Annotated in this window: 140 protein-coding genes and 3 tRNA genes (1 of these 143 cut by a window edge); 94 read left to right on the top strand and 49 right to left on the bottom strand. The window is 35.4% G+C overall.

What is annotated here, in order from left to right; genetic code table 11:
• The 3 genes from recQ to ytxJ form a co-directional block, all read left to right on the top strand.
• Nucleotides 1–852, top strand: the end of a protein-coding gene (gene recQ, locus ACQKKO_RS04270) for a DNA helicase RecQ (RefSeq protein ID WP_498644663.1). Its footprint begins 1263 nt before the window's first position; 852 of the gene's 2115 nt are visible here — the last part of the coding sequence; its start codon lies beyond the left edge, outside the window; it ends in the stop codon at nt 850–852.
• A 135-nt stretch (nt 853–987) separates the two neighbouring features.
• Nucleotides 988–1830 (top strand): DegV family protein, encoded by an 843-nt coding sequence (locus tag ACQKKO_RS04265; protein WP_498644638.1) that lies wholly within the window; start codon nt 988–990, stop codon nt 1828–1830.
• A 73-nt stretch (nt 1831–1903) separates the two neighbouring features.
• Complete coding sequence (ytxJ, locus tag ACQKKO_RS04260) at nt 1904–2251, top strand: bacillithiol system redox-active protein YtxJ (protein WP_498644636.1); 348 nt, start codon at nt 1904–1906, stop codon at nt 2249–2251.
• 381 nt (nt 2252–2632) lie between these two features.
• Here ytxJ and ACQKKO_RS04255 read toward each other — a convergent pair whose 3' ends face one another.
• The gene (locus tag ACQKKO_RS04255; RefSeq protein WP_498644634.1) at nt 2633–2926 is read right to left on the bottom strand and encodes a hypothetical protein; all 294 of its coding nucleotides are present in this window, start codon (nt 2924–2926) and stop codon (nt 2633–2635) included.
• A 130-nt stretch (nt 2927–3056) separates the two neighbouring features.
• Between ACQKKO_RS04255 and ACQKKO_RS04250 the strand changes: the two genes are divergently transcribed.
• Nucleotides 3057–3302 carry a hypothetical protein gene (locus tag ACQKKO_RS04250; protein ID WP_498644632.1) on the top strand — a complete coding sequence of 82 codons (246 nt, stop codon included), beginning with the start codon at nt 3057–3059 and terminating at the stop codon, nt 3300–3302.
• 559 nt (nt 3303–3861) lie between these two features.
• On the opposite strand, the gene ACQKKO_RS04245 is transcribed toward ACQKKO_RS04250, so the two are convergent.
• The 17 genes from ACQKKO_RS04245 to ACQKKO_RS04165 all read right to left on the bottom strand — a co-directional run bounded on the left by ACQKKO_RS04245 (nt 3862) and on the right by ACQKKO_RS04165 (nt 26876).
• Nucleotides 3862–5088, bottom strand: a complete 1227-nt coding sequence (locus tag ACQKKO_RS04245; protein WP_498644630.1) for an N-acetylmuramoyl-L-alanine amidase — start codon at nt 5086–5088, stop codon at nt 3862–3864.
• Nucleotides 5089–5200: 112 nt separating this feature from the next.
• Nucleotides 5201–5464 carry a phage holin gene (locus ACQKKO_RS04240; RefSeq protein ID WP_498644628.1) on the bottom strand — a complete coding sequence of 88 codons (264 nt, stop codon included), beginning with the start codon at nt 5462–5464 and terminating at the stop codon, nt 5201–5203.
• A 70-nt stretch (nt 5465–5534) separates the two neighbouring features.
• The gene (locus ACQKKO_RS04235) at nt 5535–5909 is read right to left on the bottom strand and encodes a hypothetical protein (protein WP_498644627.1); all 375 of its coding nucleotides are present in this window, start codon (nt 5907–5909) and stop codon (nt 5535–5537) included.
• Complete coding sequence (locus ACQKKO_RS04230; protein WP_498644625.1) at nt 5885–6325, bottom strand: hypothetical protein; 441 nt, start codon at nt 6323–6325, stop codon at nt 5885–5887. Before ACQKKO_RS04230 ends, ACQKKO_RS04235 begins: the two co-directional genes overlap by 25 nt.
• A 414-nt stretch (nt 6326–6739) precedes the next feature.
• Nucleotides 6740–8128 (bottom strand): hypothetical protein, encoded by a 1389-nt coding sequence (locus ACQKKO_RS04225; protein ID WP_498644623.1) that lies wholly within the window; start codon nt 8126–8128, stop codon nt 6740–6742.
• Between the two features lie 26 nt (nt 8129–8154).
• A complete protein-coding gene (locus ACQKKO_RS04220; RefSeq protein ID WP_498644621.1) occupies nt 8155–8418 on the bottom strand; it encodes a hypothetical protein in 264 nt (87 codons plus the stop codon).
• Nucleotides 8419–8453: 35 nt separating this feature from the next.
• Entirely contained in the window at nt 8454–10472 is a 2019-nt protein-coding gene (locus tag ACQKKO_RS04215; RefSeq protein WP_498644619.1) for a hypothetical protein, read from the bottom strand.
• Between the two features lie 72 nt (nt 10473–10544).
• The gene (locus ACQKKO_RS04210; protein ID WP_498644618.1) at nt 10545–12893 is read right to left on the bottom strand and encodes a right-handed parallel beta-helix repeat-containing protein; all 2349 of its coding nucleotides are present in this window, start codon (nt 12891–12893) and stop codon (nt 10545–10547) included.
• Nucleotides 12890–15721, bottom strand: coding sequence for a DUF7359 domain-containing protein (locus ACQKKO_RS04205; RefSeq protein ID WP_498644616.1), 2832 nt, complete (start codon nt 15719–15721; stop codon nt 12890–12892). The genes ACQKKO_RS04210 and ACQKKO_RS04205 overlap by 4 nt, the downstream gene beginning before the upstream one ends.
• 22 nt (nt 15722–15743) lie before the next feature.
• Nucleotides 15744–16541: a phage tail domain-containing protein gene (locus tag ACQKKO_RS04200; protein WP_498644614.1), complete on the bottom strand. Its 798-nt coding sequence runs from the start codon at nt 16539–16541 to the stop codon at nt 15744–15746.
• Nucleotides 16542–16596: 55 nt separating this feature from the next.
• On the bottom strand, nt 16597–22038 hold the full coding sequence (locus ACQKKO_RS04195; protein WP_498644662.1) for a phage tail tape measure protein: 5442 nt from the start codon (nt 22036–22038) through the stop codon (nt 16597–16599).
• Between the two features lie 220 nt (nt 22039–22258).
• Nucleotides 22259–22762 (bottom strand): phage tail tape measure protein, encoded by a 504-nt coding sequence (locus ACQKKO_RS04190; RefSeq protein WP_498644612.1) that lies wholly within the window; start codon nt 22760–22762, stop codon nt 22259–22261.
• 180 nt (nt 22763–22942) lie between these two features.
• Nucleotides 22943–23914: a hypothetical protein gene (locus tag ACQKKO_RS04185; RefSeq protein WP_498644610.1), complete on the bottom strand. Its 972-nt coding sequence runs from the start codon at nt 23912–23914 to the stop codon at nt 22943–22945.
• Between the two features lie 79 nt (nt 23915–23993).
• Complete coding sequence (locus ACQKKO_RS04180) at nt 23994–24398, bottom strand: hypothetical protein (protein ID WP_498644608.1); 405 nt, start codon at nt 24396–24398, stop codon at nt 23994–23996.
• 78 nt (nt 24399–24476) lie between these two features.
• Nucleotides 24477–26273 (bottom strand): hypothetical protein, encoded by a 1797-nt coding sequence (locus ACQKKO_RS04175; RefSeq protein WP_498644607.1) that lies wholly within the window; start codon nt 26271–26273, stop codon nt 24477–24479.
• Entirely contained in the window at nt 26273–26575 is a 303-nt protein-coding gene (locus tag ACQKKO_RS04170) for a hypothetical protein (RefSeq protein ID WP_498644605.1), read from the bottom strand. The genes ACQKKO_RS04175 and ACQKKO_RS04170 overlap by 1 nt, the downstream gene beginning before the upstream one ends.
• Nucleotides 26568–26876 (bottom strand): hypothetical protein, encoded by a 309-nt coding sequence (locus tag ACQKKO_RS04165; protein WP_498644603.1) that lies wholly within the window; start codon nt 26874–26876, stop codon nt 26568–26570. Before ACQKKO_RS04165 ends, ACQKKO_RS04170 begins: the two co-directional genes overlap by 8 nt.
• Nucleotides 26877–27444: 568 nt before the next feature.
• Between ACQKKO_RS04165 and ACQKKO_RS04160 the strand changes: the two genes are divergently transcribed.
• Entirely contained in the window at nt 27445–28317 is an 873-nt protein-coding gene (locus ACQKKO_RS04160) for a hypothetical protein (protein ID WP_498644601.1), read from the top strand.
• A 97-nt stretch (nt 28318–28414) separates the two neighbouring features.
• On the opposite strand, the gene ACQKKO_RS04155 is transcribed toward ACQKKO_RS04160, so the two are convergent.
• The 28 genes from ACQKKO_RS04155 to ACQKKO_RS04020 all read right to left on the bottom strand — a co-directional run bounded on the left by ACQKKO_RS04155 (nt 28415) and on the right by ACQKKO_RS04020 (nt 49819).
• A complete protein-coding gene (locus ACQKKO_RS04155; protein WP_498644599.1) occupies nt 28415–29413 on the bottom strand; it encodes a tyrosine-type recombinase/integrase in 999 nt (332 codons plus the stop codon).
• 29 nt (nt 29414–29442) lie between these two features.
• On the bottom strand, nt 29443–29883 hold the full coding sequence (locus ACQKKO_RS04150) for a YomN family phage-derived protein (protein ID WP_498644597.1): 441 nt from the start codon (nt 29881–29883) through the stop codon (nt 29443–29445).
• The gene (locus ACQKKO_RS04145; protein WP_498644596.1) at nt 29870–30478 is read right to left on the bottom strand and encodes a YomO family phage-derived protein; all 609 of its coding nucleotides are present in this window, start codon (nt 30476–30478) and stop codon (nt 29870–29872) included. Before ACQKKO_RS04145 ends, ACQKKO_RS04150 begins: the two co-directional genes overlap by 14 nt.
• Nucleotides 30479–30686: 208 nt before the next feature.
• Nucleotides 30687–31040: a fibronectin type III domain-containing protein gene (locus ACQKKO_RS04140; protein WP_498644594.1), complete on the bottom strand. Its 354-nt coding sequence runs from the start codon at nt 31038–31040 to the stop codon at nt 30687–30689.
• Nucleotides 31041–31115: 75 nt separating this feature from the next.
• A complete protein-coding gene (locus tag ACQKKO_RS04135) occupies nt 31116–31865 on the bottom strand; it encodes a YomU family phage tail tube protein (RefSeq protein ID WP_498644592.1) in 750 nt (249 codons plus the stop codon).
• A 42-nt stretch (nt 31866–31907) separates the two neighbouring features.
• Nucleotides 31908–32651, bottom strand: a complete 744-nt coding sequence (locus ACQKKO_RS04130; protein WP_498644590.1) for a hypothetical protein — start codon at nt 32649–32651, stop codon at nt 31908–31910.
• Entirely contained in the window at nt 32632–33156 is a 525-nt protein-coding gene (locus ACQKKO_RS04125) for a YomW family phage-derived protein (RefSeq protein WP_498644589.1), read from the bottom strand. Before ACQKKO_RS04125 ends, ACQKKO_RS04130 begins: the two co-directional genes overlap by 20 nt.
• 5 nt (nt 33157–33161) lie before the next feature.
• Complete coding sequence (locus ACQKKO_RS04120; RefSeq protein WP_498644587.1) at nt 33162–33524, bottom strand: hypothetical protein; 363 nt, start codon at nt 33522–33524, stop codon at nt 33162–33164.
• A 25-nt stretch (nt 33525–33549) separates the two neighbouring features.
• Complete coding sequence (locus ACQKKO_RS04115) at nt 33550–34254, bottom strand: hypothetical protein (protein ID WP_498644585.1); 705 nt, start codon at nt 34252–34254, stop codon at nt 33550–33552.
• Nucleotides 34254–34697: a hypothetical protein gene (locus tag ACQKKO_RS04110; RefSeq protein ID WP_498644583.1), complete on the bottom strand. Its 444-nt coding sequence runs from the start codon at nt 34695–34697 to the stop codon at nt 34254–34256. The genes ACQKKO_RS04115 and ACQKKO_RS04110 overlap by 1 nt, the downstream gene beginning before the upstream one ends.
• 15 nt (nt 34698–34712) lie before the next feature.
• Nucleotides 34713–35276, bottom strand: a complete 564-nt coding sequence (locus tag ACQKKO_RS04105) for a hypothetical protein (RefSeq protein WP_498644582.1) — start codon at nt 35274–35276, stop codon at nt 34713–34715.
• 71 nt (nt 35277–35347) lie between these two features.
• Entirely contained in the window at nt 35348–36343 is a 996-nt protein-coding gene (locus tag ACQKKO_RS04100; protein WP_498644580.1) for a YonB family capsid-like protein, read from the bottom strand.
• A 46-nt stretch (nt 36344–36389) separates the two neighbouring features.
• On the bottom strand, nt 36390–36920 hold the full coding sequence (locus ACQKKO_RS04095) for a hypothetical protein (RefSeq protein WP_498644579.1): 531 nt from the start codon (nt 36918–36920) through the stop codon (nt 36390–36392).
• A gap of 70 nt (nt 36921–36990) precedes the next feature.
• Nucleotides 36991–38547: a hypothetical protein gene (locus ACQKKO_RS04090; protein ID WP_498644577.1), complete on the bottom strand. Its 1557-nt coding sequence runs from the start codon at nt 38545–38547 to the stop codon at nt 36991–36993.
• 37 nt (nt 38548–38584) lie between these two features.
• Entirely contained in the window at nt 38585–40033 is a 1449-nt protein-coding gene (locus ACQKKO_RS04085; protein WP_498644575.1) for a hypothetical protein, read from the bottom strand.
• Between the two features lie 16 nt (nt 40034–40049).
• Entirely contained in the window at nt 40050–41789 is a 1740-nt protein-coding gene (locus ACQKKO_RS04080) for a hypothetical protein (RefSeq protein WP_498644573.1), read from the bottom strand.
• Nucleotides 41789–42646 (bottom strand): YonG family phage-derived protein, encoded by an 858-nt coding sequence (locus ACQKKO_RS04075; RefSeq protein WP_498644571.1) that lies wholly within the window; start codon nt 42644–42646, stop codon nt 41789–41791. Before ACQKKO_RS04075 ends, ACQKKO_RS04080 begins: the two co-directional genes overlap by 1 nt.
• Before the next feature lie 96 nt (nt 42647–42742).
• The gene (locus ACQKKO_RS04070; protein WP_498644569.1) at nt 42743–43144 is read right to left on the bottom strand and encodes a hypothetical protein; all 402 of its coding nucleotides are present in this window, start codon (nt 43142–43144) and stop codon (nt 42743–42745) included.
• Entirely contained in the window at nt 43144–43419 is a 276-nt protein-coding gene (locus ACQKKO_RS04065) for a hypothetical protein (RefSeq protein ID WP_498644567.1), read from the bottom strand. Before ACQKKO_RS04065 ends, ACQKKO_RS04070 begins: the two co-directional genes overlap by 1 nt.
• Nucleotides 43420–43446: 27 nt before the next feature.
• Complete coding sequence (locus tag ACQKKO_RS04060) at nt 43447–43737, bottom strand: hypothetical protein (protein ID WP_498644566.1); 291 nt, start codon at nt 43735–43737, stop codon at nt 43447–43449.
• Nucleotides 43738–43779: 42 nt separating this feature from the next.
• A complete protein-coding gene (locus tag ACQKKO_RS04055) occupies nt 43780–44961 on the bottom strand; it encodes a hypothetical protein (RefSeq protein ID WP_498644564.1) in 1182 nt (393 codons plus the stop codon).
• Between the two features lie 18 nt (nt 44962–44979).
• Complete coding sequence (locus ACQKKO_RS04050; RefSeq protein WP_498644561.1) at nt 44980–45183, bottom strand: YonK family protein; 204 nt, start codon at nt 45181–45183, stop codon at nt 44980–44982.
• Nucleotides 45184–45235: 52 nt separating this feature from the next.
• Nucleotides 45236–46534 (bottom strand): PhoH family protein, encoded by a 1299-nt coding sequence (locus ACQKKO_RS04045; protein ID WP_498644560.1) that lies wholly within the window; start codon nt 46532–46534, stop codon nt 45236–45238.
• Nucleotides 46535–46581: 47 nt separating this feature from the next.
• Nucleotides 46582–46655, bottom strand: a tRNA-Cys gene (locus ACQKKO_RS04040).
• A 1-nt stretch (nt 46656) separates the two neighbouring features.
• Nucleotides 46657–46730, bottom strand: a tRNA-Trp gene (locus ACQKKO_RS04035).
• Nucleotides 46731–47477: 747 nt separating this feature from the next.
• A complete protein-coding gene (locus ACQKKO_RS04030; RefSeq protein WP_498644559.1) occupies nt 47478–47780 on the bottom strand; it encodes an HU family DNA-binding protein in 303 nt (100 codons plus the stop codon).
• A gap of 111 nt (nt 47781–47891) precedes the next feature.
• Complete coding sequence (locus ACQKKO_RS04025) at nt 47892–49619, bottom strand: hypothetical protein (protein WP_498644558.1); 1728 nt, start codon at nt 49617–49619, stop codon at nt 47892–47894.
• A complete protein-coding gene (locus ACQKKO_RS04020; RefSeq protein ID WP_498644556.1) occupies nt 49616–49819 on the bottom strand; it encodes a hypothetical protein in 204 nt (67 codons plus the stop codon). Before ACQKKO_RS04020 ends, ACQKKO_RS04025 begins: the two co-directional genes overlap by 4 nt.
• A gap of 414 nt (nt 49820–50233) precedes the next feature.
• Here ACQKKO_RS04020 and ACQKKO_RS04015 point away from each other — a divergent pair, with 414 nt between their 5' ends.
• The 14 genes from ACQKKO_RS04015 (at nt 50234) to ACQKKO_RS03950 (ending at nt 66277) form a co-directional block, all read left to right on the top strand.
• A complete protein-coding gene (locus ACQKKO_RS04015; RefSeq protein ID WP_498644555.1) occupies nt 50234–50515 on the top strand; it encodes a hypothetical protein in 282 nt (93 codons plus the stop codon).
• Nucleotides 50516–51607, top strand: a complete 1092-nt coding sequence (locus ACQKKO_RS04010; protein ID WP_498644553.1) for an FtsZ/tubulin family protein — start codon at nt 50516–50518, stop codon at nt 51605–51607. It begins immediately after the preceding gene.
• A gap of 56 nt (nt 51608–51663) precedes the next feature.
• On the top strand, nt 51664–51843 hold the full coding sequence (locus ACQKKO_RS04005; RefSeq protein ID WP_498644551.1) for a hypothetical protein: 180 nt from the start codon (nt 51664–51666) through the stop codon (nt 51841–51843).
• Between the two features lie 177 nt (nt 51844–52020).
• On the top strand, nt 52021–52557 hold the full coding sequence (locus ACQKKO_RS04000) for a M23 family metallopeptidase (RefSeq protein ID WP_498644549.1): 537 nt from the start codon (nt 52021–52023) through the stop codon (nt 52555–52557).
• 265 nt (nt 52558–52822) lie between these two features.
• The gene (locus ACQKKO_RS03995; protein ID WP_498644547.1) at nt 52823–53233 is read left to right on the top strand and encodes a helix-turn-helix domain-containing protein; all 411 of its coding nucleotides are present in this window, start codon (nt 52823–52825) and stop codon (nt 53231–53233) included.
• Nucleotides 53233–53463 (top strand): hypothetical protein, encoded by a 231-nt coding sequence (locus ACQKKO_RS03990; RefSeq protein WP_498644545.1) that lies wholly within the window; start codon nt 53233–53235, stop codon nt 53461–53463. The genes ACQKKO_RS03995 and ACQKKO_RS03990 overlap by 1 nt, the downstream gene beginning before the upstream one ends.
• Complete coding sequence (locus ACQKKO_RS03985; protein WP_498644543.1) at nt 53396–53899, top strand: hypothetical protein; 504 nt, start codon at nt 53396–53398, stop codon at nt 53897–53899. Before ACQKKO_RS03990 ends, ACQKKO_RS03985 begins: the two co-directional genes overlap by 68 nt.
• The gene (locus ACQKKO_RS03980; RefSeq protein ID WP_498644541.1) at nt 53833–54984 is read left to right on the top strand and encodes a hypothetical protein; all 1152 of its coding nucleotides are present in this window, start codon (nt 53833–53835) and stop codon (nt 54982–54984) included. Before ACQKKO_RS03985 ends, ACQKKO_RS03980 begins: the two co-directional genes overlap by 67 nt.
• Before the next feature lie 2 nt (nt 54985–54986).
• Nucleotides 54987–57110 (top strand): FtsK/SpoIIIE domain-containing protein, encoded by a 2124-nt coding sequence (locus ACQKKO_RS03975; protein WP_498644539.1) that lies wholly within the window; start codon nt 54987–54989, stop codon nt 57108–57110.
• Between the two features lie 185 nt (nt 57111–57295).
• The gene (locus ACQKKO_RS03970) at nt 57296–59497 is read left to right on the top strand and encodes an AAA family ATPase (protein WP_498644537.1); all 2202 of its coding nucleotides are present in this window, start codon (nt 57296–57298) and stop codon (nt 59495–59497) included.
• A 60-nt stretch (nt 59498–59557) separates the two neighbouring features.
• Nucleotides 59558–61393 carry a hypothetical protein gene (locus ACQKKO_RS03965; protein WP_498644661.1) on the top strand — a complete coding sequence of 612 codons (1836 nt, stop codon included), beginning with the start codon at nt 59558–59560 and terminating at the stop codon, nt 61391–61393.
• A gap of 82 nt (nt 61394–61475) precedes the next feature.
• Complete coding sequence (locus ACQKKO_RS03960) at nt 61476–62180, top strand: hypothetical protein (protein ID WP_498644536.1); 705 nt, start codon at nt 61476–61478, stop codon at nt 62178–62180.
• A gap of 744 nt (nt 62181–62924) precedes the next feature.
• Nucleotides 62925–63245 carry a hypothetical protein gene (locus ACQKKO_RS03955; RefSeq protein ID WP_498644535.1) on the top strand — a complete coding sequence of 107 codons (321 nt, stop codon included), beginning with the start codon at nt 62925–62927 and terminating at the stop codon, nt 63243–63245.
• A 1907-nt stretch (nt 63246–65152) separates the two neighbouring features.
• Nucleotides 65153–66277 (top strand): hypothetical protein, encoded by a 1125-nt coding sequence (locus ACQKKO_RS03950; protein WP_498644533.1) that lies wholly within the window; start codon nt 65153–65155, stop codon nt 66275–66277.
• A gap of 82 nt (nt 66278–66359) precedes the next feature.
• On the opposite strand, the gene ACQKKO_RS03945 is transcribed toward ACQKKO_RS03950, so the two are convergent.
• Nucleotides 66360–66740 (bottom strand): hypothetical protein, encoded by a 381-nt coding sequence (locus ACQKKO_RS03945; protein ID WP_498644531.1) that lies wholly within the window; start codon nt 66738–66740, stop codon nt 66360–66362.
• A 358-nt stretch (nt 66741–67098) separates the two neighbouring features.
• Between ACQKKO_RS03945 and ACQKKO_RS03940 the strand changes: the two genes are divergently transcribed.
• From ACQKKO_RS03940 to ACQKKO_RS03805, 28 genes are all read left to right on the top strand, one after another.
• The gene (locus ACQKKO_RS03940; RefSeq protein WP_498644530.1) at nt 67099–67497 is read left to right on the top strand and encodes a hypothetical protein; all 399 of its coding nucleotides are present in this window, start codon (nt 67099–67101) and stop codon (nt 67495–67497) included.
• Between the two features lie 26 nt (nt 67498–67523).
• The gene (locus ACQKKO_RS03935; protein WP_498644528.1) at nt 67524–67760 is read left to right on the top strand and encodes a hypothetical protein; all 237 of its coding nucleotides are present in this window, start codon (nt 67524–67526) and stop codon (nt 67758–67760) included.
• Between the two features lie 705 nt (nt 67761–68465).
• Nucleotides 68466–68744, top strand: coding sequence for a hypothetical protein (locus tag ACQKKO_RS03930; RefSeq protein WP_498644526.1), 279 nt, complete (start codon nt 68466–68468; stop codon nt 68742–68744).
• A gap of 140 nt (nt 68745–68884) precedes the next feature.
• Entirely contained in the window at nt 68885–69133 is a 249-nt protein-coding gene (locus ACQKKO_RS03925) for a hypothetical protein (protein WP_498644524.1), read from the top strand.
• Nucleotides 69134–69245: 112 nt separating this feature from the next.
• Nucleotides 69246–69560, top strand: coding sequence for a hypothetical protein (locus tag ACQKKO_RS03920; RefSeq protein ID WP_498644522.1), 315 nt, complete (start codon nt 69246–69248; stop codon nt 69558–69560).
• Between the two features lie 62 nt (nt 69561–69622).
• Nucleotides 69623–69913, top strand: a complete 291-nt coding sequence (locus ACQKKO_RS03915; RefSeq protein WP_498644520.1) for a hypothetical protein — start codon at nt 69623–69625, stop codon at nt 69911–69913.
• Between the two features lie 113 nt (nt 69914–70026).
• Nucleotides 70027–70341: a hypothetical protein gene (locus ACQKKO_RS03910; RefSeq protein ID WP_498644518.1), complete on the top strand. Its 315-nt coding sequence runs from the start codon at nt 70027–70029 to the stop codon at nt 70339–70341.
• Nucleotides 70342–70357: 16 nt separating this feature from the next.
• A complete protein-coding gene (locus tag ACQKKO_RS03905; protein WP_498644514.1) occupies nt 70358–70711 on the top strand; it encodes a hypothetical protein in 354 nt (117 codons plus the stop codon).
• Nucleotides 70712–70744: 33 nt separating this feature from the next.
• Nucleotides 70745–70921: a hypothetical protein gene (locus ACQKKO_RS03900; RefSeq protein ID WP_498644512.1), complete on the top strand. Its 177-nt coding sequence runs from the start codon at nt 70745–70747 to the stop codon at nt 70919–70921.
• A 234-nt stretch (nt 70922–71155) separates the two neighbouring features.
• Nucleotides 71156–72814: an LPD25 domain-containing protein gene (locus ACQKKO_RS03895; RefSeq protein WP_498644510.1), complete on the top strand. Its 1659-nt coding sequence runs from the start codon at nt 71156–71158 to the stop codon at nt 72812–72814.
• 106 nt (nt 72815–72920) lie between these two features.
• The gene (locus ACQKKO_RS03890; protein ID WP_498644509.1) at nt 72921–73721 is read left to right on the top strand and encodes a hypothetical protein; all 801 of its coding nucleotides are present in this window, start codon (nt 72921–72923) and stop codon (nt 73719–73721) included.
• A gap of 115 nt (nt 73722–73836) precedes the next feature.
• Entirely contained in the window at nt 73837–76863 is a 3027-nt protein-coding gene (locus tag ACQKKO_RS03885; RefSeq protein ID WP_498644507.1) for a DEAD/DEAH box helicase, read from the top strand.
• Between the two features lie 125 nt (nt 76864–76988).
• Nucleotides 76989–77186 carry a helix-turn-helix domain-containing protein gene (locus ACQKKO_RS03880; protein ID WP_498644505.1) on the top strand — a complete coding sequence of 66 codons (198 nt, stop codon included), beginning with the start codon at nt 76989–76991 and terminating at the stop codon, nt 77184–77186.
• Between the two features lie 32 nt (nt 77187–77218).
• A complete protein-coding gene (locus ACQKKO_RS03875) occupies nt 77219–77791 on the top strand; it encodes a hypothetical protein (protein ID WP_498644503.1) in 573 nt (190 codons plus the stop codon).
• Nucleotides 77792–77850: 59 nt separating this feature from the next.
• Nucleotides 77851–78249, top strand: a complete 399-nt coding sequence (locus ACQKKO_RS03870) for a hypothetical protein (RefSeq protein WP_498644501.1) — start codon at nt 77851–77853, stop codon at nt 78247–78249.
• 254 nt (nt 78250–78503) lie between these two features.
• Complete coding sequence (locus tag ACQKKO_RS03865) at nt 78504–78863, top strand: hypothetical protein (RefSeq protein WP_498644499.1); 360 nt, start codon at nt 78504–78506, stop codon at nt 78861–78863.
• 73 nt (nt 78864–78936) lie between these two features.
• Nucleotides 78937–79131 carry a hypothetical protein gene (locus ACQKKO_RS03860; RefSeq protein WP_498644497.1) on the top strand — a complete coding sequence of 65 codons (195 nt, stop codon included), beginning with the start codon at nt 78937–78939 and terminating at the stop codon, nt 79129–79131.
• Between the two features lie 11 nt (nt 79132–79142).
• Nucleotides 79143–79376 (top strand): hypothetical protein, encoded by a 234-nt coding sequence (locus tag ACQKKO_RS03855; protein ID WP_498644495.1) that lies wholly within the window; start codon nt 79143–79145, stop codon nt 79374–79376.
• 155 nt (nt 79377–79531) lie between these two features.
• The gene (locus tag ACQKKO_RS03850; protein WP_498644493.1) at nt 79532–79711 is read left to right on the top strand and encodes a hypothetical protein; all 180 of its coding nucleotides are present in this window, start codon (nt 79532–79534) and stop codon (nt 79709–79711) included.
• A 14-nt stretch (nt 79712–79725) separates the two neighbouring features.
• On the top strand, nt 79726–80040 hold the full coding sequence (locus ACQKKO_RS03845) for a hypothetical protein (RefSeq protein ID WP_498644491.1): 315 nt from the start codon (nt 79726–79728) through the stop codon (nt 80038–80040).
• Between the two features lie 18 nt (nt 80041–80058).
• A complete protein-coding gene (locus tag ACQKKO_RS03840) occupies nt 80059–80376 on the top strand; it encodes a hypothetical protein (RefSeq protein WP_498644489.1) in 318 nt (105 codons plus the stop codon).
• Nucleotides 80377–80427: 51 nt separating this feature from the next.
• Complete coding sequence (locus tag ACQKKO_RS03835) at nt 80428–80766, top strand: hypothetical protein (protein WP_498644487.1); 339 nt, start codon at nt 80428–80430, stop codon at nt 80764–80766.
• Between the two features lie 434 nt (nt 80767–81200).
• Nucleotides 81201–81470, top strand: coding sequence for a hypothetical protein (locus tag ACQKKO_RS03830; RefSeq protein ID WP_498644485.1), 270 nt, complete (start codon nt 81201–81203; stop codon nt 81468–81470).
• 58 nt (nt 81471–81528) lie between these two features.
• Nucleotides 81529–81684: a hypothetical protein gene (locus tag ACQKKO_RS03825; RefSeq protein ID WP_498644483.1), complete on the top strand. Its 156-nt coding sequence runs from the start codon at nt 81529–81531 to the stop codon at nt 81682–81684.
• Nucleotides 81685–81923: 239 nt separating this feature from the next.
• Nucleotides 81924–82130 carry a hypothetical protein gene (locus tag ACQKKO_RS03820; protein WP_498644481.1) on the top strand — a complete coding sequence of 69 codons (207 nt, stop codon included), beginning with the start codon at nt 81924–81926 and terminating at the stop codon, nt 82128–82130.
• Nucleotides 82131–82182: 52 nt separating this feature from the next.
• A complete protein-coding gene (locus ACQKKO_RS03815; RefSeq protein ID WP_498644480.1) occupies nt 82183–83214 on the top strand; it encodes a tyrosine-type recombinase/integrase in 1032 nt (343 codons plus the stop codon).
• 168 nt (nt 83215–83382) lie between these two features.
• Nucleotides 83383–84696, top strand: coding sequence for a DNA sulfur modification protein DndB (locus ACQKKO_RS03810; protein WP_498644478.1), 1314 nt, complete (start codon nt 83383–83385; stop codon nt 84694–84696).
• Nucleotides 84697–84724: 28 nt separating this feature from the next.
• Nucleotides 84725–85684 carry a phage lytic cycle repressor MrpR family protein gene (locus tag ACQKKO_RS03805; RefSeq protein WP_498644476.1) on the top strand — a complete coding sequence of 320 codons (960 nt, stop codon included), beginning with the start codon at nt 84725–84727 and terminating at the stop codon, nt 85682–85684.
• Nucleotides 85685–86012: 328 nt separating this feature from the next.
• Here the strand turns inward: ACQKKO_RS03805 and ACQKKO_RS03800 are convergent, their stop codons facing one another.
• Nucleotides 86013–86237: a helix-turn-helix domain-containing protein gene (locus tag ACQKKO_RS03800; protein WP_498644474.1), complete on the bottom strand. Its 225-nt coding sequence runs from the start codon at nt 86235–86237 to the stop codon at nt 86013–86015.
• Between the two features lie 103 nt (nt 86238–86340).
• Between ACQKKO_RS03800 and ACQKKO_RS03795 the strand changes: the two genes are divergently transcribed.
• The 22 genes from ACQKKO_RS03795 to ACQKKO_RS03690 all read left to right on the top strand — a co-directional run bounded on the left by ACQKKO_RS03795 (nt 86341) and on the right by ACQKKO_RS03690 (nt 96014).
• Nucleotides 86341–87480, top strand: coding sequence for an AimR family lysis-lysogeny pheromone receptor (locus tag ACQKKO_RS03795; protein ID WP_498644472.1), 1140 nt, complete (start codon nt 86341–86343; stop codon nt 87478–87480).
• Nucleotides 87481–87512: 32 nt separating this feature from the next.
• The gene (locus ACQKKO_RS03790) at nt 87513–87653 is read left to right on the top strand and encodes a hypothetical protein (RefSeq protein ID WP_498644470.1); all 141 of its coding nucleotides are present in this window, start codon (nt 87513–87515) and stop codon (nt 87651–87653) included.
• A 231-nt stretch (nt 87654–87884) separates the two neighbouring features.
• The gene (locus ACQKKO_RS03785; RefSeq protein WP_498644468.1) at nt 87885–88124 is read left to right on the top strand and encodes a hypothetical protein; all 240 of its coding nucleotides are present in this window, start codon (nt 87885–87887) and stop codon (nt 88122–88124) included.
• Between the two features lie 281 nt (nt 88125–88405).
• Entirely contained in the window at nt 88406–88864 is a 459-nt protein-coding gene (locus tag ACQKKO_RS03780) for a hypothetical protein (RefSeq protein ID WP_498644466.1), read from the top strand.
• A 153-nt stretch (nt 88865–89017) separates the two neighbouring features.
• Complete coding sequence (locus ACQKKO_RS03775) at nt 89018–89263, top strand: hypothetical protein (protein ID WP_498644464.1); 246 nt, start codon at nt 89018–89020, stop codon at nt 89261–89263.
• Between the two features lie 493 nt (nt 89264–89756).
• A complete protein-coding gene (locus ACQKKO_RS03770) occupies nt 89757–90020 on the top strand; it encodes a hypothetical protein (protein ID WP_498644462.1) in 264 nt (87 codons plus the stop codon).
• Between the two features lies 1 nt (nt 90021).
• Nucleotides 90022–90393 carry a hypothetical protein gene (locus tag ACQKKO_RS03765; RefSeq protein WP_498644460.1) on the top strand — a complete coding sequence of 124 codons (372 nt, stop codon included), beginning with the start codon at nt 90022–90024 and terminating at the stop codon, nt 90391–90393.
• Nucleotides 90394–90433: 40 nt separating this feature from the next.
• Nucleotides 90434–91060, top strand: coding sequence for a hypothetical protein (locus ACQKKO_RS03760; RefSeq protein WP_498644459.1), 627 nt, complete (start codon nt 90434–90436; stop codon nt 91058–91060).
• Nucleotides 91061–91188: 128 nt separating this feature from the next.
• Nucleotides 91189–91488: a hypothetical protein gene (locus ACQKKO_RS03755; RefSeq protein ID WP_498644457.1), complete on the top strand. Its 300-nt coding sequence runs from the start codon at nt 91189–91191 to the stop codon at nt 91486–91488.
• Nucleotides 91489–91521: 33 nt separating this feature from the next.
• Nucleotides 91522–91722 carry a hypothetical protein gene (locus ACQKKO_RS03750; protein WP_498644455.1) on the top strand — a complete coding sequence of 67 codons (201 nt, stop codon included), beginning with the start codon at nt 91522–91524 and terminating at the stop codon, nt 91720–91722.
• Between the two features lie 50 nt (nt 91723–91772).
• Nucleotides 91773–92147 carry a hypothetical protein gene (locus tag ACQKKO_RS03745; RefSeq protein ID WP_498644454.1) on the top strand — a complete coding sequence of 125 codons (375 nt, stop codon included), beginning with the start codon at nt 91773–91775 and terminating at the stop codon, nt 92145–92147.
• Nucleotides 92148–92168: 21 nt separating this feature from the next.
• Entirely contained in the window at nt 92169–92363 is a 195-nt protein-coding gene (locus ACQKKO_RS03740) for a hypothetical protein (RefSeq protein ID WP_498644452.1), read from the top strand.
• Nucleotides 92344–92631 (top strand): hypothetical protein, encoded by a 288-nt coding sequence (locus tag ACQKKO_RS03735; RefSeq protein WP_498644450.1) that lies wholly within the window; start codon nt 92344–92346, stop codon nt 92629–92631. The genes ACQKKO_RS03740 and ACQKKO_RS03735 overlap by 20 nt, the downstream gene beginning before the upstream one ends.
• 72 nt (nt 92632–92703) lie before the next feature.
• Nucleotides 92704–93030: a hypothetical protein gene (locus ACQKKO_RS03730; protein ID WP_498644448.1), complete on the top strand. Its 327-nt coding sequence runs from the start codon at nt 92704–92706 to the stop codon at nt 93028–93030.
• Between the two features lie 40 nt (nt 93031–93070).
• Nucleotides 93071–93790 (top strand): hypothetical protein, encoded by a 720-nt coding sequence (locus tag ACQKKO_RS03725; RefSeq protein ID WP_498644446.1) that lies wholly within the window; start codon nt 93071–93073, stop codon nt 93788–93790.
• A 53-nt stretch (nt 93791–93843) separates the two neighbouring features.
• Nucleotides 93844–94251 carry a hypothetical protein gene (locus tag ACQKKO_RS03720; RefSeq protein WP_498644444.1) on the top strand — a complete coding sequence of 136 codons (408 nt, stop codon included), beginning with the start codon at nt 93844–93846 and terminating at the stop codon, nt 94249–94251.
• A gap of 15 nt (nt 94252–94266) precedes the next feature.
• Nucleotides 94267–94563: a hypothetical protein gene (locus ACQKKO_RS03715; RefSeq protein ID WP_498644442.1), complete on the top strand. Its 297-nt coding sequence runs from the start codon at nt 94267–94269 to the stop codon at nt 94561–94563.
• Nucleotides 94564–94633: 70 nt separating this feature from the next.
• Complete coding sequence (locus ACQKKO_RS03710; RefSeq protein ID WP_498644440.1) at nt 94634–94810, top strand: hypothetical protein; 177 nt, start codon at nt 94634–94636, stop codon at nt 94808–94810.
• 46 nt (nt 94811–94856) lie between these two features.
• Entirely contained in the window at nt 94857–95111 is a 255-nt protein-coding gene (locus tag ACQKKO_RS03705; RefSeq protein WP_498644438.1) for a helix-turn-helix domain-containing protein, read from the top strand.
• A 216-nt stretch (nt 95112–95327) separates the two neighbouring features.
• The gene (locus ACQKKO_RS03700; protein WP_498644437.1) at nt 95328–95507 is read left to right on the top strand and encodes a hypothetical protein; all 180 of its coding nucleotides are present in this window, start codon (nt 95328–95330) and stop codon (nt 95505–95507) included.
• A 34-nt stretch (nt 95508–95541) separates the two neighbouring features.
• Complete coding sequence (locus tag ACQKKO_RS03695; protein WP_498644435.1) at nt 95542–95805, top strand: hypothetical protein; 264 nt, start codon at nt 95542–95544, stop codon at nt 95803–95805.
• A gap of 2 nt (nt 95806–95807) precedes the next feature.
• Nucleotides 95808–96014 carry a hypothetical protein gene (locus ACQKKO_RS03690; RefSeq protein WP_498644433.1) on the top strand — a complete coding sequence of 69 codons (207 nt, stop codon included), beginning with the start codon at nt 95808–95810 and terminating at the stop codon, nt 96012–96014.
• A 287-nt stretch (nt 96015–96301) separates the two neighbouring features.
• Here the strand turns inward: ACQKKO_RS03690 and ACQKKO_RS03685 are convergent, their stop codons facing one another.
• The gene (locus ACQKKO_RS03685) at nt 96302–97132 is read right to left on the bottom strand and encodes an ATP-dependent DNA ligase (protein WP_498644431.1); all 831 of its coding nucleotides are present in this window, start codon (nt 97130–97132) and stop codon (nt 96302–96304) included.
• 126 nt (nt 97133–97258) lie between these two features.
• On the opposite strand from ACQKKO_RS03685, the gene ACQKKO_RS03680 reads away from it, so the two are divergent.
• The 25 genes from ACQKKO_RS03680 to ACQKKO_RS03560 all read left to right on the top strand — a co-directional run bounded on the left by ACQKKO_RS03680 (nt 97259) and on the right by ACQKKO_RS03560 (nt 115126).
• The gene (locus ACQKKO_RS03680; RefSeq protein WP_498644429.1) at nt 97259–98527 is read left to right on the top strand and encodes an ATP-dependent DNA ligase; all 1269 of its coding nucleotides are present in this window, start codon (nt 97259–97261) and stop codon (nt 98525–98527) included.
• Between the two features lie 137 nt (nt 98528–98664).
• A complete protein-coding gene (locus ACQKKO_RS03675) occupies nt 98665–99240 on the top strand; it encodes a DUF4352 domain-containing protein (protein ID WP_498644427.1) in 576 nt (191 codons plus the stop codon).
• 179 nt (nt 99241–99419) lie between these two features.
• Entirely contained in the window at nt 99420–99737 is a 318-nt protein-coding gene (locus ACQKKO_RS03670; RefSeq protein ID WP_498644426.1) for a hypothetical protein, read from the top strand.
• Nucleotides 99738–99770: 33 nt separating this feature from the next.
• Nucleotides 99771–99844 (top strand) — tRNA-Ile (locus ACQKKO_RS03665).
• 48 nt (nt 99845–99892) lie between these two features.
• Nucleotides 99893–100129: a hypothetical protein gene (locus ACQKKO_RS03660; protein ID WP_498644424.1), complete on the top strand. Its 237-nt coding sequence runs from the start codon at nt 99893–99895 to the stop codon at nt 100127–100129.
• A gap of 31 nt (nt 100130–100160) precedes the next feature.
• The gene (locus tag ACQKKO_RS03655) at nt 100161–100343 is read left to right on the top strand and encodes a hypothetical protein (protein WP_498644422.1); all 183 of its coding nucleotides are present in this window, start codon (nt 100161–100163) and stop codon (nt 100341–100343) included.
• A 28-nt stretch (nt 100344–100371) separates the two neighbouring features.
• Nucleotides 100372–101028, top strand: a complete 657-nt coding sequence (locus ACQKKO_RS03650; RefSeq protein ID WP_498644420.1) for a hypothetical protein — start codon at nt 100372–100374, stop codon at nt 101026–101028.
• A 113-nt stretch (nt 101029–101141) separates the two neighbouring features.
• Nucleotides 101142–101357, top strand: coding sequence for a hypothetical protein (locus tag ACQKKO_RS03645; RefSeq protein WP_498644418.1), 216 nt, complete (start codon nt 101142–101144; stop codon nt 101355–101357).
• Between the two features lie 17 nt (nt 101358–101374).
• Nucleotides 101375–101746: a hypothetical protein gene (locus tag ACQKKO_RS03640; RefSeq protein WP_498644416.1), complete on the top strand. Its 372-nt coding sequence runs from the start codon at nt 101375–101377 to the stop codon at nt 101744–101746.
• A gap of 53 nt (nt 101747–101799) precedes the next feature.
• Entirely contained in the window at nt 101800–102213 is a 414-nt protein-coding gene (locus ACQKKO_RS03635) for a YopX family protein (RefSeq protein WP_498644414.1), read from the top strand.
• 1 nt (nt 102214) lies between these two features.
• Entirely contained in the window at nt 102215–102556 is a 342-nt protein-coding gene (locus ACQKKO_RS03630; RefSeq protein WP_498644412.1) for a hypothetical protein, read from the top strand.
• A 354-nt stretch (nt 102557–102910) separates the two neighbouring features.
• Complete coding sequence (locus tag ACQKKO_RS03625; RefSeq protein ID WP_498644410.1) at nt 102911–103135, top strand: hypothetical protein; 225 nt, start codon at nt 102911–102913, stop codon at nt 103133–103135.
• Nucleotides 103136–103535: 400 nt separating this feature from the next.
• The gene (locus ACQKKO_RS03620) at nt 103536–103889 is read left to right on the top strand and encodes a hypothetical protein (protein WP_498644408.1); all 354 of its coding nucleotides are present in this window, start codon (nt 103536–103538) and stop codon (nt 103887–103889) included.
• Between the two features lie 22 nt (nt 103890–103911).
• The gene (locus ACQKKO_RS03615) at nt 103912–104310 is read left to right on the top strand and encodes a hypothetical protein (protein ID WP_498644407.1); all 399 of its coding nucleotides are present in this window, start codon (nt 103912–103914) and stop codon (nt 104308–104310) included.
• A gap of 366 nt (nt 104311–104676) precedes the next feature.
• Entirely contained in the window at nt 104677–104835 is a 159-nt protein-coding gene (locus tag ACQKKO_RS03610; RefSeq protein WP_498644406.1) for a hypothetical protein, read from the top strand.
• 37 nt (nt 104836–104872) lie between these two features.
• Nucleotides 104873–105178, top strand: coding sequence for a hypothetical protein (locus tag ACQKKO_RS03605; RefSeq protein ID WP_498644404.1), 306 nt, complete (start codon nt 104873–104875; stop codon nt 105176–105178).
• Nucleotides 105179–105214: 36 nt separating this feature from the next.
• Entirely contained in the window at nt 105215–105343 is a 129-nt protein-coding gene (locus ACQKKO_RS03600) for a hypothetical protein (RefSeq protein WP_498644402.1), read from the top strand.
• A gap of 38 nt (nt 105344–105381) precedes the next feature.
• Entirely contained in the window at nt 105382–105525 is a 144-nt protein-coding gene (locus ACQKKO_RS03595) for a hypothetical protein (RefSeq protein WP_498644400.1), read from the top strand.
• A 162-nt stretch (nt 105526–105687) separates the two neighbouring features.
• Nucleotides 105688–107022 (top strand): hypothetical protein, encoded by a 1335-nt coding sequence (locus tag ACQKKO_RS03590; RefSeq protein WP_498644398.1) that lies wholly within the window; start codon nt 105688–105690, stop codon nt 107020–107022.
• 89 nt (nt 107023–107111) lie between these two features.
• Nucleotides 107112–108287 carry an AAA family ATPase gene (locus tag ACQKKO_RS03585; RefSeq protein ID WP_498644396.1) on the top strand — a complete coding sequence of 392 codons (1176 nt, stop codon included), beginning with the start codon at nt 107112–107114 and terminating at the stop codon, nt 108285–108287.
• 55 nt (nt 108288–108342) lie between these two features.
• A complete protein-coding gene (locus ACQKKO_RS03580) occupies nt 108343–108963 on the top strand; it encodes a YorH family phage-derived protein (protein WP_498644394.1) in 621 nt (206 codons plus the stop codon).
• Between the two features lie 12 nt (nt 108964–108975).
• Nucleotides 108976–110499 carry a replication protein gene (locus ACQKKO_RS03575; protein ID WP_498644392.1) on the top strand — a complete coding sequence of 508 codons (1524 nt, stop codon included), beginning with the start codon at nt 108976–108978 and terminating at the stop codon, nt 110497–110499.
• A gap of 20 nt (nt 110500–110519) precedes the next feature.
• The gene (locus ACQKKO_RS03570; protein WP_498644390.1) at nt 110520–111581 is read left to right on the top strand and encodes a DNA primase; all 1062 of its coding nucleotides are present in this window, start codon (nt 110520–110522) and stop codon (nt 111579–111581) included.
• Nucleotides 111582–111592: 11 nt separating this feature from the next.
• The gene (locus tag ACQKKO_RS03565) at nt 111593–113260 is read left to right on the top strand and encodes a DHH family phosphoesterase (RefSeq protein ID WP_498644388.1); all 1668 of its coding nucleotides are present in this window, start codon (nt 111593–111595) and stop codon (nt 113258–113260) included.
• 180 nt (nt 113261–113440) lie between these two features.
• Complete coding sequence (locus ACQKKO_RS03560; protein WP_498644386.1) at nt 113441–115126, top strand: DNA polymerase; 1686 nt, start codon at nt 113441–113443, stop codon at nt 115124–115126.
• Nucleotides 115127–115343: the final 217 nt, after the last annotated feature.

Below are 115343 nucleotides of genomic sequence, written 5' to 3'. Positions count from 1 at the left end.
ACAAGAGAGCGATTTGGAACGATGATGGTTGCACAAATTTTAACGGGTTCCACAAATCAGAAAATCAAACAATTTGGTTTAGATAAGCTTTCAACCTATGGGCTAATGAAACAACAAACAGCTAAATCTGTTCAATCATTTATAGATTATCTTGTAGCTGAAGACTATTTGCAACGGACGAACTCTGAATATCCAACGATTGAATTAACAGAGCGTGCGGTAAACGTATTACTTGGCAATGAGCACGTGATGAGGCGGATTGAACCTGAGCTAAAAGAGCCTGAAGAGTTAGACGAAGTGTTTACTGTGCTTCGTAATGTACGAAAAGAACTTGCCTCAGCAAGTGGAATTCCACCCTATTTGGTCTTCTCTGACAAGACGTTAAAAGAAATGAGTAAATATATTCCACAAACAGAAGATGAGTTCGGTTCGATAAGTGGAGTGGGTGAGCAGAAGAAAACAAAGTATGCAGAAGCATTTATCCAAGCACTGGCGCCGTTTAAAGATAAAAAGCCAGAGGTGGATATCACATTACGCCCTTCAAAGACCTCATCAAATGGATCTGGAAAGAAAGGGAATCATTTAGAGACCGCAACTCAATTTTTAAATGGATTAACTATCCTGGAACTTGTAAATGAACGTGAACTTTCGGAAAGAACAATACTTAACCATCTCATTCGTGCGGAATCTGAAGGGATGGAGCTAAACTTAGCGAGCCTTGTTCCAGAAGAAAAAAGAGAGCAAATTTTACAGGTAGCCGAGCGAGTAGGAACTGAGTTCTTACGACCGATTAAGGATGAACTACCAGAAGACTATACCTTTGAAGAGATTCGTTTTGTGATCGGAAAATAAATTCATTATTTCGTCATTTGTTAAGTCGAAGCCGGACTCAATTGTATGATACAATGTGAGAAGCCTGAATGTCAGATTTGCAGGATATCTGCCTGATGTTCAGGCTTTTATATGTCTTTCTTTAGGAGAAAATGAATGATAAAAATTGTAACCGATTCAACGTGTGACCTACCTGCAGATCTTATTAAGAAGCTAGATATACAGGTTGTGCCTTTAACGATCCAAGCAAACGGTCAAACATTTTTAGATGGTGTAGACCTGGATCCTACAGAATTTATCGATTTGTTAGAGGTTTCTACTGAGATTCCAAAAAGCTCTCAACCATCCGTTGGAACATTTCTTACCGTATATGATCAATTAGAAGAGAAATACCCCGGAGTTCAAATTCTGTCCATTCATATGACTGAAAAGTTGAGCGGCACCGTTCATTCAGCCGAACTTGCTGCATCTGATTCAAAAGCTGATGTAACAGTTCTTGATTCATCGTTTATATCTGGCGCACTTGCGTTTCAAGTGGAACAAGCTGCGGAGATGGCATCTAACGGAATACAAATGGGGCCAATCCTGACTAAGCTTCAAGACATTCGCGACCAATCTCACTTATTTATTATGGTCGATACATTAGAGTATTTACAAAAGGGTGGACGTATTGGGAAAGGAAAAGCTTTAATTGGATCTCTATTAAAGGTGAAACCTTTAGCTGCCATTGTAGATGGAGAATATTCACCAATTAAAAACATGCGAACCTACAAACAAGTTATCGACTATCTTACCAATCAATTTTCTGAAGCAGCACTTGGTAAAGTCGTAAAGAAAGTGACTATTACTCATATAGAAGCAGAGGATCTTTCAACGCGACTAGTGAACGCTTTGAAAGCGATTGCCCCGAATGTTCCTTATTTTGTGACCACGACTTCACCAATTATTAGCACACATACGGGGCCGGGAGCCATTGCGTTAATGTATTACACAGAATAAGACAAACCTGTTTCATTGATTCTTCCTTTAAAAAAAGTTATAGTCAAGCATACAGATGATAGGAGGCTATTCCATGACAAATGTACATGAACTAACAAGTGAACAAGACTGGCAAGAGGTTAAAGCAAAGGCTGATGCAGACAAGCCGGTTATTGTGTTTAAACATAGCACGTCTTGCCCAATTAGCGCTGATGCATTCAAACAATTTAATACCTTTGTTGAATCGGAGAAAGGGCAAGAGATCGCTACGGCTTATGTGAAAGTGATTGAATTCCGACCTGTATCGAATAAGATTGCAGAAGACTTAGAAGTTGTACACAAATCACCGCAAATCTTTATACTGAAAAACGGCGAAGTGAAATGGACAGAATCTCATTGGAATATCACGCAAGAGAGCATTGAAAACGCACTTCAAGCATAATAAGAAAAAAGCAGCTGAGCGTCAGCTGCTTTTTTTATGTGCATGTTTCCGTCTAGATTCCCTGAGCATCTTCACATAAACCAAAAATAAACAAACAAAGGCTAAGATTGAACATGTATGCTGCAATAGTCGAAACCAGTCCATGGTACCCTCCAAGTCACTCTATATTCTCGTTTATAGAATGACCAATTAAGGTTCATTTATCCATTTCGAGTTCTATTTTTGTTGGGGACTACGTAATGTGGAAGTAAACGAGTGGACAAGGAGTGAGTTGACTATGCGCATACAAGCAGATGAGAAGTGGCTTTTGGTGGCGGGAGTCTTAGTACTGATTGGGATGTTTGCAACGGCATTTATCGTTTAACTCTCAAGAAAAGACCCCTATTTAGGCGTCTCGATCTTATCACAATATCTGTTTAATTGACTTGCTGAATAGTCAAGTTGTTCTTTAATGTACGCTTCAGCATCAGATGTATACACGCGGTTTCGCTTATGTTGAAGCAGTGTATCAACTAATTGCCCGTAGCTTGCATAGACGCTGTCAAGCGCAAGATTAAGATGTTCGTAGTCTTCGTTAGTCGCAATGTTTTTAATTTGAACAGATAAGCGATTTAATTCATTTAACTTTCTCAACTGGCTTTGTAAATATTCTTCACTAAAAGGGATCTCGGACATTGTGATGCGCCTCCTTTATGCATTGTATGAGGAGGTTGTGTGTGAAAGTACTTTAAAATGTTCTACATAAAAATGTACAATAGAGATGTAAAAGGTAGCCATGTAATGTGGTTTAAAAGAGGTTTTAATAATGAATACATTTCTTAAAGGGTTTTTAAAAACGACTTTATGGACAATCACTCTAACAATTTTACCGGTCATGTTAATAACAATAGGGGGAGATGTGTACCATTATGTTATAAGTAAGAACACTCAATTCCACGGATTATTTTGGGCATATCCATTAAGCTTAATGATTTTATTGTTTACCTTGCCGTTTGCGATCTTCGTGTACATGATCAATTGGTTAGCAGATCGAAAAAAGAATCATACATAAAAAAAGCCACAAGCATGGCAAGCATACAAGTAGCTTCTAAAAATGGGATTCATAGATTTGTGACAATGGAGCCATTCAAGTTTTCTTCGTCAATCTCCACTTCAAAATCATGCTTTTCATAAAAATGGATGAGTCTATCTCGATTGCGATATTAATTTTATGTCATTTTCAAATGAGAGCTTGAAAGCCTTGATAACATTGATGTGACGGGGTTTATGGCGATTTCTTGAAGTGTTTTCTATTTACTAATGTGTCCTAAAATAAGCTATAAAAGCCTACATTTGAGTGGCTTTGGTGTGACTTTTATAGCTTATGCTTTTTTATGTGTCCTAAAACGTGACCTCTAGCGTGTCCTCTTAACTATCAAAATCAGCCCATAATTATTAAAAAACAATCCATTTTTTCGTCTATATTTTAGTATGATATCAGCTAGTATTTCTTTCCGTATTGATATCATACTAAAATATAGAGGCTTAAGTAATGCTCACATAAAACAAAAAAAAACGGGGAGTAGACCAACTCAACTTAATGAGCCAATCTACTCCCCGAATGTGTTTCTTTATCCACTAATCTTATTCAATAAATCACTATTCTGTTTTGCTGTTCCTTTGTATCCTTTGATGCCATGTTGACTAGCAAGCTTCTGACGATTCCCGAAACTCGAATCAACTTTAATACGCTTCAAGTAATCAACTAGACCTTCTCCGTTTTTTGCTTTAGGATTACTTGACTTCTTAACTGCTGGTTTACTTGCCGCTTTAGGTGCGCTACCACTAATCTTGTTAAGCAACTCTGTATTCTGAGCAGCAGTACCTTTATAGCCTTTTATGCCGTGTTCAGCAGCTAATTTCTCTCTATTGCCAAAGCTAGAATTAATCTTAACTCTGTTTAGGTAATCGACTAACCCCTCACCACTTTTAGCAGATGTAGAAGATGTAGTTTTCTTTGGTGCTGGCTTAGATGCAGGAGTAGTCCCACTTGAAATCTTATTTAACAGATCTGTATTTTGCTGTGCTGTTCCTGTGTAGTTTTTAATACCATGCTGATCAGCTAACTTTTTACGGTTATTCATAGATGAGTCGATACCGACACGATTAAGATAATCTACGATTCCTTCACCTGATTTAGCAGCTTGATTAGAAGTTGTTGGCTGAGGTTTAGGTGCTGGAGCGGGGGAAGGCTTAGGAGCTTCAACTTGCGTTCCACCTGTCTGAGTATCATTTGTTACACTGACACTTCCGCATATAGCTTCGACTAATGCTTGTGCATACTCATCTACTTTGTTCACCATGATATCTGCATCAGTTTTATTAGTACCGAAACCTAGCTCAAGTAATCTATATTGGTAGCTTGCTTTTACAGAACGGTTAGCGTTACCAAGATTCCCTCTACCACTAATTCCAACATGGCTTCTATGATTATATCTAACTCCAACCATCTTATCGATTGCATCACGTAGTCTTAAATCCATATTGTTAGGATTCTGATCAACTTGGATAATGACATGTCCTTTACTTGCAGCCGCAGAAGCAGCGTCATAGTGGAATTCTGTAACTTGAGAAGCATTATGTTGTGCAGCTAAAGCTACAATATTTCCACGATCAACAACATTATAAGCATCATGGAATACTACGTTATGTCCTTTAGGCAGGTATTTTTTCATAGCAGGGAAGAGGTCTTCTTTCATGTAACGATGCTCACCTTTAGAAATAAATCCAGTTGCACCGGGATCGAATGTACCGTTTTTTCGTGTACCGTGTCCTGCAATTAGTAAGTGTTTAGTCATTAAATCATCTCCAATTAAATATTTGTTTTGCTCTAAGCTGAATCTCTCGCTGAAACACAAAAAGACTCGGACTTAAATGTACGGGTCTTGTGGCTAATAGAATAGGGGAGAGTTATTTGATTTTCTTTGTTGGTTCTTTGTAATTTAAAGCTCGCTGACTATCTGCAGTTCCTTCAGTAGTAGGATCGATTACGATACCTAAAATCATAAGAAGGTAAAGCGCCTTTTCTGCGATATCCACGTAAGACTCAATCATCCCTTCAGGGAATGTGTAGCCAAATAGCTCTGCGACTGCTTTTATTAATACAAGAACAGCAGAAGCTATAGCTACAAGGAATGGCTTTTGTCGTAGTCGAACTTTCCAATTGATCTTCATTGAATCACTCTCCTGAAATTAAAATTAGCCCAAAGGAGTCTCACCAAAGGGCTTGTGTGCTGCATATATTTTATTCACCGAAAAAGATTCTCGAAAAGAAATCTCCGAAGAAACTAAGCACAGCGCCATTTGCTAAAATAGCACCGACTATTAAAGCAACCACAGCCCATACGCCCTTAGTCATTTCGACAGCCTTCAAGCCTTTAAACTTCTTTTTCTCACTTGCCTGAGCGGTCATAGCTTCGCTCATTTTCCTTGTATTCTCATCAATATTTCCTAAACGTTCACCAAATACAGCAACTAATGTGCTTAAATTTGATACTTCGCTTTGCACCTTTTCCACCTTGTCCTCCACACCGCCAATTTCGTTACGCAGTTTATCTTCAAGCTTTTGCGTATGTTTGTACATTTCTCCGGGCGTTAGATACTTTTGTGGTTCTGACAAAGCATTAACACCCCCAATAAAGCTATTACTCCATGCCAACTAAGTGTTAGCAGGAATCTAAAAGAATGAATTAAATAAGTTGATGTTTCAAAACTGGCTACAGAGTAGATAAATGTTAAGCCTGCGCCCATTAAACCTGAAGCTATGTAGAATGCGTATTTGTATTTACACTTACGAGCTAATAAAGCCAAAATAGTAATGGCTACATTGATTATAAACATGATTCCCCACCAACGAATGGACATGAATTTCTCCATTAACGCATAGGTTTCCGTATGAGAAATATCATCTGCGCCAATGATCAAAAATCCGATGCCGTTAATTAGTAAATTACCAACTAAGATGAGGGAGGTAATGAACAAAAAATAATCAATAATTTTCTTATCTATGCCAAAATGCCCTAAGATTCTAATCACCTCTCTAGCTCCTTTCCTATATCTATCTATTTAAAATAGGAGCTTTGTCACTAGTGCTCCGCTATGTTTTGAGGTATTCTGTATTTAAGACTCATACGCTATGTTGAGTCTAGGGTTGTTTCAGGCAACCCGATACATATAAAATAGACCTCTCATTCGCAGCTTAATCGAACTAGGAGAGGTCTATTTTTTGTTTTCATCTATGTAAATGTGAGAATAAGGGTAGAATTCTATATGAACTCTCAGATGAGAGATAATTTGAGGTTAAATGGAGCAAAAGAGGGGAGAGGGGTAAAATAAAAAAAAGTTTGTGAAAAGTTCGGCTCTTGAACGCTAGTAGCATCAAGGGTTACACAAACTATTCACAAACTATATTTCAATAAAACTTGTCTTTTATTTCTAATTAATCAACTATTACATAGTTAGAAAGTTTATATCACCGGGGATATTACTGCCAACAAAATTTAAAACTGCAATTTTTCCCTCTGCTTTAAAACTTGTACCGCAACTAATTCCTTTTGTAAATCTATCGCCACCGCTACAATTGATTAAGATTGCATGTCCATGTGATTGACTATTATCCTCAAAGAAGAATGCTGCTTTATTATAAGCACTGTCATTTTCGATGAGGCAATCATTCATATTGCAATCAATACAGATTGAATAACAGCCGTGTACGTCAGCTAATACAGGCCCCTTAGTTCTGATTCCAAAAGATCGAACTCTCAGTATATGAATTCCCTCATGAGCAGTCGTTGCGTTATTGATGTCAGTAGAATCGTTCACGCCACAATTCTCAGCCAATACATTGTACTCAAATACAAATGAGTCACCATTTCTAGTCGCGTGATAATTGAATCCGTCCCTCTGGACATCTTTGACTAATGAGTTAAAAATCCAGAAGGATTTTAGGTTATCGGTACCGATTCCATTTGCTCCAGAACCTTTACTTGAAAGCACATTAAAGTTGTCAACAATGACATGCCCTTTCGTTCCCTCATCCGAAGAGAAGAAAGCAGGCGTTCTATCAGCCCCTGATAAGATCGTCATGTTTCTAATCATTAGTAATGAATCTTCTTTTAGTACTGGGTGTAGCGTATGTGCGTTAACTGTTACATAGGTTTCACCGTTTCTCGGAACTGAATTATTTAACCTATGAACATACAACGCACTCCCTAATTGGAACCAAGTACCCCTTTCATCTCGACACGCTTCTAAGGTATTCACTTTTTTATATGTTGTCGGTAGTTCGTATGAGCTTCTAACTGTATCGTCAAACACTTCTGCTACAGACGATCTCGTTGCTTTATATACTCCTTCTCCCTCATCAGACCAACTTAGCTCTGGTTCTATACTCCCTGCCATAAATCTTTCATTCTCTGCGATAATGGCATAATTCTTAGTAATACTCACGCTTGAACCAATAGCACTTCTTGTTCTAGGTATGTAATCACCTAAGAGAAAAATGATAGCATTTGTAATACTAGGCTCTAACTCTATCTCTCTAATTGTAAGGTCGATTTCTTGCTTAGGATGCTCTCTGGTTCCATCATTTGTGCGATGACCGTTCAAACCGTCCACATAGTAAACGTGCCAACCTAGTATCAAGCTATTAAAATTAAATGTATGTTTAACAATTCCGCTTGTATCTCTATACAATTTAAACTCCAAATCATGGTTAAACTTCGGGAATCCAATGGATTTAATGATTTCATCTACATTGATTTCTCCATATTTAACAGTTCCTATTAAATCTATGCTATTTTTAGTCATTCGACTGTTGAATTTCTCATTTTGCTCCATCTGCGAATCAACCCTTTTATATGTAATTAAGCTTTTTCTGCGCCCTTGAATTCTGGCAATTCCATAAGGTAATCGTACATTTGCCCAAATAAGAATTTATCTTTATCAAATACCGTATTGTAATTCAATGATGTGATTGGTGTTTTCCCTTCAATAAATGCCAAATTGTCCACATAGGCATTAACACTAAATTCAATGTTATTTTCTGTCCACGAAAAATAAACAATTCTTAAATACGCTCTCTTCACTGATAATCCGTTAGTTAGTTCGATGTCTTTTAGAATAGCCATTAAATATTCCCCTTTGTCATTTCTATAGTTTTTGGTTACTTCCATCTCCCAGTTGCGGTTAGATAAACAGGAGTGCTAATTTGTTCAGTAGTACCGGTAGGGGAGATGCGAAGAGTTTTCATAGATATATTTGTAGAAGTGCGGTTTGATAGATTTACACATGTAATTTCATTTCCACCGTAGCTTATACCTGTTGTAACTTGTACTGTACCTGCTGCCACAAAACTCTCAGGGTATGCCCATGTCGAACTCTGCGTAGCGCTAGTAGTTACTGTATGGTAGCAAATCATAGTTCCATCTATATACTTGATGAATCTTCCATTATTGTTATTTCCAAACTCAGTTACTCCTCTAAATTCATTTAGATAGTTTTCATTAACTGATGAGGATAGATTTAGATTTCTGCCTGTATTGGCAAAATTATTGTTTTCATCAATTAATGTTCCAGTTGATTGAGCGAAGTCTATGCAAGTTTGCCAACCTGTAAAGAAGCAGTTGGTCACATTCAGGTCAATTTCACCTATGCACTTTATAGCTGTCGAGACCCTTATTCCAGTACTTGCGATATTGTCACGGATATACATACCGTCAAATTTCACGGATAGTTTATAGGTACTCATCCAACTTTTGGTGTCGAATTCAAAGACGGATTGATGCCTAGCCTCAACATAGCCACCCACGAAGTTTACGTTTCTTGGAAATGTAAAGTATATACCTCCTCGACCTTCTGAATTTGAAGAATCTTTGATGTCAAAAATACCGTCGTAAAACGTAACATTGTTACATTCGCAATTTAAATAAATTCCGTACGTTGTCGCTCTAAAATTGCAATTATACATGCTAATATTATTAAAGCTTTTTAGTGGGTTATTCATAAAATGATGGTATTCAACAGCAATACTGCGTACGTTTCTGAAAGTGCAGACATTTACATGATCGACCCATTCAAAGCATGTATGTAACCAACTGAATTGAATATTTTCAAAGTTTGATTGTCTTAGCATCCCTTCTGATCTTAGGAATACTCCTCGCCTATGCCCTACGTTTCCAGTGATAATAAGATTCTTAACAGACGCTCTAACACAATCTTCACCATCGAGCCATAAAAATGGAGTTTTTTCATTGGATGGATTGAAGTTTATGTCTACGTACCCACCGCTACCACTTATCTTAGGAGCTAAGTTACCTTTATACACTGTATCTGTGATTACATAAGGGGTTGATTTCCAAGGTATTGAAATCTGTAAACCAAGCCTAGAGGCATAACTAAATGCATCTTTAAACATTTGAGTGTCATCTGTTTGACCCTCTACATAAAAGTCAGATACCATTACGCCATGATGTTCAATATTTTGTTTATTATGATTGCTTTTTTTCTCGTTTTGACCCAATTGTAAATCAATTCTAGATCTATCATCCTTGAATTCTTGAGCTGTTTGACTTATTTCATTAGCTTTATTAATAACCGTATCTCTAGAAGATTTCGTAACTTCTAAGGTTTGTTCTACTAAATCATCGACATGTACTTTGTGACCGATAAAGTCATCTCGCATACCAGATTGGAATTTATTGCTTTGTGCAGAACTAGTTGCTTTAAAGTTTTGGTTGTCCTCAAAAATTTCCGTTTTAAACTTGTTGGCCTCGATTAAATCATAAGTTAGGTCATTTCTAATTTGAGTGCGTTGGTTGGCTAGGATATTCATATGTACTTCGATATTAAGGAAAGCTGCCTCGGAACGTTTTTTATAATCTTTTATTGTGGGGTCGGGTTCTGGAAATGACTTAACATGTCCGTTAGCGAACGTTACTCGAAATTCTCCATAATGAAAACCGGCTCTTATAGCATCGCCTTTACCAAACCTGTAAACTAAAGTTTGACCATCTATATCAGCAGGAGAGTTTACAAAAAGAATTTCAGGATCTGAGTCTCGAACTGGCTTATCTCTCATTAAAAACTGAACTTTAGCGCCTACTAAATTAACAAGCGCTGGAACATCAAAATAAACCATATCAGATGTGTCATTTCGTTTAATTAAAAAGTCCGTTTTATTCAAATATTTTTCCCTCCTTGAATGTAAAAAAGAGCATAGGAGAGAGTCCCATGCTCATAAATTAATAATTTAATTCTATTGGTATATGACACCGCTTCTTGTTAGCTCGTTGACAGGAGTAGAGGGGGTTATAGTTCCGTTGATTGCAAAAATAACTACATGACTTCCTCTTGTTATTTCAACTTTTGCATCTCCTGAGTTCCTCACATCACAAGTGGATAATTCTACATTTGAAACACCTTCTGCATAAACAATTCTTCCTTTAGTATTACGTAAATCTGAAGATTTCATATTTACCCTAGAAGCATGGACGCAAACACAGAGGTCTTTTTGAGAGCCAGTTACAACAGATCCCCAAGCATTAATAGTAGAAGAGTGTTGTGCTTGAACCGCAGCCTCGCCTTTAGTGTTCGTAATCGTAGCTTCATGGGCGTTAATAGTCGAAGCTCGGTTAGCAAACACTGCGATGTCATTTGAATCTGAGATGATTGCGTTACGAAGATCGATATTAGAATTATTTAAAGCATAAATAGCGTAGCCTTTTGATCTCAGGACAGTGGCTCGACTTGCACTTACTGAGCTTGAGTCATCACAATAAATACCAATCTTGGCTGAATCGTTCACAGTAGTGGAACGAGCGTTAATTCTAGAGTTATATATAGCCTTAATGCCTTCACCAGCCGAATTGTTGCATTGAGCATTCCAAGCGTTAATTGTTGAGCCGTGGAATGCTAAAACATTAGCTTCTCCTTTTGAGCCATTTAATTTGGCATTATGAACACTAATAGTACTTCCTCGGTTAGCTCGAACACATCTATTCCCTGCATTACTTGCATCTACTCCATTGGCGTTAATTGTAGAAGCATTTAAGGCATATGCTCCGTCATCACCTGCGCCAGTAAAGATTGTTTCATGTGCATTTATTGTAGAAGCTCTATTTGCAAACATACCCTTATATGTAGCATTCTTTACACCAGCTTTAGGAAGCAATGTTAAAGTGGCTCCGTCTGATGCATATACACCACATCGTCCTGTGCCGTCTCCTGTTTTATCCATGTTGAATAATACTCCAATAATTGGCGAAGAGCCATTGGTAACACCGAAAGCAGGGAACATTTCTGCATTTAACTCTGTTGTTAAAGCAGATCTTTGAATAGGAACCTCAGTATCCTCGCTAGTTATTAAAATCCAACTTAGATTTAATCCACGAACCAGTACTTGCTCTTTCATAATAAAGCCTTTAGCTAATACTAGTTCCACACAGATTTGATTTCTTTGATACCAAGCATGATGCTTAGTTACGAACTCTAATGCTTCATTAATAGTTGAAAAGTCGCACCCTGCGCCGCCGATGCTGTACTTTGCCTTTGCTTTGAGCAGCGAGGATTTATTTAGCAGTTTTTCATCATTATCAAGAAGCCTTTTTGCTAAATCAGGGAAGGTATAATTGTCCAAGTTTGTTCTTGCTTTAACAACTTCACCATTCTTAAAATACTCTTGAAGCTCCTCGGCAGTGATTTGATATTTTCTATCTTCAGTCATTAAGCCATTGGCTAATATTCCTCGCCAACCGCCTCTGCGACTCCAGCTTTTAATGAATAAGCCATAAGTGTTTTGAGCTAGTCCCCAGAGTTGATTAATAGTAGGTTCATCTTCCGAAACTCTAACTCTCATACTTTGTGGGACATAGTTTTCTTCAGTTGTAGCTCCCCACATATCATAAACACTCACAGGAGCGTCATTAGAAACATGAAAATTATATCCGTTTACTTTATCCAAGTTAAAGATTACTGACCATTCATGATTATCCCAACGGCGCATAACATTTTCATCTTCAACCTGTACTGTCCAACCAAGCTTCGGAGTAGGGTGGATTATAAACAAATCGTCATACGTAGGCACAGGACTCTTAGGGATCATGAAAAAGTCATTCATTTTTTGGTCAAACTCTGAGACTTTAAGTTGCGCTCGATCTCTCAAGTCCTTATTGTCCTGAATGAGTTTAAAATTGTCTGTTAAAGAATTCTTGATGCCTTCAGCATTTTCTTTCATCTTCTCCGTATAGTCATCTAATGTCTCAGTAACATTAGATCCTTGACTTTTAGTATGTACTCGACCAGAGGGGATAGAGACGAAACCTGTTCCAGTATACGAAATAGTTAAAACCTTATTATCATTCACTGGGTCAAAATAGATAAAGCCACTGCTGTAATCAACAGTGAATTTTGTATATTGTAATGATTCATTTCTAACCTGAAACCAAGTTTGATTATCGGGGTCGGCAATGGTTACTTTCGAATTAATATCAGGTAGCTCTGATAATTGTATTCTTCCACCCAAAACAACCCTTGTATCTTTTTTAGGGATAAAAGGATCATCGGGTGTGCCTTTTCTTAAGTTGTTTATTAGAGGGTACTCTTTCAATTAATCACCTCGTCTTCGTCGTCGTATATTATTTCTTTAATAACAGGTTGATCATCAATAAAAAGCTTTCCAATAGCAGTTATTGAAATATCTGTCGCATCTCCTTCATCACAATGAATAGTTACGCCTGTGTAAATATAACTTTGTTCAAATGGCTCAGAAATCAAGTTAACTCTTATGTGAATAAGTGAGTTAGATCCATAAAGTTGCACATTAACAGAAGGTTTATCGTTAAAAGCTTTTTCGAAAGCGATATGGATAGGGTGGGAGGAGAAGGGGATGGTAGTGAATTCTTGGAGTGTATCGCCAATTTGAAGGGACTTAGTGTTTATAGTTATTGATGATTTCTCAAGTTCAGAAACTCTCTCGTTTAATGATGCGACGTTACTTTTTGTTTCACTTAAATCATTCTGTATAACTCCAACATCTGCAACAAGATAGTCTACAATTCCTTTGAAGCTGTTAAGTTCTATTAGCGTTCTGTTTATCTCATCTATCTTAAAAAATGTATCATCTATATCAAACTGTAATTCATCAACTTGAGTGAATTTATCGTTGATGTCCAGTGCATCAAATACATAACCTTCTTTTTCTATCTCCTCAATTCTCATTGGCTCCCATTCAATACCATTAAACTTGCTGACTTTTTTAGTAATGGGGTGAGTCCACTGAGCATCAAGTGAGGGGTTTTCAGGAGGTTCGTATGAAGTGTAGAAATCAATGTGACGTATACTACCATTGAAGTTAACTTTATCAGTTGGTTGAAAGGGGACAGGGTGAGAATCTTCTACAGGTTCCGAGACATTTGACTGAGTTGAAAACAGCCTCATTGCTTGGATAGTGTTACGAGGCTGTACAATCTCTGACTTAATAACACCATCTTCTTTAATATCAGAATCGACAGTTCGATAAGCCATAACCCCGATAGTGTAATATTTATTAGAGGTAAGACTGTTAAAGGTGAAATTTCTTTGCTCTCTAGGAACAGGCTTAGACTCTTCACCGTTAATATTAGAACCAAGAAGGATAGGAGTAGGTTTGTCACTACTATATATATAAACCCTGAAGCCATCAATGTTATACTTATCTTCCTCATACTTATCAGGATACTCCCATTTAATTGTAACGTTAGCCGTACCGTCATCATTAGATTTACTTGAAAGTGGGGAGGAGGAAAGTGTAACTGATGCAACAGGAGTAGAGATGCGGTTGTTGCGTATACGAAATTGCTGGAATGTTTGATTATAGTTATCTTTGCGATTATTTAGCTCAGTTTTAGCTTTAGTAACCGTGTAGAATAAATTTGCAAGCTGATCTTCAACACTGACAAGTTTTTTACCATTACTTAGCGTGACATCAATTGAATTAGATTTAAAGTTAAGAGATATACGTGAAGCAGTTAACTCGTCATTAATACCTAGCCTTTTATGATATCCCACAATTTTTTCACCAAGTCTCAATCTGTCCCAGTTATGCTGTTCACTAACCATCATGAAAAAGTTGGCAAGTGACATTGTAGTTTCAACTGGGGGCTTATTCAACTCAGACATGACTTTATGTGCTTCATCGTATAAATCGGAATCATCAAAGTAAGCATCATCAACCCATGTCTCTTCTTTGAAGAATCGCTTATATAAAAAATCCAGTTGAGCTTTTGTTAAATTATTCTCAAGTCTGAGTAGAGTGTTCAGAGCGGCTATATCTTTGTTGATATTATCTAATTTATCTCTTTCACTATTTAGTTTTGATTCTTGAGATTTAACAACTTTCTCAGCTTTTGTTTGTTCAGTGACATAAGGGGCTGTGTCTTCAAAGCCTGATTCGTCTGCTGTAAATAATAAATCTTTAGCAATTTGTAACTCAGTACGCTTATCGACCAATTCCCATTCTTCATTTGTGATTACTTCCTCTTGCTTGCTTCTTTGCTCAAGTAAGTCTTTAAACTTATTGCTGTTATCGTCAACTAGCTTATTGTAATCGAGTAAAGCATGACATAAGTCATCACTCATATACTCTGAGTGAGTTATCACATTTCCATCTTCATCTCTTTTAAAAGGGTAGAGGTAAAATGAAAAATCATCAATATAACTTTGACCAGTGGGATTAATCCTGTTTATCGTTAATCCGTTTGTGCCTCTCACATGAAGACGAGTAACAAGCTCATTGTAATTACTACTTTTACTGAAAGATTCTACATAATTTTTATGTGAAAGCTTAAGACCTCTATTAATAGAAAGCTCATCTTTTTCATAAAAATGAACTAAATTTTTATCCGTTTCATAAACAGTTTTTGCTTCAAATACCTCATCAATTTTTTGATTCATTTCTAGCTTTGTACCTTCGGTTATATCAAATTGACGGAATTTGGCACTTAAAGAAGGGGTAATGTGCCCTACCGATAGCCCTGTTCGTTCTAATAAATCGTTGGCTGCCTCTTGAATAGATACTGACTGCTTCTCATAATTCAAGACTTTATGATATGTTAAAGAATAGGATTCTAAAAATGCACTAACTTTAATTGATTCCTCTCCCATTGAGGAAGTAGCATTACAACTAGTAACGATGAACCACAATATTTGATTATCATAATCACATTTGATTGAATACCCTTCTTTTAACTTAGGTACAAGTGGATTGTCAATCAAATTCCTATTGAAGCTATAAGCCTTAGTGTACGCTGTGAAATTAATCTCATGAATCATATCATCGTAATTAAGCACAAGATTGATGTCATCTATTCCATACAAGTTATCAATTATTTCACGATCAGGTTTAGCTAATCTTAACTTAATTTCTTTGGGCTTTGCGCTCTTGTCAAAATAATACATGGAATAAGATCACCTCCTGTGCTTACAGATATGTAGACTCATATAGAACCTCAAGCTCAAAATCACCTTTTCCTGATAAAGTTTGTTCACCTAGTGGAATAGTAAAATAATTCTCATTTGAGTCTGAATAGTAATATTTATTAGGTGTGTTTGACTCAATTATTTCTCTTTCAAAGTCTACTGTTATTTCAGCACCGTCACTTATATTGTCAATTTTAAAAGAATCATTCGGTTTGCCATCGTTTATAACCTCGACAGACCCATTACCAATCTTTTTAATTTTAAGCAATGGATTGATCCCGAAATCTCCATCGTTGTAAATTTGAATTTTGCCATTGGGAACAGGATAACCTTGACGATAACATTTTGAATCTTGGTACTTGTAAATTTGGGAAGACTGGATAGGTGAGTAAGAATAGGGGGAATCGCAAATCATTGAGAAGGTGACATAACCCTGATTGTCTTCGTGTCCAGTGTGAGTCAAACTTGAACTATCTTGAAGCATAGCGTAGTAGACTCTACCGTAGTCTTCATCGAATTGGAGTGGCTCAAAAAAATCTTTATCTAACCATTGCTTGACGAGGCGAAGTTTTTTATTGTCAAAACCGTTTTCAAAGTAAAGTCTTATATTGTGGACTATCGGTTGCTTATCTCTATCTATAAGAAGCGACCTTATTTGATTTTTGATCCTTATAAAATTTACTGTTTGGTCAGCTAGGAAGTGTTCTTCGAATAAGCCTTCCTCAATTGAAACGTTTGTCACTCCTAATTGAGAAGAATGTACGCCTGCATATGTAATTCCTAAACTTTCTTTAATCATTAATTCACCTCCTCAAAATAAAAAGAAGCGCAGATGAATTCCACGCTTCTTGTGCCTATGTGTATCTAATCCCTTTTTTATCAAGAGAGTTTTTAATAAGATTAACTGCATGGTCTGCGCCAGCCTTATCTCCCGTAATGTTTAAGTTACCGATCAAATTCTGAATAACAGTTGAGTGGGTTGTAGTGGAATTTTTACTGCTATTGATGTTTTTAGGTAAATTTAAACCACTTGTGAGGTGAGATAAGTTCATCCCCGGTATGTACGATGACTTCAGTTTTTCTATAAAACCGTTATTTTGTAGAAACCTCATTTCTTTAACAGCTTCAAGGAAGTTCTTCGTATCATTCTTATCAAGCACTAACTCCTTGTTATCCAAGATGGCTAGAGCGCCAGATTTAGGGACATTGTTACCCGTATACCCACCAGTGTTGAATTGCTGAATCTTGCTAATATCTTTAGAACCACTTAAGTAGCTGTTAGCCGAATTAATTGCATTCTTCAAGTCATTCTGAGTGGTCTTATCGATATTTTTGTTGCCTGAGACAGCTTTATAAAACTCATTCAAGTCTTTGATAATAGCTTTATTAGAACCAGTTATCATCTGCTCACGAATCTTATTAAACTTCTCTTCATCATTTAAGATTTGATCATACTTATTCGTTAACTCATCTTTCTGCTCATTCAAAGCATCCTTACGAAGCTCACGAGTACGATCCGTTTGCATATCCTCGATAGACATGTTCTGTTCTTCTAGTTGTTTCTTCAAGTCCTCAACTTGTTTCTGAGTACCCATTGAGTCATCGAGTGAAAGTTTAGCGATATCGTCCATAATTTCTTGACGCTTATCGTATTCTTTCTGCAAACGTTTATTGTAATCCTCATCAGAAGCTTCTTTATCGATAGCGGAGATTAAGTCGTCAATAACCTTAACTCCAGCGTCACGTTGAGCCTCTAAGGCCTTCTTGTAAGCGTCTGTTACTTGGTCAACCATCTTAAGTCTTGCATCTAAGATTTCTTGTTCTTTAGACCAGTATTCAGATTGAAGGTCTGTGAGGTTATTCTTTAATACTTCCTTCTGAGAAGCGTTAAGGTTCTTGTTGTTCTTAATCTGATCCTTAACATATTTAATCGCATCAATATCATGCTTAATCTCATCTTGAAGTAATTTCTCACGCTTGAGCTGTAAGTCAATCCACTTCTTAGTACCTTCGGCTTCACGGTTCATTTGATAGTCTAGCTTATCAAACTCATTTTGAAGTTCTTCTTTTTTACGAGTGAAGGCACGTAGGTTAGCTTCAATGACAGAAAAAGCCACATCATTTAACTCTTGAGTGACTTGTGAGATAGAGATATTACGTTGACGAAGTAAGTCTTGTAGATCGGAGATTTGAGCTTCAGTTAAATTCTTGTTGTTCTTAATCTCACCCTCAAGATATTTCTTCGCATTCTCATCTTGTTGAAGTTGTTTAGCGATCAACTTCTCACGTTCTTGTTGTAGCTTAATCCAAGTAGGAGAGGAGTCATATGTTTCTGATTGCTCTAAGTCAATCTCAGCTAAACGCTCTTCAATTTTCTCACGTTCACGATCATATTCAGCTAATTGGGAGTTAATAATTTCAGCACGAAGTTTAGAGATTTGTTCATCAATGGAGCCAATTTCACCTTCGATGCCAATGATCTCGTTCTGAGCATTATCTTTAGATTGAGCTTTATTGGCAATACCTACAGATACGCCTTCGCCAGATCCTGAGCCACCAGCAGAAGTGATATTACCTGCTTTAACTTGACCGACCATTCCTTGAGGATTAATTGTATTGTAAAGCTCACCATTCTTACGAATTTCATAATGGAGGTGGGAGCCGAAGCTATTACCTGTATTACCAATAGTACCAACTTGGTCTCCAACGTTAACTGTTTGACCTTTCTTAGCAATAACTTTATCTAAGTGGCCATACAAGTGAACATTACCGTCAGAGGCTTGAACAGCTACTGTGTTGCCGTAACCGTTGTAACCTGAACCCGGTGTACCCATACCAGCGAATATGACTTTACCTGAAACGATTGAATCTAATGGATCGCCTGTAGCTCCCCGTAAGTCCATACCGTGATGCATTGCAGTTTTACCGTTGAGAGTACGCATACCATAATTAGATGTGATTTTCTTATCCCAGCCACGAGGCATTTGTCCACCAGATGAACCTCCAGATGACGCAACAGAAGCTCCACCACTTGAAGAATAGCCATTACCAGAATAGTTACCGGTAATCTTCTTCACATAGTTTTGAGTTTCTTTGAAAGGAGGGATACCACCATACTTACGGACGTTGCCGGGGCCAGCATTGTAAGCTGCTAAAGCCTTCTCAAGAGTGCCAAACGCTTTCAACTGTTGAGCGATGTACTTAGTACCACCGTCAATGTTCTGAGACACGTTGTAAGAATCTTTTACACCTAAGCTACGAGCTGTGGCAGGCATTAATTGCATTAAACCTTGTGCGCCTGCATGAGAACGAGCATTAGGTTTAAAAGCAGACTCTTGTTGGATAATAGCTGCGATTAAGTGGGGGTCGACACCATGTTTACTAGCTGCTGCGTTAATTTCTTTAGCATATTTACCTGAATAAGCGCCCCTTGAAGAGGAGGTAGAGGCAGGAACAGTGTGTTGTTGATTACCACCCGAAGCACGAACAGCAGGCTCAGATACACGAGTAACTAATTGACCATTCTGATTATAACCAGTTGAGCCAGTAGTCCAACTTTGCATACCAGTTTGTTTATAGTTACCTGTCTTAATCTGATTGTTTAAGTCATCAACTTGAGCTTGTTGAGTGGAACGTTGACGTTCTAAGAGGTCAATTTCTTTCTGAATAGCATCACGATACTTCTTAGAGTGTTGAGCATATTGAGACTTTAGACGATTAAGTTTAGCTTGTTCAGCATTAAAACGAGCCATCTTGTTACGATACTCATCAGTAATGTAGAGGGCTTCTTTGGTTTGATCGTTTGAATCCTTTTGGGAGTCTGCTGCATCGGAGGAAGCGTTAGCAGTATTCTCAATTTCAGAGCCAACAGTGGAGAGGGAAGAGCCGGCTAATTCGGAGAGCTTATCGAGAGTAGAGAGTTGTTCGGAGAAATCAGATACTTCTCTACGAGCCTGACCAATCATATTGGTACGATAGATATCGGCAGAAGACTCTTCACCACCGTAGCCGATAGAAGCGTTAGCGTTGTAGATTTCTTCGTCTAAACGAGCAAGCTCCTGTTTGGCATCAGCAACAGACTTGATAGCTTGGATTTCGATACCGTAGGATTTAAGTTTCTCTTTAACTGCGTCACCAGTAGCGAGGAGGGACTTACGTTCAGCTTCGATCATATCAGAGTAGGCTTTCATCTTAGCTTGACGGAGTTGTTCGATACCTTGCTCGTTGAGTTTTATCTGACCGTTCTCTATCTGGATTTGGTCTATCAAACCCTCAGTTTCGCGTGCCATTTTCATTACTTCGGTGGCTGTTAAAGATTTACCTTCTGCTAGATCATCAAGTAAACCATTAAGGATGGACATCTCGGAGGAGGTTTGATCGTAAGCATCATATAAAGTCTCTACTGTGTCAGCAAAGGTGTCAGTTGCTACTGTAGCCATATCCATGTTCTCTGTATATTCAACGATTTGACCGTTGATTTCCATATACAAAGTAGCGCCTTCATCATTTAACTCATTAAGACGCTCCATAGAAGTGATAGGAATGCTACCTTCAAGATCTTCAAATAAATTCTGACCTAGCTGTGCTTGCAAATCAGAAACTGAGCCTTGTAAGGATCTAATCACATTATCAGTTTGTTCAAAACCTAAATCATTTAAGGTTTTTTTATAACTATCCCAATCAGTCTCACCTTGCTTAACGCTTTTACTTATATCAGCTAATGCGTTTGCTTGTTTTGAAGTAAAGTTCTCAACATTGTCGGTCTTAAAGGCTTCACCAACATTTTGTCTTACTACGGAGAGCGCATCTCCGAGCTCTAAAGTATCTTCAGTGCCTTTGCCTAACGACCTGAGCCATTCAAGGTCTCCATCTGAAAGGTACTCAGAAGACGAAATGATATCACGATATACTTGATCGATATCTTTTGCAGTCTCTAAGATTTGTTGATCAATTGTGTTAGTCTCGTGTCTTCTTTTTCTTAGACTTTCGTACATCTCATCGTATTTCTGCTGAGCCAAAAGTCTCTGACCGTCTGTTTGAGCTTCATCAATCTTGGACTGTTGCATCTCAAGCTGCTTCTCAAGCGTAGAGGTTACAAGTTCATTACTCTCTCTATCACTTTCTAAATCGCTTCTTGTCTTTGCTATTTTGTCTAACATCTGAGGAGCTTCGGCGATTGCGTCAGCTTTTTCTAGCTCTAGCTTACGTTCTAATAACTCGATTTCAGTTCTTAGTTTGTCTGAGTTGAGAATTATCGCTTGACCCTTTGCATCCATTCCAGTTACGACAGATGGGAGTAGGGTGGCAAGCTCAGAAGTTAGACGGTTGTATTCCGCTTCTTCGTCTGTATTAAGTTTACCTGCGCTTTCTTTAGCTTTCTCAAGCTCAGCGTAGCTATCAACCATACTATTGATTTTAGATTCATTAGCTTGCAAAGACTCAACTGAATCGTTGAGATTGTCTTCTATTTCTTTCTGTTTACGTGAATTGTCCATCATTACAGAGAACAGTTTTTCAAGTGCAAAAGTTACACCAGAGATTAGTAGTAGAGGAGGGAAAGCGCCGGCCATAAATCTGCCCATAGTTGCAAAGGCAGTTCCAGTAGCAATAGCACCTTTTTGTAATAATCCGAGTGTGCCAGTTAAGGTAGTAGCTGCTGAAGATTTCATTCCCATTGTCATAACTGAGGTACGTAGGTTATTATTGAAAAGCATTGTAGCTAGGCTCGCTGCTCCGATAACTGAAGGGAGTAAACCGAAGGTTTGGATGAGGTCTGCACCACTGCTTGCCAAAGTACCAATGCTTTCTGCAAAGACAATTATACCGTCTTGTAATAACGCTTCACCTGATGCTATTGCAATCTCAGTAAATGTGTTACTGAGACGAGCTAAACGTGCCTCAAGGCTTTCGTAAAAAATCTCCTGCTCCCTAGCTGCTGATCCTGCAGAATTGGTTGCAGTAGCAGTGGCTTCTAAAGCTCTGTCATAATTACCCATTAATACCAAAAATCTGGAAAGCTGAAACCTGCCCGCTATCTGTAGACCTATTGATTGTTGTTGTTCTGCATTTAAAGTCTGCCAGCGCTCTCCTAGATCATCAAGTATCCTAGCTACTGGTCTAACGTTGCCTTCTAAATCATGTACCGCTACTCCAACAGAGGCTAGTGCATCAATACTAGGGTTCATAGTTGTAACACGAGAGGCGATTGTTTTCAAACTATTTCCTAAAATATTTCCCGACTCTCTTGTGGTCTCTCCTATAGCAGTACTGTACCCTATGAGTTCTTGGAGTGAAATCAGCTAAATGTTAACCTAAAGGCTTTTTATCCCTTAGTTCTTATATTTGATTTAATATAAGCTCGGCATATATTTTCTACTTTTCAAGTAGTCGGACACTCGTGGAAGGATTATATTTATTCACCTTCTATGCTCTACACTGTCACAAAGCCTAACGCAATCCTTGTGATTAGCACGGTATTAGCATCTCAGCCTTCACCGTTTTTGCCCAATTCTTCACTTAATGATTTCTCAAAAAGGCGGCATTTCTACCGAATGTATTCGCTGAACCCACAGATTTCTGTACAGAACTTACTATGTCTTGAGAAGATATCGCAAAGTTATTGTCAACTTCATTAATCGCATCTACCGCTACTTTTGCATACTCAGGCACTTCTCTGAAGCCATTTACAATAGCCGTAATACCTGAAGCAGCCTCATCAACGTTCATTTCAGATATATTAGAGAACATTGTGGCTGCTTCGGTCATTGCGATTAATCCATCGCCTCTAAAGCCTTGTCTGGCGAAGAGCTGAATTCCTTCGTTTATATCCAGTATGCGGTTTGAGAGCCTGTCTGCAAGATCAATGCTTTGCTGCAATATATGAGCCCTATCAATTTCTCCATTTGAAACCCTAACAAGTGTAGTCATTTGCTTATCTAACTCTATTACTTGCGATGTTAGCTCCTGTGCTGCACGTAATGGAGCGTAGAACATTGTGGCTGCTGCCCATATATTTTCCACTTATAGCGCTAATATAAGCGTGTTCTCTAATGAACTACTGTATGTTTCCATACAGATAAGACTATATCTTTATCCTTTCGGATACCTCCCGTTTCCACTCGCTTGAGTGTACTGGTTTTCACCATAGTCGTTACACGTTCCTATAAAGGGAAATAGGCTTCGCTCGGTATTGTCCTCATCTTAGTATGTTAGGAGTTCCACCGAATTAAAGAGGTTTAATGTGAACTTGTTACCAATCCACAGTGGGAATTTAGTTAGAGCGGTTTTTAAACTTTCGCCAACAGACATGCCAGCTTGCATAGTAGCACCGGCAGCTTCTTTTGCATTACCACTAAGCTTTCTGAATTCCATATTGAGATTTTGCATTTGATGAGTTAGGTTAGGGGTTCTTGCGTTGAGGTTATTAACGGAGTTTAAATAGTTATTAAGACCTGTATTGTCTACATGCGTACCATGAGTACGTCTAATATTTTGAGCATTTAACGCTGCTTGTTGTTGATAAATTCTTAGCTGTTGTTGCAGTTCTTTCGTTTTGCGTTCCTCAGCCTGACGATTCTTTTCAATATTATTTCTGACTTGCTGTTCGTATCTTAAAGCTTTTTCACGTTCAGAATTCTGTTTAACAACGTTATTGGTGACTTTACGTTGCACAACTTCACCATGTTGATTTAGCTTTAAGGTTTGTGTTAGCCCTGTTTGAGCACTTTTATAGGCCTCGGTAGTTGTTCTAGCACCTTTGGCGTTTTCTGTTGTAGTACGTTTTGTCAGTTCATATGTCTTATTTAATTCAAGGTTGAGTGCTTTTGTCTGTTTCACAACTTCATTGGTATGACCAGAACTTTTCTTCATAGAGTCTGAAGTTTGGTTAGCTCGTTGAACAATTTCAGCAAATTCGCCTTTTAAGCCACCAAAGTATTCACGATTAACCCTAGTTCCGTCTGGCAACAAAGCAGATTCAATAACCCTTTTTGTATTAATGGCTTCTTTATTAATCTTGTTAAATTCTTTAGTCAGCTTATTGAATGTACTTAACTCAGCTTTATTAATGCTCAAGCCTAGGTCTAGTTTTTTTACCTTTTTCTGTAGGGACAAAATTCCGGCATTCAACTCACTTAGACTTGCTCCGTGATTAACGCCAGCAGTAATGAGCATACGAAGATTATCGCTAATAGACGTCACCTCCTTTTAGAAATGAAAAAAGACACCCCTGTATAAGCGAATGTCTGTAGATTTAATCATATTTAGGCTTTTCACCAAGTGTTTTTCTAAGGTTGTCGATTTCGATTCTATACTCAACCTTTGCTTCAGTTAAATCCTTATTTGATTCACCTTCAGCATAACTCTCTTCAATTTTTAACATCATAAGGCTAGTTAAAGATGTGAATGTAGCTGCCATAACCTCTGAGTCTTTGTACTCTGCATCACCTGAGTCGAGCGCATCTAATTCAAAAACCAATTTGTCAGATAAGTCATCATCGTCGCAGTCTTGATTAGTTGAGCAATCTTCAATCTCCTTGACATGTTTCTTTCCTAATTCATACGCTTGTTTTGAAATACCGTCAGGAGGGGAGGAGCAGGCGAAAAGTATAAGTGCTGTCAGAATAAAAAATGAGGATAAAACTACTCTTTTATACAAATAAATCACCCTTTCATATTGGTATGTATTTCATATTCTTACTCGAATAGTATTATACACTGAAAGGGCGTTCATCGGTTATGTTATTTTTGAAACTGCCTTGCCATGTTTAAAGTTGTTTGCATTTTCGCCTCGTAAAGCTATTGACTGCCAACTAGCTTGACATGCTGTTGAACAGAACCTTTGCTTTAATTTCTTTCTTCTCCTAAATTCCTTATGACATGACTCACAAGGATCGTTTGTATAGGCTTTATTTGATCTAAAAGTGTCTGCACAAGAATTTGAACAAAAATGATTCTTACTCTTCTTTAATTTAGAATCGTTTTTATAAACATCCTTACCACACTGTTCACAAGACACTTTATTAAGTGGTTTAGCTCTTGAATCTGTTGTACATTTTTTAGAACAAAACTTAAACCTATCCAATCTATTTTTCGGAAGCATAACTTTCTTTTTGCAAAACTCGCATTCTTTTTCAAATCTTTCGTATTGAGGATTTAGCTTGCCAACGAATTTTGAGTCCCATTTATACTTGCAATGTCTATCACAAAAAACGCTATTTCTTTTACCTTCATCTAGTTCATCAGCAATGTATTTTTTCACGGTAATTTCAGCTTTACAGTTATAACAGTTTAACAGTCTCCTTGTACTATTTGTCCTACAATCTTTAGAACAATAGTTCTTTTTAGCCCTGATGAATTGTTTTATTCTTCTGTCAAACTCTTTATTGCAACCTTCACAATTGATTGTAATGTATTTTGAAGGATCAATTCCTCTGACTTTATCTTTAATTTCCAAGTCAATGATTAAATCAAGTTCTTTAGAGGTAAAATCCATGTATGGTTTTTCTAATACTTCATTAATATATAGATCAGACTTGTGAGTAAAATAATCGAAGCTATGATAGCTTTCTAATTTTGCGCTAGATTCAACATAGAGACTTATGAGGCTTTTAATTAATTTGGGCTGAGAAATTATGTCCTCTTCCCAAAGATATAATATGTCTTTTTTATATTTATTCCTAATTTTTCTTCTTTTCTTTTTATCCTGTACAATTCGTCTAACTTGCATTTCATAATTGACTTCCTTATATTTTCTATGATCGCAATGAAAATAGGTACCCATCACTTCGATGTACAGTCCGTGTTTAATTAGATAATTATCGAAAGCGAAATATCCTTCGATATGCTCATTTTCATAGTCTAATTTAAGGTCATCAAGGATTTGATTAACGATTACTTGAGGCTTCGAGTTTGTTTGGCTTATCTTGCCAGATGTTAAATTGTTAAGAGCTACACGCCTGTTTCTTTCAATTGGTTCTGGAAGCTTCATAAAAACATTGTGCAAATAATGATCAGAGCATTTTTTAGAACAAAAAACGTTGCTTCTTTGATCTAAGTAATTTTTAGTTCTTAGGAGGTTAATTCCACAGGTACCACATTTACAAGGAATCCGCTTTACGTAGTTGGCGCTGCCTTCGCCTTTAAATGCGATTGATTGCCATTCTTGCAAACATTTCTTATTGCAGAAACGTGAAGAATTTCTTAAATTATTCGGAACATAGTAACTATTTTGACACTGTTCGCAAGTTAACTCGAATCGCTCTTTTGGTTTAGCACTTTTACCTCTTCCAGAACATTCTTTTGAGCAGTAAGTGTTTAATGCACGACTCCCATTTTTATAATCCCTTAAAAAGATGCAGTGGCAACTATCGCATGTGAATTTAACTTTGCATCTTGAAGATGGTGAGAGGTGTTTAATGCTTATCGCAAAGGTATCGCCGTATTTACCAAATTTATATCCAAGATCAATATATCTTTTTTTGGTATTACCGTTCCATTTAACTTCAACTTCTTGATCCCAAATAATCCCCATCATTCCACCTCCTTATCACTATTATTTTTCTTCATACCATTCATCTCATCCAACTCATTACCAATCCTCAACACTTCAACAACCTTAACCTGCAGCGCATCGCTCACAAACTTCCTAAGCAATCCTAACTCTTCGCTAATCGCATCATTCCTTATCTTCAAAACACCGTTCTCATTACTCAGCCGCTCATTATCTCTGACCAAATCAATATTTTCGTTCTTCACACTTTCAATCTTGAAAGCTAATTCCAACACATCAATAGAATAGGAGAGAGGAGGTGCAACATTATTAACGTTACTCATTATCGTCACCCTCAATTATCTTTCTATCTGCATCGTTCATCAGCAATCCTTTTCTCACTTCATCTTTTACGTTCCAAACTAGCCCGGTATCATCTTCTAACTCAACCCACTCGAAATCATAATCCTCAATCATCACATTGATAATCTCATTACCCATTAGATCAACCAATGTAGTCTCATACCCAGTCTTTAGTAACTCGCTAATACATTTACCGTCAGCTTCCCATAAAGCGAGTGTGGGACTTAAATCTGAGACTTCATAGCTTATGTAGTATGTAAGTGTTCCGTATAATCTGACCATTGCTCAAGCCATCTCCTTTAAAATTGGAATGATTTTCTTGCTTGAGATTAGATTACTACAAAGATAAATTAGTGTAAAGTGGTTTATGTATATTTCTTTATAAATAAATTGATTTGCAATTGTATAAAGAGTTTACTACAATAAATTTAACTGTTATTATAAATATAATTAGTTCCAATCAGAGGTGAGACGTTGGCTAGAAAACTGGTAAGAAAAAGATCCCACATTAACGCTACAATCAGAAAGGATCTGCATGAATTTTTGCGATTTTACTCTGAAATGTCTGACGTACCAATTTCGAAGCTTTTAGATAGAGCAATCTTAATGTACGCCGAAGATAAGAATTACGATGAAAAGCGAATAAGAGAAGAGTTTGGCACTGCGACTAAATCCGAAGATTAATTCACTTATTAAGAACAATGCTTAGATAATCAAATCTAAATCCTGTTCTTAATAAGTGTTTTTATTTTGCTTTTAATGGGTATATTTTCATGAATATGCTATAATTTTCTTATATTCAAATAAAACAACTATAACTACAACTATATAACCAGTTAGGGGAGAGGTAATGTCTAATTCATTTTCTAATCTCAGTTTTTCCTTATTAATTTCATGTACTGTACTTTTAACAGCATGTTCAGGAGGTCTATCTTCACTTAGCCAAGGAAACTCTGATAAAGAAGAACCTACAGAAGTCACTCTTGAAGCTTTAGATGAATCCTCATTTGATTACGAAACTTTGTATGCTGATGACTTTAAAGTAACTAACAACTTCAAATACAAAGAGTATCCGACTCTAGACATCGACAAGATTGACTTGGATAGAGTGAGTGATGATCTTTTAGCTTTCATTGTCGCTGATTTAGGCTTAGAGGAAGATGAAGAAAGCTCATCTGAAGAGACGAACAATGAGTCTAGTGAAAGTGAAAAAGACGTTGCTGTAGTCGATCAAGATGATGAAGCAGAGGAAGTAGCTAATGAGGAAAGTGGTAATCCTGAAGCTGCAGAAAATGAATCAACCGAGTTAGATGAAGCATTAGACGAAACAATTAATGAGGAAGAGTCATTTGAGAAAGACGATGCTTGGCAAGCTGAAAATGGTGAGGTTGAAGAATACCTCGAAGATGATGGTTGGGTAGAGGGTAAAGGATATCCTTGGCACATCTTTGCTGGTGGTCATTTTGACATTGTAGTTGATCCAGTAACTAAGACTTCTGATGCTGAAATTTACAATGCTCCTTCTGACACATTTAGATATGCCCCATTAACTGGTGAGAGTGGTTTATGTCCTGCCGAGTATTGTTTGCCTCCAAGTGAGCTACCTGATACAGCGTTCTTCGGCAAGGATGGTTACATTTACGACACTGAATACGCAGGTACATGGGAGTATTATATTGATGATGAAGAGAAGTGGACTTGGTTCGCTTGGAATAACTTTTAATCTATATAGGTTACAAGTGGGAGAGAGGGGAAGCCTTCTCTTTTTTTGTTCACACGTAAACTCCCATTTAAGTATAGGAGCTTAAGTTTAAACAATATTAAAATATCTTATTGCGTTCTTCTTCGAAGTCACGAAGATCATAAAATTTAAGGGTCGTCGAAATATCATTGTGATGTGCAACATATTTAGAAACAATCTCAATTGGGACTTTCTTAATGTCTACTAAATAAGTTACTGCTGAGGCTTTAAAGATATGAGGGTTAATACGTCTGCCTAAGATATCGCTTAGGACATCAGAACATAAGTAATCAGCCCACGACTCCGACATTTGCTTAGGGTTTCCACCATAGTTAGTTGAGAAAATATATTCACAGTCGTATCCACGTTTCTCAATCCATAGCTTCATATATTTGATTGCGTCAAGGTTAACCATGTAATCCAACGGCTTTCCTTCACCGCCACCTTTACCCCAAACCTTATGTGCCATTACATAGTTCTGACCCTCTGGTACAACGTAGTCTATAATCTCAGTCTTAAACTGTATAATCTCTGCACGCCTAGCTCCAACATTGAATGCAGTTGCAACCCAAGCCATAGCAAGATAATTCTCGTCACTCTCAAGCACCTTCATGATATCCAAGTATTCCTCATAAGTAACCTTAACTTTGTCGTAAGTTTGAGTCTTAGGAATAGAAGGGAGGCCACGAGTAAAGTTTCTGAATTTCTCATATTGCTCATCATCTTCAGAAACAATATTCTCGATATAATTATTCAAACTGGATACTGCGGCCTTCTTTAAAGCCTGACCACTTGAAGACATTCCACGATTCTTTAAAAAGCTTAGATATCTTAGAAAATCACGCTTTGTAATCTTATATAAAGGCTTATCATTTAACGAATGATGTACCCAATAAAAGAACTGTTTTAAAGCAGAAGTGTATTGTATTCTAGTCTTATCTCTAAATGTATTTACCTCAAGAAACTCAGTTACTAAGTCACGATGTCCTTGGTCAACTTGTTTCCAAAGCTCTTCGGTAACTTCGGGCAACTTCTTAGCACGTTCCCTGAGCATATTCTTCTCAATCTCTTTAGTCATCACTTCACCTACCATTTATCTCTCTATTTTTAACCTCTAATAACTCTGTGACCACGACGAATAAGCTCATCTTGAAGAGCCTGAACGTGTTTACCTGATCTCGCTAATTCATCAATTGTGTTTTGAGTAAAGGGACGAGGTACTCCGACAAAAGGGAATCTCTGGTCGTAACCATCTCCCGTCTCAACAATTTCTGCTACGTATCTGTCTCCATCACGTCTATCGTTGTAAACAAGAATTCCATCTTCAACCGATTCAACTACCCATTGTTCCTTTAGTTGACCAGAGCGATCATAAATCCCGTTCGTATAGGCATCATAGACCGTTTCTTGTACTTGACGTTTACCTTCATCTACAACAGCTTTAGCCACCAATCCATTTTTATCTTTTGCGGCTTGCTTAACCACAGCATCTGCAGCCGCAAGAAGGGAGGACATAGTGGTAAATCCTTTTTGGTTACTCCTTGCCATCAGTCTCAGCCTTCTTAGCTTGAGCTTTTGCTTTACGATCATCAGCTTTTCTTTCTTTATCAACCAGTACATTTCTAGCTTGAATCTGCTTAGAAAACTGTTCAAAAGCGTCTTTATTTTGTATCTCAAGTTTCTTAAACTCTTTGTCCACTTTTTCATTAAATCCATTAAGATGCTGATATGTAGCAACTGTTCTAGTCATCTCATCCCACACTTTATGGATTTCACTAGGGGTAAGCACGTCACTCAAGATCTCATACAAATGACCATTGTTAAGCAAGGTGTCAAAGGCGTTCATTTTAAATAACAAATCCGACTCAATGTACTTACCATACTCTGTAAAATGCTTAACAATCAGAAACCCCATATAGTCATTAATGAAACGTTCATCAGTTGGAATGTTGGCATCTTTAAATCCCTTAATATCACCATGATATTCATCAACTAGGGCTTGCACCTTTGCAGGGGAGAAGAACGGATCAAAATTAATGTTGTTTCCATCTTTAAGAGTATAGGTCTCCTGTTTATCAAACTTTTTAACATCAGATTCGGCCTTTTTTAGCGTAACTCTTGGATTCTTAGGCGCTTTGGTCATGAACATATCTCCTTTTATCTCAATTTTTCTAAATGTATATAGTAATAACGAATATCTGTTCTAACGTATATTTACTTCATCTTACTAAAGTGAAAAACCTTGATATCAACGTTTTTAAACACTCGAATTTACTTAAAATGCTTATTTTATATTCCTCATTAAGCCAAATAAAAAAGAGAGGGTAGGCTATAACCTACTCCTCACTCACTTAATCTTCATCACTTTCGCTAACTGGTTCATCGATCGGAAACTCTTCTAATGGAATGACTTGTTCAGAGTCAGTTTCATCTAACACTTCTGATTCATCCAACTCATCTTCCTCAATAGGAGTATTTTCTTCTGGAATCTCGGGTTCAGGAGTCGGCACTGGTTCAGGCTCAACTACAGCCTCGGTTTCAACAACCAATCCTTCACTCAACTCTGATTCACCGATATCGTTAACGGCAGTAACTTGATATGTATAATTCTCGCTAGGGTTTAAACCTGTATCTGTATAAGTGGTAACAGATAGTCCAGTAGCTATTTGCTCACCGTTACGGTAGACATTATAAGTTATTGGCATATTTGTTCCCCCTATGACCAATCTAGCGTGACAGACGAGCTATCAACGCTAGTGGTTGTCAATGTTTGGGGCGGGTTAGGGTGTTTCGTCGATTGGAATCTCTTTAATTGTACCAAGCTTTTTAGAGTTCTCAGGAAGCATAACTCTGTATGTAGCTTCTTGTGCAGATGCGTCACGCTCAGAAGCAGTATTGATTGTCATGTTAGCTGAAGGCTTAACATTTTCGTAATCAAACTGAATCTCAGAAACAGGTTGAGCATCACGATCAAGTTTAAGAGTAGTAAGTACGATACGAACATTCTTAGGGAATTGATCAATTGTGATGTCAACTTGCTTAGTACTAGCAGGAGTAGCATACTCATAAGTTTCTACACGTACTTTGTCTCCTGCTTCAACACCAGAAGAGAATTGTACTTCTTTACCAGAGACAATCATGTTTGCTTTAGGGATTTTCTTACCGCCTACACCTTTGATTGAAAGATACTTCTCAGATAAAGGAGCTTTTTTAAGTGTAATAGTAGCTAAACCGTCCACTTCAGTAACAGTATGATCCTCTGTTGAGGCAAAAGCTGTTCCTGCACCAGTTACAATATCAGTACCAAGGTGCTTAGCAAGGTGTTCTAATTGAAATTCAGGTGTGTTAGAAGTGATTTCAATGTTCTTATCACCATGAAGAATAGCGTAAAGACTGTTTCCACGACCAGCACGTACTTCATTTTCAGCAGTTTCTAAAGTGATATTCGCTTCAGTCAACCAGTCTTTAGCAAGTACATCACCATCTTTATCGATGACAAGCATTTCAAACACGTCAGCAATCAATGCCATGTATATATTCCTCCTATTAATATGCAAATAAAAAAGACCACCTTAAGAGGAGGTCTGATCTTGCAATAATTTAGTGTCTTTCTCATTCTTTAAAAAGCCGTCATAGGGACTCTTAGTGATATCCGATACTTCAGCAAAATGTCTTTCTGGAACATCACCGTGACCAATTATGTGTGATAGCCTTCTGTATTGCTCAATCTCTTCAAATTGAGCGAACAGGCTTCTTAATTGGTAAACGTTCATATCCATAACTTGTTCAGGCAAGTAACCACCAAGAGCAGTAACGGCAGTAACATAATTGTGATAGGTAATGTTTGCGCCTTTGCCTTCTCGTGATTTTAACCAGCCTTCGAAGTATCTTTGTTTAAATTTACTTTTAAACTGTGGGGGATCGAATAGAAGATTTTGAGCCATGATAACTTTTCGCACATCGTCATAGTTCCCCTCATGAATAATTCCACCTTCTTCAGTCTTAAAAATCGCATTAGCAACATCTTTACGTTTTCCTGTGACATCTTTTCTTAAAGCCAGCTTAAATATCTCATTAAGGATTTTCAATAAAGTATCGTAGGAGTCGTTAGCAGATTCTTCGCAGATTAGCTCTAGGAGGGAGGGTTCATCAGGGTCAACCGACTTTTCTTTATTGAAATGTTGATAGTTCATCATTAATACTGGTTCATACAGAGTGGAGAATGTTATATAGTCTTTAACTTTGAGGGGATAAATGTTACCGACGTTCTTTAGATAGAAAGGCTCTCCTGAGAAGTTAAATAGGTCTTGCGCCATATTTATTCATCCCACCTTTTGAAATACCAAAGTCAAATTCTACAAAATAACCTTGGTAGCCAGGTGGTACTGCACCTGCAGGAAGTTGATCGCCAACCATTGCATCAGTTCTGCCGAACCCAGTTATCTTTGATGATTGGAATAAATCAAATAATCGATTTACTATCATGGCATTTCTAAAATCCTCTTCGAATGATTCATGAGTGAGGATATGGAATCTTATAGCCTGAGATGCTGTATGCTCTCCAGTAGGTCTCATACGAGCGGGAAACATAAGAATTCGGCATAACTCATTTTTGTCTACAGAACTATTATTAGGTGTCTTTCTGATGCTTCGATCTACTACTGTCCACTGTAAGGGAGTTCCGACAATATTAGGTCTTTTAGAAGTTACCTCAAGCACATCATCATCAAGATAAGTAGCTTTATAATGTAGAAGCCTAAGAAGTATCTCATCGTGAATCATAATCCTATAGAAGTCGATTAGATTCTTTTTAAGATCCATTCACATCACACTCCCACATGTTTAGGAAGCTCTTTAGAAACACTTGTCAATTGATTCATACAGTCGAGAAGCGAACGTCTTAGGACTTTGTGTTTGTCGTCATATGAGCCTTCTAGTGACTCAAAACTACTTTCTAAATATCTGATTTGTGTTAAAGTATCAATAAATTTATCTTCACTTTTCATCCAAACCACATATTCTCCTAATCCTTGAAGCTGTTCTCTAATCTTGGTTAATCCTTGAGTAGGGTGATCTTTGCCTTCCTCATACATGTAGAGACTGTTGTGAAGCTTCTTAGCAAGTTTGTCTATACGCTTCTGTATTACATCAACGTCGAAGTAGCAATCATTTCTCTCCTTATCGCTCATATTGATTCCTCTTTTATAGTTATTTTTACTCGCCAGTTCTCATCAAAGCTGCTTGCATATTATCAATTAATAAAGTTATATAACCCTTAGTCCCGTTAGCGTTCAATTTGTTTACTCCAAGAACTTTATACTTACCTATAGACAACTCAACAATCTTACCCAATTCAATTTCTTGATTAGGATTAGAAATCAACACATTTAAACGACCTTCAGGTAGCACAACTGGCCTATTATTAAAGTCTGCTGACTCACTAACACGGGCGTTCTCAGTTACAAAACAATCAAGTTTTAAATCAGGTAATTCTATCGTTTCATATATAGGCCTTCCAATACCGTCTTTACGACCTGTATCAATCTGCATAGGCTCAAACTCAATATCTAAAACATCATTTGTCTTTAAAGCATAGTAGGGAGGGAGTATGTCGATATCGCTTTTGTCATAGATAATGTAGGTATTCTCATCATCAGATATCACACTCCCTAAACTTGCTTTAGCCGTAGACTCAAATTGGAATGTTCGTTGAAAAGTTTGTTGAGTAGTGAAGGGGTTGGAGCGTTTTTCATATGAAACTATCGCTAATGTAGGGGTATCATCAAGAAGATATGAAGCAGAGGTGGGGGAGTTGCGAATTTTTCTATCGTACATTCTTTCGGTATTGTTTTTCTTCACGTCACGCTTGCTTGCACCTTTTGCATTCATTCTAGCTGCATAAGCATCATAATAATCCATTATATTTGACCCATATTCTTTTTGAACATTTTAGCCATTCCTTGCCTAACCGAATAAGAGTTCATTTTGCGTAAAGCCTCACGATGAAACTCATCACGAGTAGTGCGTAACTCTTTTAATAGGTTAGCTGTGGAGAATGTTTTTAGCTCTTTAGGAGTAAAGTGGTCGTTCATTAGATCATCAGAGATAACAATTGGGGTTAGATATTCAACAACCATCAGTTCAGATAAAATCATCATTTCATTGATTTGCAGTGTCTCTTTGAATAAGTCTAACTCTAAATCGATATCATGAGCATTTTTGCATGAATCAAACTGTGCAATAGACTTGATAAGTAATTGCTTGAGGTTAGCATTTCTAGCTTCCTCAGATAACTCTACATAGTCCCAACTTGTGACGCTAGATAAAAACATACCGTAAACTTGTGAAAAGGGGGTTGGCATTACAACACCGCCTTATTATTTAATTTCTAATAAGTCAATCTTTATATACTTCTTGATAACTTGAATGATGCCAATAGAGTCTAGTTGATTATTTTTACGCAATTCAATGGCACGATCTCTGATCATAGCTTGAGAGCCTTTTGGCAATTTCTCTAGTCTTTCCTCTAGTGCTTGAGACCCTGCATATAATAGAAGATCATCGATTTCATCAGGGAGAATTAGGTCTGAGTAGAGTCTTTTTAAACCGAGGTATTCAATTACATCCGCATCTTCTTCTTCATCTATAAGAATCCAAGGGGTATGCGTATAGCTTTTATTTGATGACACCATAGTTCTTAGCTCTTGAACTTCGACATCTTCAACATCTCCCGGTAGTTCCCAACGATACTCATTGCCTGTTTTCTTTGATCGATAAGTCACTCCACCCGAAGTTACGTTTTTACAAGGAACTAGTCTATGTGGATCAATTTGCTTTCTTACTTTTTTAGCAGGAGTTGTATGACGTTTAGGCTTAACCTCTTTTTCTACAACCTCTGTATTTTCTTCGTTAACTTGTTTAGTATTAGTTCTTCTTACCATCTCTGTATTTCCTCCTTATAGTTCATCGAAATAAATTAAAAAGAGGGGATATACCCCTCAATAATTAATAATTATGCTAGGTTTACTGCACCGTGAAGACTATCGAATACCACTCCAGCACCAAATTTCTTGATAAGGGCGTACTCTTGAGACATGTCATCATTTTCAGTACCAGTAGCTTCTTTCATCAAGCTTTCGCCTTCAGTTACTAATTTGATTGGTTTACCGTCAGTAGCAAGAATCAATAGTTTCTTGTTATCTACAGCGAAATCAAAAGTATTAGTAGTATGTACTTGTGGAATTTCGATTACTGGTAGACCTTCCCACATGTTAAGGATGCCGTTTTGGTTGATTTGATCTTTCATGTTCTCACTCAGTAAGAAAGAAGTAGAAGGAGCATAACCAATTTGACGAAGAGCTTGCTTAGTACCTGCGATAATAGGAGTTTTACCAGTTGCAGCTTGAACGTGATCAGCGACAGAATGGATTTTATCAGCATCGTTACCACTCTCAACGAATTGAGCCGGCAGGTGTTGACTAGCTCCCATAATGCTAGTGTAAATCCCTAGAGCCACATCTTTATTGAATGCTTGCTCTACTTTTTGTACAAATGCAGACCAATCCATACGACCTGTTAAGACTCGGTGAAGGTCAGTATAGATTTTTACAATCTTAGTTTGAACTGGAATGCTGAAAGATTGACCAACGTTTAAAGTTTGACGACGAGCAGTAGCAATACCTTCTGCAACTTCATCAACAAACAATGTAGATTGATCTTCAACGTAGAATTCGTTCTTGTCACCTGCAGCTCCATTGCGGTATTCTACGAACTGGTTAAAGAACGGGTTATTTTCAATTCCATCATTGATTAGATAGTCTAAAGTTTCTTCAACGATGCGGAAGAAAACTGGATTCTCACGAATGTCTTTGAAAGTTGGATTTTCTGTTCCGAGTACTTTGAAAAATTGTTCGCGTACATCACGGCTATTATCTGATTTAGAAAATTGAGTAGCTTCTCCTTGATGACGAGCTACATCAATTAATGCTTTTACTAATTCTGGGTTCATATTGTTAAGTCCTCCAAATGAGTTATTTTATATTTTTAATAATTAATTAGTTAGAAACTACTTCAATAACAACTAGCTCAGTTACACGTCCAACTGCACCTGCTTGACCAACATAAGCCTGTGTACCAAACTTCTCTTTGCCAACTACACGACCAACGAACTTAGCGCCTTCTTCAGACTCAGCAATTTGGAATTGAGTTGAACCTGCTTTAGCTGTTACAACCGCATCTTCAGTAGCGTCTCCGTCTAAACGATCAGGTGAGATTGAGAAGATATCTCCAACTACAAGCTCACGAGAGCGGAATGCAAGACCTGCAACGTTTGTAAAGTTTTCTAAAGCAGCGTCAGTAGAGCGTTGCTCTTCGTAATTAACTACAGGAGCGTCTACAAGAGCGATAGAAGCTGTTGCAACATGATCAGCAGTTGGAACTAGCGCTTGGCGAACCTCACGTTTGCCCGGAAGGTACTTCCCAACAACAACCGCAGAACCATTTTCAAATTCAAGAGTGTCATGCTTTAAAGAGTAAAGACGATTAGTCTTTTTAAGTAAGTCAGTACGAACTACACCGTATGCCATAATTTAATTGCCTCCATTTATAATTTCAATTTTGATTTTTGGTAAAAAAAATAACCCCCTAATGGGTTTGTTAAGCTTGGTTTCCTTTAAGAATTCCACCGTATCCAGAAGTAGTTGTTTCAGTTTTAACTGGAATTTTTGCGCTAAAATCAGTAGCAGTTTTCTTGCTAAACTTAGCAGCTTTCATTCCAATTAACGTGTACAACTTAGCTTCAATAGCATCGATAGGATCTTTGCTCATTTCAGCAACAACAGTCTTAACTTCATCTTCTGATAACTCAGTAGAGAACTTCTCAACTACATCTGCTTCAGCACTGTTTCGTTCCTCTGTTAACTTAGCCACTTTATACTCACGAAGTTCTTTAGCTTCGGCTTCAAGTGACGTAAAGTCAGATTCTACTTTCGCAAGTTTTTCAGAAACAGCATTTACAGCTACAGTTTTCTCATGAGAATAGGCTTTTTCAATAGATTTCTCTTTTGTTTTTAGCTTATAATCAACTAACTCTTGTGGCATAAAGGTAGATGCTACAGCTTCTTCAACAACCTCATATTTCTTAATAATATTTAGAGGATTATCAAAATCGACTGTTACTTTATCACCTTCAGTTGAATAGTTGAATGCAACTAAACGACCTTCGTCTGTCTCATTGTAGGCGATTACCTTATCTGAATCGTAATCTACGAACCAGTATTTATAGTAATCCCAGCCCCATTCATCAACGGTTTTCTCTTTATAAAGAATCGCACGAAGTTCATCACTTAGTTGAGAAGCTGTGAATGAGAATTCAGTAGGCGTTTCCTCTTTCTTTTCTTCTTGCTCAGTGTCAGCTTGATAAGCTTTAATCTTTTCTTCTAGGTCTTCAATTGAAAACTCAGAAGCGACGATTTCAGCTTCAGCAAGCTCCTCAGTAGTTACAGAATATTTAGCTAGTAACTCTTCAAGTGTCACTGTATTACCTCCTTGTTCGGAATTGCATTGAATTATCTTCAATTCTTCCATCTTATTTTGTATTTCCTTATGTACTTCACTCGTACTGAAATCCAATTCAATACGACTTCCTTGCATAGCGGGGAGTACACCTGTACCTAACGCGCATGCGCCAAAGAATTTAAAGTCAGTAAAGTGAAAAAAGCCATCATCACCAAATCCACCTTCATAGTTCTCATCAAGTTCCATAGATTGCGACTTAAGTTCATCACGTTCCATAATGTCAATTGAGTCATCGAACTTCGTCCATAAGAATCCCTCTACAGTTAAGTATTCCTTCTCAATACCATCAACCTCTAACACTTCAAATTGAGCGTTATTAGTCTCAGGGATTGTTCCTATTGCTTTACCTAAATACTTAGTCTGTACTTCATTGTCTTTTACAACTAAAACTTGTCGATGATCAGAGAAATCTAATTCGCCGTCATTATTTTCTTCAAGGAAAGCAAGTATTGGAGTATTACTAAGGGAGGGAATAGCTTTTTCGAGGACTTCTTTAGAGAAGTAAGAGCCATTAAGATTTGCACCTGTGTGACACAGCCATATTTTAACGTTTAGAAAACGAGTATCCTCATTCTCATAACTAGTTAATTTATTAAATTTAACAGGAATCTTTCTTTCTACTTTTCTCTTTTCCATTTTTCACCTCCTTCGCATAGTAAGAATAGGGGAGAGGCTAGTCTTCTTGTCTGTTTATATTACTTTCGTTATCTCTCGCTCTGATAGTTTCTTCAGAAGCCTCGTCATCTGATACTTCAGAACGACCAGCACCATCATTTTCCTTAGCAGAGGCTGTATGGGTACTTTTTAGCGGAACCATTACTTCATTCAGGCCAAGTACATCATTTTCTAGATACGCTTGAGAATGTAATTCAGATGAAGACATGCCTACAGAAGCAGCTAAAGCTAATTTAGTAGAAAGTCCGTTTTGAGCACCTTTGAGCATCCGGTTAAAGACTTCATCACGATTGTTGTGAGTCAATTCCAAATAAGAAGCTGAGAACTGAATTTCTCCACCTAGCTTTTTTAACTTTCTGTTGTGCCACTTTTCAACTTGATATAGTAATCCGTACACATCTTGTTCATCTACAGATATTGATTTATTCAAACCAATACTGGAGCTTTTATCTCCTGAAAAAAGTAGTGGGGATACACCAGCAGAACTATAGTAGTTCTTTTCACTAGCGCCAACTACGTCTTCTGTCGCCTTATCCTTTGAGAATTTTTCAAGAGTTGTTTTCATAGGGGAAGTAATTACTCCTGTAGTGTCAGGAGTAGCTTCGGAGGCCATTTCGTGGAAGTATTCAATAGAATCCCAACTTAATGCGAAGTCGTCAGCTTTTTTCTCGTTTAATAGTGGAATTTGTTGAGTTACAATTGCGAAGTTATCACTTTCTACTTTTGCTTTTTTCAATGCTTTGTAATCTCTTATATCAAATATATCTTCGAAAACAGAAGCGAATGGAGGATACCCATAAGGCAATTCGTTATTTACCTTTAAGCACAAAGATTTATTTGAATTAAGTTCTTGCCATTGATATAGCTTAGGATCAGTTTTATAAAGCTGATATTTGATATCGAATTCTTGAGGGAAGTAAGCCAAATCATTTTCGCATGACCTAAAAGAAGAGAAGTCGTATGCAAAATTATAAACCCCATCTTCAATACTTGAAATCCTACAATTGTCTGGATTTAACTGCTGTAGAAAAAACGAATCTTTGCTTTCATGCTCATAACCAAAATAAAAATCTTCATTCCAAGCTATTAGAGATGCTTTTTTCATTTCAGATTTAATATTTAGGTTGTCTGAGTAAGAGGCGTATTTGTAAAAAGCTGTTTTAGCCTTTGTTTTTGCAATTTTCTTTCCTGTGAAGCCGTAAAACTTTAGATAGTAGTCGTAGGTTAGCATGTTTGAGTAGTACCTAACGGTTCTTCTATAATGAGGAGACATGCCATAAACATAACGAGCAACTTGTCTTAATTCTTTTTGGAATTTCTCAGGTTGTTCAAGAAATTGCTTTATCTGTTCTGGTCTATACCTTAAAGGAATCTTAGAACTCTTTAAGTCTTTTATTACAAGCTTTCTCAATGTGGCAAAATCAATTAGAGTTGTTGTTTGAGTCATTTTTACTCCTTTCCAACTACCTTCTAATAACAGGTTTCTTAAACAAGAAAAGTTGAGAAGGGTTAAATTTTTGAACTTCTTTTTCTAACTTATCTTCAAATTCTTTGATGTACCATATACCCATTGCCAAAGCAGAGTATCTATCCTTATCAATCCGTTTAGATACTTGTTCAACTGTATACTTACCATTTTGAGTAGTCTTTAGCTTTAGGTTAGCTATCTCTTCGAGAAGGCGATCAGTTTGTAAGTGGGGGAGAATCATAGCTTCGAAGTTCTCATTGTCTTCAGCGTCATAATCCGAATTAGATTTCTTATCTAACAACTGAAGCTTTTTACTTTCAATGGAGTCTATAAAAGCGAGTATTATTTCGTGGTTTTTACCTTGAGCAGTTAATGCATAAAGAATTCCTTTAGCATCTTCTTCATCAGGCTCATCATCAGTGTTGATGGTGTCCCAACAACCTAAGCTTTCTCCCGTATCAGGATCAATGGTTTCTTTTAAACATTCATCTCTGATCGCTCCGCCGAGTCCGTTAACATCGACAACAACAACTTTAGCATCGTAGTGGTTAGTCACTTTTTTTAGGTGAACTGTCTGAGCACTAAAGTTAAGCCCGTTAGGTAAGTTGAATAAGTTAGCTACTTTTATATTATTAATAGTGCCTTTCTTAGTTCGCTTATACTTAAGAACAGCGATAGATGATTGGTTGTTAGCGTCACTTGTACTACGGGCTACGTCCATGATTACCATATAACTATAGCCTTTTTGTGGCTTAAGATCAGGCTGGTTAAGCACTCTTAAATCCATTACCTTATTAATATCAACCATCGCTCCGTCAGCAGCACCAACCCATTTACTTGCGTAGTTCATATCAAAGAATACTTTTGATAATTTACTTTTCTTATCAAGTATTTTTGATTTAGGCTCTCCACGACCGTAGTTTACAGCAAGCTGCCAATCTGAACCTATAACAATTGATCCTCTTAAGTTAGCCATATCGTCAACCATTTTTAAATTACGTTCGAATTCATCTGTACCTCTGAACCAACTTGTAGTAAAGAAGTTAACCTGCCCATTAAGCTCTTCAGGATTAATTAATGCTTCTTTCCCTATTGTTCTTCTAGGTACGTTGACTATTGGCTCTAATACATCTTGATATAATGCGTTATTTAATAGAGCGGACTCCTCAATATTTAGCCTCTTTCTACGTGCCCCTTTTGTCGATTGCTGATTTGCAAGCACATCCAAGCGACCCCCGGAGGTAAACACCAACTCCACAGTATCTTTAGAAGAAGTGAATTTAACTACTTCTTTTTTTAATAGAGGAAAGTGTTTTTCGACTTCACGCCACTTCTCAGACACTAGTTTTGCAGCATTTTCCCTTGTTTGAGCAGTCATACTTATGTCAATGTCTGGATAGAAGATTGCTGCATGAACCATGGCAAGAAATTCTAGGTAAGTCTTACCGTATCCACGAGGAAACACACCGTAATTTGATATAAATCTAGCTATGCATCTAAGAAATAAACGTTGATCTAAGTCTAATTTGATTCCGCCCGTTTCAGGAGTTACTAAATCAAAGAATAAATCAGGATTCCATCTAGCCCATGATACAAAATCAATGTACTTACTTATGTTCTTAGTGAAATTATCTTGTTCCTTATCACCTTTGGAGCTTACTGTGGGGTTGAAAGAGGGGTTATAAATATCGTATCTATCTTTAGTATGTTTAGCGTTATCAGTTTGAAAACTCATTATAATTCACTCTCATCAACATCAGAGTTATTTTGTGCATATTCTTTCTTACGCTGGTCATAAAATGCGTAAACGTCTTCGTATTCAACTAGTGGGAGTCCTTGCAAATCTCTAACGTAATTGATATAACACCATAGGTTAAAGTCGACCTTATCTTGTGGTCTGGATTTAAATTGAGGGAGGATGGGGATGATATCTTCATGCTGTTCCGTAGCTCTTACTATCTGACCAACTGAATCGAGACCATCAGATAAATCTGCTTTAGAAAACTGAGAAGGGTTAATCTTAGCAGCAGTTGCAGCTTTCTCGGATAAAGCTCCCCATTCTTTAGCTTCCTTGACTTCACCTCTAGCCGTGGCTAACTCTGCTTTAACTTTGTAACGAATATAGGTGAAAAGAGCTTCAGTGTGCATTGCGGTTTTTTCGGAGTAGTTATTAATAAGGAGTTGGTATTTCTTTTCAAAAGAACGGTACTCTTCTGCGGTAAATCCTTCGCCCCATTTATCAATGAGGTTCTTAGACGAGTCATCTTTTCCTAATTCAGCTTTAACATCGAGAATGCTATGTTTCCAAGTCAGGTCTCTGGTATCGACCTTGCCTATTAAGGAGAAGTATTTACCAACTGTGGCTACATCAGAATCAACAGCGATTTTCCATAAATCAGTCATAAAAGGCTTATCTATAATTCTTAATACTTCGTATTTATCTTCTAGATTATCTGTCAGCATTCTTTCTTTGATACAATCTTTGCAAACGGGAGTTCTTCCATCAGCAAACATCTTAGTGTTGCTTGCCAAATAAAACCCTATGGTTGGATTTTTAGGTTTCAAGCATCTAATACATGTCTTGTTCTCCATTTAACACCTCATCTCTAATTTATTTGTGTAAGAGGTATTATTAAAGAGACCGATAAGCTCAGTCTCTCTGAAATACTTCTCGTTAAAATGCAACTTTTATATCTTTAATCCCGGTAACAACTTCTTTAATTGTCCAGTTAGTGGCTCTAAACCTAATTTAACCGCTAAATCAACTTCTGCAGTTGTAGCATACTTCTTATCATTCTCTAGGTCACTTGTCTTCTTAGGAGGCTCTTTAATTGTAGGCAAGTTAAGCAAATCATTGTAATCGCCCGACATTGAAACTCGATGCATCCTACTTGTCTTATCTTTAAGCTCATTAACCATCCCATTAGTTGTAGTTAACATTTCCTCAGACTCTAGCATCTCTGAAAACAAAGCTTTTAACTGTTCATCTGTGTGAACTAATTCTGCAATAATTGCTTGTAGTTGTTCTTTAGTTAAGACTTCATCTTTTAGCTCTAACTTCTTAACTGGTTTATTCATAAAGAAGCTCATTACCAACCACCTATCCAGTTGAAGGTAATGCCATCTTCTACGATTTTAAGAGAAGATACTGGAGTGTCAGATTGCTCAACATTAAATCCCTGACCTTCTCTTAGAAAGATGCCTTTTTGATTGTTAATCACAAGTGTGCAGTCTTGATCGTTCATCAAGCTCAACTTGTTAAAGCGTCTACGATAAGTCCAATTAGAAGGGGAGGGAGGTAGAATTTCTTGATTGGCTACACTGGTCTGTAGGCTTTCGCTGCCTAGAAACCCATTGCCTCTCATATGATCAAATCCTTTTTAGTTTATTTGTTACTCATCTTCTTCAATTTCTTCGTCATAGTAATCATGAACTGAATCAATGCCTTCAGTTTCTAAAGCAGCGACATTGCCCATACACATTTTAGTAAGTTGAATCCACATATCTTTTTGATTCCAAGCTGAAACCTCATCAAAGAAATCAACAAGGATATGACGTAATGTTTCTTCGTCATCATCTTTGATTGTTTTGATAATTTCCATAAAGTCTTCAACTATTTCTTTAGGTGTCTCTATGCGTTCGTCAATCATTAAGAAATTGATATCTTCATAATTAATATCCATTAAAATAAAACCTCCAAGGGGAGGGGAGAGGATGACGTATCATCATCCCACGTTATGTAATTTAATTAAGTATGTATTTTCTGCACCTTCGTGTTCATCAAAAATAATCATCTTTTGAGCAGGCTTAGAATAGAGACGCTTTGAAATAGCATGATCATCTACGCCAATTAAAGACGAATTAACAGTTACGGTCATTGTACCGTGTTCTTTCTCAACGTTATGATGGATATGCCCCATGAACAAATGTGCTGGCGTTACACCTAGCATTTGAGGGATTGCCTTAGCGCTATTAGCAACTGTATCAAAGTTACCGTGAACAAAAACAACATGTTCACCCATGATTCTTGCTTCAATTAGGCCGTCTTCATCTTGAATAATTTCTAAATTAGAGACATGTGACAGACGTGCTTGAATATACCAAGGAATAAGATATTCAAAGTTTTCTTTCATTCCAACATCGTTTTTGTTAGAGATTGTACGACCATGATTACCGATAACATTATATAGAGTAACTTCTTCAAATTCTGAAGCGAATTTAGCTAGAATTTCTGAAAGAACTTCAGTTACATAAGTTACTTGCTTGATAATATCTTCATTAGATTGAACACGAGTACTAACGTGCAAAATTCCACTCAACAAATCTCCAAGCTGCGCTACATGTAGCTTACGGATGTTGTTTTGTTTTCCATACTCAATTGTCTTTGCAGTAAGTTTCTCTACACGCTTAGTGAATACTTCTTGGTTAAAAGTGTTAAAGCGACTTTCAACAACCATTCCATAATGCCAATCAGAAAATAAAACAAGTCCTTCTTTAGTTGATCTAGATGTAGCGGAGGGAAGGCTATGTATAATTTGCTTATGCTTTTTAAGTTCAGCAATAGACTCTGTTAATTCATTTTTTATTGCTTGGAATCTAGATTCATGTCTAATCATCTTACGGTACTCACGTTTTTGATCAGCGTTTTGAACTTTAGAAATCTCAGCTTGTAATTTAGATTCTTCGTATTTAGCCATAACTTCTTCATCAAGATTCTTACTAACTATGTATTCATTCCAGCGCTTATACTGATCATAATCCTTACGCCATTTTGATTCGCTAAAGGTTTGACCAGCATCTTTGTTAAGTAGCTCAGTTGCTTTATGTGTATCGATACCGTAGTTGTCTAAATTCATATATAGACGAATTTGATAGTCTGTTAATGATTCATCGGGTTTCCGGTTCAAGTTTACTCCCATAGGCAATTAATCCATGTCCTTAGTTGGAAGCGGGTTTTCTTCTTTAATAGTAATAGAAACATCCTTACCAGCGTACTCATTTAGGATATCGATTAAGCTAAATGGGGTATCCTCATCATTGATGTTCTCGATTACAGTCATATCTTCTAAGCTAAGAAGACCTTTCAAAGTAGTAGTATTCACCTTTTTACTCGCAGCTTTTTTGCCCATTAAAACTCTCCTTTTATCTCATCTATATTTTATATTTTTAATAATGTATCTATTAATTTAATAAATCAGCTGCCAATTGCGCCAAGTTAGAACGTTCACCTTTAGTTAAAGAAACATGTCCTGTCTCTTTAAGTTGTTTCATTTTCTCGATAACGTATGTAAGTCCATTCGAAAATTGATCTAAGTAAGGGTGATCAATTTGATTAACATCTCCTACAAGCACAATCTTTGTTCCTTCGCCTGCACGAGTGATGATCGTTTTAACCTCATGCTTGGTTAAGTTTTGAGCTTCATCAATAATAAAGAACTGCTCAGGAATACTGCGACCACGAATATAGGTTAGAGCCTCAACTTCGATCATATCTTCATAGCCTGTCATTGCTTTAGCTAGTTCTTCATCGCTATTACAATCGAATAAATATTCAAGATTGTCGTATATTGGTTGCATCCAAGGTCTAAGTTTTTCTTCTTTTTCACCCGGTAAATAGCCAATATCTTTTCCCATTGGAACGACTGGTCTTGATACAATTACTTTTCTATAAACACCATCATCTAAACTTTTCTTTAACCCTGCAGCTAAACTTAAAAGCGTCTTACCCGTACCTGCTTTTCCTGTGAGTGTGACTAGTGGAATATTATCATCTAAAAGCAGTTCTAAAGCCATTTGTTGTTCTACGTTCTTTGCCTGTAAGCCGAAAACAGGGTCAACAGAGTTATAATTATACAAAGGCTTGATTGTACCGTCTCTTTCAATTCCCAATTCTTCCTGTGAGCCATTTTTAAATACTGTAAATTCATTTGGTAGCGCATGTTCACTGCTAAAAGTAGTTGTTCCATATTTCACAAACTTAGCTATCTCACCAGCATTAGTCTCATAAATATTCATTCCTGTGTAATGTTCTTCTTTGGAATTAACAACTTTATCATGTTCATAATCTTCAGCAGGGACACCAGAAGCGTCAGCTTTAATACGAACGTTTACATCTTTTGAAACCAATACTACTTCAAAAGGGGAAGAGTCTCTATAGCTTTTAGCAGTAGCCACAATCTTTGAATCAGCTTCTTTATCGAGAAAGTTACTATAAACAGACGAAGAGGAGGGAGGTTCAATAACTTTTAACCGTCCACCATTCTCTAAATCAACATATTCGTTAAGCTTTCCTTTTTGGCGCAATATCTCTAAGTTACGAGCCACTTGCCTAGCATTGAAGCCAATCTCATCCATTTGTTTCTTCTTCCTGTCTAATTCTTGTAGAACTACAGTAGGGATAATTACCGTATTTTCACCGAAAGCATTTATAGCATTCGGATCTGAAAGTAGAATATTAGTGTCCAAAATAAATGCCTTCATGCATTCTCTCCTTTTATCTCAATTAAAGCCTCATGAACAATATTAAAAGCTTCGCACCAGATTTGAACTGGTGATTAACGGGTTTGCAATCCGTTCCCTTAAGCCACTTGGGTAGCGAAGCATGGCAAGGGCTAGACGAATCGAACGCCTGCTAATGGGTTTGGAATCCACTGTACTTCCACTATACGAAACCCTCATAAACAATATTAAAAGAGGAGCAGACGCATCCACTCCTCCTAAGTGAGCGCCGAAGCGACATCACCGCAATTATTAATAGAAAATGAAGTGGTTATTACACTTCCGGTGTCATAATGTTTATGACTAGATAAGCCTCATCGCACGAATTAAGGTTTCATGAGAATTAGCTAATTGACGCATTCCTATAGTGAAACGAGTCTTCGGTACAAAGTAGCTCAGTCCTCGTAAGGAATCTGAGCTTGATCACTAGTGTTTACTTTGTAGGATGCAACTCACACGATACGTATGAACCGCACCGATTTGGCCTTACGCCTTGTTGATTAAAATCAGTTGCCCTTACGGCTTGATATTGCGACCTCTCAACGAGGAATCTAATGACATGTCTTGCTTGTTGCAATTGCCGAATTAACGGTATTTTATAATTTTATAGTCTGCGTCTTTATTGTCTAGCACACCAGTAAGACAATTTTAAAGCTCGCTTTTATGGCAGCGAAACGCCAATTATATCGCTCACGCTTAATGGCGGTGAAACGCCAAAAGACAACACACGCTTAAATAGACTTGCTAAATAAGCGCCCATAAATGGAATATTTGGACTCGGGCATGACCCTTGCCTCCCAATGGTGTAAATTTTATCCCCCGTCTCATCTACATCAATAGCCCGCATATAAACGCAAGCCTTCGAATCGATAGGGGAGAGTGTATATAGTATTCATTTTTATGTATTAAGTTTATATTTTTACTATCAAACTAAAGCTTTGACAGCATCCTTAAGAGGTTTGGCTGGTTTATATGAAATACGCTTACTTGCTGCAATTTCAATTTCTTCTCCGGACTGCGGATTTCTGCCTTTTCGGGCTTTAGTATCATTTACTTCAAATCCACCTAAGCCTGAAACTTGAACCTTTTCACCTTGACTGATCTTAGCAGTTACAATGTCGAAAACTGAATTTACGACTGTTTGTGACTCACCTTTGTTAAGTTCCAAGCCTGTTGTTGCTAATACCTCACGTAGTTCTGCTGCAATTTCCTTTTTTGTTGTAGCCATATATAATCATTCTCCTTTTATCTCATAAATTAGTTTTTGAGAGGTTGTTTTTATTTTATATTTTTAAATAAAATGTACCTTTCATATAATATGCTTTAAAACACCATTTTTTCACGCTTTTTGTACAGTTTGCTTATTTAAGCATTTTTTGCAAACTGTTTTAAAGCCATCTTTAGCGTCTTTTTTAACACTAAAATACCTGTCATTGCTGATCAATTTAATTTCTTCACATCTTTTGCATCTCTTATATTTTCCTTTTAATTTATATGTATAAATCCATTCATCAACTGAATCTAAGTAAGTGTTCATTAACTTATTTGGAATCGACTTGTTAATCATATTCGATAAACGCTGTCTTCCAATTGAAGATAGTAGGGGAGACGTGTCTAAAAAGTCTCTTATTTCTGTCTGAGTGTAATCATTAATTAGTAAGCCGGTCACAAATTTCTCTTCCTCAGTAAATTCCGTTTTGCTATAAACATCTTCAAATACTCTTAGTAAAGCCCAAAACTCACTTGTAAATTTATCATCGTATTTTTTCTTTAAGTTCTTATACTCTAGCAGGATACCTTTATATGTATTCGGATTATCTAAAGTAACATGGTTCTTGGAAAGTTCTACACCTTCACCATTCTCATCCTCATACCATGTGTCTTCTGATAAAGAGTAGTGAGTAGTATTAGAACCTTTGAACTCAAACACGCAAGTTAATGAATCTCTTGTATTCTTCAAATCATATTTTAAATCATTATAAGTCCGTTTAATTAACGAATATTGTTTGCGGCCAATATCTCTAATAAGCTGCTCTTGATACTTCTTACGTTTAGCGCTGTCTTTAATGCCGTATCCAAGCTTTTTAGCATACATATCAACTGTTTCTTTAGCTGTATCATACGTTTCTTCACGGAACTTCCTGCCTAATACAGACTTATTCTTTTCCTCATTATGTATATCTTCATCTAACCAAGGTATAAGAGCTTTTCTTTCACTAGGAAAGAAATGTTTCCAGTATTCAGGATCAGGATTCTCAAAAGCAAAGTGTTTACGTTTCTTTTGCTCTCTGTGTACAATTTCCTCAGTTCTAATTAGACGGTTCTTAAAGTTTTTGTCTTCTTCTAATTGTTCAAGATGACCGACCCATTCCACACGACTGTCTTTACCGACTTGTAGGTTATCTTTACCCTTACGCTTCAAGTCTTCACGAACCGAGTATCTATTCCAATCTTGAATTTGAGATGCAATGGTGTTGATTTCATCTTCGATCAAAATATTTATATTTTTGCTTTCTTTTTTTACTTTTTCTTTTGCAAGCAATATACTTTTTTCATGCTCTTCGTCAATGTATTTTGCATGACTTATATAATCAACGACTAATGCAAATGTACTATCTGGCTTTTGATCCTCAGCTAAGAAACTGTTTTTCTTTTTATGCTCCTTTGCAATAATACGAGTGTCTGAAAGCAAATTATAAATCCAATCACTACAACCATCAACTAGGGTTGATACCAATGCAACTCGGTCTTTTGCATACTTAAGCTCATAGTCTAATTTCATGACAATTTCTGAGTAAACTTTGTTAACATCAGTATCCGAGTAGAAAGGATCGTGGTCACGCTTAATATCATCAAATCTTAAAAAATGCCATTCATTATCAACAAATTTTAGCCTGTTATATGTATTATTAACAAAGTATTGCCTTTCAACATCTAACTCACCGTTAACTTTGACCATTACTTTGGCTGGATGTCCATCCTTATCACTAAACACGCTACTATACCCTTGTGTATATAAGTCATTTTCCTCTACAAACTCATCGATCTCTACTTGAATACTTTTCAATAAGCAACCTCCCCGTTATAAAATTGATGCATTTCATCAAGGAGTCCTCTCAGCACTTTATCTCTTGTGAACTTTCCGCTTGATGTATAATCTGCATACCATTCATCTTGAATCTGTGTTGAAGAACCCTCAATAATCTTTTCCTCTAAATATGCAATCACCTCTTCAATTCTAAATTTACCCTTGTTCAGTTTTCTCAAATATGTATTAACTCCTTTTATATTTTTAATTTTATTCAATATGTATTCACAAAAGCTATGTGTAACTAGCAAGAATCGCTTCTTATTCGTTTAAGCTCTCATTTCCTCCCTTTTTATTTTATATTTTTATATTTATCTTCCATCATTTTGTTTCAAGCAACCTTGGTGGGGTGTGAATTAAATATAACACCTTCTCTAAAACTTGTCTATATTTATTTTATATTTTTAATAAAAGATATTCTTCGACATCTCGAAATAAATTTCGAATCTCAGTAAACATAGGCAAGCATCATGTATATATCTATATTAAGCCTAAAGAAATCCACAAGAATCCACACGGATTTACAAAAATCTTTACAGATTCAAATGGATACAGGTGGATTCCTACAGATACTTACGAAAGGAGAAGAGAGGATGAACATTTTCAGCGATTTGGTTAAACACACTAATAATGATGAATTGCTTATGCTCGGATATTTGATGGAGAACGAAGCTGATGCAAAGTTTAAAGCAATAAGAAGAGGAGTAATAAAAGAAGCTTTAAGCTTTACGCAGGCATTAACAAGAAAAAACTTACTGACTCTAAGCGCAAAACAATTTATTGAAGTTATTCATCAATCAAAAGAACAATGTGTTTACATCACTGAGTACGGTCAGAGAGCGTTAGGAGAGTCATTAAAAGAGGAGGTTGAGTAAATGTATGGTTTTATAGGTGTAGGGCAGGCAGGAGCGAATATATCTGATTTAGCAAAAGTGAGTGGATTTCCTTCTATTGCAATTAACTACTCATCAAAAGATTTAAATGCATGTAACCACATTGATGAAGATGACCGTCTTTGTTTATTTGGATCAGAAGGAGTGGGAAAGGACAGAGACTTAGCTACGTCTTTAATGGAGTCCAACTGGGAGAATTGCATCAACTTTGTTCAGCAGCGATTAGATAAACCTTCTATAGAAGTAATCTTTGTAGTGTTCTCAACTGGTGGGGGTTCGGGGAGTGGCATCAGTCCAGTATTAATTGATCTTCTGAGCAACGAGCTACTAGATAAAGCAATTGTAGCTTGCCCCATCTTACCGGATGAGAACGAATTTTTAGTAAGTCAGATTAATACTTTTAATGCTCTTAAGGACATTAATGAGTTAGATTGCTGTGTCTTGCCTATTGAGAATAGAGCAATTCATGGAGTTGGGCATAAGACTAACGCCTACAAAAGTATTAATCAGAAGTTCATCAGTCAACTCAAATATCTTGTTGATACAACATCTAACAAATCAACTTACACAAATCTCGACTCTAAAGACCTTAAATCATTATTTATGACAACTGGTTTTGCAACAATAGGCGATATTCAGTTAGTAAATGAAGAATTCTCAGTGCAGTGGTTAAATGAGGCCATTAAAAACTCATGGAATAACGGTATTTACTCAGATATAAAATTCGATAATCTTCAAAAGGTTGGGTTAATCGTTACTGGTAATGATCAGCTTATCGAGTCTACATCACTAATTGATAGCTTAGATAGCTTTTCATCTAAGCCATTAGCATTATTTGAAGGGTATTATCCTCATAAGACTCAAAAAATCACTACTATTTTGACCGGACTTAGCTTTAATCATCAAAGACTTCATCAAATTAATCGTTTAATCGAATCTAAACAGCCGCTATTAGACGAAGTTAATCATGATTTAGAAAATATAAAGATTGCTACGGGTATTATGCCAGTTTCATCTAAAAAGAAAGCTAAAAAGAGGAGTTATACAGAGATATTGAGCCAATACAAAAGATGATTTACAAGTATCCGCATGTATCCACAAAAATCCAAAACCAAAAGGGAGAGTTTATTATGAAAAACATCAAAATTTATCTTACAGCAGAAGGAAAGAAATTAGCAACGAAAGGATTGGCAATCCCAACTAAATTAGAAGCAGATAATCAGACTGTTGCAACAAGCTTCAAAAGAAAAGTGGTTAAAGTAAAAATCTCAAGTCCGTTAAGCAGTCCTTGGTTCAATCCGTCACTTTGATATGTAAATATACTAATTTCAAAGTTCCCACCAAGTTCCGAACTACTTTTTCTTAGTTCCCAAACGTGGTTCCCTGCAAAGTTCCGCTTGTGGGAACTAAGAAATCACTTAATTTAGCTGTTTTTACATGTATCTTATAGATTCAGTCTAAAATTTTTCTAATATAGGAGTGATAGCGTGTGGTCAATAACTTCAAGGTTTGGAGATCAGGAAAGTTTTCGTCAGAAACCTCATACGGGAATCGATTTTTCAATGGAGAACGGAACTCAAATTCCATCAATAAAGCAAGGGATCATAGAGAAGACAGTGGACTATGGAAATCAAAACTTAGGAAAGGGTGTGTTTGTAAAATGGGAGGATGGTTGTACAGCGATATACGGTCATTTGAGCAAAATTACAGTACAGGAGGGACAAAGAGTAGAGCAAGGAGACTTGTTGGGTTATTCAGGAAATACGGGCTTTTCAACAGGAGCGCATCTCCACTTCGGACTGAAAAAAGAAGGGTCTTTTGTTGACCCCTCAATCTATATAAACGATATCCAACACATGAATGAATTAATTGCCAAGAAACCTTCAATTAATGATTTCTTATCATCATTGTCGAATATCGATTGGAACAACATTAATGCAAATCTGATTTATATTTTTAGTGAAATGAAATGCTTGTTAATCAATCACACCGTTTTCGCTCAATATATCCAAAACTTTTTGTAGTTGTTTTCTGCTCAATCCTGTTTTGTTGATTGTATAATCATCGGTCATTTCTAATTTATCTTCCCATTTATATCTTGGGAAGTCCCAACCACCGAACGGTCTTATTATAGGAAGTTTCATTTTTTCTTATCTCCTTTGTTGTTTGATCCTTTATCTATAATCTCATTGATAAGCTGATCTAATCTATCGCCTTGCCTAAATATCATACTGTTCACCTCAAATTAATATCTTAGGTATAGCATGTACAGAAAATGAGGTGTCATACATGGTAAAAGTTGAAATTGAAATACCTTCAGAATTATTTAACGATATTAAGTCGGTTATTGAATACTCAAATGCAAGGAAGCGAATGCAAAACGAAGACAAGAGAATGGCTTTAGAGCAATTTGTTATCAGCGCAGTCACAAAACAGGTCGAAGAGTTTCAAGGCTTAGTCAATCCATTAACTAATCAATCTGATGTTAAAGGAAAACTAAGAAATAATTTTTCTGAGATTTTCAAAGAAGAGGGTCTTGGATTAACCGAAATTAGCAAATTAACCAACTTACCTGTTAGCACCTTGAGTACAATTTTTAAAAACAAAAGCCAACCGACTATGGATAAGTTCATTTTAATATGGGGTGTCTTAAATTACCCACCAATATCTAAATGTTTCTATTGGGAGGAGGAAAAGTGATGGTAGCAATTACAGCAGGTTCATTAGTGTTTGCAGCATGTAAAGTAGCTGGATTATTTGGATGCTCAACTTCTATAATATGGGGCGTTTCAAAGTACCACAATTTTGAATGGAGAAAAAATAAGGATAAACCTGTATCTACATCAAGAGGAGGTAAGAAAAATGACATTAGTAGTGAAGATGCAAGGAAAGAACTTGAAGAGTTCCATAGATTACAAGAAGCCGAGTAGTACATTCTTGGTAGGAGAAGTAGACAAAGAGGCAGATTTTTTACCAAGCGACAAGAGAGAGGAGGTGAAATCAAATTTAATGTTAGGAGTGATGACAACTCAGATCGGAATCTTATCCTTCCTACAGCCAACAAAAGCAGTTCATGCATCAACCGTAACAGGGTTGCCAACTCAAGTGGAAACAGCACAAGTGGTAATCGAAGTCACTCAATTTCTGTCAATGTTAGGGCTAGGGGTGGGAGTAGTTTGGTTAATTGCAACCAGACTGTACTACTTCCATCCAAAGAGAAGGGAATCGGAGAAAGCAATGGAAACTGCTTCAAACAGCATAAAGGGGATAACACAAATTCTCGCCATTCCGAGTATCGTTTGGATAATTGTGAACCTAGCGAACCTCTTATTAGGAAGCTCAACAAACTTTCAACTTCCTATGTAGGCTTAATAAAAAAGGTAAGTATTCCATTTGCAGTATTATCAATCTTTGCAATTCCATCAAAGGCTTCAGCTAAAACTCTCTCTGAGCGCTTATGGGAAAAAGGAAATGTAATGAATAATCCTTATGCTCACAGTGGCACAGCAGATGGCTTATCATTTAATGAAAATTTTAATAAGGCAATGGAATTATGGAATGAGATTGGATCAGTGATTATAAAAATAATCGATGTTTATAACAACCTAAGAGAAGAAACCACATATTACAGCCTAAAATTACTTTCGTGGTGTTATGAAGCGATAACTAATGTTGTCTTGCAGACACCTACATTCTTTTTTACATCCGAATTCTTTAAGACTAATATGATGAATTTTACTTTTTTATCTGTAGGCGTATTCACTAGCTTAACAATTTTCAATGCAATCAAACAAATAGTCGGTAAGAAGCATACTCCTTTTGCAAAAGTGATTCAACGTTATGTATTTGCAGTTGTTGGAATGGGTTTTGCACCGTTTCTATTGGAGAAGGGATTTACTTTACTTAATCAGATAACAAAGGCTATCTCAAGTCTTGGAGCTTACAAAATAGATCCAGATACAGTGTTATCAAAGACACAATTGAGTGGGCTAGATTCTCTGGCGTTGGTTGGATTTGATGTGTTAATTATAGCAATGCTAATACCTGTCTTACTCCAAAATGGGCGCAGATGGTTTGATTTATTAGCTTTGACTTCAATTACACCTTTTGCATTATCGGCCAGTGTATTTGATGGTACTAAACATTTATTCAGACAGTGGTTGCAAGGAATCCAGAAAATCGCAGGTGTTCAAATTGTTTATGCATTCTTCATTTCAATGATTGGATTGTTTATGTTCGCTACTAAGGATGTTGTAGACGGTTGGGGACTGTTGCTTAAATTCATGGTTATCATTGGAGGTTTGAGCAGACTAGGAAATCCACCGATGTTTCTTAGGAGATATATGGATGAAGATAAATCAACTGTAATAGATATGTTTGGTAAGCTAGTTAGAATGTATTCGTTTAATAAGATTAATCCATTAAAAAGACTGAGTTTTAGGAGGAAATAATCTTGTTCTCACGTAAATATTATACCTATAAATTTGACTGGAATGATTTTCAAAGCTCAATTAATGAAGAAGTTATTGAAATGACCAATATTAAATATTATACTCTCATCTCTAGGGCAGAGATTGACCATTACATTTCAAAACCTGTCCTAGAATTAAATTTAACACTTGAATCCCTTCCTGACCTCTCATATCGTCCATGTCGAAGCGTTAAGGTTGATCGAGGGTATTTATACCCCTTTAACTTCAAATTGATCTACGGGGCATTTCAGAGCCTACAAGACTATCTTACTTTTCAAGAAGAAATTGTTATTAAATTAACACTTCAAAAAGACTTTGGTTGGCGCAATAAAGTTATTGAGGAGTATAAAGAGCTTTTGCAGCCTAATACCCCAAAATTGACAAAGCAATTTAAGAACTTCTTCTCATCTGATCCAATAATTATACCTTCGGCAGCAAATTCTAGAATGCAATCTTTAATATTTGATGAGCGTTACACGTTCAATTTAGACTTTTACTTCCTAAGAGTGGACGAAAACAAAGAAAAACTCATTAGTAATTACATCCAGTCCATCCTATCCCAATATTCCTACCTAAATTCAATGCACCTCACACAAGCTCCATATCGTCCTTTTAAACAGCATTTGTCGCAGGGGGATATAATAGGTCTATTTGATGTAGAACGCCCTGTCATCGACAACCTCGTTAGCAGAAATGATATGTGCTTGTCTAACACACCTCCCAACTCTCTAATTGAGCTTCTTGAAACAGAAGAGGTTGAAGTAGAAGACAACTCAAAAGAGCTAACTAAGGCTATAAAACAGGCTTTGGTAGATGTGAAAGTGTTTGATAAACTTAATAAAATACAGGTTTTAAGCTCATTTAACGGAAGTTTGTTCCATGAGACCGTTATAAAGTTGCCGAGAGACATTTCATTAACCACTATCATTCATAAAAATATAAAAGAAAACATGCAAAGCGTATTAGGTGTTAAAGGGTTGTCTATTGAGCAAGGGGAAGAGGCTAATACGGTATCTATTCTAATGCCATTAGTCAATAGAACTCCTATTTACCTCAAGAATATCCTTTTAGGAAGTGACATTATAAATAATGATGATTATATTCTACCTTTCTGTGCAGGTGTAGATCCTAAAGGTAATTCGATTATCGATTGTTTAACGAGGATGAAGCATCTGCTTGTTGCTGGGCAAACAGGGGGAGGTAAGAGTGAGTGGTTGAATCAGTTTCTAACAACATTGCTCCTTATTAAAGATAAAAAAGACCTGCAGGTGAATATAATTGATCCCAAAATGGTTGAGTTTATACATTACGAAGGCTTCCCACAAGTAAAAAATATAATAACGGACATGGATCTGGCTGAGAATTATTTAATAAGTCTGATCAGAGAGATGAAGGAACGCTATAAGCAGTTAAAGAGTAAAAGCTGTAAAAACATTAAACAATATAGAGAAAAAGGCTTCGATATGCCGTATATCGTCTTAATTGTAGATGAGTACGCTGATCTAAAGGCGAGTGTAAGTAACTTGAATGATAAAATACAAAACATTGCTCAAATGGGTCGTGCTGCAGGTATCCATATGGTTATTGCAACACAAAGGCCAGATGCGAAGATTATTGATGGTGTTATTAAAGCGTCATTACCTAGCAAGATCAGCTTTAGGTTGGATAATAACTCAAGTTATAAAACAGTATTTGGTGAAGGCGTTCCTTATCATTTATTAGGCATGGGTCATGGAGTGATGAAAAGAGAAGGAGAAATGGGATACGAGCAGTTTCAAGGTGCGATTATAAGTCTTAATGAAAATGAAACGGAGCGAATCATCACTAATATAAGAAAGCAAATTGTTTCAGGTAAAGCGACCACTTCAGAAATAAGTAATGTAAATAGCGAAGTTTCAAAACTCGATCAAGCAAAGAAGATAATTGCTACAAGTGGGGAGGCTAAGGTTTCTTTAATACAAGAGAAATTAAAGATTAGAAGATCATCTGTAATAGATTTGATGCAAAAGTTAATTGATGAAGACTGGCTGCAGAAAAGTGATAATAAGCAAAAGGGCTACACTGTGATTGCTGATGAAGAAGATCTTGATAAATGGAGGGCTTGAAAATTAACGAAAGCTCTTCTTACATAAATCTATTATTAAAAATATAAAAAAATAATTGACTTTAATTTTTGTGGTGGTAAAATATAGATAACCTAATAAATGGGGAGGAGAGTATTTGAGGTGCAGGTTTTCAGAGTTTGTGATTAAAAATATAAAATTAATTAAAGGGAGATGGTTTTAAATATATGACAGAAGAAACATTCAGTCTTAAAGCAGAAGTAAGTAAGGAAATACATTACAATGACACTTTTGGAGTATACGGCTTTTACCCTGTTGAGAAAAACTCAGGCATTGAACTGAATAGTTATGGAAACTTTGTAGTTTCAGGAGTTACTTTTCAATTGATTGAGGGAGCAGAGTACGAAATTGAAATTCAAAGTAAAGAAGATAAAAAGTATGGAAAAGGGTGGAATTTTGTTTCAGTAAAACAAGATCGTCCCAGCACAGTTACTGAGCAACAGGTTTATATGAAGGCGCTATTAGCAGAGAGTTTTTACAAAGCCATTATTAATCACTATCCAAATGAAAAAGTGTTAGATTTAATTCAGGAGGATAAATTTGATTATGAAAATGTTAAAGGGATCGGAAAGAAAACATACATAAAAATTAAAGAAAAACTTTTAGGTAATTTAGAAATCATCGAGGCAATAGCCGAACTTCAAGACTTGCAGATAACATTCCCTCAGATGAAGAAGCTTGTTGATCACTTTGGTAGTCCACAAATAGTTATCCAGAAGATAAATAATAACATTTACAGCCTGTGCAGTGTGGGTAGCTTTGGTTTTAAAACCGTTGATAAATTTGCTCTAAATAGAGGTGATGATAAAAAAGGTCGAAATCGCATAATGGCTGCATTGGCATATTTACTAAGACAAGAAGAGGATTCAGGTAATTGCTGGACTCAGAGGTTTACTTTAATTGAGAGCATGAGAGAGCTTCTGCAAATTGACAGAGCTACAATTGAAAATGAAATGCTTGATTTAGATGAGTCAATCTATTCAGATGGAGAAAGGCTCGCATTATTAAGTACATATGAAACTGAGAAAAATATAAAACATAAGCTACTTAGATTACTAAAAGAAGAGTCTAATATTAAAATTAAAAATGCTACTGAAAAGATTGCAATTGTGGAAAGTGAGCAAGGATTTTCATTCACAGATGAACAGCTTACAGCTATTAACCTAGCAATTAAGCATAATGTGTTAATCATTAATGGGAAAGGTGGCGTTGGTAAGACGGCCACGCTAAAAGGAATTCTTGGAGTAATGAATAACTATACTCATGCAGCGTGTGCATTATCAGGAAAAGCAGCAAAAGTTATGGAAAAACACGGGCTTAACGCAAGCACTATTCATAGGCTTCTAGGTTGGGATTCTACTGGTTTCAAGTACAATTCTGAAGATCCTATGCCGTACCACATTATAGTTATTGATGAAACGAGTATGATTAACAGTCATTTGTTCTATGCCGTTGTACGAGCAGTACAGAGTGGCTCTAAGCTTATTATTCTTGGAGACTCTGGTCAATTGGCTGGAATTGGAGTAGGAGCGGTTTTCAGAGATTTAACAGAAGCCGAATTAATTCCACGTATTGAGCTTACTAAAGTTCAGCGTCAAGCTAAAAAATCAGGCATTTTAGTTGCAGCTAATGAGGTTAGAGAAGGTAAGCAAATTATTAACAGTGGATCACATGATAGAAAGATTTTTGGAGAATTAAAAGATTTTGTGGTATTTCCTCAAGAAAGAAAGGAATCCATTCAGGATTTAGTTATCCAAGTGGCTGAAAAGTTCAAAAATAAGGATTTATTTGAGTTTCAAATTATAACTGGAAGGAAAAGTGGTGGAGATTTAGCCGTAGATTCACTTAATACTGCCTTGCAAGCCATTTATAATCCGAGGATAGGAACATCGTATAAAAGGTTTAATACTCACTTCTATGCAGGGGATAAGGTTATCCAGCATGGCAACATGAATAAGTACAAGGGTGAAAAAGGCATGATGAGAATTTTCAATGGGACATTGGGAGTCATTAAAGGAATAACTAAGGGTGTTAAGAGTGAGGATGTTACAAAAGAACAACTACTTATACATATAAAATTTGAAGATATAGATGAAATCATAAAATATACTGAGGAGGATTTTAGGAAAGTTGATTTAGCATACGCAATTACATGTCATAAGAGTCAAGGGAGTACGATTAAGCATGTTCTTTTTGCTTTTGATTACTCATCTTACAACCTTCTCAGCAAGAATTTAATTTACACGGGTATAACAAGAGCTTCAGAGGGTTGTGTAATGATTTGTGAGTTAAAAGCTTTAAGATATGGAATTGCTACTGATGTTAGTGAGAATAGAAGAACGTTCCTTAGAGAATTCTTAAGAGAATAGGCTTTTATTATTAAAAATATAAAATAAAAATAGCAATTTGGAGGTATGCGATTGAAATTAATGCTTGATCCAAAGGAATATAAATCTAAGCCGAAATCAGCAGGAGAGGTGACAGGTAGGGTTGTAAAATACCCTACCGACATTTCACCAGAAGAATTGGCAAGTGAGATTTCAAAAGGTAAAAGTTTTGTGGCTGGCTACTTAAATAAAAAAATTGACGGTTTAATTAAACGTAGAATAGATTGTTGGACTTCTCAACAAGTTATTTGTTTGGACTTTGATGATAATTATAGACTTGAAGATGCGATTACCGATTTCTCTAATATTGGCATGTTTATATATAAAACATTTAACCATTCTGACGATCATCACAGGATTAGAGTTGTATTGGCATTAGATGAACCTGTTACTAACTACAATCAATTCTATTGCTTAATGAATGAGCTACATAAACAATATCCTCAGTGTGATCAAAGCTGTAAGGATGGCAGTAGGTTGTTCTATGGTGGTAAGGAGAGTATTGTCTTAAACTATAATAATAGAATCAAACTTAATGATTACATTGATACTTCTATTGGTTACTCTTCTAACACTATTGATAATAAAAATTTAAATAAAAGCACTGATACTGTTGATAATAAAGTTAAACTTAGCTGCACACAAGTACAGGTGGTTACAAGTGATTTAAATAATATACTCCCTTGTAACCACCACAACTTGAATATGATAAAACTCATAAAGAATAAGGCTTTTGAGGAATTATGGAAGGTTTTAAGTCCAAGTCCAGTCGTATTTTATACTTATACTGAAGTGTATGACTATCTTAAGAAACAGGACTTAGGGTTATTATTGGGAGTAAAAGAGAAGCACTTCTCATGTTTATTTCATGAAGATGGAGATCCAAGCACAAACATCTTTTACGGAGATGAAGTACAGGGATACATCTACAAATGCTTTAGTGAAAAGTGTAGATTTAAAGTAGGGACAATCAGAAAAGTCATTGAACGGATTCTTAATTGTAATAAATTAGAAGGTTTAAATTTTCTAATGAAGCTATATAAGATTGAAATTAAAGAGACAGACTGGCAGAAACAACAAAGAAGGATAATTGATGAGAATATCCGTTATTTAATGAGCATTGACCTTCAAGAGGAGTACCCTGAGTTGTACACTAGAATCAAAAGATATTTAGGCGATTTAACAATTCTACACAACATAGCTAAAGAGAATTTACCTGCGGAACATTATACCGATGAGCGTGTTGAGTACTTGTTTTATGCCAGTGTTAGACATATTGCCAACATTAAAGGTATTAAAAATATAAAGAGAGTTAATGATATTGTTTCGTTATTTGCCTACTTAGGATTAATATTTAAGCGAACTAAAAGTGAAATGCCAACAGAATACATACAAGATGTCTCAAAAGTGTTGAGTGAAAAGAAGTCAGATAAGCTATCATTCTTTGCTCTGCCCTCTTATTCTCATGAAGTTATGACATTTGGAGAAGAAAAGGCCATTGAGTTCAAAGAAAAGCACTTCTCAATGAAAGGATGGTCTAGGGAGATGCTATTGAGGGGTTTAGGTGATGAAGAGGCTAATAGAGTATATCCTTTGCAAACAGGTAAGAAAATCTCTAAAAGAAGTGAATGCGATGTTAGCAAGCTTGAAGAGTACTGTTTAAGCCAGATAGATGAACATGGATTGATTATAGAGAATGACATAGTGAATAACGTAGTGCTTGATTTAGGAGGCAAAGAGTATAAAAGAGTTCAGATCAAAAGGATGCTTGCGGAGTTTATAGATAAGTATGATTTAAAGAGAAACCGATTGAACAAGAAACTGAAAGAAATACTAAACGTGGAGTTTGAGGGTTCACCATTTGTTATACATAGATAAAAATATAAATTAAGGGGATGTAATTATTAAAGATAAGAAGTTTCTGTGTAAGTATTGTAGCACTAAAGACCATAAAGAGAATATGAATGTACATAACTTTGAGCGAAGAGGGAAGAAGGTTAAGTATTTCTATCACACTGAATGTAAAGCGATTAAGGATAATAAAGATTTAGTTTCGAGTAAACCGTTATCCAATGAAACTAAGATTCACTCTAAAAGTAAATTGGGGCTTCATGAAGCGATAGTCAAAAATAATTGCGAGTTAGTTGATCAATTCAAGAACGCTCATAAACTCATCGGAAATTATTCATCAACTGAGTTTCCGGTATATGTGGAGTACGACCAGCTTCCTTACTTTGATAAAAGTAGCTGTGATAGTTGTATTACGAAATGTTTAGGCGAGAATAATAATCATGTGAATAATGGTGAGAAGATTAAGATTGACACCTATAAACGTACAATTGAAGGTGAGCATCATAAAGAACATCCTTGTAATCGCTGTGTTTTTAATAAGGATTTAACTCATATTGTAATATTCGATATAGCATTTGCTGATAAAGGTCGAGTGACCGATGCCATTGAAGTTAAAAAGAGTTCAGGAGTATCTAAGCGTAAATTAGTTTATTGTATAAAGAATAATATTCGACTTTATGAGGTAGATGTAGATCAAGAAATTATAGATAGGAAAAGTAGAAAAGTTAATTGTCATTTAATTTGGTGGAGAGAAAATGAAAAATTAATGATAGCAGAAAGATATACAAAATATTTCAATGGACGTTCTACATAAGAGCGTCTTTTTTCCTTTGCAATAAAATAGCCATACAGGGCGTATTCTGAAGGTGATAGAGAACTTGATGTAAAATAAGCCCCCCATATGACTACGTAATGTTATCATGGTCATAAATTAATCATTATAAACTTAGATAGGGATATTAGTGAATTTATCATACATTTTTAAGCCCTGAGACTTGATCTTGGGGCTTTTACTTATTTCCGAATATATCTACATTACCCTCCCACTTTACGTACCAGTTGGGCTTAGGTAAGCTTACTATAGTATTTTCATCAATCCACTCAAACTCATTGGCCTCGTATAAAACATCTAAATGCTCAAAGAGATCGTACTTAGTCATTCCGCAGTAAAAACATAGTGTGGGAATTGTAGGGAGCGTTCCTAAGTTAGATAGATTGTTGATTGTATCAAGAAGTGTTAGCGTGTTAGTATCGAGGATAGCTTGCGTAGAGTTTGTCAAATTGAAACCTCCATTAGTTTCTTTTTACAGTTTAGTTACTGTTTATGCTAATATTCAATACCGATTCATAAATACCCTTTTAATTACATAAATAAACTGGCTTATAGTTTTAAGCTCATACAAGACGATTACAGCGAGATTAGTAGTTAGGCATACTTAGGTATTCAAATTACTATATCGTTTGATACTGGGCATCCTTATGAGTCTCATAGACATGCGAGTATAAATGGTCATCTAAATACATTTCAATTTATATTTTTAAAAGTGAGGAATTAAATATGAGAGATTTTTATCTAAATGAACAAGGAGCCAGAGTGTATTTTATAGCTGATATGAATCCAATGTTACCTTTGCCACTGGTTGAGTATGGAGATGTGGGCAAGGAATACAAAATAGCATCAGTTGAGATGCTGCCAATTGGAGTAGAGATTATTGTGACTGTTAAACATAATGAAGGATTCAACAAAGCTTATAGAGTACAACAAGAGTTAAAAGATTGGGCAAAGGAATTGTTAGCTGATCAAAGCGTATTGCCAAAGACATTTGAATTTGGGATTGACGGGAAAGATAAAAAGGCTTTTGCGATGGAATTAGATTGATATGTTGATAGTGCCTCTGAGGATTGAATCTCAGGGGTTTTGTTGTGTAAGTAGTATGAAAGTATAGGAGAATATAAATATGCGTGTATGGACTTGTGAGAGGGTTTTATATGTATGATGTAAATATAGCCCCCTTAAATATACGATTGTTGAGTGTAGATAGTGGTAAATTGCATGGAGTTTTTCTGTTACATACCACTTTTAGTGTTCGTAAATGTTCGAAAAACGTTGATATGTAAGCATTTTGGTATTGAAAAGTGGTCAAAATAGGGTGTTCCTAAATTAGAAATGGACGAAATCGGTAGTTCGTAAAATGAGGCTAAAATGGTTGTAACCGTTGATGTACCAAGGGTTTGAGGGTGATTTGAGTGGTTTGACGTTCGTAAACCGTTGATGTACCAAGGGTTTGAGGGTGATTTAGAGTTGAAAATGATGATTTTAAAGTTATCCACAGGCAAAAAATGTAGATAAATAGGGGTGTTTACGAACGACATGACGAACATCGGAGAGTGAAACTGTGGATAACTTATGGTGAGAGTAGAGAAAAGTGTTAATAAGTTGTGGATAAGTGGTAGGTTGATGAGATTAGGGAGTTGAGATTAAAATGGAAAATTAGAGGGAATTATGAGTGAGTAGGGAGAGTGAATTGGTAAAAGTAGGTGGAATATATTTACTGGTAATTATGTGAGGGGAAACAAGTAGAAAAATAGAGATTGGTATAGTGTGAGGAGGGAGATGAAAATAGTGGATAGGGGCGGATGTTAGAGTAAAAAAGTAGCGTGAAATAAGGCTAATATAAAAATAAGTTGAGGGTGGGAGTGGAAGTGTTAGGGAAATATCTGCCAATTATTAACCTGTTTTTGATGTAAAATACCCCCTACCTATGCTTAGCTCAACTGTTATAAATGTAAAATAAAGGTATAAATATACCATTAAATGTCACTGAACACCGTATATAATTATAGTTATGTACTGTGTTAGGGAGTTGGATAGCTAAAGTGGAGGAGTGATATAGGGTAGCAGCTTACTGGATCATAAGTAGAATAGTCGTGGCCGAGTGAGGAGAGGGGTGCGTTTAACCTAATATTATACAATTTTGGTCGGTAGAGTGGTAAACGAAAAAATTAAAAGTAGCAGCATCCAATACCACTAATTACCATTATTCTTCCAACTTCGCACCTTATAACATAACAATTAATGAGCAAGTCATCTTATCTACTTAAATGGTTAACTACTCAACTAACTAACCTACTATATATTGTATTATATTCTTTTATAATTCTATTTATATCTACATATAGTATACATCCTATACGCTATCTAACTCTACTCACACACCTATCTATATCTTCTAATCTGCCATCCCAGCTACTCTCATATTAACATCAATCATTCTCTCACTACACTCTCACTACACCATCCCTTATCTTATACCACCGTCCATAATATATCACTTACCACACCACACAGCAGCTCAACCCTTCTTATCTCTACTCGATACCTTACTCACTAACCTCATCACGTCCCACTCATCTGTATCACCTGTTATACTATTATCTGCTGGTACAGTTATAACAGTTTTATATTTTCTACTTAGCTTTATCTCTTCTTTCCTCACTCTACTTATTATACTCTGACCTAATCACCTAGACATATCACGCTCACTCCTAACTATACTTACTCTGTTCTCTCACCTTTGCCATTCCGAACCCAATCACTAAAATTATCTTTATTAAATATATAAAATAATGTAGACTTCCTCAACGTCATCCATTATAATAGAGAGAGTAGATATCTTACTCACACACTATACTCATTCACCATTTACATTATAAAGGAGGGTAGACGCACACCAACTCAGTACATCTGAATTAAATATATAAGCTAACATAAATGGAGGAATGCTATTGGAGATTAACGTTAGCAACTTATCAACTGGACAGATCTTTAAGAACTACAAAGAACTATGTGAAGCTTTAAGTGAGAAGACCAAGACAGGCACTTCTAAACAGTCGCAGCTAATCAACTGGGAAAGATTTTTCTCATACGATAAACAAGGCCACAAGTTTATTATCACTCATATACACATACCACCAAAGCCTAAGACTGTATCACGAGCCAACAATAATAAAGTTAAATACATAGCAGAGATAGAGAAGCTTATCTTAGACTTACTCATACGCAACAATACAGATGAAGAGAAGGTCTACCTGTCACAAGACAAACTATCCAGAGAACTGAACATGATCAACGACAATTATTCATTCGGTAAATATAATCTTAGACTAGTATCACAACTAGAAAATATAAATGAGTTTGAGATACAGAAGTTTTATGAGTCAACTAAGTCCATGCTCAAGCGTAATATAGAGCAGGCTTTAAAGAACTTAGTCAATCAATCCTTAATTGTATACAACCATTCACGCACTGTATGTGTTGCCAATGTAGAAACTGATTTCAATTTGAATTATGATATCAAAGCTCACAAACAAGAAAATATAAATGTATATGGAGACAAGACTACAGTACTATACGCTGATACTCCTCATGCTAAAATGATACATAGGAAAGCCACTGAGGCAGAAGAGAAGCATATAGTTAGAGTGCAGGAGGATGTAATGGAGGAAATGGGTATCGACACATCTTATGACTTAGATTTTTCTAACTCCAGCGTAGCCATACATCAAGTATTTCAGAGAGGCAGACAGAAAGAGTTTTATGAAAGAGTTAACCAAATTCTTTTTGACGATCTCAATATACTCTATACATACAAGTCATATGAAATACTTTTTAACCAAGACAGAGTTATATCTAAGCGCAAAAGGTTGAAGATGCTCTTGGATCAATCAGATAGAATACATACTAAATATAGTCTGAATCATAATGTTAAAGATAAGATCGATGCAAACATGACTAACAAATTGGGGAAGTTAGCTCATGTAGAGAGATTAGATAATGCCCTTAAACTATCTAACAGTATGATTAAATTTGATGCACCACTATATAGAGATAAGTTTAAGAGACCGGATTGAAATAAATATATAAAATTTGTCTGTTGACTTTTATAATAATAAGAGAGTAATAATATGAAAAGTCAACAGACAAAAAATCATTTTACCCACCCACTGGATTAATTACACACGGTCTCTCATTATCTATACACTCCCAATGTCTATCTATTGTCTCCATAATATCCCTATAGAAACTAAAGTCACTATTATACTCATCACCTTTACTCAACTCTTCATTTATCTTTAACTCCATATACTCATATATCGCATTCAGTTTATCCTCTGCACTTACTTTAACTATCTTACCGTTATCATTCATCTCTTTATCTGGCAGCTCTAAGATGAAGTCATATGTCACTTGAGCTGGTCTTTTCATACTCGCATATCCAGTGTAATGCTTACGAGCACTACGAGAAGTCCAACGCTTACTCCATTTCTTGATATGCTTATATGCCTCATTAATCTCCTTATCACGATCAAACAAGCTCATCACCTCATTTATAGTTAATAGCATACTAACACATAGCGTCCTAATAGTGTCACATCATGTCGAACGATTCTCACCAATTTCCCTTTAGTAAATATATAAAATACTGTACTTATATATACTATCCATGATATAATTTACTTAAGTTAAAGAAACGAAACAACAAGCCACATCACCCTACAATCTTATAAGCATTATTCATTAAGCAACTCTTCAAATCACCAGCCAATAGCCATGACGCTGACATCAGCCGAGCCGCAACGATTCATAGCGACAGAGTAAAGTTTATAAGATTGTAGACAGCGCACTTACATAAAAATATAAAAGGTGAACAGCCTAAAAGGAGCTTATTATTATGAGAACTACATGTGTTAAAGAAGCTAGGGAACTTCTTAAGCAGGCTAAGAAATATATAAAAGATACTTATGGTTGGGGAACAAAAGAATATCGGGCTACTGTTCATGAGTCAAAGAGTGGGCTTAGACTTAACGTAAAGCTACTAAAACCTATAAAAGGATTTAAAATTATTTGTGACTGCCTGCAAAAGACAGTGAACATTCAAAACTGCCACTTTGATGCAACTCATAGAGACATTCTTGATCAAGTAAAAGAAAGTATTCAAGAGGAATTTGACAAAGGAATTTATGAAGGAACGATAAATGGAATGGACTGGAGAATTGGTATAATCAATGAAAAATACTTCCCAGTACAGAATGCAGCAGGGAGTTTTGCAACTAATTTGTACAACGCTTAAGCATAAACCAAAAGGAGACGATCACAATGCTAAATCTAAAAGACGCACCAAAGGTAACTAAATTCAATTCACTTGTTAAAGAAGGGTCTTACTACAAAATCACTTACATAGACACTGACCACTATGATATGGAGCTTCATGACGGCATCCACTTAGTCGTAGACTACGAAGGCATCACTGAGAAGGAATTGCTCAGGAACATTAAAGAACACGAATCAATTTGGTTCAAGCATGTTGTACGTCAAGCTGAAACGAATAAGTAAAATATAAAGTAAAAGGAGCCACTAACAATGCCTATAAACAACCTAACACCCTACAAACAACGCACACTCAATCCTAATCAACCTGTACACGTCCGCACTAACAAGCAAGGTACTTACGACATCCTACAAAACAACAAAATAATCGCTCATGCTGATACAATCCACCTATACGATGTCACATTCCTCAAAGACTCTATAAGAGGCAAACTAGCTACAAATAAATCTCCATGCACTCTTAAAGTCCGTTTCCCTGACACTAAGCAGAAGTATGTACTTACTGGCTCACACCGCATCTCACATGCCTTTAACGCTAGACTCGATCATCGTGGTTGCTGTATAGGAGAGTTTTACACCACAGTATAATATAGAATATATAAAACCATAATAATAATAAAGGAGACTCCTCACATTGTATCTAACATCTCAGCAAAGAGCTTTACTAAAGCAGTACAGCATTCTTAAAGCTAACCTGTACAAAGTATCATCGCATCAACAGAACGTTATCAATCTTAAGATGAAACGTATTAGAGGATTAGCTAAGAGAGGCAATTGGTCTGCAGCGTTAAGCTAAATATAACTGATTGGAGAGTAGGAGCAAGAGAAAGAATGATCCATCGAATTAAACAAAAAAAAATATAAAATAAATTATCATTAATCCTTATCCTCAAGCATATAATAGACTAACAACAAAGAGGAGGTTTTATAATGAAAAAGCTATACAATGAAACTCATAAGATCTTATTTAACCAGCCTTTACCGTCATTCAGCGTAGATTACATTTACTATCTATATCATGCATTCGGTCGTGAACCTGAAGAAGATGACGAAGTTTTGTTTGTTTACAATGGAAACCATCAAGCACTTGTTAGGTATCTAGGCATGGAGAAGGAGCAGAAGTTTTACAACATGTTTAGGTCTGGTGAACTTGAGGAAAAGTTGTCAGAGTTGGCGCAGCTTAAGGCAGATCTTGAAGATGACTATTGAATGAATTGAGAATTTTAATTTAAATTCTTTTATGAAATATATAAAATAACACTTGTGTTAGAGGTCGTATCGTGGTATTATTTAATTAAGGAAAAGGAAACAACAAAAACAAGGCCATGAGCCACTAGGAGACGATACATATGACTAAAACTGTAACAGTTACCTTTAATGTAAATGGAGTAGAAATTAAAACTGAAGCTTCAGTACCTCAAATGAAAGATGGCATTAACCATGATAATATGATTGTGCTTAATGCTAAAAGTAATATTAAAAGAAAGCTAGGGATCGATATCTACGAAATACTAAAAGCTGAACATCTTGATGAGATTAACGATATGGTTTATATCGACAAGGAGAGCTATGTTGGCAACTCGTCAGAGCGAGTATAAACCGCATTAAGCTCTGAGCGTCCTAACTCAAAAGGGTTAGGGGTTGTAATACATAACTAAATAAATGGCATATTTTATTAGAAGTAAAAATATAAAAAATGGAGTGATTGAAATGAAACTGACTAAAAAACAGCAGGAAATTGTGAATATCTTTAAAGAACTTCAAGAGGCTAATAATAACAAGGTCTTTATAACAAGTAGGTTTAGAAACGGAGCAAAAATTGTTAGATTAGATAGCGTTAACGCAAATGGTCAAATTAACGTAACTGTGCTTGAAGATGTCAGTCAAAGAATTTTAAATGGCTTAGATAGTAAAGGTATGATTCAACCAGTTGACATTGATTTTAATCATCTCACTCCAACGCAATTAGCTGACAGTCTCTATAATAAGGAAATAAAGTTTTTAGGTGGGATTTTGACTGCTTAGACGCTCTTCATAAATCAGTCGTTTTAAGACATGTTATACTGGTCACACAAGGAGTGGTTCCTATGAAATATAAAGTCTTAGATAACTACAATCGTAGAGGTAAAAGGATATGGATCGCTTTAGAGCTTTCTGATTTCGGCGTAATGCACACTAATGACGGTGAAGACTATACTGAATCATATGTTTCGATTGGATTTGAATTAATAGATGGTAAGTTTACATACATCGATGAAGACATAGTAATGAACGATACCTATCCAGTCTCTGAAGAATTGGATAGAGAGCATATACTTGAGATATTGAACTCATCTACAGTCGCTCAGAAGGCGTTGAAGCAAATAAAGTCGAAGTGATTTATCTACTTTGATAACTCTATTATTAGAAAATATAAATCATACGTTACTTTATACATTCGTTATTCACTATTCTGTATATTCTATCCGAAATCAGAAATGAGGTATTAAACATGAAAGTGCAAGTATATTCAATTCCATTCGGTTATCAGACTAACAAGGTTTTACGCAGTAACACTTTACTAACATTTAAAGACAGAGGTAGCATAGAGGTTGATAGGTTTAGTTGCGATGAACTTTTTCATCTTTGTAACTGGAGTTGCTGGACAAGTGAAAAACCTAGAAATATAAATTCAGATATTGAAGTTGCTAATTCAGATGTGATTTTTCACGATCCTGTTAACGACGTGTATCATCTAGCTTTACCCTTTGGATGGGAAGTAAGAAAAACTAAATCTGAATTAGCTGATTATTTATACAGCTTATAAAAGGAGTCAAACCACAATGAAAAAACTAACTCTTATCTTTGCACTACTATCTATCCTAACTCTCACAGCTTGCAGCACAGCCACAGGAGAGGACGACAAGGATTTACGCATTAACGAATTAACTGTTCAAGTGTTACAGCTACAAAAGGAACTAGAAGCAGCGCAACAACCAGTTGCAATGGAATATGAGCTAAAGGATATTGCTGAAGGTACTGGAGAAACAGAATATTATTTTACTGCTCATGAAGGCCTTGTATTATACGGTGACGATGTTCCAGAAGGTTCAGAGATAGGAGGCATGTTTAATGTGGAGCTTGATCCTAACAGCCATGAGATAGGTGAAGGCATAAAGAGCATCACAGCTAAATAAAGTATAAAACACAATCTGAGGGGAGCGCATCTTATGTTATCACAGGATCAGAGGACTGTTTGTAACTATATAAAGGTTAGAATTCGTTATGATACGTTAAGCGATGCTATTATTGAAATGCACGTAGGAGACGACAGAGTGCCAAGTGAGGTATTAGACGCTTATGACTACTTAGATAATAGTGAGCGTGAAGAGGTATATGATTTGTGAAGGTAAGATCCTTTAGAGGGTCTTTTTCTTTTGCGTAAAAACATTATTTTATCGAATATCTGTGTTTGGATAGGGGAGTATGAAAGAGTATTAAAGAGCATGAGGGAGGTAGAAAAGACAGGAAAATTAAAGAATTATTTTATTAAAAATATAAAATAAATGTTTGTGTTTTGAAGATGGGTCATGATATAATTTACTTAAGTTAAAAAAATAAAAAAAGCGGAGGTAATACATATGAGCTACTACAATAACCAAGATACTAAGGTTGCAATGATGGGAATTCTTAAGGAAAAAGGGTGGAACGTTTTCGGTTACAAGGCCGATGAATCTGACTCTATGACTGATTATTTCTCGCCTGCTTACTGGGACGGTATCGCAGAATGTAATGGATATGTATTACTTGTCGATGTTTATAGCACTAGTATGAGTGGTCATCAAGTTACTAAAAGTGATTATAAAGTTGATTACAGTAAAATTAGAAAGCTTGAAGCAATGAGAGATGATAAGGCAAGTAGCGAGAATGAAAAGCGTTCTTGTGACGTTCAAATTAAACGCATGTACGACAAAGAAGCTAAAAATATAAAGGTTATCAGTGAATACCCTGTGTTCAGTCAAAGTAATCCTAAAGGCTCAAGCTGGCATATTGAAAAAGACGGCGAGATTATTGCAAAAGGAACTGGAGTGTTTTCATGCTATGAGTCTAATGACAAAGGTTTGATGAATCAAAAACTTAACAAAGTAATTGATCGAATTGAAAAGAAGATTAACGAAAGCACCAAACTTGTTAAGAAAATAGTAACTGAAACTAAAACAGTAATTAAACCAGTTGAAACAGGAAGCAAGACCATAGCTGTTGGGGATTTAGTTCAATTTGGTAACGCTGTTTGTTTCTATGAGGTTACGGACATTCAAGATCGTTGGATTGATTTTATTAGATTGGGTAAGAAAATGCAAAAGCTAAAGAATACGGGTGCAAACTTTAAACGCTATACTCTAACTTCTATTAGTAGAGGTTTAGAGAGCGATTATATTAAAGCTTACAGCCTTCAAGAAGTAACTGAAATTGCTGAAAAGGTTGTTTACGTTAAAGAAGAAAGAGCTAAGGAGCAAACTAAAGCAGAAGTTAAGGCTGTACAAATTGAAAGTTCAGAAGATGTAAAAACAACCGAAGAAAACAAAAAATATAAAACAAATGAAGTTGATGAGGTGGATGCTGTATCAATCGCAGTTGGAACGGGTACTAAGGGTAACGGTATAGAATTGACTTTTGCAAGTATTCCGAGCGAAGAGGCACGAACAGAGCTAAAAGAGATGGGATATAAATGGAATAGGCGTACAAAGGTATGGTGGGCAATTGAAACGCCTGATAGGTTGGAGTTTGCCAAGAAATTGGCAACTCCCAATGATAATGATACCAATGATAATGAGAAAGAACAAGCCGACAAAGAGGTAGAAGAGACTTCTGATCCTGTAGCAGTTGAATCGATAACTTTCAATTGGTCTGAATCTCCTTTTATTGACGAGGGGTTAACCGTTTCAAGTTTTTCAGAGGCTAACACATTGATTAAGAAAGCTGCTAGAGACATACATAGTGGCTATGATAAAACAGAGTTTGTTGTAACTTGGAAAGATGGAAGGCAACACGAAGGCCGAATAGACATAACAAGCTCTCTACATGCCCACATTGAAAACCCATTAGGGGAACATATTGTACATTGGTATGAGTCTATTAGCGGAAACCGAAAGCCTTCTGGACGGTCTCAAGATGAATATATAAATCATTTGCAGTCGATTTATAGCATAGGTGAAAAGGAAATGTTGGATTATAAAAACCTTCTTTCAAGTCATCTATACTCTGACAGGATAGAAAGGGCTGTTTTTTCTACAGCCTAAAAATGTAACCATTTCTTGTAATGAGTAGGTTTTTCACTATAACAGCAACCTCGAAAAATCGCTGTGATTTTAGCAGACAAAAAATAAAAATTAAAGGATGATAACTATGGATTTACTAAGCAAGTTAGCTAAAGTTGAAATTAAAAACGACACAAGAGTTAGCAAAAAGGATAGGCTATTTTGTGAGCAGGAAGAGGAAAAATATAAAGAGGCTTTAGAATTAAATAAGAAGGTAATTGAACTCATGGAGCCAATTGCGGATAAATACAAGCAGTATGAAAGTGATTATTCTTTTACTAAGTATATAACTCTTAGAGATATTCGAAAGATCGAAAACGAAATTGATACTTTGAGATATATGTTTGCATCCTCAGTCGTTGATTACTTTAAAAAAGCTTATAACGTGTCTTTAGAATCCAAGGATATACCTGATCTATACGGTGAGAAGATTATATATAACAATATTTTAGATGAGATTTTCAAGCAGCTTGGAGGCTTTAGTTTTACGCAGAAGGCGGAGGATGAACTAGTTAAAAACGCTCAAAACACCATTTATAGAGATGATAAAGTGCAAATAAGAAAGAATAAGCTTTCAATAACTAACTACATCTATTGGCGTGATGGATGGAATGGTTCAAAAGAGCTTTCTTGGAACGACAGTACAGCCACACCATTTTTGGTAGCGTTAAGTCATTACGATGCTCAAATCTACGAAATGACAAATTATTTTAGAAATGTTTATACTATGCTTCGTGATGGAGATGAAAAACATGACATTTTTAGTAAATTGGAATTAGGTTATAACAAAGTAAAGACAATGAAGTTCTTTAAAAATGGCAAAGTGGAGATAGAGTTCCAATCATATGAGCAAGCGGTTCAATTCTTTGAAAAATATCTGAAATCCTAAAATTAAAATTTGTTTACTTGTGTCACGAAGAAACTTAAAAATGAAATTAAAATTTGATTCACCTTATAACAGCCATCCCTAAAAATCGCTGGGATTTTTTCGAAAGGAGAAAATAATGAAATATAAAATTAGTAATCAATTAATTCCGCAGGAGCAGCGAAAAGATATAAATGAAAAGCTCTTATATCTAATTGATAACAAACTTACAGATGAATATGGAATCACTCAAGAAGACGTATTCAACTCTTACACTGGTGAAGGAGCTTTACACGGTCTTAACTTTGGTGATTTTAATAGTTTTTACGACTATACAGAAGCTAAGAAACAGCAAGAAAAAGGCCAGTTCTTCACGCCTCATGCGCTATCTAAATTTATTGTAGACTGCCTAAAACCCTCTATAAACGATTTAATTGGAGACCCTTGCTCTGGTATGGGAAACTTTTTCAATTACTTGCCTAACGAGCAAAACATCTATTCTAATGAACTTGATATGAAGGCGTTCAAAATCAGCTCATTTCTTTATCCTAATGCCTACTTAACTCATGGAGATGTACGTTTCTATAATCCAAAAACTCAACTTGATCTTATCATAGGGAACCCACCATTCAACCTTAAATTTCAAGTTGATGGTTCTGATATAGTAAGCCAGCTATTCTTCTGCATCAAGTCTCATGAGCTTTTAAAACCTTCAGGACTAATGGCTCTAATTGTCCCTAAAAGCTTCTTGAACGATGATTTCACGGACAGTGGAATGATTAAACAAATGAATGCTATGTTTAACTTTGTGGCGCAGTTTAATCTACCTACAGATCAATTTAAACAGTTTGGGGTTAACAAATTTGAAACTAAGGTTATGCTATTCCAAAAGAAATCTGAACACCTTGAAGACAAGCCATACACTATTACATATATAGAAAGTCCATATTTTGACGAAACAGGTTCTCAACAATTTTACAATGATTACGTGAAACCTTTAATTGCTGAAAAGCAGAATGTTAAAGCTAAGTTAATGCTCGAAGCTATCAAAAATGGCAGAGTAGATGAAGAATTTAATTACAAGGTTAAAAAGCTACTTTTTGCTATTAAGGATAATCCTAAAACCGTTAAGCATTATGCTAAGTGCGAGGAGTATTTAAATAAGCTTTACACTCAGAAGCAACCAGAAGGAATGGAGTATACTGAGTGGGCAAAGAAAAGAGTCACGGAGAATAAAGTAATTAGATACTTGAAAGATACTCTGAAGAAACAGCATAAACAAGAGGTTGATAAAACTGAGCTAGTAAGAACTCGTTATGGTTTAAAGTATAAAGCTTATAGTAGAAAAGAGAAAGTCTTGTTAGGTAAAATGAATGGAATTAAAGAAATTACGTGGAATGAGATGATTATCAAAGGCGATTACCCTTTTACAAATGAAAAATATAAAAGGATTTATAATAAGAAATTAAAAAGCTATGTAAACCAGTCGCAGAATTTAGATGAGATTAAGCCATCTGAAGAAATCAAAAAATATTTAAGCAATCTTGTTATAAAGGATGAAGTTAATTCTAACGAGATTAAGTTAAATGATATACAGAAGCAAGACACAGGTAGGATGCTAATGAAGCAATACGGATACTTACAATGGGGAACTGGATCAGGTAAGAGTATCTCAGCTATTGCACAAATGCTTTACAGGTTAGAGCATAGCAATATAGAGAATGTTTTTCTTGTCGCTCCTGCTATTGCTATCAATAACAATTGGGACGATATTTTAAAAAGCTATGGTATTCCTTACATTAGGATTAGAAAGCTTGCCGATATTGATAAAATTAAACAAGGTCAAATTGTGATAATGACTTTTAATGTCGTTACAAAATATAAGAAACAATTGAAGAGTTTAATTAGAATCCAAAATCAAAAAACAATGTTTGTACTTGATGAAGCGGACAGTATTTGCAATCCTTCTTCAAAGCGCACAAAAGCTGTTTTAGATTGCTTCCGTAGAGTTAAGTATAAACTACTTATGTCTGCTACAAGCACTAGAAACAACATCCCTGAGTCTTTCACTGCTTTTGAATTACTTTATAACAACTCACATAATTTGATGTGTCAGATTCCATTTGTGTTGTCCGAAGATAAGAAAAGCAAAGAGCTTGTAGAAAAAGAAAATAAATACTATATGAAGCCGTTCCCAGCTTATAAAAAAGGTCATAAATTGTTTAAAAAATCGTTTTCACCTGAAAAAGCAACTGTATTCGGAGTCGGTAAACAGAATCAAGATATCTATAACTCAGATGAATTAAAGCAGCTTATTAATAAAACAATGATTACAAGAAGTTTTGAAGAGGTAAGCGGTAAACAGCTATATAAAGTGGTTCAGAACACTGTTAGGTTTAATTCATCCGAAAATGAATTATACAGAGTGATAATAGAAGAGTTTCACCGTTTAGCTCATATGTTCAAATCTACAGGTAACAGTAGAAAGGATTCATTGTTAAGGATTATAAATCAACTTAACAGTTTGTTAAAAGCATGTGTAACACCCAATACATTTAAAGACTACACAGGCTCAGGATTACCATCTAAAGCCACCAAGACCATTGATATGGTTAGAGGTTGGAACGATGAGATAGTGGCAATAGGATGTACTCATGTTAAAGCTGTTAATCAATACGCAAGTTATTTGAGAAACGCTTTTCCTGATAGAAAGGTATTTGTTATCACAGGTGATAATGCAAACTTAGATCAGAGAAAGAAGATAATTGAGAAGCTTAAAGAGAGTGGAAATGGAATTTTGATTTCTACTCAGCAGTCACTAAGTAGCAGCATGAATATTGACTTTGTAAACAGAGTTTTAATTTTAGAATACTTTTTCAATTTCGCCAGCCATCACCAGTATTTTGCACGCTTCATTCGCTATACATCAACAGAACAAAAAGAAGTACATTTTCTTTCAGTTGAAAGCAGCATTGAATCAAATTTACTAAGCTTACTAATGGCCAAAGAAAAACTAAACTCATTCATGAAGAATGACGAAATAGACACAGAAGAAGTAATGGAGCGTTTCGGAGTAGACTTTGATATTCTTAGTATGCTAATGAGTAAAGAAACTGATGAAGAGGGTAAAAGCTACATCCAATGGGGAAAACAGAATGTTATATAATGTTTTATTAAAAATATAAAATAAATATGTTGACTTCTGTTTTCTTTATCTATAATATTGTAATTAAGAAGAACAACTACATAACAAGTTAAAATCATACTTTTATTGAAAGGGTTGAGAGTAACATGATCTCTTATGAGCCACTTTTTAAGACTTTATATAGGAAAGACTTACTTATTAAAGACCTTTACGAAGTAATAGGTTCAGACACAGCTACGAAGCTTAGAAAAGGCAACTCAATGCGCTTAGAAACGATAGAGCGACTATGTAAGCATCTACAAGTGCCAATTGAAGATGTTGTGAAGATCGATTTTAAAGAGTAGTTAAATCCAGTCTTTTAAAGGAAGTGTGAAAGGTGTATGCATTTGATAAAGATGAGCTAATCGATCTATATGTGAATCAAGGTCTGACAGATAGGCAAATTGGAGATCTTAAAAACATCGACCGAAGCTGGATTGTACATCTAAGGAAGAAATACGGTATTAAGTCAAGAGTCAGCAACCATGAGATTGCTCTGTCAGCAGTGATTGATCAATTGCTTGATAGAGGTTTTGAATTTAAAAACCTCAAAGAGCATAACAAAACGGCTAACTTAGATTTATTAGTCAATGGAAAGCATAGATGTAAAGTAATGTCCTCTGTTGCTAGTGAAATCGACTACTATAAATTTTCACTGACCACTAGTGCTGGAAACAATACGATAGCCTCCGAAGATAGAGTAATTCTTAGAAATGGGAGGCATAGACTTAAGTTTGAGAAGGTATGTGATTATTTAATCTTAGTCGGTATCAATAACAAAAGAATGAGCTATTGGATACTACCTTCAGATTCTTTTAGTAACACTCTTCAATCAATTAGTACCAGCCACAGTAAAGACAGTAAGTACAATGTGTATTTAAACAACTGGACTCCTTTGGAGACTAACTAGGGAGTCCAATAAACATGAGTTTTAAACAAATATATAAATTTTAAAAGGAGTGAATAGTGATGAGATTATACGCCTTTCAAACTGGACTATCATATATACTTAAAATAAATAATGTTAACTATAAAGAATTTGGCGAAATGATAGATGTAAGTAAGCAGCAGGTAAGTATGTGGGCATGCGGCAAACGAAGTATCCCTAAAAAACAATTTGTGAAATTCCAATCGATCGCTTTCTTATCAAAATTTGATAAAGAGTTGCTTGAAAGTGAGTTTGACTATCAATTGGAAGCTAAGATAAATAAAGTATTGCAAACTGGAGACTTAACATCTGGTGAGCTTAAACAGCTCAGAATAAATGTAATTCAAAAAAGAATGGAAGAGAATTTTAGAAATGATACTTCTGACAAATTTCTAAAGTGTATGGAATACACTTTAAATGAATACTTAGGAGGAGCGTAATATGAAAACTCTACATATCCGATTCACCAAGCTTGCTGCTGAAGAGAAGTGGATTTTAATTGGAGCCATAATGACACTTGGCTTCATGTATATTGCATCAATTGTAAATATATAAAATATAAATATAAATGCATGTACACTTTTAGTCTTAATGGCTGAATAAGGACTTTCAGCGACATACATAGCAGCCTAGAACACTTGCTGAGGGTTCTTCTTGAGTCATTAAGTATTTATATTGAATAGGAGTTGTAACAATGTCAAACTCAATCAAACTCACTAGAGAACTAATTGCTGATCTAGAAGCTGGATCATTCTTGAACGAACGAGTACACAAAACTTTTTATACAGGACAGGCCGATCATTGGTCTAAGATTCCTGACTACAGTACTAACATGTTAGTGATTAAGAAAGCATTAGAGACTAAGAGGGTTCAGAAGAAGTTTTATGCTATCCATACTTCATTAAAAGGCTACACAGTTATCTTTGACTACGGTAAGGAAGAAGTAAGTGGGAATACGTTTTGCGAAGCTATCTCCAAGGCCTTTGTTGTCGATTGGATGATACAAAACAACCTTACAAGTATAGTAGCGAATAAAGAATTACTAACAATATAAAATAAGTGTTGTAAAATTAATCGTCTTGAATTATTATTAAAAATATAAAATAAATAAAAAGGTGGTAAATGAAATGAACTTCGACGTATTCAATCTTAAAGTCGGTATGAGCGTTGTAATTAACGGCAAGAAAGGAACGATTAACGGAAACGAGAGAAGTAGATCTAAGATCATTTTTAACCCTCACATGTCTTATACAGAAGAACCTATTCACTATCAAGATGTTCGTAGCGTTAAGATTCTCAAGTACGAAACAGAAATGTTATAGGAGGGGATTAGATGCCTAATATATTGAGATATAAAAATGATAGTAACAATAATTTGAGAACTAAAAGCGAGAAAGATCTTACGGACATGTACCCCAACCTATATAAGTATCTAAATAAAGAAGACTGGAACGAGCTTGTTGAGGAATATCAAGCTGAGTTGGAGAAACGTGATAACTTCCTACAAACTCTAACTACAATGTCTGCTAGAGCAAAATACAACGAAGTCATTTATCAATATGGATAACACAGCGAACTTAGATTGGACTCATACATTAAGGAAGAATGAGCTGAGAATACTTCAAAAGGCAATTAACGAAAATAATATATCTGAGGTTGGTCATTGGCAAAAAGTAGCACGATCAAGGTCTATGAAGCGTATACGAAAGGACGGCTCATCACATGACCAAGCTAATTGATTTGAAGGCTCGTGACAAGGTTAGAGTTTTTGATGGAGATGAAGTTTACACCGGCTGGGTAGTTGAGGTGAATGGTTTCACAAATGAGCTTTGGATCACAAAAACAGGCTACTTGAACGAAGTACTTTACTTTGAAGGTGACTATAGAGTAGTAAAAATATAAAGGGGTGCTGATTCATGTTATTCGGTATAAGTGGAGAGGTAACTAACACAGCAGATATTAATAAGGCTTCCTTCAGGGATATCGAAGGAAAGTACATAATCGATTTTGAATTCCATGCAGATGTAGAAACATTTGATAATGAGCAGCAGGCTAGAGACTTTGTAAATGGGTATCTAGGGATTAGAAAAGGCATTAGTGCTAAAAGTAGAGAGTGGAGCTTAGGATCACTATATAAGACGATGGTGCAAGCAGATTATAATGATGGAATTGTTTACACAAAGGTTAAGGAAGTTGATATGAGCAATCTTAAAGTACTGAGCTTAGTTTAGAATAGGAGGTTAACACCAATGAATTTATTTGATTTAGAGAAGCTTGATGTTGACGACTTTTCAACCGGATACGGAGTTTTAAATAATTTATTGCTGGCAGCTAAAAGAGAAAATGCCAAACTAACTCCAGAAGAACGTGCTGAAATTAGAGCAAGGAATAAGGAACTACAAATTCGAAAAATAAGAATGGTTAAGGTAATTAAAAACATTTGTCCTGAGTGTGACGGGAAGCTTAAAAGGGGAAAGAAAGAGAAGGTATTGAGCTATAAGAGAACGTGGAATTGCTCTTGTTGTGAAAAACGATTTGTTGATACGGGTGAAAAAGTTACGCTATGAAATGGCAGTTTTATTGAAAATATAAAAACAAATTAATGGAGGTTTATATTAATGAGCAGATGGAAATGGATTGGCCGTGAGATTAATTCTGGTGGACGATATAAAAGGTTAGACTTACCAAATGGATCTTCTTTATTTAGAAGCGAAGGATTACCCTACTTACACTTCTTTGAGAATGAGATTGGGTTAAAGATACGTATTTCAAGTGGGAGTGTAATGGCACGAACTAACGAATTAATCGAAAAATGTTCACTAGAGGAAGTAGAGCAATTTCTATTTGAAGAGGCTATAAGAGAGATCGGTGTTCAAGGATTTGTTGAGCAAATAAACCGTAAGAGTGACGAAAAAGAATGGAAGCTCACCCTAGATAAGAAAGAGACAGTCCAATGAATATCTTCGGCTATGAGTTCAAAATTCATAAAGCAAATCACTATAACTGCGAATGGTACAACTATATTAGACCACGACGATTAACTCTTAAGGGTGGAGCACCGGTGTATAAGTGGCTGTGGTGGGCGGTAGCTAATCCTGAGAAGGTCAAGGAATATGATTACTTTGAAAGGTTGAAAATCAGAAAAAGAGAGGAGGAGTTTAAAAATAAATATCGACACCTTAACAGATAATGAACTAGATAAAACATTACTTTGGATTGAAGCACAGATAACGAAAGCTGATCTGAGAGGTATGCCCACTGCTAGCTCAAGAGTCAAGCAGTTTAAAGAGTGGAAGATAGCATGTCTTGAGAAAAAGATGGAGTGTATTGAAGGTAACTATTTAAAATTTTAGATAAATACATATACGAATATAAGAAGGAGAGTTTAATTATGGAGTACGAATTAAAGTATGTTGCAAAAGAATATCCTCACGGCTGGTCATTATGGATTGTGCGTGATGACAAGAAGTTTATGATTGGATCTGCAATCAAGACTGAATTGGAAATGAATAATCTAATTAGTAACATCAAACTCGAATCAAAAGAACGCATGTCGAGAGAAGAGAAGCTGTTAGACGAAATTAAGAAGCTTAAAATTTATAAGCAAAGCTATGAGGAACTTATGAGGAAGCTCGAATCAAGGAATGCTGAGACGCAATAAAGTTATAGTTTTATCGAATATATAAAATAAAATAAACCAACTAAAGGGAGGGCTGCTATTGATCGTATACGGAGCCGAACCATATAACACAACTAAACAGATTAATCACATAGTTAAGAAGCTAAGAAAAGACTTTAAACGTCTCATCGAGTGGAATAGGGAAGATGGGTATATAACTTTCAAGGCCGTTGCTTGGGAACGTACAGTACAATAGGATTTGCAGCACTGTTTACATATAAAACTACATATGAATAACTTAAAACCTTAGATATTTATTAAAAATATAAATATTTTAAGGTTTTTTGTGTTTTACTACTTGCTTTTTGAGACGACCAATGGTAAATTTAATGTAACGAAAAAATAAAAATATAAATTTAGTTACACGGATGTTTCATACATCTACTTATCGGGCATATTATAAAATATATAAAACTTGAAGGAGGAAAGAAATTAATGGGTAAACTTATTCAATTTAATCAACTAGAGAGAACTGCACAAGTCGAAGAGGAGGTAAAAGTTGCAGTCAACGATCATTACATAGCTAAACCAACTAAGCAGCAAAAGAAATCATCAAGAGAGCAAGCCATGAAAGATCTACAACGTGGATACATGGAGCTTCTACCAGCTTACTACACAAGTTTAGAAAACGAAGGTAAATAAAATTATATTGATTATTTAATTAATGAAAATATAAAATAGGAGGTTCGGGAAAATGAGTGCTGAGAAAGTAGTACCAATTAGAGAAGATTATAATTTTGTTTCTATAATAGAAGATTGGTTAATGGATACTGGTCGTAATGGGGGAAGCCAGGCCACAAAAAGCGCATATACCACTGATATTAAGCAATTCTTTTCTCTTGTGAAAGGTATAAATAATATAGAATTAATCAAAAACAGCGATGTTCAAATATCTCACGATGATATCAGCAACTTCATTAAAATACTAAGATTTCAGAAACAATTAAAGGAGTCATCCATTAATCGAAAACTTAAAGCCTGCAAAAGTTTTTATAAATATTTATATAAGAAAGATATTGACATTGATATCAATCAAAAGGTTGTCAGTGGGATAGAAACTAAGAAAGCAGATTCTGATAGTTACGCTACTATTAATAAAAATCATGTCTTAGAAATTGCCGAAATAGCTAAAAATGAGCGTAGATTAGGCAAGGAAAAGAAATATCTAATACTATTTGCTTTTGACACTGCACTCAGACTTCAAGAAATATTAGAAATGAGAACTTCTTATTTCACTGAGTTTGATGAAGAAACATATCATTTTCAGATCATAGGTAAGGGTGGTAAAAGAAATGATCGCTATCCAAAAAAATGGTTTATAGATGAAATTTGCAAAGAATTAAATATTGATATAAAAATTGATCAGCCTTTATTTCAAATTTCGGATAATGCAATTCAAGATTTCTTCACTTTAAGATTAAAAAAACAAGAGAAATATAAAAACATGAATAATGTGGTTTTCCATAGTGTTAGGGGAGCAGGAATAACAGCTTTTTATTACAACACTAAAGATCCGGCAGCTACAATGAGATACGCTCAACACGACAGCTTTGATACTACAATGCGCTATATCACTGTTGCAGAGCGGAATTACGCTGGTTCTTATGCAATGCTTAAAGAGTTTGATATGAGTAAATTAGAGAGTGTTTCTAGAGAAAAATTATTAGATTTAGTTAAAGAACTTCCTCAAGATGTATTAATGACTATGTTAGATAAATTAAAATAAAGTATGTTTTTAAGGGTTTTTATTTTTAATACGTTTCTAGAAAAGGAAAAAGTATATGTTTTTCTGGATTTTTAAAAAGTAAGTGAAAAATATATTGAAATTCCTTTTATATTTTTTCTAAATGGTCTATAATTAGAGAATAAATAAAAATATAAAGAGGTGAAATTTTTGTTTGTAGAAGCAAAAGGTAAGTTGTTAGAAAGAATTAAAGATGAATTAGGTAATTATAATAAAGGTACAAAATTAGTAGAACTTCAAAAGGCTGTATCAAATTATAAAGTTTCTACTGGGAGAGTCATCTCAATTTTAAACAATCCAAACCAACTTGATGAAATGGATGAGGCAGAGTTATATGTATTTACTAATGCTCTATATAGTTTAAATAGTGTAGATGCCTTAAACCCAAGCAACTATTTCACAAACAATGAGATTAAAGATTATGGATCAACTTTCGAGGGTTATGTGAGTGATAAGATTACATTTCCACATACTTTTGATAATGCTCATCAGGTTAATGATGAATATATAATATTTGTTGATATTGCTACATTAAGAAGATTAGATAACGGTGGAGAAGTTAGATATAACGAAAAAACTCAGCGAAGTGGCAAAGAAGTTAATGGAGTGTTTGAAGCGGATATTAATATGAATCATGTTAACCAGATGAGAGAGCTGCTTAAGAAACAAGAATTAGAAAGTTCTTTATTAGTTTTTAATGCTAGAAGAGATACTGCTGACGATATGAATGTTGGAGAAGTTGTATATAATAAAGAATTAAATAAGCTGACAATTACTAAGGGGACTTTATTTGATTGTATTGATGGATATCACAGATTTCTAGCTCTAACTGGAGAGCAGGCAAATAATCCTAGTATTGAAATGCAGGTTCCAATTAAGATTAAGAATACCTCTGAAAAAGGGGCAAGAAGAGCTTTTACACAGATTAATACCTATCACCCTATATTGACCTCTCACAAGCGTAGAATGGATGAAAATGACCTTGGAGCAGAGGTAATTAGACGTTTTATCGAGGACTCTCAATTAGGCAGTAAGGTAGCTAAAAACTCACAAATAAATTCAGCAAATACGCTTACTACTTTTGCTACATTAGCTAGTGCAGCAGACAAAAGCTTTGATTTAAATGATCGAAGCGACACTAAATATGCTGCAGATTATCTAGTAGAAGCTCTTGATGAAGTTACGTATACATTCCCTGAATTGATGGATAATGCATTGCCCTCTAACAGGCAGTCGTTGCTTTATAAAACTGCATTCTGGGGCGCATTAGTTAATCTAACTGGGAAAGCTAAAGAAATGAAATTAAATTATAAAGCAGTTGCAAAAACGATTAAAGACATTGATTTTAGCTATGATAATTCTTTATGGATTGAACTTGAAGTTATTAAAGAGGATAAAACAATTTCATCAAATGCAGAAACTAAACTAACTAAATACTTTTTCTCTATAATAGAAAATAATTAAATAGCTCTCATAAAAGGAGATGGAATGAATGACTGTTAAAGAAATATACAATGAGAAAAACAAAAAAGCATTTCTAAATGAAAATTATAAATCAGAGAAAACTAAAGAACAGTATGAAATACTTTTTAAGAAGTCTAGTATTAATGAGAGTATCTTTGAAGAGGACTTATACGATTTTGATTTAAATCAAATTGCAGACACTATTTATGGAATGAATTTAAGTCAATATAGTGCAAGACAAGCTGTAACAGTATTTAGAAACTATATAGATTGGGCAATAAAAAATAATTTAGCTAAGAAAAATACAAACAGGCTCAGAGAAATAAGTGGGTCTGAATACTTATCTAGTTTATTTGATAGTTCTAAAGTTTTATTATTGCATATTGATGAAGTTACTCGTTTTGAAGATGAAATTTTTAATAGTTATCGAGAAGCAGTAATATCTCGATTGATTTTTGAGGGTGCTTGGGGCAAGGGTGGTTCAGAAATTATTAATATTAAAAACAACTCAGAATTTATTGATGCCGATCAAAACAAACTTAAATTAGTTGATGATAATGGAGAAGTGAGATATATAAAAGTCTCAGATAGATTATTAGAACTAGCTAGAAAAGCTGAGAATGAAAATATAATTAAAGGATCTTCAGGAAGAGAGTATCCTTTATATAAATACGAAGATAGATTAATAAAATTAAATAGAGAAAATACGCTTCCTAGTCAAACAAGTACATTTTTAAATAGAGAAATAAGCGCTCATTATAAAGAAGAAGGTTATAAACAATTTAAAAGACAGACGTTGAGATTGTCAGGTATGTTGTATATGGCCAAGAATTTGTTAGATAGAGATGGGGAATTAAAAAGACCCCAGTGGAAAGAGATAGCTGATCAATTTGGTATTAGTGAATTAGAAAGTGGATTAGCAAACGCTCGTATTTCAGACTTTAAAACAGTTATAAATGAAGAGAGAATACAAGAGATATACGGATAATTTTAATCAACTAAATCCCTGTAAAAGGGCTTTAGTTAATACATAAAAATAAAAATATAAAACAGTGGACAAAGATATAGAGATGGGTTATACTAGCATTAGTTGGAAGTCATGTCCAACTGTATAGATTTTTGTCTGATTTTTGTCAATAATCTATGATTCGACAAAGATGTATACAGTTCAACAAAAAATACCCCTAGCCTTGGCGAACTTGCCATAATATACTAGGGTTACATTGAAAGAGGAAAATGGTAGGAGTAAAGTACCTTGAAATGTACTACATGCTAAACGAAAGTGTACAAAAAGAGGCCAAGCTCCTTTTGTCCTACTAACTTTTTACAGTTGTCCACTCATAAAGGTCTCGAACTTCACACCCTATCGCTTCTGCTACAGTCATTGCTGTTTCGAGATTCATGATAGTATGATTATTGGCATAGCTAGATAATGAAGAAGGGGCTATTCCAGTTAGATCAGCGAGTTGGGCATTAGTCATGCTGTACCTATCAAGTATGTAGTGGAGTAGGCATAATTTGGCTCTAAACTTTACGGCCATAATTGCCAAACCTCCATTGAATGAAATTATAACTTATATTAACATTCATTCTCATTTAAGAAAAGTGATTGCACGAACTATCTTACTTTTGGAGTTGGGATAAATGACAGTAGCCATGAAAGAAGTGATAAAACTAAAATTCCATAAAGACTCTACTCTTTGTACTAAAGTATCTGGACTAATAAACAGTAAGAGGCAGGGTATCTATCAATTTCTTAATAACGATGATAGAGAGATGTCTAGTCTGCCAAACTTGCTGAAGTTATTAGAAGCCATTGAAATTGAGAATAGAGATGAAGTTCTAGACGATTATTTTCAAATCATAAAAGTAAATACCACTTTTTCAAAACAAGCTTTAGAATATTCTTTTATGAACAGATTGGCTAAGAGATACGAAATGCTTGATAGACTCGAATCTTTAGGAAATAGAGAAACTAAAGAATGGTGTAAGTTTTATAAATTAATTGAAAGAGTAGGCATGAAAGGTTTTAATGAGCAATTTGATTCATTAAGAACTAAAAATGAAACATTAAGTGTTCTGAAGAAGATACTTCATATAACTCATTTGTATAAGATTGAACTGTTTGATGAGTGTGCAGATGTTTGCTGCACTATGGAAAAGCACCTCTCCAAAGTCGATGATGAACTTATCCAAAAAAGTTATAGAGTAAGAGTTTATAGAGTCATGTCTACAGTAGCTCTATTTTTAGGTAGAGTAGACGAATGTAGAAGAATGACTAAGAATTTGATTGATTTTGCTAGTGAATGTTCTCTTACAAAGGGTGGTGCATACCATCAAACTGGTATGTCTTATCTTTTTACTAGTTATGAGCTAGGGATTATAAACTATAACAAAGCACTTGCTAATTATAGTGAAGAAGAGATTGTTTCGAGTGATATAGTTAGCTCAATTAATGTGCATAATGCATATTGGAAAGTGAAACCTTTTGGCGTATCAGCAGATATTAACTCTGCTATTCAAGATAGAGTTGCAAATCTAGTTTGGGTGAATAGGGACTATAGTAGAGCGGATCAACTTCTAGATAGCTATAACGAGGATAACCTTTCAACAAGGGAGCTTGCTTTTCATTTTTACTTCAAGAGCATTATACATAATGATTTTAGCTTCCTAAGCAAAAGTGTTAAGGCGTTTAGATCACTTGGAGATAAGTTTTATATAAATCTTGCCCTCAAACAAATGAGAGCTATGGGAATTCCTGAAGAAGTAGTCGAACTTATTTAAAGCCGTATATTCTTTAAAGGAGGTGATATTATATGTTAAAGAAAGCATTAGCAGCAGTACTAGTTGCAGTAGTATTAGTTACAGCTTCCGTTGCGACAATGGAGGCAAAGTCTGACGATGTGATTTTTCAGCCAATGACAGGCGGTAAGCCGCCTTGGCAAGCAAAACCTTAATTTTACAAATTAAATACCTGTTCTTATTTTAAATGACATATAAGAAAGACGCTGATCCAATAAGGAAATAGCGTCTTTCGTCATTTAAAGTGAATGTAACTGAAAAAATATAAATGTTTTTTAGTTACATTTGGTGATTACAGTTCACTAGATGCTAAATTTGTAGTATGATAGATAAAAGAGGGAACGAACGTTCGATTAGAAGACAAAAAATTAAAGGTGGGGCTTTGAATGACATCAAAAGATAAGGACTATGAAGCAGTAGGACAATTGAGAATTGACTTTCGTAAAGGCATAAGGGCTACCAGCGAATCAGAGGCTTGGATGAAGGTCATTAAAGACATGGTGTCAGTTGGAATTGATCCAGTGGAAGTAACTGTTAAGATGTCTGATGGACAAGTCATCACCATTACAACAAAAGAAATTTTGGACTATGTTTTTGAAATGAATGATGAATTACAAGAAAAATAGACTACATAGCATTTGCGGTGCTAGTAGCCTAGAGTTAGTTCATTGGTTATATAAATTAACTAAATGAAGTATAGCACAACTGAATAAAATATACTACGAAATTCGCACAGCGAGTAATGTTAAAGTTTTATTACGCATTACTCGCTGTTTTGCGTTTATTTGTTGTTTATATAGGAAATTAAAGTATAATATATTCCTAGAATAAAACTTATTGTGGTAAAATAAAGAAATTAACTAGGTCTTAAATAACTGTATTTTATTAGGAAGAAGGTTAATTTAAAATGTATAACTTATTTAAGGAAAAAGAAGTAAGTAGTTATGAGGATATTCAGGTGCAACTCCAAGAAATAGAGAAATGTATGATGCTCACTCCTAGCTACAGACTTAAGGGATTAACTTTTAAACGTTTTCGAGAAGTGTTTGGAGAAAAACATAATGATAAGCTATCTGGCATTTACTTAATCACTAATGAACATGATGAAGTGGTATATGTGAATCATTCCGAATGGCTTGCTAAAGACATAGGAGAGCACTTTAGGCAGCTTTCTCCCATGAAGGCTCCGCTTACTTATAAAATGGCTGACATGCTTAGAATAAAGCCAATAGAGGCCAGAGAAATCATAGAGGACAAATACAGTGTAAGATTTATTGTGATCAAAGATATCCATCTAAGGAGCGTGTCTGAGATATATTTTGAACTGAACCATAAAGCACAATATTCAAATTACAGGTTGCAGTGAAAATGCATAAAAGGCGATTCTTAGGCAGTCGCCTTCGAAACAAAGATCATTTATTAAAAATATAAAATAATCGTTGACTATGTATACACTATTCTATATTATAGTAATTAAGAAATAAAAAGATAGTTTTAAAGAGATAGGAGATCATAAGAGATGTCATCTGAGAAGCTAAGAGAGATTGCACAGTCTAAGGAAATGCTTGATCTAATTAATATGGAAGCTCACTGGGCTGTTGAAAGAATCATGGAAGCTGCTAATAGAGACTTAGAAGGAGTTGAGGTTGATGGTAATGAAGCATACATCCTGACTACACTCTTGTCAGAGGAATTTAAACTGCATTTCACACTGATGATGGGTACGAGTGCAAACAGTTTAATGAGCGATAAGGAAGAAGACTGATATGAATTTTACAATATAGAAGGAAGGAGTACTTACATATGAAGTTCAAGAATTTACTTAAGAAGTGGTTTCAGTATTCTAATAAGCTTACTTTAGCTTAACATTAAAAATATAAAATAATATAGGTGATGACATGTTAAAGGTTGGAGTTAGAAACATTCTTCGCAGCACAAGTAAAATTGATTTAGTGAACAGAGTACGTGATAAAGAGAGCTTAGGTTGGAGCTGTGTACATCCGATGGTTAGTGAATTTAAGGAGAGTGCTTATGCAGTGAGCAGAGTTTATATGATTACTATGGAGTATCTAGGAAGAGGTGATAAGAATACTGCAGTACATTAAGCATGTGATCGAAGAAGTACAAATGAACATTTGGTACAACACATATAAAGGAACGAACTTAAGACTATTCAACAGATGCGGGTGGCGTACATATAAGGAAGTTAGAAAGAAGGACGAATAATAAAAGAAAGATTTTATGAAGGAGGAAGGATAATGGAGAAAGTAATTGAGGTTAAGAAGTCCTCTTTAGGGGATAAGAACTGGTTTCAAGGTCATCAGGAACTTGTGTTGGTGCATAATAGCAAGCCTAAAAATGAGTTAGATAATTTATTTGATAAGATTAGAATGTTTGATGAAGTTGGCTTACAGAGTGACGATGAGCATAGTGAATTAGCAAACGAGCTAAATAAGTTGGCAGAGAGAGTATTAGATTGCAAGAGTGATAATGAAAATATAAATATGGAGAGTGATCTATAAAATGAATGAACAGATATTTGATAAGGCAAGCGAATACATAGATGCAATAGCAACAAACTTAGGAGTAGCAGCAGAACATGTTTATACTTTAATGACTAAACAGATGATGGTAGAAGGGATTGTTTACGGATCTATATCATTGATTTGTATAGTCCTGTTTAGTCTTATTATAGTGAAAGTGATTAAGCATTTAAAGGATAATTGGGTTGAAGTCAACAGGCATGCAAATGACATTTACTACTACATTGGTATCGCAGCGCTGGGTTTTGCTATTGTGGCATTTGGGTTTGAGTTACCTGAAAGCTTGCTTAAACTCTTTAATCCTGAATACTACGTAATCAAAGAAATTATGGACATGTTCAGCACTAATTAAATGTGGAATTTTAAAATGAGTTTATAAAGGAGGCGATAAGTTGGAACTTGTTTATGTTTTGCTAAGTCTGGCTGGTGCAGTGATAGTGGTTTACCTAATAGCTAAATTTATTACATACATTAATGACGATACCAGCCCCAGAGATAGGATAATTAATAAAGTGGTTGAAGAATTTATTGAAGACCACGAATTAACAGAAGACGTATCAGAAGAAATGAAGAAAAATTATCGTATAAAAATTGAATCCAAAGCCGGCTTGTTACGTAGTGCGCTGGAATGGGTCAATTACTATAATGGGGCAGCATCATCTAAGGGACAAAGTAAAAGGTTGGCTTCGGTTAAACAAGATCACATGGAATACGTTAAGCAATTTTTAGATCTAATCGGTTTAGATTATGAAAATGAAGGAGTCGACTACATTACTATTATATTAAGTCCAGAAGATGTAATTGAAGATGTTAGCGATGACGAAGACCTTAAAGTAGGGGTAACTGAGTTTGATAAGAAAATCGAGAAATGCAACAGTGATATCGCAAGACTTAGTGAATCGCAATTAATAGATAGATCAAGTTCAGAAAGTTTTAATAGAACAGGAAAATTCATTGCAGATTTGCAAAAAGATAATAGAGAAATTAAAAGGCTGATTGAAAAGATTAGTAATAGATAAATTACCGATTTTACCGAGAATTGAGACACTTTAAGTACTGATACATAAGGGTCAAATATGTAATTAACATTTAAGCGGATGAGACTTAGACAAAACAAATATAAAAATAAACAAGGAGGTTGGATTAAATGGGGAGTTGTAATATTAACCAAATGATCAATGAGACTACAGCTATTAAAGAAGAGGTTTTAGATTATAAAACATTTATAGAAGGGCTAGCAGAAATACAGACTAAGACAAGGGCGATCCAAAGTGCTGAAAACACTTTGGATCAATGCGAGCTTATTCTCGAAATGTTGGAGTTAAATAAGGATGAAGAAGACCCTGTGCCAGATTGGGTCATAAATATTTTTGAAGAGTTAAAAGATGTAAGAATAGTACTGAAAAAACTGATGGCTAATGTGAAAATAAATTCTAAATTTATTTAAAACGAAACTTTCATATGAAGAGGAGGAGATAAAATGGCTTCGCGAATTTGGGATACGACAACTAAAATTAGGGTTATGGCTGAATCGTTAAACACATTCTTATATGAAGATGGAAAGCCAAGCTCTAAAAATTGTGAACACACAAACGAAGAGTATCGGATGATGTTAGAAAGAATGAGACAAGTACTATGGAAGGAATATGACGACCTAAAAGAAGAAGTTGGACTTAGGTAGAAAGTAATTGAGTTAAAACCTTACTTAGATTGAGAGAGGAGCGACTATATTTGAGTTTAGGTATACCTTATAACGTTGTAAACAAAGGTAGTGCTGCCGTAAATGAGTATTTTGAAGCCTGCAATTCATTAAATGAACTTAAACTAACCCTTAATGAGAAAAGTTCACTATACAGACAGTTAATAAAATATGCAGTAACTAGGTATAGGACAGGTCAAAACACCGAAGTCAATTCGAATTATGAAATGTTAAATGAAGAACAGTACTTTATGTGGGCAAGGAGTAAGCCAACTCAGGTACTAAAGAAGCTAAAAGAATCAGTTGAGGCTATGCAAGAAGCAGAGGAAGTTGCGCTTCAAATGGCAGAGATAGAGAGCAAAATGACTAAACTAAAACAACGTAAGGAAGAGCTGGATAAAAGCTAACTTTGATTGAGGAGGATTAATATGATTGTTGATGGCAAAGAAAGTTGTATGAACTGCTTAAATGTTTATGAAGTATCTAAATCAACAGCAGAGAACGAGGATATATGTTGCAGTGATAAGTGTGAAACTTTGCTTGCTGAAGAATGGGATAAGGAAACTGAGTTTGTGAAATTTGATCCAAGTGAGGATACAAAGAATGAGCAATCTAAAAAATAATTTAAATCAAAGAAGAAATAAAATAAATGAAGAGCGATTAGAATTCGCTAAACATATAGGTTATATAGATGGCAGAAACAGTATAAAAGCAGAAGACGATGATATTCACTATTTCAAGGTCGGTGGCTTTGATATGGGAGAAGATTTAACAATTGTGATTAAAGATTCCTCAATAATTAATGCACATAAGAAAGTGACAAGGCAGTTACAAAGCAACGATATAAATTTTGATTATTTGGAATGTGTGTTGAAGAGTGATTTACAATAAATCGATGTTTTTATAGAAATAAGGTATATGTAGGTAAAATAAACTAAAATATAAATGAGAAAGAGTGATGATATGAATAATAAAAATGAATATAAGCGTGATGTACATAATTACTTTGGTTTAACTTATTCTAACTACTTAGTTTTACCAAGATCGGTGATTCAATCTATGCCAAATGAATGGCAGCACAAGTTTGTAGAGTTATTGGAGGAACTAGACAATACAGGGTGGAGTGAATCATTGCCGGAAGGAGCGTATAAAATTGACTACTATAGCTATGCATACGAGCAAGATGAGCATGGCGAAGAGGTCTTTACTTGGAAGAATGAATTAACTGATCCTTTCTTAGATTATAAAAGAGGAAGACGTAATGTATTTAAAGAGAGCAAGAAAGTTTAAATTAGAAAATTGACGTATCATTTAAAATATAAATCAGGAGTTGTGTATTATTAAAATATTAAAGATAGCTAAGTTATCAGAAAGTGATTTTAGAATTGTTTTTGATAATATCCCAGAACTTACATACGAAAAAATTGGAGTCGATTATGTAGGCTCTGTTGTTGACAACAAAGGAAGAGTAATCTTAAGTGAGCATTTGAAAAAGTATCCTTACGGCAACGCATTCGCAGGTAGAGAATTGACGCTTAAGATGAAGGATGGAAGCATTGAGAAAATTAAAGACTATTGGTTTGATCAAGGCAGCTATAAAGAGCATGGAGAATTTGTTAGTATTGGCGCAGGAACAGTGAAAAGCCTTCAAAGATGTTATGTATATTCAGGAATGAACGTAAATGAAGGGGCTTTGAATAAGATGATTGAAAAGTATCTAACTAAAGATAAAGCCTATAAGTATGATGAAGTGGAAGAATGGTGCAAACTCAAATATAAATGGTATCCAGTCATAGTTCATGGTAAGAAGATTCCTTATATGATGAATAAGCATGGTGACATGGTAGATGTATGGAATAAGAAGCGTGTTTCATCAAGGTATAACTATATTAAATACATAAATGGGCAAGCAAAGAGATCCACGTACTTTAAATTTCAATATAACAACGGAAACAGATTAATTAAGTTAGAAGCCGATTACTTAGAAGTTTTAAAAGAAACTTTGCCTCATCCAATTGATAAAATTAAAAAGAATTGTAAGCTAGGTTGATCTAAATAAAAGATTGCATTTAATTAAAATATAAAAAGAAGGTGGGGTTTATAGTGACTGAAATACGAGTTGGTAAATTAATAGATCTGATAATAGGCGAATTTGAAGTGAGTGACCGCATATACCACAGAAGAGAATATATGCTTGAAAGCTTAGACTTTAAATATGGAAACTATCACATTAAAAATCCAAATAACGACTTGTCAAATCATATCTATGAAGAAAGAGATATACCGTTAAGCGGAGAAGAAGCAGTCTATGGGGACTTCCTTTTATACGATTATTGCGGTCACGATGGCAAGGAGTTAATAAAATCTTTCAATTCACTAAAAGAATTGGAAAAGGAAATCTTAAGTCCTTGGGGAATTACCAATATGTTCACTACTTATAACATTGCATTTGTAAAAGGAAATATAAAGAATTATAAAGTGGAAAATAAAACGCTAGAATGGATAAATTAGAAGGGAGAGTGTTAGATGGCAGGTATGATTTGTAAGCAGCCTAATGGTCTCTACTGTAGGTATTCAAGCATCATTGAATGTATTAGCGACTACAACATGACTAAAGAAGATTATCTCAGCAACGTAACAGGATCAGTCATAAGCAGAGAAGATGCAGAAGATACTTTAAATAATCATCTTAAGCCATATGAAGATGCAATTAGGAGAACCACAGACTTAAATATGTCAGAGGATGAGTTTAACAAGATCCAAAAAGAGATGTCTGAACTCAACACTGATGGATGGAAATGGACTAAAGCTAGTAGAATATAGTTTAAAAATGAGAAGATGGTAAGGAATATTCAAGATGTAAATAAAAATATAAAAAAAATGGAGGGTTTTCATGTTTAGCAAGGTAAATACTGAATATAAGGTAATTGATGAAGAATCGCTCTGTTTTGCAAGCTTTAAAACCAAAAAAGAAGCGGAAAATTGGGGATTAGAAGTTAATAAGAATACAGGCAAAGAGATTTATGTGGTAAAAGAAGAATCTATGATCGTGACAGTTATTAATAAGTAAATTGGTTAAAAGGTAGTTTTTATCAAGAAAGCATAAGGAGGTAGATATGAAGGATTTAAATGAATTAGGCAGAGAGCTTAGAAAAGAGTATCCGAGCAGCATGTTAGATAATTTTAGTCAAAATCACCAAGACTATGCGAAAGCAATATTCTCTGAGCGATTGCAGAAGAATCTGACCCAGCAAGAACTAGCAGAGTCTTTAGGAGTTGATAAGCGTCTGATTCATCGCATAGAAGCTGGAGACAGCAGCTTACAGATTGAAATATTTGAGAACACTCTTAGATTAGTAAGTGAGATTTAGATAAAGGAGGTAATTAACTGGATTTTATATTTGATTTCTTGTTAGACGAACTTTCAAACACGTTGCTTAATGAAGAGAGTTTAGACTTAGTGGATAATGTTATGGATGACGGGTTAGGAATGAATCAAGATATTTTAGAGTTAGATACATATGAGGAATTTAGTTTAGATTTACCTGATGAATTAGATTAAAAATATAAAAAAAAGGATGTGTTATATGAATCTACTACTTACAATGGCTGTTTACGGGATTATTGGCTTCTTAGCAATTTCTTTAATAATGTCAACTGGACTAGAACTAAATGCAACTTACACTATCGGATTCTTAGCTGGAGCAATCTCAGCCACTATCGGAAGCGCCATCAATAGCTCAGATATCTACAGTAAAAGATATTAAGTAAAAACATAATAACTGTAAGGCAGGTGTATTATTGGACTATTTTAAAAAGCAGCACATGAAAAGATATAAAGAAAGCGAAGAGTATCGTGAAGCTTGGGACGAATTAGAGCCTGTTAATAAAATGATCAAAGATTTCATTGCTAACAGGAAAGGGGTAGGTGGTTTAGAAGGAATCACAGAGGATAAAGAATTTAAAAAGTTGTTGAAGAAGGTGGAAGATATTTTAGATAAGGATGAAGTTAAGGAGAAGTTAATAAAAGAATTTTATGAGCTGAAGCATAGCTTAGGGAGGTAATGATGAATAAGTCATTAACAAAAGAGGATTTATTAGAGACTATGGAGCATGTGTGGAACAGTAAAATAACAAAAGAGGATGTACGTGATAAGTTGTTTCTAACGGGTAACAACAAGGCTGTTTTAATAAGACATAGTGGATCAATTGAGCATCTTAATCAGAAACAAAGAGAAGAGATTCTAAAGTACCGCAACCAAATAAATCAGTGATTTTAACGAGAAATCAAGCTTGAAAAACGGAGAATTTGGGAGTATTCGAGAGCATTTGGAAGGTATAAAACTAAAAATATAAAACAGGAGATAAGCAATTGAAAATTGATCTGACTGCACTTAATAACACTCAGCTCATTAATAACTTCACAAGGTTTCTTACTGAATTGAATCATGAAAGATTAAGTACTCCAATTGATTATGCAGCACTCAAAGATCTCAATAAAGAGGTCGATTCGCTTCGAGAGGAATTACTACTCAGACTAAATAAAAATATGGAGTAACCATTACAGCCACTCCATAAACACCGGTATTCTTAATAGGCCGTTCTTAGTTAAATTACGATACTTAACTTTGCATTTGAGAGTAGGCTTGATATATACATACTTCTTATCTTCACCAGTTATCAAGTCTTTAGCTTTCTTATAAAATTCTTTTCTAGCAGGAATACCCATATGCTCAATCGTACCTAAGCACTTACCATTCTCATCAACTGCCAATATACCAAAATCATCTTTTCTATAACCTGACAAGAAAACTTCCTCATAACTATAGTTAATAACCTTAAGCCATTCTTTACTTCTCGTATTCTTTTTGTATAATGAATTAGGATTCTTAACTACGATACCCTCAAGATCCATTTTAGATACGAGGTCAAAGTAAGTAGCTGCGTTGCCTTCTATATAGTTATGAGCAACTACAAAATGCTGGTCATTTGGGATAACAGTGGGAATGAGTTCTTTACGAAGAGTCAAAGGCTTGAACATCACCTTTTCATTACCATGATAAAGAATGTCAAATGCTACAAACTGAATGTTAACTGAGTTTATTAGCTTCTTCGATCTAGAACGTAACTGAAGCATTTCAAAGTCAGGCTTGCCATTAGAATCAAGTGCTATTAATTCACCATCAAGTATAGTCCCATCTTTAATATCTATTGATGCAATTTCAGGATACATAAGAGTGACGTTATTGTTATGACGTGTATATAAAGTGGTCTTACCGTCAAATCTACTTAGAATCATTCTATGACCATCTAATTTTAGCTCAGTGATCCACTCTTTTTCATCATCAGGCGGTACAGGATTTGACTGTAGTAACATAGGAGAAACAAACATTTACTTTTCACCTCCACTTTCAATTGTAAAGGTAATTTTAGGTGGAATCATCCTACAATACATGGTAACAGATACATTTCAGTGGAAGATAGAATAGAACAAATGGAGAAATAAGGAGAGAATTATATGAAACAATTCGAAGTAATCAAACAAGTTCAAGAAACTTCAGGAAGACTAGATAAAGAAGCAATTCTTAATGCCAATAAAGGAGACGAGACATTGCTATCGATATTATATAACGTCTTTAATCCACTAATTGTATTTGGTATTAAAGATAAGAAGCTAAATAAATTCTTGAATGAAGCTGCTGGTGAGAAAAATGAGTTCGATGATCTATTAAGTGTATTTGAATATTTAAAGGTCAATAAGACTGGTAACGATGCGACAGTAAGTAAAGTGGCCGAGTTTATCAAAGCTCAAGAAGAGCAATGGCAAGAATACTATGCTCAGTGCGTAACTAAATCATTGAAGATCGGAGGTACTGCTAAGACATTGAATAAAGTGTTTGGCAAAGGTTTCTGTCCTGAGTTTAGTGTGATGTTAGCTAAGAAGTTTGAGGACGAACAACATAAAGTAACAGGTGAATTTGTTATCACTGAGAAATTAGATGGCTATAGAGTTGTTGCTGTTAAGGAAGAGGGACAAGCGAAGTTCTTCTCTAGACAGGGGCAATCCATTCAGGAGTTGGTAGAGCTTGAGCCTGAAATACTTCAACTCCCTAATGGCGTTTATGATGGTGAATTGGTTATTAAAGACGATGAAGGATTGAAGGATAGAGAAGTTCTTCAACAAACATTGAAACTGGCTAAAAGAGATGGAGAGAAAAGAGGAGTAGTGCTTCATTTATTCGATGCGGTTTCAGTTGAAGAGTTTAAAGAAGGTAAATCTCAATCAAAGTTTATTGAAAGAAAAGACAGACTGTTTGATTTAATCGACGGTCAATTTGAGTTCGTAAGAGTTGTACATCATTTATATGTAGGGTTTGACAAAGAAGTAATTCCTCCTATGCTCGAAGAAATGGATAGCAAAGGTAAAGAAGGTTTAATGCTTAATTCTGATGATATCTGGGAGAATAAGCGATCAGATAAATTACTTAAACTTAAGACGATGTTAACGGCCGATTTAAAAGTTACTGGGTTTGTAGAGGGAACAGGAAAGTATAAAGGGATGCTTGGTAAGCTCGTAGTTGATTATAAAGGATTTGATTTAGGTGTAGGTTCGGGATTCTCTGATGAGCAGCGTGAGGAGATATGGAACAATCAAGATAGATACTTGGGGCGAGTAGTAGAAGTGCAGTACTTTAGAGAAAGTAAATCACAAACTGGCAATGTAAGTGTGTCATTCCCTGTATTCAAGATGTTCCGTGAAGAAGGTAAAGAGGTTAGTTATTATTAATAAAACAAGCTAGAGACTTTGACCGTCTCTAGCTTTAAAAATATCATAATTAAATATATAAAATATATAGACACCTAAAAGAGAGTGTGGTATATTAATTTAGCACCACAAAAATGGAACAAAAAGGGGAAGTTTAGATGAAAAAGGTATTATTTACGATTGGTCTTAGTTCTATTGTAGCACTTGCAGCATGTGGAACGGAAGATGATTCTTCGACTGGAGCTTCAAAAGTTGAGAAGGATGATACTGAAACTGAAGAAGTAGCTGCAGATACAGAAGAAAACACTGACGATGCTGAAACCGAAGAGGAAGAAGTGGAGCCAGAAGAATTAATCTTTGCAGTTGGCGATACAGTTGATTTAGGTGATGGTCGTGAAGTAACTATTACTTCTGCAGGATATACTGATCCGGCTGAGTACGGTGAGCCTGACAACGGTAAAGTACTAACTATTGAAATGACTGTAGATAATCAATCTGACGATTCATTCTTCATTGATAACACAGACTTCACACTTTCTGATGAAAACGGTAGTGTTATGGATCAGTACTATAGCTATGATGAAATGGCTATTAGCGAAGATATCCCTAAAGGTAAGAACAAAGCAGGTAAACTGTACTTTGATGTAGCTGAGAGTTCAGAGTTCGAATTGCAATTTGAGGATACATGGACTTGGGATGAAACTGAGCCAGTAATTTGGATTTTCCAACCTTAATATACATATAGTTGATGAGTGGGGATTAGTGTCTCCACTCCTTAAAAGAAGACTTTTAATGAGAATAAAAAAAAATACTTTTAAAAATATAAAATAAAGTATAGACATATTGAAACTGAGGTGCTATATTATTTATAGGCCTTACATAATTAAAAATATATAAACAGGAGATGTTAAATGTGGATTTACAACACACTGAGTTTATTGAGTTAAGCTATTTTTACATTAAGGGATTTAGATATCTAGTTAGAAATGAAATGGGGACAGTAAAGGTTTTTGTAAATAAACCACATAGAGACATTGAAACAAATTACACTCCGTATGGGAAAACTAGAGGGGGTTATGACACTTGGATTGAGACAGCAACACCATTGTCTATTGAAGAGCAGAGTAGAAATAAGAGTGTTGAGCTAGGTAAATATAATTTTATTCAATGGGAAGATGAGCCAACCTTGATTGAAGAGTTAATCAACCAGAGTCCGGCATTTACATCTTAAGTTTACTAGGCACTTATATAGAGCCTTTAACACGGACTTTTAGCTCAGTTGGTTAGAGCATCCCGCTCATAACGGGACGGTCGTAGGTTCGAGTCCTACAAAGTCCATTCAACATCACATAATTAAAAATATAAAATAAAAGGAGATCGAATTGATTGAGCAAACCGATTGTCAATTATGTCGTATATGCAGTAACAAGTGAATATCCTTATGAACGTGAGGAACTTTGGATGTGGGGCGGAGAAGAAGAGCCGAAATTAGAAGAGCACGTAGACATACAATACAGTATAGCTCGTAATATGGGTAGAAATTTTACATTTCTCTATCTCACAGTTGAAAAGCAAATTAGCTTTGATGAAGATTTGGAATTACCTGACGATCATGTCTTTTAGATATTAGTTGAATATTAAGCGGAGGTAAAGTATGAGAGATCTTAGTCACGAAGACCACGTTTATCTAAGAATCTTAAGTATCTTGGATAGATTAGATGAAAGAGTTACTAAACTCGAAGGTGATGCTAGGGACTGCTTTAGTACATTTGGCGAGATTGAACAGTTAAGAGAGTACTTAAATCTTGAAGACGATGAGAATGAAATCGAAGAGTAACATTAAATATTTAAAAGGAGTTGTTGAGATGATATACGATAAAATTTGGACTAAAGAAGCAGGTAACGGGGGATTTCATAAACGTCGAGTAAGAGTTGATAAAAACAGAAACGTAACTGCTGGACTACTAGAAAAGGATAGCTTAGCGCAATTTGCAGTTGAGTTAAGCAAGGTTAAAGGTGAGATTTATAAGCGAACAAACCCTTATCGTTTCGTTAAGAAAAATAGAAACATACATATTGAGTACGCAGTGCCATTAAATCAAGACGAATACATAGTTAGGGATAAAATGATTTTAAAAATTAGCAACACTGGGAACTTTAGTGTAGCAGATAGAACTTTTCTGTACGATCTATTAGATTACTTTGCGACATTGGGTTATCTAGATAAGAAAAGCTATTCAGCAACAAATGTAGGCAACGATGCTTTTCAGGTCTATACGATTGGTAATATAGCAACAAAAGAGCAGCTTAAATTTAATAAATTCGTGTTTCCTAATCAAAAAAGTTGTCAATTGATACTCGGTAGAAAAGTTAAGCTCATAGCTTCAGGTGAAGAGGGAGTGATTGAAACGGTATTGATAAAACCGTCTGCATCAGAGTACGATGCGACCATACGACTTTCAGAAACATCTAAGGCTGGAATTAAACGAGAACAAGAAGGGATAGTCTGGGAGTACGCATAAATGCATCATTTTATAGAGATTTTAGGTTTGAAAACGAGAGCATGAGTGAGTATTAGAGAGTAAATGGAAGGTAATATTTTCATTAAATTAAAATTATAAAAGGAGTACGCGATATGAAAATCGAAATGACAAGAAGTGAGTTGTATGAAGCAAAGAAGATACTTGAGAAAGAAAATTTAGAACTTAAACAAGCACTAGTTGAAATCAATAGCTGCGTAGATTCTTTTTATACCCAAGAGGAACCAAGAAGATTGTTTGATGAACCTTTGTCGGCATTTTCTGGATACATACAGGTAATTGATAAAGTCAGTAGTATTATTAAAAATTAATCTGGAGGTGAATATTTTTGAAAGTAGAACTGAACTTAAATGAAGTTTATCAGTTTATGAAGGACTTTAAAATCGATTATCTAAACAATAGAGATGAGTTGATTATAGATGATAACACGGATACTTACGTATCAATAAGTGATTGCAGGACGATAGATGAAGTAAAAACGTGGGTAGTCTTCGCTATGAGTCGTCCAATCGGCAAGGGTCTCCAATCAAAGGATGCAGAAAGATTGCTAAAACGTTTGAACGATTATTTCAACGTTAATCTAACTCGTAAAGATATGCGCTCAATCTACATTGTACTTTGTTACATAGGTAAAGTTAAAGAATTTGAGGAATTTATCAAGAGAGGCTTTCCAATGGAAGATCTAAATAATTACGCTTGAAATTGATTTAAAAGAGACTGCATAAAAATATAAATATAAAAGGAGAAATAGATATGAAAAGGGAAATTGAATTTAGAGGATTGACACATGATACGAAAGAGTGGAAGTATGGCTATTACGCTAAAACGAAATTAACCGAAGAAACAATTAGTCTAGGGGATGCTCGTATTCATGACATCATTATCGAAAACGGAACAATGTGGCACATCACAGGAGGTACACAAGGGCAATACACTGGTTCAAAATGCATTGACGGTAACAGAATATATGAAGGAGATCTTATTAGAGTCGAATTAGATCCAGTGTTTAATGAAGAGCCGTTCATAGGTATTGTGACCTTTTTAGATGGTCGGTATTTTATCTTCAATGAGAAGCGTCAACTGGTTGAAGATGTGTTTAATAAGGTACCAACTCACAAGGTCTTAGGCAATATTCATACACATCCTCATTTACTGGAGGCAAATTAACTTGAATCAAAAGATTATTTTAACCAAAGGTCAAAGTGAGTCATTGAGAAACGCTATGCAAGGTTTTAACAAAGACGATTTCATGAATAGAATGGTTGTTGATAATCAGTTATTGAATGGGCTAGAGCAACTATCATTAGCTGAGATAGCTAGAGCAATCTATATCGGCTATGAAGTAAAACTTTCAGACGATGAGAAAATAGAAGCATTAGTCAATAAATTAGCATCATATGATAGCTGCAAAACAGATGATCATCAAGTCGAAGCATACATAAAAGGAATGATATTTGTTATTAATACAATGGAAATTGAGTTAAAAGGGTTAGTGGCAATAAAAATATAAGTCGTTTAAAACATTGTAAAACATGAAGCATATAATGTTGGATTCAAAGACGGGTTAAGGCAAGGGCTTAATACTTTGCAGCATAAAATTAAAGGAATAAATGAATAGGAGGGATTTGTTATCAAGGGTATAAAAGGATATAAAAATGTTTTTACAGTGATTGAAAATAAATATTTAGAAAAAAGCGATTCGATTACTCGCTATAATTTTTATACTGCTTTAGATGAGATTAAGAAGACTAGGAGAAAGAGTAAAGATAAAAATAACTCTTACATTGTTCTGAATACAGATGAACCTTATATTGATGAAGTTGTTGCCGTAATTAATAAATTTAAAACCAAATGAGGTGTTTGTATGAAGATTATTAAGATAATCAATCAACATAGAAGAGACTTCACTGCATTATATGAATGTGAAGGGTGCTCATATCAGAAAAAGAGTGATGGGTATGATGACCGTCATTTTCATGATAATGTTGTGCCAAGTATAAAATGTGACGAATGTAAAGAGAGTCGCAATAGTATGGGTATTGCTGGTGAAAAAGTTGAGACTAAATACCAAGAAGGGTTTCAAGTCTAACTCAAAATAAAAACTACATTTTATAGCAAAATAGGTGTTGAAAAACGGAGTAAATGGAAGCATATGAGAGTATGAGGGAGGTGATAATAATAATACCGTGGTATGAACGTACATGGGATAGTCTCATGATCCTGTTAGGCATCTTCGCATTAGTTTCATTAGTTTTCAATGGGCAATACTTTATTGCAGCTATAATTGGAGTCTTTGTTTATGAATACATATTAGTCACAAATCCTTGGTGGAAGCAAATTGAAAAATGCGACTGTGATAATTGCAGAAGTAATAAGGTTTAAATGACTGTTGGAAATGGAAATGACACTAGTTATAAGTGGTGATTGAGATATTGTTCAAAATGCTCTCTAGCACACTTAAAAATATAAAAAAAAGGGTGATTTAATTTATGCGTAATCTTAAACAAGTTCAAAGAAAGCTTAATAGGTTAAAAGTAGGAAGTGAGATTGTATTCATGCATGACAATGAAACATTCATTGTTAGGGGCAAGAAAGGGAATTTTATTGTAGCTACATCTGAGACTGACAGAAAATCTTACACTATTATTGATATAGATAAAGGGTTTTGCGGCCCCAATGACAGAACTTTTAATCCTTATAATTATACTAAACAAGAAGATATTGAGCAATGTCTTAAGGATTTTAACAATCCACCGAAAGATATGTCTGATCTGAAAATTTCTCTAAGATATGGTGGAAACGTTGAAGATATTTTTGATTTAAAAGACATTGTTTATAACTAGTATTTATGAAGGGGGTAATCATATGAGCAATGAGTTTTCAGTAACTTTAAGAACTGGAGACACCGTGGAGATTTTTGAATATGAAGGAAAGCTTGTTTTGCAACTAATCAATAATAACGGACACATCATTAGCGACCAAACACTATCTAATTCGGATATGTGCGATCTGCAGCATGAAATTAACAAAAGACTTTCAGCAGATGTACCGATTGAATACCTTAGTGGTTCTAACAATATGGAGTTTTCTGATCTAATTCTTAAAGATTTGATTGAAGAAGGATATGATTGTCAAGCAATGCTAGAGGAATTCATACATAGGAAGAGTCAGATCCCTTTGGCTTGGCAAAAGTTAGTTGATGAGGCCATTGAAGCAGCTAAGGGTAAGAAAGCGATGACTGTCGAAGAGTTGTTTGAAGATTAATTAGGGCGAGGTGGATAACATTAAAATAGATAAATACGTACATAAGAATCATACCGTATACCGGTTATTCAAGAATGTGATTTTGTTTAAGCAGCATGATAAAATGATGTTTTGGTTTAGAGGAAAACTGGTAAAGAATCATCGTTTTATTTTTAATTATAATCATCAGTGGAAATATATTAGTTGGTTTATTAGGCAGCCGTATTTCTATTTTGAACGAAACACAAGCGGTTACTATATCGGAACACCGAATAAGTATTTTCTAATAACGAGAAAAGTTTAATTAAAAATATAAAATAAATATAGACAACTCGATAAATCGTGTGTTATATTCAATTAGTACCATAAATGAGGAGGTGGAAGCACATGACAAGTACTATTAGAGAACAAGCCAACTATGTATTTAAAGCATTAAATGATGGTCAGTTTCAAATTACAAAGAACCGTTTTGGTCACGAAGGTTTGATTGTGAGCAGAGTACAAATGATTGAATTGTCAAAAGGACATCTTGTTTCATTTGAATAGTAAATTAAAAATATAAAACATGAATGTAGGTGTTTGGGTGAGCGTATATCAGTTTAAAGGATTTGATTGGCACGAACTAGCTGAATGTTGGGGTGTTGATGATGCCGATGATAAGATTGCCACTGAGAATATTAGAAACCACATATGGACTAGGTTTAAAGATAGTAGTAATCCAGACTTAACAGATTTGAGACTAGTAGCAAATAGATTCCTCGACGCTTTAATAGAAGAGGAAGACAAGCATGGCTACAGCTCACCACTTTACAGAGGATTAAAAAGCATTGAGGATGATATGACTTATTTCCAGTGGTTATCACATAATCTAGAAAAGCTTTGGACTTAAATGCAATTGCTTTATCAACTTAAGGAGGTGAGTACAATGAGCGCAAAACAAAGCTGGAATACTCTTAGTGACTATGAGAAGTCGCTGCTAGTAAAACAGGCCGAACGTAATTTTCCAAGTGTGAAGGTGAGTGAGGTGATGAGTCGCTATGTAGGGTTGAAGTAATTTAAATGAAAATATAAAATATAGGGGGTTAGGAGACTGTGGATGTATTTAAGTGTTATTTAGAAGACGATAAAGTTAATATTGGTTTCTCAACAAATCATCCCAAAAATGTAGAAGAATGTGTGCAATTAATAAATGAAGAGTGCGAGGACTTAAGTATCGGTGATTATTACGAGATTTAAGCATCTCTTCACTTAACTAAAGCGAAATACCTTGCTACATAAGGGTTACAAGTCCCGAATTACTGTATAAAATTAATGTTTTAAAGAACAAGCTTTAAAACACGATTTATCATTAAAAATATAAAATATAGTTATATGAGATAAAAGGAGACGGTTAAATATATGGCAAAAGCCCCAATTAAACTTAATAAAAAGCACGAAGGTAAAGAATTCAGCAATACATTCCGCTTCATCGGCAAAGTAAATCCTGTACGAACAAAAGACGATGCAACGGATAGCTGGGTTGATGTACCTTTCTACTCTACGAAGAAAACACGAACTAATAAAGACAGACGAATCCTTCAGTTTAACGTTGAAACTGCAGAGCGAAACGAATTAAAAGTTGAGCTTGCAGGGATGGAAAAACCTGAAGTTTATGTATATAGCCGAACAGCCGGCAACGCACGACCTGTGGCATGGGAAAGCCGTTTTGATAAAAAAGCTTACCCAGACGAATCATACCACTTAATTGCACAGGAATGGGATAAAGCAAGCGACTTAGGTGATTGGATTGAAGAAGGAATTTGGGTAGATGTACGAGGATCTTATGAGTTCTCTTCTTTTACTAATGAAGACGGAGAAACAATCAATATGCGGAAGCGTATCATCAATGATGTATACCCTTTAAAGAATGGCGAAGTTATTATTACAGGTACTAAAGATAAGGATACATTCGTTGTACATAATCAAGAAAAAGACGGACTGCAGCTTGGTTACGGTAAAGCTGATAAGGATACTGCCACCATTAAAGTAGGATACCTAAATCCTGAAGGTGGAGGAAAGCTTTATCTAAGTAAACTCGATGAGGATGGTAATGAGTCTCCTAGAAAAGAGTTTACTTATACAGATGGTACAGTAGAAGAAGGATCAGTGGCAATTAAAAACAACTTAGATAGCGAAATCATGATCCAAAACAACGGTAAGCGTGAAACTTATACATATGTTAGAGATTTCCGCAGTGAAGATTTCTTTGAGGTTAACACTTTTGAAATGCAAGTTGGTATTCGTAGCACTTACCAAGATGAGAATACAAAGGATACCACTATTAATGGAGTGTTCCTTTCTTATGGAAAAGAACGCAGCCAACCTAATGATTTAGAAATGATCGTTTACTACAAGGAAGCAGAAGAAGGAAAAACTCCATTTGCTGATGCTTTTGCACGTTTGAGCCGACTAGACTTTTTAAAAGTAAAAGGAATTGACAATAACAGAGCTACTTTTGGACTTGTTGAAGTTGCGGATGAAGAAGATAATCCGTTCGAAGATGTAGGAGAACGTGAAGTGAATTTTGAACGTATTAACACTGGAACAAAAAAAGGTCTGGAAGTCTTATCATACCTAACTGGCACTTTCCAACGTGGGCTACTAACAGAAGAAGAAATTACTGCTGAGGTAGTTACGCCACCAAGTGACCCGTTTGCAAGTACCGAAATTAATGATGACGATCTCCCTTTTTAAAGTGCTGAATTAGAAATACATAACAGGGGGCTAAAGCTCCCTACCCTTTAATTAATAAAAAAAAATATAAAATTGGAGCGATGCCATTAATGTCATTTCGTAAAAAAGTAAAGAAAAATCAACCAAAAGTAGCCTTAGACAGTATCAACTCATTAGTAGTGGGAAGTTATAAAACAGGTAAAACTCGCTTGTGGAAGGAAGTCGTAGAGTTGCATTACGACGATCCCGAAGAGGCACTTTTGATTGCTTTTGAAGCCGGCTACGAGACTTGGGAACTTGAAAATATTATCCCTGTCCATGAAGAAGGGTCAGATGAAACTCTATGGAGGGTGTGGGACTACTTTAAAAAGGAAATTACAAAAGGACTTGTTCAAGAGGCTAAAGAGGGGCGTAAAGTAAAATTACTTGGAATTGATACAGCAGACCGAGCAATTGACGCAGCAACAGCATGGATTCTCCATGACAGAGGGCAAAAATATGGACGTAAGTTTACTTCTCTTCAAGAGTTTGCTGACGATAAGAACATCAGTGAAAACGGATGGGTGGCTTTATACGACGAGTTGAAACGTCCTTTTGATGCTTTGAAGAATGCCGGCTACGGTATTATGTCACTTGCTTGGACGAAGGAAAAACAAACTACTACATATAGTGGAATGATGTACAACTCAATAGAGTTGATGATGTCTGCCACGGCTAAAAAGGTTTTCGAATCACAAGCTCACTTTATCTGCTGCCTATTCAATGAAGTTGTGGTGATGGATAAGTCAGGTAATGAGTTAGAAGAGAATGCAAAAGACAAGAAGAAACGTGACGTTGCGACGAACTTCCACGAGACTAGACCTGTTATGTATTTTAGACCTTCTGAGTATATCTCTATTGCAGGAGGAAGATTTACAGATCTTCCTGAAAAAGTTGATTATAGCGCAGAAAACTACCTTAAAGTTTTTGAAGAAGCTGTAAAAGGACAACTTAAGAAGACTAAAAAATCAGTTGAAGAGCTTAAAACTGAACAAACAGAAGAGAAAGATGAGAAAGCTAAAGTATTCGCAGAGGAGCAAGAGCTAAAAGAAAATTCACCAGATGGTATTTTTGCAGAGATTGGCGAGTTAGTTACTAAAATGACTGCTGATCAGAAAAAAGAAGTTGCAAATAAGTTTGATGCTCTATTTGGTGAAAAGAACTACAAACAACATAAGGGCAATGCAGAGGAGTTGAAGAAAGCACTTTTAGCTTGCCAAGAAGTATTAGGTATTGAAGGCGAATAATTAAAGTTACTAGGGAGTGTAAAAGCTCCCTTACTCTTTAAGAAAGGTGATGCTATTGCTTGTAAAATGTAAATGGTGTGAGAAGAAAAGTAAAAAAGAAACAATGAAAGTTGAGTCTAAAGAGACTACAAGGAAGAAAAAAGACGGTACTTACGCTATAACGAATACATACTACCATCCTTTGTGCTATGAAGAGGTTTTGAAGGATAAAGAGTTTAAGAAGCAAGAGCTAGTGGATTTAGATGAACTATATACTCATCTATTAGAAGTTCATGATTTAAAAGCTCTGGATGGAAGAATGATGGAGAAGATTCAAGACCTAAGAAATGGAACCGTGAAATATAACGGTAAAAAGGTTAAACGGTATAAAGAAGGAATTCCATTTGCAATTATGCTTGAATCTTATAAAGGTCAACAAAGTCAGATTAACTACGCTATGAGGTCAATGAGATTCGAGAAGAAATGGAACGAGTTTTCTTATTGCTTCGGCATTATGAGCAGTAAAGTGAACGATGCTTTAATTAATCAAAGAGCTGTTAAACGAAACGAAGAAAAACATAAGGAACAAATGTCAGTGAGAAAGAAAGAAGCACTATCTGAAGAAATTGTTGTAAAGAAAACAAATGAAAGAGCTAAAAAGAAAAAGGATGAGTTAGACATTTCCGACTTTCTCTAAGGGGGTATGCCATTGGCAAAGCAAGAATATATAGATCAATTCATTGATCCATCGTACTTACATGAAACATTACTAATCGGGTTCTTATGGTCAAACCCAAGTAACTATTCTAAATATAAGCACCACAATATTACTAGAGAAACATTCACTAAGAATATATGGTATTTTTTCTTTGTAATTGGACAGCAAATGTTCGATAACGGTATTAGAGAGTTTGATGAAAAAACCACATACTCCTTTATTGTTAACAGGCCGACAGAAAAGAATAAGAAAAGCTACTTTGAATCTTACAATGATAATGGCGGTTATTCTGCAATTGAAGAAGTAATAGCTGCTTGCCAAAATGATACATCCAATGATGAATACCACTTTAGCGAAATTCAGAAATATGAAAGTCTAAGAAATCTTCAGCTATTCTCTCTTATAGACGTTCAAGACAAAGGTTTAATCACTAAGTTATGCCAAATGACCCTTAAACAGTTACAGGTTTTCTTACAACTCAGATTTAAAGAAGCGTTCATTAACATAAACTCTGGGGACGTTATTGAACATGATCTTGCCGATGACTTAGAAGGGACAATTGAAGACCTTAATTCTGGAGAATCGATGGGTATGCCATTGCACGACTCTCCTATACTTAACCGCAAAATTAAGGGATGGAAAGACGGGGCGCTTTACTACTTAGTACTCTCGTCAGGTGGAGGAAAAAGCTCAATAGCAATGGAAAAATTCATTCTTGGTTTATTCGAGAATGGCGAGAAAGCTATGTTGGCAATCAATGAGGAGTCTGTGAAGAAGTGGAGAACACTACTATTAGCTACTATCTCTTCCAAGATACTAAAGAAGCTTATTAACAGGGAAAAATTATTCGAAGGCAACTTTGATCAACCTATGCTAGATAAATTAAACGCAGCAAAGGATTGGGCAGTAGAAAATGGTAAAGGCCTAATTAAAGTTTTTGAATTAAAGAAGTATCGTTTTGAAGATATTTTGAACCGAATTGAATTGTACAGACCAAAAGGTTACAAGAAGTTGATTATTGATACATTTAAACCGGATAGATCAAAGAATGAACTTGCACGATGGGAAGCCTTCTCTAATAACGCACAAGATCTTAATGACGTGATTAAAGAAGATAACTATAATGTAGGAACCTTGGCAACTGTTCAGTTAAAGTTAGGTAAAGAGACAAGGTTTTTGGACTTAGACAGCATCGGTAAGAGTATGGAGATTGTTGAAGTAGCTTCTGTTGTAATGATGGGAAGATTGATGTTCGATGATGAATACAATGATTTAAAAGAAGGGCAAAAGAAATCTAAGTATATGCTTGAGCCTTACAACTACGTTAAAGATGAGTTTGACGGCAACTGGATTACAAAGCCATACAGATTAAATTCAGACAAACGATACCTCATACTATTCCTATCTAAGAATCGTTTTGGTAGCGAAGACGAACAAATTATATTTGAAGCAAACTATGAAATTAACCAGTTTAAGGAGGTAGCTTTAGTTAAAGTTCCTCGATATGGAGAATAGAGAGGTTCGGTGAGGCTTATTTGTCAGAATTACTATTGATAAAAAAGAGGTTATATGAAGAAGAACGTATTGAAGAACTCTTAGAGAAGTTAGATTGTTGGGGATATGATACAGAGCAAGGCGGTAACTTAATTGTTTGTGCCTTACCGGATGGAGACAATAAGCGTTCTATACAAATTAAGAACAACGAATACTTAAGTACTGCAGTTAGATCAAGAGGAATTCAAGGAGATATTTTTGATTTAGTAGCTTACATACTGTATGAAGCGGAGACTAAAGAAGAGAGGCTTTCAAACTTAAACAAAAGTAAGTTTTGGATTTGTAAAGAATTCAATTACTACGAATACATAGATGAGTTTTACAGGGTTACATCAAATGATGCCCCAGCAAGGATAAACAAAGAAACACAATGGTTAAAGTCATTTAAGAAGAAAAATACTCAGCAGCTAAAGAATGAGATTTTACCAGTTTCAGCTTTGTCTAGGTATGATATCGCACCACATATCAAATGGCTAGAGGAAGGTCTAACAATTGAAACACAAAAAAGGTTTGGTGTAGGTTTTGATGTAAGAAGTGAGAGAATCATCTTTCCTATACATGATTCTGAAGGGAATCTGATCGGAGTTAAAGGCAGGTATGTTGGGACAAACGAAAAGACATTGAAAGATGTTAAATACATCTATCTGCAACCATGTAATAAGTCTTTAGAACTCTTTAATTTTCATAGAGCTTACAAATATATAAAAGAGAAGAATGAGATAATCGTTGTCGAGGGCGGCAAGTCAACGATGTTTCTCGACCAGTGGGGAATCAGAAATAGTGTAAGTGTAGAAGGGGATCAATTAACTTATTCTCAAATCGAGTTAATAAAATCTCTAGGCTTTGGAGTCAAACTAGTGTTTGCATGGGATAAAGATAAGGACGTTGCATTTATAAAAGAGCAGCTTAAACCCTTTAAAAACAGACAGGTAGAAATCATCTTCGATAAAGGTAATCTGCTTACTGGAGAAAAGGATTCACCTGTAGATAGAGGTAAAGAAGTATTTAGGAAGCTTTATAGCGATTACAAATTTAAAATGTAAGGTGTGGATGCATGTACGTAGCCAAAAATGAAAATTATAATGATCTATTAGAAGAGGTGTTGAGTGATAGGGGGATTAATAATCTAGACTTATTCACTAACCCGTCTCAAGACAGTGTTCTTCATTGGTCATTACTTAGAAATATAAAAGAAGCTGTTTCTTTAGTTCTGAAACATATTAAAAATGGCACTAAGATATTTATACAGGTGGATTCTGACTTAGACGGGTATACATCATCTGCAATACTGATAAATTATCTTGAAGAAGTGTTTCCTGATGTGGTTATAGTTTGGAGGTTACAAGAAGGTAAAGAACACGGTTTGATACTTGAAGAAATCCCAACAGATGTAGGATTAGTTATTGCTCCAGACAGTGGTTCATCTGATTATGAAATACATAAGGCTTTAAAAGATATGGGAATTGATGTGTTAGTTTTAGATCACCATGAAGCTGATAAGGAATCGGATGATGCGCTAGTGGTTAATAATCAGCTTTCACCGCTCTACACTAACAAGAACCTGTCAGGTGCAGGCGTAGTGCTGAAATTTTGTGAAGCAGTGGATGAACATTTAGGTATAAGTCTTTCGAGAAAGTATTGGGACTTAGCAGCAATAGGTAATATAGCAGACATGATGGATATGAGGGAGCCTGAAACAAGGTTTTATGCAGTAGAGGGATTAAAAGAAATACATAATGAATTTATTAAAACATTAATCGAAAAACAGTCCTTCTCTATGGAAGGTAAGATGAATTTTACTGCAATATCATTTAATATATCACCGATGATTAATGCAGCGATTCGAATTGGCACTCAGGAAGAGAAACAAGAAGTTATGAGAGCCTTATTAGGATCAGAAGAAGAGGTTTACTACAAGAAGAAAGATATAAATGAGAGTCTAAATGATTCTTTAGCGAGAAGGTTAAGCAATATCCGAGCCAAACAAGTTCGTATGAGAGATAAGTTCATGGGTATTCTCAAAGATAAAATTGAAACTAATGGTCTCGATACTGGAAAATTTATTATGGTGACTCACGACAATAAAGAATATAAAAACATTGTTGGAGTAGCAGGTAATATGATTAGAGAAGATTATAAGAAACCAGTTCTCATATTGAGTGAAAATGAAGGGGTCTTATCAGGATCAGGTAGAGGATTTGGAACAGATATTGTTGATTTTAAGAAACACTTATTAAACACAGGAAAGTTTGAAATGTGCCAAGGTCACGCTAACGCATTTGGTGTAAAGATCACTAAGGAAAAGGCAAAAGAGCTTAACGATGAATTGATGAGTGATGTAACAGAAGGTAAGAAAGGTGAAGAAGTTGATTTCATTATACCTTTTGATTCTCTTTATCCTCACATGATAAGTAGTGTTGCAGAGCTTGAGGACTCTTGGTGTCACGGTGCTGAAGAGCCTACCTTCTTAATCACAGATATAAATTTACCGTTGGTCGAAGTTGACTACCTTGGCAAATATAAAAACACTATGAAGTTTAGTGTGGGGGAACATACCTTTATCAAAAAGACTATCAAGAAAGAGGAAAAAGAAGAATTGAACGAGTATGAAAACTACTTAGTCGATATACTGTGTAAATTTAGATTTAACAAATGGAACGGAAATGTTGAAAATCAGATTGTTATTGATAAGTTAATCATCAAAGATAGATACTTATTCTAAAAATATAAATTAGTATGAAGGGAGGAAACTTAGATATTAATCTCTCCTAAGTTAGAGACTGAAGTTACAAAGAAATATGAAAAATATTGGGTTACAGGTATCGATGACATTAAGAAAGCCTTTAACAAGGATAAGCCCAAGATATGCGTTCTAGATTCAGAGACAACAGGGTTACACATTTTGAAAGACAGACCTTTCATGTGGGTATTTGGTTGGCAGCTTAACAGGAATGAACGGACAGAAAAAGTTAAGGGTAGAGTTTATGCTTTCCCACATGATGCTGATTTTCTAACTGAGATAGTCGGCTTGGCTTCAACGGTTAATCTTTTTGTGGGTCACAATGTTAAGTATGATCTACACATGGTAATCAACGGAGGGGTAAAGGAGAATACTGTTTATAGTTTAAAGAACGTTGTCGACACTATGGGTCTTTGCCGCTTATCATTTGATGCGGTTTCGGCTAGGGATGGAGGAGACTTTCTAGGACTTAAGAAAGTATCGGTGAAATACATAGATCCAAGAGCTGGTGAGTTTGAGAAGGAAGTAAAAAAAGAGTTAGGCAGAATTAACAACTTAAAGAGAAAAGTTTTATTACAGAAACTGAAGGCTGCTGGTTGGACAATGACTAAGCTAAAAGATGCTTATAAAGTTAAGCAACGTAATGAAATGGACTACTTTACTAAAGAAAGAAAACAGAGATGGTTAGAAGTTCCTAAAGAGATTGAAGAAATGTACTTTAATTGGATGGATGAGTACCCTTTTGCCAATTACTCAGAGGTAGATAAAGATATTATGATCGAATACGTACATAGTGATGGAATCTACACTTTAGAAGTTGCTGAGTTAACATATCCAACTGTGTTGAAAAGAAAACAGACAGGTATTTTACAGCAAGAAAACGAGTTAATTATGGAACTACTTCGCATGGAGCGAGTTGGAATGAAAGTAGATATGGATTACTTAAATGCTTGTTTTATAACATGTGATACAGAGATACAGAGACTTTATGAAGAATTATGGAAGGTATCAGGTCGTTTTTTCACAGCCTCACAAGGAACTGTACTTCAAGATTACTTTGAGGAGAAACTTGGTCAAAGACCTGCTGCAACTGATAAAGCTTTTTTAAAGAAGCATATCGATACTGATAGAGTAGCACAGATAATCACTCGCTTAAGAAGATTAGAAAAATGGCAATCTACTTATATATCAAGAATTAGAGAAGTGGCCGAGTATGATGGACATTTCTACACTCAATACATGCAGTTTAACACTGTTTCGGGACGGCTAGGCTCTGATGCACAGCAATTCCCTAAAGAAAGAATATTAACAGAGGAAGGAGAGGCTTACGAGAAAGAACACGGTGAAGGATCTGCAGACAGAGAGCTAGAGATTTTCTTTCCTAGAAGAGCGTTCATTCCTGAAGGTGGAAAATACGATAAGATTGCTTACTTTGATTTAAGCCAAATAGAACTTCGAGTACAAGCGAATTACACTATCCTTTTAGGAAGACCTGATAAAAACCTCTGTCGTGCATATATGCCGTTTGAGTGCACTCATTATAAGACCGGTGAAATATATAAATTTGAATCCGTCGAAGACAGAGGTAGATGGTCAGAGAAAGACGAAGATGGGAATTCTGCTTGGGTAAAAGAAGATGGAGAACGATGGACTCCTACAGATGTACATAGTGAAACTTCTCATAACACTTTATTGGCACTAGGTTATGAATGTGAAATTAAATATAAAAAATACACTCACAAAACTAAGTCCAGCATCGATGAGAAGTCGTTTAAGAAATACTGGAGATACATAGGTAAAATGTTTAACTTCATGCGTTATAGATTAGCGCATGTAAAACCACTTTAATTCACGGGAAGCCCTAACGTAAAGTCGAGGGTAATCATGAGCCAAGACCTTGAAGAAGGTAAGGTGCAACGACTAGTCGAAAGACGTAGGCTGCAAGCGATGGGTAGCCGAAACGGGTGGGATGCTGATCTATACAAAGCATCGTGATATAGTCTGGCCGTCATAGGAAACTATGAGCAGTCTTAACAGACGGTGATAACTTAGCGAGTTATTGCGA

This window comes from Alkalihalobacillus sp. NPDC127517, assembly GCF_050276055.1.
Lineage (GTDB): Bacteria > Bacillota > Bacilli > Bacillales > Bacillaceae_D > Alkalicoccobacillus.
Note: the sequence above shows the minus strand (reverse complement) of the source record. Positions and strands in the feature narration are given on the sequence as shown.

Coding starts and splice junctions, on each gene's coding strand:
- ACQKKO_RS04265 (WP_498644638.1), top strand. CDS start 988: ATGATAAAAATTGTAACCGATTCAACGTGTGACCTACCTGCAGATCTT.
- ytxJ (WP_498644636.1), top strand. CDS start 1,904: ATGACAAATGTACATGAACTAACAAGTGAACAAGACTGGCAAGAGGTT.
- ACQKKO_RS04255 (WP_498644634.1), bottom strand. CDS start 2,926: ATGTCCGAGATCCCTTTTAGTGAAGAATATTTACAAAGCCAGTTGAGA.
- ACQKKO_RS04250 (WP_498644632.1), top strand. CDS start 3,057: ATGAATACATTTCTTAAAGGGTTTTTAAAAACGACTTTATGGACAATC.
- ACQKKO_RS04245 (WP_498644630.1), bottom strand. CDS start 5,088: ATGACTAAACACTTACTAATTGCAGGACACGGTACACGAAAAAACGGT.
- ACQKKO_RS04240 (WP_498644628.1), bottom strand. CDS start 5,464: ATGAAGATCAATTGGAAAGTTCGACTACGACAAAAGCCATTCCTTGTA.
- ACQKKO_RS04225 (WP_498644623.1), bottom strand. CDS start 8,128: ATGGAGCAAAATGAGAAATTCAACAGTCGAATGACTAAAAATAGCATA.
- ACQKKO_RS04220 (WP_498644621.1), bottom strand. CDS start 8,418: ATGGCTATTCTAAAAGACATCGAACTAACTAACGGATTATCAGTGAAG.
- ACQKKO_RS04205 (WP_498644616.1), bottom strand. CDS start 15,721: ATGTATTATTTTGACAAGAGCGCAAAGCCCAAAGAAATTAAGTTAAGA.
- ACQKKO_RS04200 (WP_498644614.1), bottom strand. CDS start 16,541: ATGATTAAAGAAAGTTTAGGAATTACATATGCAGGCGTACATTCTTCT.
- ACQKKO_RS04185 (WP_498644610.1), bottom strand. CDS start 23,914: ATGCTCATTACTGCTGGCGTTAATCACGGAGCAAGTCTAAGTGAGTTG.
- ACQKKO_RS04175 (WP_498644607.1), bottom strand. CDS start 26,273: ATGGGGATTATTTGGGATCAAGAAGTTGAAGTTAAATGGAACGGTAAT.
- ACQKKO_RS04170 (WP_498644605.1), bottom strand. CDS start 26,575: ATGAGTAACGTTAATAATGTTGCACCTCCTCTCTCCTATTCTATTGAT.
- ACQKKO_RS04165 (WP_498644603.1), bottom strand. CDS start 26,876: ATGGTCAGATTATACGGAACACTTACATACTACATAAGCTATGAAGTC.
- ACQKKO_RS04160 (WP_498644601.1), top strand. CDS start 27,445: ATGTCTAATTCATTTTCTAATCTCAGTTTTTCCTTATTAATTTCATGT.
- ACQKKO_RS04155 (WP_498644599.1), bottom strand. CDS start 29,413: ATGACTAAAGAGATTGAGAAGAATATGCTCAGGGAACGTGCTAAGAAG.
- ACQKKO_RS04150 (WP_498644597.1), bottom strand. CDS start 29,883: ATGGCAAGGAGTAACCAAAAAGGATTTACCACTATGTCCTCCCTTCTT.
- ACQKKO_RS04145 (WP_498644596.1), bottom strand. CDS start 30,478: ATGACCAAAGCGCCTAAGAATCCAAGAGTTACGCTAAAAAAGGCCGAA.
- ACQKKO_RS04140 (WP_498644594.1), bottom strand. CDS start 31,040: ATGCCAATAACTTATAATGTCTACCGTAACGGTGAGCAAATAGCTACT.
- ACQKKO_RS04135 (WP_498644592.1), bottom strand. CDS start 31,865: ATGGCATTGATTGCTGACGTGTTTGAAATGCTTGTCATCGATAAAGAT.
- ACQKKO_RS04130 (WP_498644590.1), bottom strand. CDS start 32,651: ATGGCGCAAGACCTATTTAACTTCTCAGGAGAGCCTTTCTATCTAAAG.
- ACQKKO_RS04125 (WP_498644589.1), bottom strand. CDS start 33,156: ATGGATCTTAAAAAGAATCTAATCGACTTCTATAGGATTATGATTCAC.
- ACQKKO_RS04120 (WP_498644587.1), bottom strand. CDS start 33,524: ATGAGCGATAAGGAGAGAAATGATTGCTACTTCGACGTTGATGTAATA.
- ACQKKO_RS04115 (WP_498644585.1), bottom strand. CDS start 34,254: ATGGATTATTATGATGCTTATGCAGCTAGAATGAATGCAAAAGGTGCA.
- ACQKKO_RS04110 (WP_498644583.1), bottom strand. CDS start 34,697: ATGCCAACCCCCTTTTCACAAGTTTACGGTATGTTTTTATCTAGCGTC.
- ACQKKO_RS04105 (WP_498644582.1), bottom strand. CDS start 35,276: ATGGTAAGAAGAACTAATACTAAACAAGTTAACGAAGAAAATACAGAG.
- ACQKKO_RS04100 (WP_498644580.1), bottom strand. CDS start 36,343: ATGAACCCAGAATTAGTAAAAGCATTAATTGATGTAGCTCGTCATCAA.
- ACQKKO_RS04095 (WP_498644579.1), bottom strand. CDS start 36,920: ATGGCATACGGTGTAGTTCGTACTGACTTACTTAAAAAGACTAATCGT.
- ACQKKO_RS04090 (WP_498644577.1), bottom strand. CDS start 38,547: ATGGAAAAGAGAAAAGTAGAAAGAAAGATTCCTGTTAAATTTAATAAA.
- ACQKKO_RS04085 (WP_498644575.1), bottom strand. CDS start 40,033: ATGACTCAAACAACAACTCTAATTGATTTTGCCACATTGAGAAAGCTT.
- ACQKKO_RS04080 (WP_498644573.1), bottom strand. CDS start 41,789: ATGAGTTTTCAAACTGATAACGCTAAACATACTAAAGATAGATACGAT.
- ACQKKO_RS04075 (WP_498644571.1), bottom strand. CDS start 42,646: ATGGAGAACAAGACATGTATTAGATGCTTGAAACCTAAAAATCCAACC.
- ACQKKO_RS04070 (WP_498644569.1), bottom strand. CDS start 43,144: ATGAGCTTCTTTATGAATAAACCAGTTAAGAAGTTAGAGCTAAAAGAT.
- ACQKKO_RS04065 (WP_498644567.1), bottom strand. CDS start 43,419: ATGAGAGGCAATGGGTTTCTAGGCAGCGAAAGCCTACAGACCAGTGTA.
- ACQKKO_RS04060 (WP_498644566.1), bottom strand. CDS start 43,737: ATGGATATTAATTATGAAGATATCAATTTCTTAATGATTGACGAACGC.
- ACQKKO_RS04050 (WP_498644561.1), bottom strand. CDS start 45,183: ATGGGCAAAAAAGCTGCGAGTAAAAAGGTGAATACTACTACTTTGAAA.
- ACQKKO_RS04045 (WP_498644560.1), bottom strand. CDS start 46,534: ATGAAGGCATTTATTTTGGACACTAATATTCTACTTTCAGATCCGAAT.
- ACQKKO_RS04030 (WP_498644559.1), bottom strand. CDS start 47,780: ATGGCTACAACAAAAAAGGAAATTGCAGCAGAACTACGTGAGGTATTA.
- ACQKKO_RS04015 (WP_498644555.1), top strand. CDS start 50,234: ATGAACATTTTCAGCGATTTGGTTAAACACACTAATAATGATGAATTG.
- ACQKKO_RS04010 (WP_498644553.1), top strand. CDS start 50,516: ATGTATGGTTTTATAGGTGTAGGGCAGGCAGGAGCGAATATATCTGAT.
- ACQKKO_RS04005 (WP_498644551.1), top strand. CDS start 51,664: ATGAAAAACATCAAAATTTATCTTACAGCAGAAGGAAAGAAATTAGCA.
- ACQKKO_RS03995 (WP_498644547.1), top strand. CDS start 52,823: ATGGTAAAAGTTGAAATTGAAATACCTTCAGAATTATTTAACGATATT.
- ACQKKO_RS03990 (WP_498644545.1), top strand. CDS start 53,233: ATGGTAGCAATTACAGCAGGTTCATTAGTGTTTGCAGCATGTAAAGTA.
- ACQKKO_RS03985 (WP_498644543.1), top strand. CDS start 53,396: ATGACATTAGTAGTGAAGATGCAAGGAAAGAACTTGAAGAGTTCCATA.
- ACQKKO_RS03970 (WP_498644537.1), top strand. CDS start 57,296: ATGACAGAAGAAACATTCAGTCTTAAAGCAGAAGTAAGTAAGGAAATA.
- ACQKKO_RS03965 (WP_498644661.1), top strand. CDS start 59,558: ATGCTTGATCCAAAGGAATATAAATCTAAGCCGAAATCAGCAGGAGAG.
- ACQKKO_RS03960 (WP_498644536.1), top strand. CDS start 61,476: ATGAATGTACATAACTTTGAGCGAAGAGGGAAGAAGGTTAAGTATTTC.
- ACQKKO_RS03955 (WP_498644535.1), top strand. CDS start 62,925: ATGAGAGATTTTTATCTAAATGAACAAGGAGCCAGAGTGTATTTTATA.
- ACQKKO_RS03940 (WP_498644530.1), top strand. CDS start 67,099: ATGAGAACTACATGTGTTAAAGAAGCTAGGGAACTTCTTAAGCAGGCT.
- ACQKKO_RS03935 (WP_498644528.1), top strand. CDS start 67,524: ATGCTAAATCTAAAAGACGCACCAAAGGTAACTAAATTCAATTCACTT.
- ACQKKO_RS03930 (WP_498644526.1), top strand. CDS start 68,466: ATGAAAAAGCTATACAATGAAACTCATAAGATCTTATTTAACCAGCCT.
- ACQKKO_RS03925 (WP_498644524.1), top strand. CDS start 68,885: ATGACTAAAACTGTAACAGTTACCTTTAATGTAAATGGAGTAGAAATT.
- ACQKKO_RS03920 (WP_498644522.1), top strand. CDS start 69,246: ATGAAACTGACTAAAAAACAGCAGGAAATTGTGAATATCTTTAAAGAA.
- ACQKKO_RS03915 (WP_498644520.1), top strand. CDS start 69,623: ATGAAATATAAAGTCTTAGATAACTACAATCGTAGAGGTAAAAGGATA.
- ACQKKO_RS03910 (WP_498644518.1), top strand. CDS start 70,027: ATGAAAGTGCAAGTATATTCAATTCCATTCGGTTATCAGACTAACAAG.
- ACQKKO_RS03905 (WP_498644514.1), top strand. CDS start 70,358: ATGAAAAAACTAACTCTTATCTTTGCACTACTATCTATCCTAACTCTC.
- ACQKKO_RS03900 (WP_498644512.1), top strand. CDS start 70,745: ATGTTATCACAGGATCAGAGGACTGTTTGTAACTATATAAAGGTTAGA.
- ACQKKO_RS03895 (WP_498644510.1), top strand. CDS start 71,156: ATGAGCTACTACAATAACCAAGATACTAAGGTTGCAATGATGGGAATT.
- ACQKKO_RS03890 (WP_498644509.1), top strand. CDS start 72,921: ATGGATTTACTAAGCAAGTTAGCTAAAGTTGAAATTAAAAACGACACA.
- ACQKKO_RS03885 (WP_498644507.1), top strand. CDS start 73,837: ATGAAATATAAAATTAGTAATCAATTAATTCCGCAGGAGCAGCGAAAA.
- ACQKKO_RS03880 (WP_498644505.1), top strand. CDS start 76,989: ATGATCTCTTATGAGCCACTTTTTAAGACTTTATATAGGAAAGACTTA.
- ACQKKO_RS03870 (WP_498644501.1), top strand. CDS start 77,851: ATGAGATTATACGCCTTTCAAACTGGACTATCATATATACTTAAAATA.
- ACQKKO_RS03865 (WP_498644499.1), top strand. CDS start 78,504: ATGTCAAACTCAATCAAACTCACTAGAGAACTAATTGCTGATCTAGAA.
- ACQKKO_RS03860 (WP_498644497.1), top strand. CDS start 78,937: ATGAACTTCGACGTATTCAATCTTAAAGTCGGTATGAGCGTTGTAATT.
- ACQKKO_RS03855 (WP_498644495.1), top strand. CDS start 79,143: ATGCCTAATATATTGAGATATAAAAATGATAGTAACAATAATTTGAGA.
- ACQKKO_RS03850 (WP_498644493.1), top strand. CDS start 79,532: ATGACCAAGCTAATTGATTTGAAGGCTCGTGACAAGGTTAGAGTTTTT.
- ACQKKO_RS03845 (WP_498644491.1), top strand. CDS start 79,726: ATGTTATTCGGTATAAGTGGAGAGGTAACTAACACAGCAGATATTAAT.
- ACQKKO_RS03840 (WP_498644489.1), top strand. CDS start 80,059: ATGAATTTATTTGATTTAGAGAAGCTTGATGTTGACGACTTTTCAACC.
- ACQKKO_RS03835 (WP_498644487.1), top strand. CDS start 80,428: ATGAGCAGATGGAAATGGATTGGCCGTGAGATTAATTCTGGTGGACGA.
- ACQKKO_RS03830 (WP_498644485.1), top strand. CDS start 81,201: ATGGAGTACGAATTAAAGTATGTTGCAAAAGAATATCCTCACGGCTGG.
- ACQKKO_RS03820 (WP_498644481.1), top strand. CDS start 81,924: ATGGGTAAACTTATTCAATTTAATCAACTAGAGAGAACTGCACAAGTC.
- ACQKKO_RS03815 (WP_498644480.1), top strand. CDS start 82,183: ATGAGTGCTGAGAAAGTAGTACCAATTAGAGAAGATTATAATTTTGTT.
- ACQKKO_RS03805 (WP_498644476.1), top strand. CDS start 84,725: ATGACTGTTAAAGAAATATACAATGAGAAAAACAAAAAAGCATTTCTA.
- ACQKKO_RS03800 (WP_498644474.1), bottom strand. CDS start 86,237: ATGGCCGTAAAGTTTAGAGCCAAATTATGCCTACTCCACTACATACTT.
- ACQKKO_RS03795 (WP_498644472.1), top strand. CDS start 86,341: ATGACAGTAGCCATGAAAGAAGTGATAAAACTAAAATTCCATAAAGAC.
- ACQKKO_RS03790 (WP_498644470.1), top strand. CDS start 87,513: ATGTTAAAGAAAGCATTAGCAGCAGTACTAGTTGCAGTAGTATTAGTT.
- ACQKKO_RS03785 (WP_498644468.1), top strand. CDS start 87,885: ATGACATCAAAAGATAAGGACTATGAAGCAGTAGGACAATTGAGAATT.
- ACQKKO_RS03780 (WP_498644466.1), top strand. CDS start 88,406: ATGTATAACTTATTTAAGGAAAAAGAAGTAAGTAGTTATGAGGATATT.
- ACQKKO_RS03775 (WP_498644464.1), top strand. CDS start 89,018: ATGTCATCTGAGAAGCTAAGAGAGATTGCACAGTCTAAGGAAATGCTT.
- ACQKKO_RS03770 (WP_498644462.1), top strand. CDS start 89,757: ATGGAGAAAGTAATTGAGGTTAAGAAGTCCTCTTTAGGGGATAAGAAC.
- ACQKKO_RS03765 (WP_498644460.1), top strand. CDS start 90,022: ATGAATGAACAGATATTTGATAAGGCAAGCGAATACATAGATGCAATA.
- ACQKKO_RS03755 (WP_498644457.1), top strand. CDS start 91,189: ATGGGGAGTTGTAATATTAACCAAATGATCAATGAGACTACAGCTATT.
- ACQKKO_RS03750 (WP_498644455.1), top strand. CDS start 91,522: ATGGCTTCGCGAATTTGGGATACGACAACTAAAATTAGGGTTATGGCT.
- ACQKKO_RS03740 (WP_498644452.1), top strand. CDS start 92,169: ATGATTGTTGATGGCAAAGAAAGTTGTATGAACTGCTTAAATGTTTAT.
- ACQKKO_RS03735 (WP_498644450.1), top strand. CDS start 92,344: ATGAGCAATCTAAAAAATAATTTAAATCAAAGAAGAAATAAAATAAAT.
- ACQKKO_RS03730 (WP_498644448.1), top strand. CDS start 92,704: ATGAATAATAAAAATGAATATAAGCGTGATGTACATAATTACTTTGGT.
- ACQKKO_RS03715 (WP_498644442.1), top strand. CDS start 94,267: ATGGCAGGTATGATTTGTAAGCAGCCTAATGGTCTCTACTGTAGGTAT.
- ACQKKO_RS03710 (WP_498644440.1), top strand. CDS start 94,634: ATGTTTAGCAAGGTAAATACTGAATATAAGGTAATTGATGAAGAATCG.
- ACQKKO_RS03705 (WP_498644438.1), top strand. CDS start 94,857: ATGAAGGATTTAAATGAATTAGGCAGAGAGCTTAGAAAAGAGTATCCG.
- ACQKKO_RS03700 (WP_498644437.1), top strand. CDS start 95,328: ATGAATCTACTACTTACAATGGCTGTTTACGGGATTATTGGCTTCTTA.
- ACQKKO_RS03690 (WP_498644433.1), top strand. CDS start 95,808: ATGAATAAGTCATTAACAAAAGAGGATTTATTAGAGACTATGGAGCAT.
- ACQKKO_RS03685 (WP_498644431.1), bottom strand. CDS start 97,132: ATGTTTGTTTCTCCTATGTTACTACAGTCAAATCCTGTACCGCCTGAT.
- ACQKKO_RS03680 (WP_498644429.1), top strand. CDS start 97,259: ATGAAACAATTCGAAGTAATCAAACAAGTTCAAGAAACTTCAGGAAGA.
- ACQKKO_RS03675 (WP_498644427.1), top strand. CDS start 98,665: ATGAAAAAGGTATTATTTACGATTGGTCTTAGTTCTATTGTAGCACTT.
- ACQKKO_RS03655 (WP_498644422.1), top strand. CDS start 100,161: ATGAGAGATCTTAGTCACGAAGACCACGTTTATCTAAGAATCTTAAGT.
- ACQKKO_RS03650 (WP_498644420.1), top strand. CDS start 100,372: ATGATATACGATAAAATTTGGACTAAAGAAGCAGGTAACGGGGGATTT.
- ACQKKO_RS03645 (WP_498644418.1), top strand. CDS start 101,142: ATGAAAATCGAAATGACAAGAAGTGAGTTGTATGAAGCAAAGAAGATA.
- ACQKKO_RS03635 (WP_498644414.1), top strand. CDS start 101,800: ATGAAAAGGGAAATTGAATTTAGAGGATTGACACATGATACGAAAGAG.
- ACQKKO_RS03625 (WP_498644410.1), top strand. CDS start 102,911: ATGAAGATTATTAAGATAATCAATCAACATAGAAGAGACTTCACTGCA.
- ACQKKO_RS03620 (WP_498644408.1), top strand. CDS start 103,536: ATGCGTAATCTTAAACAAGTTCAAAGAAAGCTTAATAGGTTAAAAGTA.
- ACQKKO_RS03615 (WP_498644407.1), top strand. CDS start 103,912: ATGAGCAATGAGTTTTCAGTAACTTTAAGAACTGGAGACACCGTGGAG.
- ACQKKO_RS03610 (WP_498644406.1), top strand. CDS start 104,677: ATGACAAGTACTATTAGAGAACAAGCCAACTATGTATTTAAAGCATTA.
- ACQKKO_RS03600 (WP_498644402.1), top strand. CDS start 105,215: ATGAGCGCAAAACAAAGCTGGAATACTCTTAGTGACTATGAGAAGTCG.
- ACQKKO_RS03590 (WP_498644398.1), top strand. CDS start 105,688: ATGGCAAAAGCCCCAATTAAACTTAATAAAAAGCACGAAGGTAAAGAA.
- ACQKKO_RS03585 (WP_498644396.1), top strand. CDS start 107,112: ATGTCATTTCGTAAAAAAGTAAAGAAAAATCAACCAAAAGTAGCCTTA.
- ACQKKO_RS03565 (WP_498644388.1), top strand. CDS start 111,593: ATGTACGTAGCCAAAAATGAAAATTATAATGATCTATTAGAAGAGGTG.